Annotated in this window: 74 protein-coding genes (1 of these 74 only partly in view); 32 read left to right on the forward strand and 42 right to left on the reverse strand. The window is 63.6% G+C overall.

The genetic code is table 11. From position 1 onward, the window contains the following. Both K7H91_RS02835 and K7H91_RS02840 read left to right on the forward strand, forming a co-directional pair. On the forward strand, positions 1–800 hold the final stretch of the coding sequence (locus tag K7H91_RS02835; protein ID WP_230718696.1) for an alpha-glucosidase family protein. It extends 859 nt beyond the left edge of the window; the window shows 800 of its 1659 coding nt (coding positions 860–1659); the start codon falls outside the window, past its left edge; the stop codon is at positions 798–800. Between the two features lie 14 nt (positions 801–814). Further along, the gene (locus K7H91_RS02840; RefSeq protein WP_230718697.1) at positions 815–1912 is read left to right on the forward strand and encodes an ABC transporter ATP-binding protein; all 1098 of its coding nucleotides are present in this window, start codon (positions 815–817) and stop codon (positions 1910–1912) included. A 137-nt stretch (positions 1913–2049) separates the two neighbouring features. Here the strand turns inward: K7H91_RS02840 and K7H91_RS02845 are convergent, their stop codons facing one another. The 6 genes from K7H91_RS02845 to K7H91_RS02870 all read right to left on the reverse strand — a co-directional run bounded on the left by K7H91_RS02845 (position 2050) and on the right by K7H91_RS02870 (position 9983). After that, on the reverse strand, positions 2050–2721 hold the full coding sequence (locus K7H91_RS02845; RefSeq protein ID WP_230718698.1) for an outer membrane protein: 672 nt from the start codon (positions 2719–2721) through the stop codon (positions 2050–2052). A 269-nt stretch (positions 2722–2990) separates the two neighbouring features. Next, complete coding sequence (gene edd / locus K7H91_RS02850) at positions 2991–4814, reverse strand: phosphogluconate dehydratase (RefSeq protein WP_230718699.1); 1824 nt, start codon at positions 4812–4814, stop codon at positions 2991–2993. A 43-nt stretch (positions 4815–4857) separates the two neighbouring features. Next, the gene (gene pgl, locus K7H91_RS02855) at positions 4858–5556 is read right to left on the reverse strand and encodes a 6-phosphogluconolactonase (RefSeq protein WP_230718700.1); all 699 of its coding nucleotides are present in this window, start codon (positions 5554–5556) and stop codon (positions 4858–4860) included. Between the two features lie 10 nt (positions 5557–5566). After that, positions 5567–7039 carry a glucose-6-phosphate dehydrogenase gene (zwf, locus tag K7H91_RS02860; RefSeq protein ID WP_230718701.1) on the reverse strand — a complete coding sequence of 491 codons (1473 nt, stop codon included), beginning with the start codon at positions 7037–7039 and terminating at the stop codon, positions 5567–5569. A gap of 182 nt (positions 7040–7221) precedes the next feature. Then, complete coding sequence (locus tag K7H91_RS02865; RefSeq protein WP_230718702.1) at positions 7222–8511, reverse strand: NAD(P)/FAD-dependent oxidoreductase; 1290 nt, start codon at positions 8509–8511, stop codon at positions 7222–7224. 35 nt (positions 8512–8546) lie between these two features. Further along, positions 8547–9983 carry a glutamine synthetase family protein gene (locus K7H91_RS02870; RefSeq protein ID WP_412768648.1) on the reverse strand — a complete coding sequence of 479 codons (1437 nt, stop codon included), beginning with the start codon at positions 9981–9983 and terminating at the stop codon, positions 8547–8549. A gap of 138 nt (positions 9984–10121) precedes the next feature. On the opposite strand from K7H91_RS02870, the gene K7H91_RS02875 reads away from it, so the two are divergent. Further along, complete coding sequence (locus K7H91_RS02875) at positions 10122–11300, forward strand: NAD(P)/FAD-dependent oxidoreductase (protein WP_230718703.1); 1179 nt, start codon at positions 10122–10124, stop codon at positions 11298–11300. Positions 11301–11539: 239 nt separating this feature from the next. After that, a complete protein-coding gene (locus tag K7H91_RS02880; RefSeq protein ID WP_230718704.1) occupies positions 11540–12409 on the forward strand; it encodes a LysR family transcriptional regulator in 870 nt (289 codons plus the stop codon). A 38-nt stretch (positions 12410–12447) separates the two neighbouring features. Here the strand turns inward: K7H91_RS02880 and K7H91_RS02885 are convergent, their stop codons facing one another. Next, on the reverse strand, positions 12448–14301 hold the full coding sequence (locus K7H91_RS02885) for an AsmA family protein (protein ID WP_230718705.1): 1854 nt from the start codon (positions 14299–14301) through the stop codon (positions 12448–12450). A 474-nt stretch (positions 14302–14775) separates the two neighbouring features. Here K7H91_RS02885 and K7H91_RS02890 point away from each other — a divergent pair, with 474 nt between their 5' ends. The 5 genes from K7H91_RS02890 to K7H91_RS02910 all read left to right on the forward strand — a co-directional run bounded on the left by K7H91_RS02890 (position 14776) and on the right by K7H91_RS02910 (position 18704). Continuing rightward, entirely contained in the window at positions 14776–14985 is a 210-nt protein-coding gene (locus tag K7H91_RS02890) for a cold-shock protein (protein WP_230718706.1), read from the forward strand. A 240-nt stretch (positions 14986–15225) separates the two neighbouring features. Further along, positions 15226–15450, forward strand: a complete 225-nt coding sequence (rpsU, locus tag K7H91_RS02895) for a 30S ribosomal protein S21 (RefSeq protein ID WP_018065179.1) — start codon at positions 15226–15228, stop codon at positions 15448–15450. A gap of 136 nt (positions 15451–15586) precedes the next feature. Continuing rightward, positions 15587–15802 carry a hypothetical protein gene (locus tag K7H91_RS02900; protein WP_230718707.1) on the forward strand — a complete coding sequence of 72 codons (216 nt, stop codon included), beginning with the start codon at positions 15587–15589 and terminating at the stop codon, positions 15800–15802. Between the two features lie 251 nt (positions 15803–16053). Beyond that, the gene (locus K7H91_RS02905) at positions 16054–17076 is read left to right on the forward strand and encodes an LLM class flavin-dependent oxidoreductase (RefSeq protein ID WP_230718708.1); all 1023 of its coding nucleotides are present in this window, start codon (positions 16054–16056) and stop codon (positions 17074–17076) included. A 206-nt stretch (positions 17077–17282) separates the two neighbouring features. Then, a complete protein-coding gene (locus tag K7H91_RS02910; RefSeq protein WP_230718709.1) occupies positions 17283–18704 on the forward strand; it encodes an alanine/glycine:cation symporter family protein in 1422 nt (473 codons plus the stop codon). A 275-nt stretch (positions 18705–18979) separates the two neighbouring features. Here K7H91_RS02910 and K7H91_RS02915 read toward each other — a convergent pair whose 3' ends face one another. Beyond that, on the reverse strand, positions 18980–20326 hold the full coding sequence (locus K7H91_RS02915; protein WP_230718710.1) for a formimidoylglutamate deiminase: 1347 nt from the start codon (positions 20324–20326) through the stop codon (positions 18980–18982). Positions 20327–20456: 130 nt separating this feature from the next. Between K7H91_RS02915 and hutI the strand changes: the two genes are divergently transcribed. The 4 genes from hutI to hutU all read left to right on the forward strand — a co-directional run bounded on the left by hutI (position 20457) and on the right by hutU (position 25873). Further along, positions 20457–21623: an imidazolonepropionase gene (hutI, locus tag K7H91_RS02920; protein WP_230718779.1), complete on the forward strand. Its 1167-nt coding sequence runs from the start codon at positions 20457–20459 to the stop codon at positions 21621–21623. Continuing rightward, positions 21620–23155 (forward strand): histidine ammonia-lyase, encoded by a 1536-nt coding sequence (hutH, locus tag K7H91_RS02925; RefSeq protein ID WP_230718711.1) that lies wholly within the window; start codon positions 21620–21622, stop codon positions 23153–23155. The genes hutI and hutH overlap by 4 nt, the downstream gene beginning before the upstream one ends. 223 nt (positions 23156–23378) lie before the next feature. After that, positions 23379–24182, forward strand: a complete 804-nt coding sequence (gene hutG, locus K7H91_RS02930) for an N-formylglutamate deformylase (protein ID WP_230718712.1) — start codon at positions 23379–23381, stop codon at positions 24180–24182. Between the two features lie 14 nt (positions 24183–24196). Next, a complete protein-coding gene (hutU, locus tag K7H91_RS02935; RefSeq protein WP_230718713.1) occupies positions 24197–25873 on the forward strand; it encodes a urocanate hydratase in 1677 nt (558 codons plus the stop codon). A 266-nt stretch (positions 25874–26139) separates the two neighbouring features. On the opposite strand, the gene K7H91_RS02940 is transcribed toward hutU, so the two are convergent. From K7H91_RS02940 to K7H91_RS02980, 9 genes are read right to left on the reverse strand one after another with little or no spacing between them, the layout of a single operon-like run. Further along, positions 26140–26532 (reverse strand): CBS domain-containing protein, encoded by a 393-nt coding sequence (locus tag K7H91_RS02940; protein ID WP_230718714.1) that lies wholly within the window; start codon positions 26530–26532, stop codon positions 26140–26142. Further along, positions 26529–26696 (reverse strand): (Na+)-NQR maturation NqrM, encoded by a 168-nt coding sequence (nqrM, locus tag K7H91_RS02945; protein ID WP_230718715.1) that lies wholly within the window; start codon positions 26694–26696, stop codon positions 26529–26531. The genes K7H91_RS02940 and nqrM overlap by 4 nt, the downstream gene beginning before the upstream one ends. Before the next feature lie 19 nt (positions 26697–26715). Continuing rightward, positions 26716–27711, reverse strand: coding sequence for an FAD:protein FMN transferase (locus tag K7H91_RS02950; RefSeq protein ID WP_230718716.1), 996 nt, complete (start codon positions 27709–27711; stop codon positions 26716–26718). A gap of 3 nt (positions 27712–27714) precedes the next feature. Continuing rightward, complete coding sequence (gene nqrF / locus K7H91_RS02955; protein ID WP_230718717.1) at positions 27715–28941, reverse strand: NADH:ubiquinone reductase (Na(+)-transporting) subunit F; 1227 nt, start codon at positions 28939–28941, stop codon at positions 27715–27717. Beyond that, positions 28938–29549 carry an NADH:ubiquinone reductase (Na(+)-transporting) subunit E gene (gene nqrE / locus K7H91_RS02960; protein ID WP_230718718.1) on the reverse strand — a complete coding sequence of 204 codons (612 nt, stop codon included), beginning with the start codon at positions 29547–29549 and terminating at the stop codon, positions 28938–28940. The genes nqrF and nqrE overlap by 4 nt, the downstream gene beginning before the upstream one ends. Further along, positions 29546–30211 carry an NADH:ubiquinone reductase (Na(+)-transporting) subunit D gene (locus K7H91_RS02965; RefSeq protein WP_230718719.1) on the reverse strand — a complete coding sequence of 222 codons (666 nt, stop codon included), beginning with the start codon at positions 30209–30211 and terminating at the stop codon, positions 29546–29548. Before K7H91_RS02965 ends, nqrE begins: the two co-directional genes overlap by 4 nt. A 1-nt stretch (position 30212) precedes the next feature. Continuing rightward, a complete protein-coding gene (locus K7H91_RS02970) occupies positions 30213–31013 on the reverse strand; it encodes an FMN-binding protein (protein ID WP_230718720.1) in 801 nt (266 codons plus the stop codon). Further along, positions 31006–31806 carry an RnfABCDGE type electron transport complex subunit D gene (locus K7H91_RS02975; protein ID WP_230718721.1) on the reverse strand — a complete coding sequence of 267 codons (801 nt, stop codon included), beginning with the start codon at positions 31804–31806 and terminating at the stop codon, positions 31006–31008. Before K7H91_RS02975 ends, K7H91_RS02970 begins: the two co-directional genes overlap by 8 nt. Next, positions 31803–33065, reverse strand: a complete 1263-nt coding sequence (locus K7H91_RS02980) for a Na(+)-translocating NADH-quinone reductase subunit A (RefSeq protein WP_230718722.1) — start codon at positions 33063–33065, stop codon at positions 31803–31805. The genes K7H91_RS02975 and K7H91_RS02980 overlap by 4 nt, the downstream gene beginning before the upstream one ends. Before the next feature lie 172 nt (positions 33066–33237). Here K7H91_RS02980 and K7H91_RS02985 point away from each other — a divergent pair, with 172 nt between their 5' ends. Beyond that, complete coding sequence (locus tag K7H91_RS02985) at positions 33238–34368, forward strand: cytochrome C (RefSeq protein ID WP_230718723.1); 1131 nt, start codon at positions 33238–33240, stop codon at positions 34366–34368. 109 nt (positions 34369–34477) lie between these two features. Here K7H91_RS02985 and K7H91_RS02990 read toward each other — a convergent pair whose 3' ends face one another. The 5 genes from K7H91_RS02990 to K7H91_RS03010 all read right to left on the reverse strand — a co-directional run bounded on the left by K7H91_RS02990 (position 34478) and on the right by K7H91_RS03010 (position 42352). Further along, positions 34478–35161 (reverse strand): YoaK family protein, encoded by a 684-nt coding sequence (locus K7H91_RS02990; RefSeq protein ID WP_230718724.1) that lies wholly within the window; start codon positions 35159–35161, stop codon positions 34478–34480. A gap of 465 nt (positions 35162–35626) precedes the next feature. After that, entirely contained in the window at positions 35627–36229 is a 603-nt protein-coding gene (locus tag K7H91_RS02995; protein WP_018064987.1) for a superoxide dismutase, read from the reverse strand. Between the two features lie 171 nt (positions 36230–36400). Then, positions 36401–38731: a glucose/quinate/shikimate family membrane-bound PQQ-dependent dehydrogenase gene (locus K7H91_RS03000; protein WP_230718725.1), complete on the reverse strand. Its 2331-nt coding sequence runs from the start codon at positions 38729–38731 to the stop codon at positions 36401–36403. 143 nt (positions 38732–38874) lie between these two features. Continuing rightward, a complete protein-coding gene (locus K7H91_RS03005; protein WP_230718726.1) occupies positions 38875–40128 on the reverse strand; it encodes a DUF2254 domain-containing protein in 1254 nt (417 codons plus the stop codon). 109 nt (positions 40129–40237) lie between these two features. Further along, positions 40238–42352 carry a S9 family peptidase gene (locus tag K7H91_RS03010; RefSeq protein ID WP_230718780.1) on the reverse strand — a complete coding sequence of 705 codons (2115 nt, stop codon included), beginning with the start codon at positions 42350–42352 and terminating at the stop codon, positions 40238–40240. 181 nt (positions 42353–42533) lie between these two features. On the opposite strand from K7H91_RS03010, the gene K7H91_RS03015 reads away from it, so the two are divergent. Beyond that, a complete protein-coding gene (locus K7H91_RS03015) occupies positions 42534–42923 on the forward strand; it encodes a DUF930 domain-containing protein (RefSeq protein WP_230718727.1) in 390 nt (129 codons plus the stop codon). Between the two features lie 162 nt (positions 42924–43085). Here the strand turns inward: K7H91_RS03015 and K7H91_RS03020 are convergent, their stop codons facing one another. The 7 genes from K7H91_RS03020 to K7H91_RS03050 all read right to left on the reverse strand — a co-directional run bounded on the left by K7H91_RS03020 (position 43086) and on the right by K7H91_RS03050 (position 50117). Then, entirely contained in the window at positions 43086–43229 is a 144-nt protein-coding gene (locus tag K7H91_RS03020; RefSeq protein WP_230718728.1) for a DUF1127 domain-containing protein, read from the reverse strand. A gap of 434 nt (positions 43230–43663) precedes the next feature. Further along, the gene (locus K7H91_RS03025; RefSeq protein ID WP_230718729.1) at positions 43664–44446 is read right to left on the reverse strand and encodes an ABC transporter ATP-binding protein; all 783 of its coding nucleotides are present in this window, start codon (positions 44444–44446) and stop codon (positions 43664–43666) included. Further along, positions 44443–45246, reverse strand: a complete 804-nt coding sequence (locus K7H91_RS03030) for an ABC transporter ATP-binding protein (protein WP_230718730.1) — start codon at positions 45244–45246, stop codon at positions 44443–44445. Before K7H91_RS03030 ends, K7H91_RS03025 begins: the two co-directional genes overlap by 4 nt. Then, positions 45246–46052, reverse strand: coding sequence for an ABC transporter permease (locus K7H91_RS03035; RefSeq protein ID WP_230718731.1), 807 nt, complete (start codon positions 46050–46052; stop codon positions 45246–45248). Before K7H91_RS03035 ends, K7H91_RS03030 begins: the two co-directional genes overlap by 1 nt. Further along, complete coding sequence (locus K7H91_RS03040) at positions 46049–47011, reverse strand: ABC transporter permease (protein ID WP_230718781.1); 963 nt, start codon at positions 47009–47011, stop codon at positions 46049–46051. The genes K7H91_RS03035 and K7H91_RS03040 overlap by 4 nt, the downstream gene beginning before the upstream one ends. Before the next feature lie 6 nt (positions 47012–47017). Next, complete coding sequence (locus tag K7H91_RS03045; protein ID WP_230718732.1) at positions 47018–48508, reverse strand: ABC transporter substrate-binding protein; 1491 nt, start codon at positions 48506–48508, stop codon at positions 47018–47020. Positions 48509–48722: 214 nt separating this feature from the next. Continuing rightward, positions 48723–50117, reverse strand: a complete 1395-nt coding sequence (locus tag K7H91_RS03050) for a helix-turn-helix domain-containing protein (protein WP_230718733.1) — start codon at positions 50115–50117, stop codon at positions 48723–48725. 190 nt (positions 50118–50307) lie between these two features. On the opposite strand from K7H91_RS03050, the gene aceA reads away from it, so the two are divergent. Beyond that, positions 50308–51594 (forward strand): isocitrate lyase, encoded by a 1287-nt coding sequence (gene aceA, locus K7H91_RS03055; protein ID WP_230718734.1) that lies wholly within the window; start codon positions 50308–50310, stop codon positions 51592–51594. An 18-nt stretch (positions 51595–51612) separates the two neighbouring features. Beyond that, on the forward strand, positions 51613–51882 hold the full coding sequence (locus K7H91_RS03060) for a hypothetical protein (RefSeq protein WP_018065003.1): 270 nt from the start codon (positions 51613–51615) through the stop codon (positions 51880–51882). Between the two features lie 231 nt (positions 51883–52113). On the opposite strand, the gene K7H91_RS03065 is transcribed toward K7H91_RS03060, so the two are convergent. Then, positions 52114–53472 (reverse strand): DEAD/DEAH box helicase, encoded by a 1359-nt coding sequence (locus K7H91_RS03065; protein WP_230718735.1) that lies wholly within the window; start codon positions 53470–53472, stop codon positions 52114–52116. A gap of 289 nt (positions 53473–53761) precedes the next feature. Then, positions 53762–54448, reverse strand: coding sequence for a tRNA (5-methylaminomethyl-2-thiouridine)(34)-methyltransferase MnmD (mnmD, locus tag K7H91_RS03070; RefSeq protein WP_230718736.1), 687 nt, complete (start codon positions 54446–54448; stop codon positions 53762–53764). A gap of 46 nt (positions 54449–54494) precedes the next feature. On the opposite strand from mnmD, the gene K7H91_RS03075 reads away from it, so the two are divergent. Further along, on the forward strand, positions 54495–55667 hold the full coding sequence (locus tag K7H91_RS03075; protein ID WP_230718737.1) for an NAD(P)/FAD-dependent oxidoreductase: 1173 nt from the start codon (positions 54495–54497) through the stop codon (positions 55665–55667). Between the two features lie 64 nt (positions 55668–55731). On the opposite strand, the gene adhP is transcribed toward K7H91_RS03075, so the two are convergent. Further along, positions 55732–56757, reverse strand: coding sequence for an alcohol dehydrogenase AdhP (adhP, locus tag K7H91_RS03080; protein ID WP_230718738.1), 1026 nt, complete (start codon positions 56755–56757; stop codon positions 55732–55734). Positions 56758–57238: 481 nt separating this feature from the next. Between adhP and K7H91_RS03085 the strand changes: the two genes are divergently transcribed. The 7 genes from K7H91_RS03085 (at position 57239) to K7H91_RS03115 (ending at position 62130) form a co-directional block, all read left to right on the forward strand. Further along, on the forward strand, positions 57239–57955 hold the full coding sequence (locus tag K7H91_RS03085) for a DUF1045 domain-containing protein (RefSeq protein WP_230718739.1): 717 nt from the start codon (positions 57239–57241) through the stop codon (positions 57953–57955). Positions 57956–58081: 126 nt separating this feature from the next. Continuing rightward, positions 58082–59017, forward strand: coding sequence for an allantoinase PuuE (gene puuE / locus K7H91_RS03090; protein ID WP_230718782.1), 936 nt, complete (start codon positions 58082–58084; stop codon positions 59015–59017). Next, complete coding sequence (gene uraD / locus K7H91_RS03095) at positions 59014–59508, forward strand: 2-oxo-4-hydroxy-4-carboxy-5-ureidoimidazoline decarboxylase (RefSeq protein WP_230718740.1); 495 nt, start codon at positions 59014–59016, stop codon at positions 59506–59508. Before puuE ends, uraD begins: the two co-directional genes overlap by 4 nt. A 3-nt stretch (positions 59509–59511) precedes the next feature. Next, a complete protein-coding gene (alc, locus tag K7H91_RS03100; protein ID WP_230718741.1) occupies positions 59512–60543 on the forward strand; it encodes an allantoicase in 1032 nt (343 codons plus the stop codon). Continuing rightward, positions 60540–61037, forward strand: a complete 498-nt coding sequence (locus K7H91_RS03105; protein WP_230718742.1) for an ureidoglycolate lyase — start codon at positions 60540–60542, stop codon at positions 61035–61037. Before alc ends, K7H91_RS03105 begins: the two co-directional genes overlap by 4 nt. Next, positions 61034–61390 (forward strand): hydroxyisourate hydrolase, encoded by a 357-nt coding sequence (uraH, locus tag K7H91_RS03110; RefSeq protein WP_230718743.1) that lies wholly within the window; start codon positions 61034–61036, stop codon positions 61388–61390. The genes K7H91_RS03105 and uraH overlap by 4 nt, the downstream gene beginning before the upstream one ends. After that, positions 61390–62130, forward strand: coding sequence for a metallophosphoesterase family protein (locus K7H91_RS03115; RefSeq protein ID WP_230718744.1), 741 nt, complete (start codon positions 61390–61392; stop codon positions 62128–62130). The genes uraH and K7H91_RS03115 overlap by 1 nt, the downstream gene beginning before the upstream one ends. Positions 62131–62372: 242 nt before the next feature. Here the strand turns inward: K7H91_RS03115 and K7H91_RS03120 are convergent, their stop codons facing one another. From K7H91_RS03120 to K7H91_RS03155, 8 genes are all read right to left on the reverse strand, one after another. Next, positions 62373–63521 (reverse strand): alpha-hydroxy acid oxidase, encoded by a 1149-nt coding sequence (locus K7H91_RS03120; RefSeq protein ID WP_230718745.1) that lies wholly within the window; start codon positions 63519–63521, stop codon positions 62373–62375. 98 nt (positions 63522–63619) lie between these two features. Next, complete coding sequence (gene guaD, locus K7H91_RS03125; protein WP_230718746.1) at positions 63620–64918, reverse strand: guanine deaminase; 1299 nt, start codon at positions 64916–64918, stop codon at positions 63620–63622. After that, positions 64915–66153 (reverse strand): urate hydroxylase PuuD, encoded by a 1239-nt coding sequence (locus K7H91_RS03130; protein WP_230718747.1) that lies wholly within the window; start codon positions 66151–66153, stop codon positions 64915–64917. Before K7H91_RS03130 ends, guaD begins: the two co-directional genes overlap by 4 nt. Before the next feature lie 97 nt (positions 66154–66250). Then, positions 66251–67090, reverse strand: a complete 840-nt coding sequence (gene xdhC, locus K7H91_RS03135; protein ID WP_230718748.1) for a xanthine dehydrogenase accessory protein XdhC — start codon at positions 67088–67090, stop codon at positions 66251–66253. 3 nt (positions 67091–67093) lie between these two features. Then, complete coding sequence (gene xdhB, locus K7H91_RS03140; protein ID WP_230718749.1) at positions 67094–69439, reverse strand: xanthine dehydrogenase molybdopterin binding subunit; 2346 nt, start codon at positions 69437–69439, stop codon at positions 67094–67096. Between the two features lie 3 nt (positions 69440–69442). Then, on the reverse strand, positions 69443–70906 hold the full coding sequence (gene xdhA, locus K7H91_RS03145) for a xanthine dehydrogenase small subunit (protein ID WP_230718750.1): 1464 nt from the start codon (positions 70904–70906) through the stop codon (positions 69443–69445). Positions 70907–70936: 30 nt separating this feature from the next. Beyond that, entirely contained in the window at positions 70937–71713 is a 777-nt protein-coding gene (locus tag K7H91_RS03150) for a 3-hydroxybutyrate dehydrogenase (RefSeq protein ID WP_230718751.1), read from the reverse strand. 189 nt (positions 71714–71902) lie between these two features. Next, positions 71903–72409 carry a hypothetical protein gene (locus K7H91_RS03155; RefSeq protein ID WP_230718752.1) on the reverse strand — a complete coding sequence of 169 codons (507 nt, stop codon included), beginning with the start codon at positions 72407–72409 and terminating at the stop codon, positions 71903–71905. 207 nt (positions 72410–72616) lie between these two features. Here K7H91_RS03155 and K7H91_RS03160 point away from each other — a divergent pair, with 207 nt between their 5' ends. The 6 genes from K7H91_RS03160 to der all read left to right on the forward strand — a co-directional run bounded on the left by K7H91_RS03160 (position 72617) and on the right by der (position 78829). Then, positions 72617–73663 (forward strand): LLM class flavin-dependent oxidoreductase, encoded by a 1047-nt coding sequence (locus tag K7H91_RS03160; protein WP_230718753.1) that lies wholly within the window; start codon positions 72617–72619, stop codon positions 73661–73663. Positions 73664–73676: 13 nt separating this feature from the next. After that, positions 73677–74438 carry a type I methionyl aminopeptidase gene (gene map / locus K7H91_RS03165; protein ID WP_230718754.1) on the forward strand — a complete coding sequence of 254 codons (762 nt, stop codon included), beginning with the start codon at positions 73677–73679 and terminating at the stop codon, positions 74436–74438. 118 nt (positions 74439–74556) lie between these two features. Further along, positions 74557–75831, forward strand: a complete 1275-nt coding sequence (gene sbmA, locus K7H91_RS03170; protein WP_230718755.1) for a peptide antibiotic transporter SbmA — start codon at positions 74557–74559, stop codon at positions 75829–75831. 135 nt (positions 75832–75966) lie between these two features. After that, positions 75967–76554 (forward strand): NnrU family protein, encoded by a 588-nt coding sequence (locus K7H91_RS03175; protein WP_230718756.1) that lies wholly within the window; start codon positions 75967–75969, stop codon positions 76552–76554. 92 nt (positions 76555–76646) lie between these two features. Then, a complete protein-coding gene (locus K7H91_RS03180) occupies positions 76647–77333 on the forward strand; it encodes a tetratricopeptide repeat protein (protein WP_230718757.1) in 687 nt (228 codons plus the stop codon). Positions 77334–77401: 68 nt separating this feature from the next. Then, positions 77402–78829, forward strand: coding sequence for a ribosome biogenesis GTPase Der (der, locus tag K7H91_RS03185; protein ID WP_230718758.1), 1428 nt, complete (start codon positions 77402–77404; stop codon positions 78827–78829). A 3-nt stretch (positions 78830–78832) separates the two neighbouring features. Here the strand turns inward: der and K7H91_RS03190 are convergent, their stop codons facing one another. Then, positions 78833–79864 carry a glycosyltransferase family 4 protein gene (locus tag K7H91_RS03190; protein WP_269065904.1) on the reverse strand — a complete coding sequence of 344 codons (1032 nt, stop codon included), beginning with the start codon at positions 79862–79864 and terminating at the stop codon, positions 78833–78835. A gap of 186 nt (positions 79865–80050) precedes the next feature. On the opposite strand from K7H91_RS03190, the gene K7H91_RS03195 reads away from it, so the two are divergent. After that, positions 80051–81694: an alpha-glucosidase family protein gene (locus K7H91_RS03195; protein ID WP_230718759.1), complete on the forward strand. Its 1644-nt coding sequence runs from the start codon at positions 80051–80053 to the stop codon at positions 81692–81694. Between the two features lie 67 nt (positions 81695–81761). Here K7H91_RS03195 and K7H91_RS03200 read toward each other — a convergent pair. Beyond that, positions 81762–82042, reverse strand: a 281-nt coding sequence (locus K7H91_RS03200; RefSeq protein ID WP_230718760.1) for an aquaporin, incomplete at its 5' end; no start/stop codon positions are given.

Raw genomic sequence — 82042 nt, forward strand, 5'->3', positions numbered from 1 at the left:
TCGTCGGCGAATACACCTCCGGCGGCGACAAGATGCAGATGTGCTATGCCTTCGAATTCCTGGCCCCGCAGCCGGTGACGCCGAAGCATGTGGTCAACTCGATCAACGCCTTCGATGCCGCCGCGCCCGAGGGCTGGGCCTGCTGGGCGTTCTCAAACCACGACGTGGTCCGCCATCTCAGCCGCTGGGGCGCGGGCATCGCGGACAAGGAGGCCTATGCCAAAATGCTGGCCTCGCTGCTGATGACGCTCAAGGGCTCGATCTGCCTTTATGAGGGCGAGGAACTGGGGCTGACCGAGGCCGACATCGCGTTCGAGGACCTGCAGGATCCCTACGGCATCGAGTTCTGGCCGGAATTCAAGGGCCGCGACGGCTGCCGCACGCCGATGGTCTGGCAGGCGGGCGCTGTCAATGCCGGCTTCTCCACGGCGGAGAAGACCTGGCTGCCGGTCTCGCCCGATCATGTGATGAAGGCGGTCGACGTTCAACAGGGCGAGGACGGATCGGTGTTTGAGCACTATCGCCGCTTCCTGGCGCTGCGCAAAGGCCTGCCAGCGCTCGGCAGAGGCGGGATCGTGTTTCACAGGGCCGATGATGACGATGCGCTGTTGATCTTCACGCGCGATCTCGAGGGCGACAGCGTTCTTTGCGTGTTCAACATCTCCGCGGCACCCGTGACGGCGCATCTGCCGGATGGCGCATGGGACGGGCTTGAAGGAACAGGCTTCTCGTGCGAGGCCGAGGGCAATACGATAAAACTTCCTGCCTGGGGCGCATATTTCGCCCGCAAGGGCGCATAGGGAAAGGGGCGGTAATGACTGGTGTAACACTCAAGGATGTGAAGAAATCCTACGGCAATGTCGAAGTTCTTCACAAGATCGACCTGGAAATCCAGCCGGGTGAGTTCGTCGTCTTTGTCGGTCCTTCCGGCTGCGGCAAGTCGACACTGCTCAGGATGATCGCCGGGCTGGAGGAAATCTCCGGCGGGACGATCGCGATCGAAGACCAGGTGGTCAACGACATTCCGCCCTCCAAGCGCGGCATCGCCATGGTGTTCCAGACCTATGCGCTTTATCCGCATATGTCGGTCTACGACAACATGGCCTTCGGCATGCGCATCGCCAAGGAGAGCAAGGAAGAGATCGACCGTCGCGTGCGGGCCGCCGCCGACATGCTGCAGATCACGCCCTATCTCGACCGTCTGCCGAAGGCGCTTTCGGGCGGTCAGCGTCAGCGCGTGGCGATCGGCCGCGCGATCTGCCGCGATCCGAAGGTGTTCCTGTTCGACGAGCCGTTGTCGAACCTCGATGCCGCTCTTCGCGTCGCGACCCGCATCGAGATCGCCAAGCTCAACGAGAAGATGCCTGATACCACGATGATCTACGTGACCCACGACCAGGTCGAGGCGATGACGCTCGCCGACCGGATCGTGGTGCTCTCGGGCGGCTATATCGAACAGGTCGGCGCGCCGCTGGAGCTCTACGAGCGCCCCTCGAACCTGTTCGTGGCCCAGTTCATCGGCTCGCCCGCCATGAACATCATGCCGGTGAAGATCGCCCGCACAGGCGAGACCACCGAAGTCGAGCTCAAGGACGGCAAGCGCTTCGATGTGCCGATCAAGACGGAGGAGAGCGAGCGCGGCAAGAAGGCAAGCTTCGGCGTGCGGCCCGAGGACGTGCGCGAGGCGGCCGAAGGCGAGGATTTCCTGTTCGAGGGCAAGATTTCGATCATCGAGGCGCTGGGCGAGGTGACGCTGATCTATATCGAGGGCGACCTCATCGACGAGGACCCCATCATCGTCAAGCTTCCCGGCATCCACAAGGGCAAGCCCGGCGATGTGATGCGCTTCGTCGCCGATCCGGAAAGGCTACACCTCTTCGACGAAAGCGGTCACAGCTACCTTTACCGCTGACCGCATTCGCTGCGCCGATATAAAAAAAGCCCGCCAGGCATATTGCCGGCGGGCTTTTCTATGTTCTCCGCTGCGGGAGGGGGACACAGCGAAGAATGAATGGCGGACAGGGGGACGTCCGCCATTCGGGAGAAAGATCAGAACTTGTAACCGACGCGGGCCATAACGCGGTTGGACGTGTAGTCCTTGGCTTCGAAGCCCGTCAGAGCGCCGTCAAAGTCCTTTTTGCCGAAGTCGGTGTAGCGGTATTCCAGACCGGCAAAGACGTTGTTGCTGAGCGCGTAGTCGAGACCGGCGCCGACCGTCCAGCCGTTGAAAGCCTGGCTCTGGTCGAGACCGTTGCCTTCGATGTAGCCGTTGGCAATCGCCCAACCGCCCGTTGCGTAGATCAGGGCCTTGTCGAACGCGTAACCGAGACGGGCGCGAACCGAGCCTTCCCAGTCGGAACCGGCCTTCACGCTGAAGGGCGCGCCGACATTATAGTCCTGCTCGTTCCAGTTATAGTCGAGTTCGCCTTCAACACCGACGACAACATTGTTGTCGAACTGGTAGTTGTAACCGGCGAAACCGCCGAGCTTGCCGCCGTCGAAATCGTCGCTGCCGATCTGTACACCGTTGTAGTGCAGGTTTGCGGTCGCCCAGTCATAGCCGCCGGTGCCACCGAGGTAGAAGCCGGTCCAGCTGAAGGTCTGGGGGATGACCTGCGGAGCGACATAGGGTTCGGCTGCAGGCGTCATGACCACGTCAGCGGCTTGGGCAGCGGCGCCCATGGCGACGAAAGCGGCGGAAGCGAGAAGAATCTTTTTCATTACTGTACTCCTTCGATGTGTTTCACCTAGCGTCTAGATAGGTGATTTAATCAATCGATCAAATTAACTTTGCACATCCCGCGCACTTGGTTGGGAGCTGTTGCTGGAATGTTACAGTGTCCCCTGCTCGATTGACCCTTGCCTTGGAAACGAAATAGGCCCGGGATTTGTTTCCCGGGCCGACGATTATTGGTGGCATATGTTTATTTCGTGGCAGCAAGGCGCACGAATTGGGGCAGGCAATCACGTAATACGAATGATCGTAACGATCACTCGAAAAACACGCTGGCGCCGTGATCGGCCGTGCCGACATGATGGCGGAACGGGGCGAACAACTCCCGCCCCATGCCGTAGTCATTGCCGGTGAGATCGGCCTCGGCGAGCGGCCGGGCATCGAACTCTTCCGCCGGCACCAGAACCTCAAGCGTCCCCGCCTCGGCATCGAGCCGCATCCGGTCGCCGGTGCGAATCTTCGCGATCGGGCCGCCATCCTTTGCTTCCGGCGTCACGTGGATCGCCGCCGGCACCTTGCCGGACGCGCCGGACATGCGCCCGTCGGTAACGAGCGCCACCTTGTAGCCGCGGTCCTGCAGCACGCCGAGCGGCGGCGTCAGGCGGTGAAGTTCCGGCATGCCGTTCGATTTAGGGCCCTGGAAGCGGACGACCGCGATGAAATCACGGTTGAGGTCGCCGGCCTTGAAGGCCGTCTGCAGTTCCTGCTGGTCGTGGAACACGATCGCCGGCGCCTCGATCACGCGGCGCTCCGGCTTGACGGCGGAGATCTTGATCACCGCCTTGCCGACATTGCCGGCAAGCATCTTTAGCCCGCCATTGGGCTGGAACGGCTTGTCATGGGTGGTCAGCACCTTCGGGTCGGCGCTTGGACCGTCGCCGATCGGCTCGCGGCGCACCGTGCCGTCATCGTTGAGCTTCACATCGATCGCATAGGCTTCCATGCCCTCGCCGAACACGGTGCGGACATCGTCGTGCAGGAAGCCGGCGTTGAGCAGTTGGCGGATGAGATAGCCCATGCCGCCGGCGGCGTGGAAATGGTTCACGTCGGCAAGCCCGTTCGGGTAGACGCGGGCCAGCAGCGGCACGATGTCGGAGAGTTCGGAAATATCCTGCCAGGTGAGCTGGATGCCTGCGGCCCGCGCCATCGCCACAAGGTGCATGGTGTGGTTGGTGGACCCGCCGGTGGCGTGCAGCCCGACCACGCCGTTGACGATCGAGCGCTCGTCGATCATCTGGCCGACCGGCGTGAACTCATTCCCGTCGGCGGTGATCGCGAAGGCGCGCTTAACCGCCTCCTTTGTCAGCGCATCGCGCAGCGGCGTATTGGGGTTGATGAACGAGGCGCCCGGCATGTGCAGGCCCATCATCTCCATCAGCATCTGGTTGGAATTGGCGGTGCCGTAGAAGGTGCAGGTGCCGGGACCGTGATAGGATTTTGATTCCGATTCCAGCAGTTCCTTGCGCCCGACCTTGCCCTCCGCATAGAGCTGGCGGATATGCGATTTCTCGTCATTGCCCTGGCCGGTGGTCATGGGACCCGCGGGAATGAAGACCGTCGGCAGGTGGCCGAAGGTGAAGGCGGCAATCGTCAGGCCGGGGACGATCTTGTCGCAGACCCCGAGATAGACGGCGGCGTCGAACATGTTGTGCGACAGGCCGACGGCGGCGGCCATCGCGATCAGGTCGCGCGAAAACAGCGACAGTTCCATGCCGGGTTGGCCCTGGGTAACGCCGTCGCACATCGCCGGCACGCCGCCCGCCACCTGCGCCACGCCGCCGGCCTCGCGGGCCGCTTCCCGGATCAGCGCCGGGAAAGTCTCGAACGGCTGATGCGCCGAGAGCATGTCGTTATAGGAGGTGATGATGCCGAGATTGGGGACGGTATCGCCCGAAAGCGCGTCCTTCTCGGCGGGGGAACAGACCGCAAAGCCATGGGCAAGATTGCCGCAGGACAGAACGGAACGATGGACGCCCTTCGTGATCGCCTGGGAGACGCGATCGAGATAGGCTTCGCGGGTCGGTTTGGACCGCTCGACAATGCGAGCGGTTATGTCTGCAATACGGGGATCGGCGGTCATGGGGCTTTTCCTGTGCTTTACGGAAGGCGCCCGGCAGGAAGTGTCAGGGCGCCCAGTATATTTCCACGGGTGAGGAGGCGCGGGTGAGAACGGCGCGGATGGGCATTTCCGCCTCGTCATCGCCGGCCAGCGCCTTGTTCAGAACATCCTTCTTGGCCTGGCCTTCGATATGCAGCACCAGAAGGCCCGCATTTTCGAGGCTGGAGAAGGTGAAGGTCAGCCGGGCTTCGCCCGCGCCTTCGGCATGAATGGCCATCACGCCGGTGGGCGTGGTCTTGTCGAGCGCCTTTTCAAGCGTGTCGCCTCCCGGGAAGAACGAGGCCGTGTGGCCATCGGTTCCCATGCCCAGCACCACGACATCGAAGGGCAGGCTTGCCGCCGACACCTTGTTGGTCACGATATCGGCCGCTTCCTCGGCGGTTTCCACCTTCTGGTAGAGCGGAATGAAGCGGGCGCTGGCGGCGGGGCCGGTCAAAAGGTTTTCCTTCACCAGGAGATGGTTCGAGCGCGGATTGTCCTCCGGCACGAAACGCTCGTCGACCAGGGTGATGGTCACCTTCTCCCAGTCGATCGGCGCTGCCGACAGCGCGCGGAAGAACGCCTTCGGCGTCGACCCGCCGGAAACGGCAAGCGAGGCCATGCCCTTGTCGGCGATCGCGGCGGCGAGCTTGCTGGCGACGGCCGCGGAAAGGGCCGCGGCCAGATCAACGCCGTTTTCGAATGTGTGCATCGTCTCGGTCATGTCGCGGCCCTCACAGCGGCTCGTGCCAGGTGCGGCCGTCGCGCTCGATCAGCGCGATCGCCTTCGACGGGCCCCAGGTGCCGGCGGTGTAGCCGTGAACCGGCTGGCCGGTCGCTTCCCACGCCTTCAGGATCGGGTCGCACCAGCGCCATGCCTCCTCGACCTCGTCGCGGCGCATGAACAGCGTCTGGTTGGCGCGCACCACATCGAGCAGCAGGCGCTCATAGGCATCCGGGTTGCGCACGTCGAAGGCCTGGGCGAAGCTCATGTCGAGCGCGACCTGGCGCAGGCGCATGCCGCCGGGGCCGGGATCCTTGATCATCAGCCACTGCTTCACGCCCTCGTCCGGCTGCAGGCGCAGCACGAGCTGGTTGGCCGCGATCCGTCCGGCGCCGGGGCCGAAGATCGAGTGCGGAATTTCCTTGAAGGTGATGACGACTTCCGAAAGCCGGCTGGCAAGCCGCTTGCCGGTGCGGATGTAGAACGGCACGCCCGCCCAGCGCCAGTTCTCGATCTCGGCCTTGATGGCGACGAAGGTCTCGGTGTCGGATTCGCCGCCGAGCTCCTCGAGATAGCCCTTGACGGCGCCGCCCTTGGAGGCGCCGGCGCGATACTGGCCGCGAACGGTCATCGCGCTGGCGTTATCCTCGGTGATCGGCTTCAGCGAGCGCAGGACCTTGAGCTTTTCGTCGCGGACGGCCTCGGCCTCCATCGAAGAGGGCGTTTCCATCGCCACCATGCAGAGCACGTTGAGGATGTGGTTCTGCACCATGTCGCGCAGCGCGCCCGACTTGTCGTAATAACCGGCGCGGCCCTCAAGCCCGACCTCCTCGCCGACCGTGATCTGGATATGGTCGATATGGTTGGCGTTCCACAGCGGCGCGTAGAGCATGTTGGCGAAACGCAGCGCCATCAGGTTCTGCACCGTCTCCTTGCCGAGATAGTGGTCGATGCGGAAGACCTGTTCTTCGTGGAAGGTCTTGGCGATCATGTTGTTGAGTTCCAGCGCGGAGGCGAGGTCGCGGCCGAGCGGCTTTTCAACGACGATGCGGGTCTGCTTGGTGATCAGCTTGTGGTCGCGAATGCCGTCGCAGATCGGGCCGAAGATCGAGGGGGCGACGGCCATGTAGAAGGCGCGCACCCGATCCTTGCCGGGCTCCAGCATTTTCTTGAGCGCGTCCCAGCCCTTGTTGGTGGTCGCGTCGACCGGCACATATTCGATCCGGGCGAGGAACTTGGCGACTTCGTCCTTGTCGTATTCACCGTCCTTCAAGTGCTCCTTCAGCGCCTTGTCGGCATGCTCGCGGAACTGCTCCGATGTCAGCTCGGAACGCGAGGCGCCGATGATGCGGGTCGGGTCGGTGAACTGTCCCGCAATCTGGCGGTGGTAGAGCGCGGGGAGAAGCTTGCGCTCGGTCAGGTCTCCGGTTGCGCCGAAGACAACATAGTCGAAGGGGTCGACGGGGATCATTTGACTGCTCATGGTCAGTCCTCTCAATCGTCAGCTGGTTGGCGGTGTTTTATCAAATCGATTTAAAAATGCCAGTCCGATTTCGAAAAAATCGGATATGGGCGAGAAAATGCAATCGGTCTTTCATCAGTCGGTCTCGGTTGTGAAGCGCCTGCGGGCCGGGTACCGGCGCGCGAGCGTGAAAAAGAAATCAACTAGATCAGGTCGCGCAGCGCGAACCATGTGAGGGCGAGGAACAGCAAGGGCTTGCGCAGCCGCTCGCCGCCGGGGAAGGCGGGGATTTCCAGATCGCGGTAAAGCCCGAGATCCTGCGAGCGCCCCGCGATCTCGTCGGCATAGAGTTTGCCGCAATAATTCGACAGCATGACGCCATGGCCGGAAAACCCGCCGATCGAGGTGACGCCCGGCATGATCTCGTCCACCAGCGGCCGGCGCGGAAGGGTGATGCCCACCGATCCGCCCCAGGCATGGGTGATGTCGATGTCGGCCAGTTGCGGATAGACCTGCGTGATCTGGCGATGGAGATGCTTGGAGACGTTCTTCGGATCATCGGCGGAATAGACCTCGCGCCCGCCGAACAGCAATTCTCCGGTCGGTGCCTTGCGAAAGTAGCGCACCACGAACCGACTGTCATCGACCGATTCGCCGCCCGGCAATATCTTCAGCGCCTTGGGGAGCCGGGTGGTTGCGGCGATGAAGGAGCGGATCGGCATGATCTTGGCCGCCGTTTTCGGCTCCAGATGCTCCTGAATATAGCCGTTGCAGGCGATCAGCGCCCGGTCGGCGGTAATCGTGCCGCGCTCGGTCTCCACCGCGATCCTGCCATCGACGCGGTCGATGTTGAGCGCCTTGGTCATTTCGTACAGGCGCGCGCCGGCCTTTGCCGCCGCCTTCGCCGTTCCCACCAGCAGTTTCAGCGGATGGATATGGCCGGTGCCGATATCGCGCAGGCCGCAGTAATAATGGTTGGAACCGAGCCGTTCCGCCGTCTCCTGTCTGCTCATGAACGACAGATGCGGATAGTCATAGCGTTCCGCCAGCGCCTCGGCGTGATGGCGATAGGTGTATTCCATATTGCGCTTGTGGGCGACGGAAAGCTGGCCCGGCGTGAAGTCGATATCGATCTTCTGGGCGCGGGCGAAATCGAGCAGATGGGACTTGGCGTCCTCGGCCATCCGGAAAAACGCGAGCGAGCGCGCCTTGCCGAGCTTGTGCTCCATTTCTTCCGGCCACCAGTGCTGGCCGGTGCCGAGCTGGCCGCCATTGCGCCCCGATGCGCCGTCGCCGAACCGGGCGGCGTCGACCAGCACCACGTCAACGCCGTCGGCCGCCAGTTGATAGGCCGCCTGAAGGCCGGTGAAGCCGCCGCCGACGACAATGACGTCCGCGCTGGTCGAGCCGTCAAGCTGCGGATAGGTCGGCCGCTCGGCAAGCGTTGCCTGATACCAGGAAAGGCCCGGCGCAATCGGGCTTTGCCATTTCATTCGCGAAGGCCTCCGTCATCCAGGGTCGGTTACTGTTACACGTGAAGGAGCAGAAATTCCCGTTCCCACGGGCTGATCACCTCCATGAAGGTCTCGAATTCGCCGCGCTTGATGCCGGCGTAAAGGTCGATGAACTCGTGCGACAGCACGGGAACGAGCGCCGTTTCGGCCTCCATCAGCGCCAGCGCCTCCAAAAGGCCGCGCGGCAGGTCGACAATGCCCTCATTGGCGGTGTCGGCCGTGGGCGCGGAGGGGTCCGCAAGGTTCTCGATGCCGAGATAGCCGCAGGCGAGCGAGGCGGCAAGCGCCAGATAGGGGTTGGCGTCGGAGCTCGGCAAGCGGTTTTCCACGCGCCGCGAATCCGGATCGGAAACCGGGATGCGGAACGCCGTTGTGCGGTTGTCATAGCCCCAGGCGGTGTTGACCGGGCAGGCCATGTCGGGCGTCAGCCGGCGGTAGGAGTTCACATAGGGCGCCATCATCACCAGCGTGGACGGCACATATTTCTGCATGCCGCCGATGAAGTGGAAGAATTCCGGCGAGGGCTCGCCGTTTTCCAGCGAGAACACGTTGCGGCCGGTCTCGATATCGATCAGCGACTGGTGAATATGCATCGCCGAGCCCGGCTGGCCCTGCATCGGCTTGGCCATGAAGGTGGCGAAGGTGCCGTGCTTGGTGGCCGCTTCCCGGATGGTGCGCTTGAAATAGAACACCTGGTCGGCAAGCTCCAGCGGATCGCCATGGCGGAGATTGATCTCCAGCTGGGCCGGGCCTTCCTCGTGGATGAGCGTGTCGATCTCCAGCCCCTGCGCCTCGCAGAAGTGGTAGATGTCGTCGATGAGTTCATCGAACTCGTTGATGCCGGCGATCGAATAGGCCTGGCCGGCGACGATTGGGCGTCCGGAGCGACCGACGGGCGGCACCAGCGGCAGGTCGGGATCGTCGTTCTTGGCCACCAGATAGAATTCGATCTCGGGCGCGACCACCGGACGCCAGCCCTTCTTCTCGTAAAGCTCGACCACACGCTTCAGCACGTTGCGCGGGGTGTAGGGCACCTCTTCACCATCGGAGCCGACGACGTCGCAGATCACCTGCGCGGTCGGATCGCTTTCCCAGGGCACCGTCGTCAGCGTCGACAGGTCCGGCACGAGCTTGAGATCGCTGTCGCGCGGCTCGTAGCGGAAGCTGCCGCTCTCATCCGGATAGTCGCCCGAAATCGTGTGGCGGTAGAGCGCGGAGGGGAGCGCCAGCGAAGTGTTGGAGGTGAATTTCGAGGTCGGCATCATCTTGCCGCGCGGCACGCCGGCAAGGTCCGGGGTGATGCATTCGATATCCTCGATGCCGCGCGCCTTCAGCCAGCGCGCTGCATCCTTCCAGTCCGCGACGCCGCGCGCGGAGGCGGGCGAGGACAGCACGGTCGGCTTCTTCGCCCGTTTGATTCTGCTGCTTTGGGTTTTGCTTGCGGCTTTCATGGAGATTTTTTTGGCTGGCATTTTTCTCGCCGGTTGTCATTGCGGTTTGCTGTATCATAAACACCCGTGACGCGTTGGCGAGGGGGCAAGTTGAGTTTCTGCTTCCAGGCCCGATGTCGCGTTGGGGATAACACGCGCATGAAAGATTATGATGTCATTGTCGTGGGGGCCGGAGCTGCCGGGCTGATGTGTGCGGCCCGCGCCGGCAGACGCGGTCGCCGCGTGCTGCTGATCGACCATGCGAAAAAGCCAGGCGAGAAGATCCGGATCTCCGGCGGCGGGCGCTGCAACTTCACCAATATTCACGCCGGTCCGCGTAATTTCATCTCGGAAAACCCGCATTTCGCCAAATCCGCACTGGCGCGCTACACCCCGCGCGATTTTCTCGATCTGGTCGAGAGCCACGGCATCGCTTGGCACGAGAAGACGCTGGGTCAGCTCTTCTGCGACGGGTCGGCGCGCGAGATCATTGCCATGCTGATGGAAGAATGCGCCAGGGGCGGCGTCACGGTCGCGCTCGAAACCGCCGCCAGCGACATTGCCCGCGTCGGCGAGCGGTTCACGATGCGGCTGAACGGCGAAAAGGCATCCTGCGCCGCGCTGGTGATGGCGACCGGCGGCAAATCGATTCCGAAAATGGGGGCAACCGGTTTCGCCTATGAGGTGGCCGCGGGTTTCGGGATTTCGGTGGTGGAGCCGCGGCCCGGCCTGGTGCCGTTCACGCTCGATCCGCTTTTGCAGGCGGAGTTGCAGCCGCTTTCGGGCATCGGCGTCGACAGCGCGGTCGGCTGCGGCAAGACCGCCTTTCGCGAGGCGATGCTGATCACCCATCGCGGGCTATCCGGTCCCGCCATCCTGCAGATTTCCTCCTATTGGAGGCCCGGGCAGGAAATCGCGGTGCGCATGCTGCCCGACATCGATCTCGCGGACGCACTTATCAAGGCCAAGCGCGAGAACGGCCGGCAAAGCGCCGCCACCGCGCTTTCCGCCCATCTGCCGAAGCGGCTGGCACAGTATTTCGCGGAGAAAGCCGGCCCCGCAGGACCGCTGGCGGATACGGCGGACAAGGCGCTCGGCACGCTTGCCCGCGCCGTTCAGGACTGGCGGGTGAAGCCGGCGGGCACGGAAGGCTACCGCACCGCCGAGGTGACGCTCGGCGGGATCGACACGAAAGCTCTCTCATCGGCCACGATGGAGGCGAGGGCGGTGCCGGGGCTCTATTTCATCGGCGAATGCGTCGACGTTACCGGCTGGCTTGGCGGTTACAATTTCCAGTGGGCATGGGCCTCGGGCGTCGCCGCCGGCGACGTTGCGTGACGCGAAGGCCCTCTCCAACGCGCTTCGCCAGCGAAGCCAGAAAATACCATGATTTCGGCAGCGGGTTGGCGAAGGCGCGGTAATAATCGTCTTCCGGCACGTCGCGCCAGTTGACGTCGTCCGTGAGTTTTGGCGGGCGTCGGGTCATTGCGATGTCTCCCTTTGTCGTGAGCCATCGCCTCTATTAAGCGCAAAAATTATCGTTTGATACCGGCTGAAATGAGGGCTATTTTTCATCCATGAAAAATGCCCCATGGTCTCATTATCAACTGTTCCTGCTGGTTGTCCGCCATGGCGGGCTGACCGGCGCTTCCGAGGTAAGCGCGCTGAGCCCGGCAACCGTTGGTCGCCACATGCTCGATCTCGAGCAGCGGCTCGGCAGGGTGCTTTTTGCCCGCAGCCCGCGCGGTTACAGCCTGACGCCGGACGGGGAAACGCTGCATGCGATGCTGAAGGATGCCGAAGGCAGGCTGCGCCGGGTCGAGGACTGGGGCGGCGAGACGGCGGCCCCGACGCTGGTGCGCCTCGGCATTGGCACCTGGAACGCCTTTCTGGTCAGCCAGCACATCAATGAAATCCGCGCGCCGGGCGATCCCGTCCGCCTCGAATTCCTCGTCGGCGAGCAGCGCGCGAGCCTTGCCCACCGGGAAAACCATATCGGCATCCGCGCCTTCAGGCCGGAGGAGACAAATCTTGCCGCCCGACGCGTCTGCCCCGCCGCCTATGCCCCTTTCAGGGCGAGGAACGCCACGGTCGCGGAGCAATGGATCGCGGTGACAAGGGAAGCCGCGATTTCGCGTTACCTGCTCTGGCCCCACGCGCACAACGCCAACGCCATCATCATGACGGCAAGCCGGCCACGCTCCATGCTCGATCTGGTGGAAGCCGGCGCCGGCATCGCGGTCCTGCCGTGTTTCATCGGCGACGCCAACCAGCGGCTTGTGCGCGCGGGTCCGGTGATCGATGAACTCACCCACGACCAGTGGCTGGTGCTTCACGACGACGATCGCCGTCAGCGCGATATCCGTCAGGTCGCCGACCGGCTGTTCCGGTTCATGAAGGCGCGGGCGGAGCTCTACGCCGGCAGACGCTCGGGCGCGGATGCCTGAGTTCCGGTCACGGCGGGAACCGGGCAGTGCAGGCCGTTTTAATCGGACGCGGGGCCGGAGGGGATCTCGGAGACGCGCGCGAAGGCGGCCAGCGCATTGCCGCTGATAGCGAGCGCGATCCCCGGCGCATTACCGCTCTTCGGCGTCGCCGTCAGCTTTGCCTCAAGCTGGCCGGTGGCGGTATCGACCTGTCCCTCGATCGTGACCTGCCGGTTCTCGCCTTCGATGGTGACGCCGTCGAGCGTCAGGATGGTGCCGTCGAGACTGCCCCGGCCCTTGATCGACTGGAAGGCATAGGGCGCCTGTTTCAGCGGGGAAAATGCAAAGGCGTTGCTGTTTTCGGCGGTTGCCAGGATCGCGTTGAGGTCAAGCCAGGTCAACTGGCCGGAACCGGCCGCAAAACGGAAATTGCCCGACAGGCCGTCCTTGGCGTTCCGCTCCAGCGGCAAATTCGCCTGGTAGACCAGTTCAAGGGTGAGCGCATCGCTTTCCAGCGGAACGCTGATCCCAAGCTGGCGGAAAAGCGGGCCCGATCTGACACTTTCGGCATTCAGTCGCACTTTGGCGGTGCCGGCATTTTGTACCGCGACATGGGCGAACAATGAGCCATTGTCGAGCCTGCTGTCGGCAATATCGAAACTGGTCTGCTCGCTGGTGCGGATGATGCTGGCGGCGACATCGGAAAGGGTGATGTCGGAAAGCCGAACGGTGCCGGCCGAGACCCGCAGATCGAGATCGGAGAGCGGCTCGCCGGTTCCGTCGTCAGCACCTTCCGCCATCGTATCGATCCATGATGGCAGCGAGGACTGCGCGTCGAACAGCGCGATATCGGTGAACGCCATGGTCGCGGAAATCCGGGCGGGCTCATCGGGCGTCTTCATGACGATATCGAGAGCGCCGCTTGCCTTGGAATCACCGATCGCCAGCTCCACCGGCGAGAAGCGCAGGGATGGTCCGCTGCGCGCGACCTGGCCTTTCAGCGATGCCTTTCCCACGGTGCTGAGAAGCCGGGTCTCGACGCCGAGCCGGGTCATCAGATTCTGCAGGTCGGCAGTCGAAAGAGAGAAGCTGCCGTCCAGGAAATAGGGCTGTCTGCCCGACGCGGTGCCCTGATAGCTGACCGAGGCAAGGGCGTTGGAAAGCGTGAGATCGACCGTGGAGGAGCCGCCGGCAAACATCGTGACCGGTTTGGCGGTTCTGAGCGCGATCTCGGTCGGCTCGCCGCCGATCTCGGCCGATCCCGTGAACCGGGCGGCGCCATCCAGTTCTTCCCAGTCCAGTTCTCCGGTGACGGCTTTCACGATCCGCGGATCGCCATCGCCATCGCCGTCGCCCTTGCCGGCAATGGCGATGGTGCTGTCGATCAGCCGCAATTCTCCCGGCCCCTTGCCGTCAATGCCGCCAATCGCGTCGCCTTCGCCATCCTGAATGGCCGCGACCGCCATCGCCAGCCTGTTCGCCGGCGCGGCGCCCGGATCGCCGCCATCCTCCAGCACGATGACGGCCTTTTCGAAGGTCAGGTCGGAGAAGGCGGGCTTGCCGGAAAGCGCGCCGAAAATGCCGAAATCGGCCGTCAATTCCGCCGCGTTGCCATAGACCAGAAGTCCGCCGCCGCTCGGGCGGGGGATTGCCGCGCCATGCGCGGTGATCTTGGGACGGGGCCAGTAGGAAATCTCCGGCGTGCCCGCAACTGTGGCCTGCGCTCCAAGCCAATCCGAGAGCTCTCCTTCCAGCGCATCGCCCAAGGACGCGGGCGAGACGATGGTGGGCACGAGGTGATAGGCTGCCACAGCCAGAAGAATACCCCCCGCCAGCGCGTAGCGCACCCACCGGCGGCGGACCAGTCGGCGGGGCCGTTCCGAAAAAAGCGCGGCTGGCGATGGAATTCTCATGAGATAAGGCCTGTACCTGCACACTCCCGCCCCGGCGATAACCGAAAATTGCTAATGGCACAATAATGGGTTGCTTTTTACGCCCCCGGCAAAGGCTGGTCGAATGACCGTTGTTTGCCGGTATTCAAAGCAAGGTCCATTGGCACAGGAACCTCGCCTCACCGGGTTCCAGCGCTGCAAGGAGGCGCGAGCAGATCTATTGGCGCTGGATTTTCGTGCCGCGCACCACGCCCTGAGGACTTCGCTCGGCGCCGCTATTCCTGTTGTTTTTCAGGGTGTCAGGGCCCCGTTCCGGCCGCGTCGGCTGGTTTAATTTGCCTCCGACCGTTGCAATCGGCGGTGCAGGGGCCTATATCAACCCCATCGACCATTGCTTGTGACGTTGTCCGGGGCTGATTGCCCTACCGATTTCCTCTCAAAATCGATCTCTTTCGCGAATATCCGCGAAGGAAACACCAATGAAGGGAAATCACTATGTCGACCGGAACAGTAGAATGGTTCAATGCTGCCAAGGGTTTTGGCTTTATCCAGCCCGATGACGGCAGCACGGACGTTTTCGTTCATATTTCTGCCGTTGAGCGTGCAGGCATGCAGTCGCTCAATGACGGTCAGAAATTGAGCTATGAAGTCGTTCGCGACAACCGCTCTGGAAAGAGCGCGGCCGACAATCTTCAGGCTGCTTGATCTTATTGCCCTGGTTGACCACGGATGTACTGGCAACCGCTTCGGGCATTGGCGGATACCGCCTTATTTCGAGCCGCAGATCATTGTCATTCGCTGTCGCTGACCACGGATGTACTGGCAGTGACTGGGAAGAGGTCGGGTTAATCCCGGCCTTTTTGTTTTCATGTTGCCGCCCGTGCGCGCTGACGCGCTGCATGGCCGGGAACGTGGAAGAAACATAAACCAATCAAGGAGGTTTTCTTGCAGGTACTGGTAAGAGATAACAATGTCGATCAGGCGCTTCGCGTCCTGAAGAAGAAAATGCAGCGTGAAGGCATCTTTCGCGAGATGCGGGCGCGGCGGTCTTACGAGAAGCCTTCGGAAAAGCGCAACCGCGAAGCGGGCGAGGCGGTTCGCCGTCTGCGCAAGCTGAAAAGAAAGCAGATGCAGCGCGAAGGTCTCCTTCCGTCGCGCAAGAAGGGCTAGGCCAAGCCGGCCCCTTAGCGGACAAGAGCAACGGCTCTCTCCGTTCATGTTGACGTATTCTCGCAAAGGTCAGGCGGTTTCGCCCGGCCGCGGAATGCCCCGGAAGCCGGTGCGGCATCCGATCAGGGAGATGGCCATGACTGCGACAAAAGATCAGTTTTTCAAACCCAGCCGGGTTTCGGCGACGGACAAGCTCGCGACCACCGACAAGGCGGCGCGCGAGATCATTGCCGAGGAGGCCAGGCGTTTCGATACCAAGACGGAGCGCTTGCGCCGGCTGCGAATGGAGCGGGATGCGGCTGCTCCGGAAGAAAAGCCCAAGAAAGCCCGGGCCCGCAAGGCTGCCAAATAGGCCCTTTTCGGGTTATGGCTTGACGGGCTGTTTTCCCTTTGCGCCGTCATTGTTCGGTTCAGGCCGCACCGACCTGCTGATATTGCAACGACCCGCCCGATGGCGGGTCGTTTTGCGTTTGCACGGATTGACCGGGAAACGCAGTGTTCATCGAATGCCCCATTGCTCTCGGCCTGCGCGAACGGCATCTATCGGAACAAAAGGGTCAAGCCCCGAAACAGAGGCATGAACATGCCGGAGGTATGCAGGTTATGAAGAAAATAGGATTTTTGTCCTTTGGGCACTGGACGCCGTCGCAGCAATCGGCGACCCGCTCGGCCGCCGATGTGCTGTCGCAGTCGATCGACCTCGCGGTCGCCGCCGAGGAACTGGGGGCGGACGGCGCCTATTTCCGGGTACATCACTTCGCCCGGCAATTGTCGTCGCCGTTTCCGCTGCTGGCGGCGATCGGCGCAAGGACCAGCCGGATCGAGATCGGAACCGGCGTTATCGACATGCGCTATGAAAACCCGCTCTACATGGTCGAGGATGCGGGCTCCGCCGATCTGATCTCCGGCGGGCGGCTGCAGCTTGGCATTTCGCGCGGTTCGCCCGAGCAGGTGGTCGAGGGCTGGCGCTATTTCGGCTACCAGCCCGGTGAGGGCGAGGACGATGCCGCCATGGCGCGGCGTCATACGGAAGTGTTCCTCGACCAGCTTGAAGGCAAGGGTTTTGCCGAGCCCAATCCGCGCCCGATGTTTCCCAACCCGCCGGGCCTGTTGCGGCTGGAGCCGCATTCGGAGGGGCTGAGAAAGCGCATCTGGTGGGGGTCTGCGACCAATGCGACGGCTGAATGGGCGGCGAGGCTCGGCATGAACCTGCAGAGCTCGACGCTGAAATTCGACGAGACCGGCGAGCCGCTCCACAGGCAGCAAGCCGACCAGATCCGCGCCTATCGCGCCGCCTGGAAGGAGGCCGGTCACGACTGGACGCCGCGGGTTTCGGTCAGCCGCTCGATCTTCGCGCTCACCACGGACATGGATCGGGCCTATTTCGGCCGGGGCGGCAACGAGCAGGATTCGATCGGCTATATCGATGAAAAGACCCGCGCGGTGTTCGGCCGTTCCTATGCCGCCGAGCCGGACCGGTTGATCGAGCAGTTGAAGGGCGACGAGGCGATTGCCGAGGCCGATACGCTGCTGCTCACCGTGCCCAACCAGCTTGGCGTTGCCTATAACGCCCATGTCATCGAGGCGATCCTGAAACATGTCGCCCCCGGCCTCGGCTGGCGCTGACTTTTCCGGCGCGGCGGAGCGTTTTGCTCCGCCGCGCCATTTTGATAAATCACAAAACAGAACCTGCTTGCCCCATTGCGCGTTCGCGCATACGCTTTGATCCAAGCAAAGCAAAAACAACGGACCATGCCGGTCCGTTCGGGTGGGGACCCTGAGCATCGATGCGCGTAGGCGCGGCATGCATTTGCGACAAAAGGGGACTGGCAGTGCAGTTTTTCGATACGATTTTCACTTACATCAATGATCTGACCTGGGGCTGGGCGCTGGTGCCGTTCCTGGTCGTGCTCGGCGTGTTCTTCACGGCGGCGAGCGGATTCGTCCAGTTCCGCTTCTTCAAGCGCATGTTCGGCGTTTTGTGGGGCGACGAGGATGGCGATCCCTCCAAGATCAGCGCCCGCGAGGCGCTGTTCGTATCAGTCGGCGGGCGCGTCGGCGGCGGCAATATCGCCGGCGTGGCGGTCGCGATCACGGCCGGCGGGCCGGGCGCGGTGTTCTGGATGTGGGCGATCGCCCTTGTCGGCATGTGCTCGGGCCTTGTCGAGGCGACGCTTGCCCAGGCCTATAAACGAACCGAGCCGAACGGCGATTACCGCGGCGGCCCGGCGCAGGCCATTATCCACGGTCTTGGCGAAAACTATCGCTGGCTGGCGCTGATCTACGCGGTCTGCCTGATCGCGGCCTTCGCGATCGGCTTCAATGCCTTCCAGGGCAACACCGTTGCGGGGGCCGCGGCCGACAGTCTCGGCATTCCGCGTTATGTCACCGGCATCGTGCTGGCGGCCGCCACCGGCTTCATCGTTTTCGGCGGCATTCATCGCATCGCCAAGGTTTCCGATGTCATCATCCCGATCATGGCCTTCGGCTATATCGGCATGGCGCTGGTGGTCATGCTCATCAACATCACCGCCCTTCCGGCCGTGCTGTGGGATATCGTCGCCAATGCGCTCGGCTTGCGCGAGGCGGTGGCCGGCGGCATCGGCGCGGCGGTCTCCAACGGTCTCAGGCGCGGATTGTTTTCCAATGAGGCGGGGCTGGGCTCGGCGCCCAATGTCGCCGCCACCGCCTATGTCCGCCATCCGGTGAGCCAGGGCATCACCCAGAGCTTTTCGGTGTTCATCGACACGATGATCATCTGCTCCTGCACGGCCTTCGTGATCTTGCTGGGCGACGTTTATCAGCCGGGCCAGGAAGGGGTCGACGGCGTGATACTGACCCAGCAGAGCATTGTCGACCATCTCGGCGCCTGGGCACAGTATTATCTCACCGCTGCGATCTTCCTGTTCTCGTTCTCGTCGATCATCTACAACTACTATCTCGGCGAGAACGCGCTGGATTTCATGACCGACAAGCCGAGCGCGCTGCAGATCCTCAGGATCGTCATCATCGCCATCGTCTTCATCGGCGCGGTCGCGCCGGGGGCAACGGCGGTTTTCAACTTCTCCGACCCGATGATGGGGATTCTCGCCGTGGTCAATCTCCTGGCCCTGATGATGCTGTTCCCGATTGCGCTCCGGCTGATCAACGATTTCCGCGACCAACTCGCCGCCGGGATCAAGCGGCCGGTGTTCGATCCGAAGAAATTCCCGGATCTCGACACCGACCCCACGGCCTGGCCCGACGCGAAGTGAGGCGAGGGCAGGGGGACCGCGGTCTTTCCTGTGGTGTTTCGAGTCTCGCAGCTCACAATCCCCCCCTTGAGGAGAAATGCCCCGACAGGGGCAGAGGTGGGGACCCTATCGACAGGTTCGGAGTTTGCGGCTTTCAGGGCTTACGCCCTCTACCCCTCTCTGTCGCTTTCGCGACATCTCCCCCTCAAGGGGGGAGATTGTGGCGGATAGATTGTCCGCACGTCTCGCTTTGGAACTGGCTGCAAAGCCTTCACTGAACGCTTTCCTTGCCCGCTTCAGCCGCTCCGAGCTAGCAGCGTCGTCATCGCGTTGCGGAAGCGGGTTTCGATTTCCGTACGCTTCACGTGGCGGCCGGCTTCGACCTGTTTGATGCCGTTGGCCCAGACGCAATCGGGTTTCACCTGACCGGCGAAGATGAAGCCGTCGAGGGCCTGGTCTCCGATGAGCCAGGGGGCGGCGCTGTTGTCGAGCGAGAAGAAACTGGCGGGCCTGCCTTCGGCGATGCCCGCTTCGATGCCCATGGCCTGAGCCCCGCCGGCAAGCGCGCCGTCGAACAGGCGGCGACCGGTGGTGCCGCCGGGTTCGGCGATGACATTGCGCGCCCGCTCGCCGAGACGCTGGGCATATTCGAGCTGGCGCAACTCATCGGCAAGGCCGATCAGCACGTTGGAATCCGAGCCGACGCCGAATGCGCCGCCTGAGGCCAGAAACCGGCTTGCCGGGAAGATGCCGTCGCCGAGATTGGCTTCCGTGACCGGGCAGAGGCCGGCGACCGCGCCGGATCGCGCGAGGCCTTCGGCTTCCGCGTCGGTCATGTGCGTGGCGTGGATCAGGCACCAGCGCCCATCGACGCCGGTGTTTTCCAGCAGCCATTCGACCGGGCGGCTGCCGCTCCAGGCGCGGCAGTCATCGACTTCCTTCGTCTGCTCCGAGATATGCATGTGCACCGGACCGTCGGTCAGGCTTGCGGCAAATTCGAGCTCTTCCGGGGTGACAGCGCGCAGCGAATGCGGGGCGACGCCGAGGACGGCGTGATCGAGGCCGGAGACGATCTTTGTGGACGCCTCCATCAGGCGAGAAAAACTGTCGCGATTGTGGATGAAGCGGCGCTGGCCATTGTTCGGTTCCGCGCCGCCGAAATCGGAATGGGCGTAAAAAACCGGCAGAAGCGTCAGGCCGATGCCGGTGCCGGACGCGGCGGCCGCAATGCGTTCCGCCATCTCGCCGATATTGTCGTAGTGGCCGCCATCCTTGTCATTGTGTAGATAGTGGAACTCGCCGACGCGGGAAAAGCCGGCCTCCAGCATCTCCATATAAAGCTGGGCGGCGATCGCCTCGGCCTCATCCGGCAGAAGAGCGAAGGTGAAGCGGTACATCACCTCCCGCCAGCTCCAGAAGTTGTCGCTTGCGGGCCCGCGCCGCTCGGCAAGGCCGGCCATGGCGCGCTGGAAGGCGTGGGAGTGAACATTGGCGATGGCGGGCACGATGATGGCGTGGCACTCGTCGCCCGGTTGCGGCGTTTGATCGAAGGCGAGGCCGGCGATGCGCCCGCCTTCGATGGCGAGCCGTGCATTGGCGCGCCAGCCCTCGGGCGTCAGAATGTTTTCGGCGAAGAGTGCCATGCGATGAGCCCCATTTTATTCTTGCGCGTGATTGTGTTATGTATATACATAATATCAAACCAAAGACAACAAGGGGAAAGGAATGGCTTCCGCCGCGCCGAAACTTTTTACCAATGCCCTTCTTGCCGCCATGGCCGATGGTGCTGAGGCCATCGAAGGCGTGCTTGCCATAGAGAATGGCCGCATCGCCTATGTCGGCCCCGAAACGGGATTGCCGGAGCGTTTTGCCGGTTTCGACACGGTCGATTGCGGCGGGCGACTGGTAACCCCGGCGCTGATCGATTGCCACACCCACATCGTTTATGGCGGCAGCCGCGCGAAGGAATTCGAGATGCGGTTGGAGGGCGCGTCGTATGAGGAAATCGCCCGCGCCGGAGGCGGCATCGTCTCGACCGTGACGGCCACGAATGCGCTGAGCGAGGATGAGTTGGTCGAGGCAGCGCTGCCGCGCCTCGACGCCTTGATTTCCGAGGGGGTGGCGACCATCGAGATCAAGTCGGGCTATGGCCTCAACATCGAAACCGAGCTGAAGATGCTGCGCGCGGCGCGACGCCTCGCCACGCTTCGTCCCGTCCGGATCAAGACCACCTGGCTCGCTGCCCACGCAACACCGCCGGAATACAAGGGCCGGAACGCGGATTATATCGCTGACGTCGTTCTGCCCGGCCTGGAGATTGCCCATCGCGAAGGTCTGGTCGATGCGGTCGATGCCTTTTGCGAGGGCATTGCCTTTTCGCCGGACGAGCTGCGGCCGGTCTTCGACAAGGCGCAGGCGCTTGGCCTGCCGATAAAACTCCATGCCGAGCAGCTTTCCAATCTCGGCGGCGCTGCGATGGCGGCTTCGTTTGGTGCGCTGTCATCCGACCACCTTGAATATCTCGATGAGGCCGGCGTGAAGGCCATGGCCGCCGCAGGCTCCGTCGCGGTTCTGTTGCCCGGCGCCTTCTACACGCTGAAGGAAAAGCAGCATCCGCCGATGGCGGCGCTGCGCGCGGCGGGCGTGCCGCTTGCGCTGGCGACCGACTGCAATCCCGGCACCTCGCCGCTGACCTCGCTGCTTTTGACGATGAACATGGGCGCGACGCTGTTCGGCATGACAGTTGCCGAATGCCTTACCGGCGTCACGGCGAACGCGGCCCGCGCGCTCGGCCTTGCGGCGGAAACCGGCACGCTGGAAGCCGGCAAGGCCGCCGATATCGCGATCTGGGATGTCGAGGCGCCTGCCGAACTTGTCTACCGCATCGGTTTCAATCCGCTTTCCCGGCTTTATGTCAGCGGCCACGAGGTTGCACGATGACGCTTGTTCTAACCCCCGGCAGCGTGACGCTGGCCACGCTGGAAAAAATCTATCGCGGCGATGATGCCGTGCGGCTGGATCCCGCTTGCGATGCCGCCATCGAAAAGGCCGCCGCCCGCATTGCCGCGATCGCGGCCGGCAACGCCCCGGTCTACGGCATCAATACCGGCTTCGGAAAACTCGCCTCGATCAGGATCGACGCCGCCGACACGGCCACCCTGCAGCGCAACCTCATCCTGTCGCATTGCTGCGGCGTTGGCGCGCCGCTCGATGCCAGCGTCGTGCGGCTGATCATGGCGCTGAAGCTGATCTCGCTCGGCCGCGGTGCTTCCGGCGTGCGGCTCGAACTGGTGCGGCTGATCGAGGGCATGCTGGCAAAGGGCGTTACGCCGGTGATCCCGGAAAAGGGGTCGGTCGGCGCCTCCGGCGATCTCGCGCCGCTTGCCCATATGGCCGCCGTGATGATGGGCGAGGGCGAAGCCTTTTTCGAAGGCGAGCGGCTTTCCGGGCGGGACGCGCTGGAAAGGGCTGGCCTCACGCCCGTGCAGCTCGCCGCCAAGGAGGGGCTGGCGCTGATCAACGGCACGCAGGTGTCGACGGCGCTCGCCCTTGCCGGCCTGTTCCGCGCCTTCCGCTGCGCGCAAACCGCCTTGGTCACCGGCGCGCTCTCCACTGATGCGGCAATGGGGTCGCCCGCGCCGTTCCATCCCGATATCCACACGCTGCGCGGTCATCAGGGCCAGATCGATGCCGCTGCCAGCCTGCGCGCCCTGCTCGAAGGTTCCGAAATCCGCGTCTCCCATATCGAAGGCGATGAGCGGGTGCAGGATCCTTACTGCATCCGCTGCCAGCCGCAGGTCGATGGCGCGTGCCTCGATCTTCTGCGCCAGGCTGGCCGCACGCTGGAAATCGAGGCCAATGCCGCCACCGACAATCCGCTGGTGCTTTCCGATGACAGCGTGGTTTCCGGCGGCAATTTCCACGCCGAGCCGGTGGCCTTCGCCGCCGACCAGATCGCCATCGCCGTCTGCGAGATCGGCGCGATCGCCCAGCGGCGGATTGCGCTTCTGGTGGACCCGGCGCTTTCCTTCGGTCTTCCCGCGTTTCTTTCGAGAAAGCCGGGGCTCAATTCCGGACTGATGATCGCGGAGGTGACGTCTGCCGCGCTGATGAGCGAGAACAAGCAGATGGCGCACCCGGCCTCGGTCGATTCCACGCCGACATCGGCCAATCAGGAAGACCATGTCTCGATGGCCTGCCACGGCGCGCGGCGGCTGCTGGCGATGACCGAGAACCTTGCAAGCATTATCGGCATCGAAGCGCTTTGCAGCGTTCAGGGCGTCGAACTGCGCGCGCCGCTTTCCACCAGTCCGGCCCTGCAGCGGGTCATTTCCGCGTTCCGGGGATTGGTGCCGACGCTGGAAAACGACCGCTACATGGCCAGTGATCTGGAGAAGGCGGCCGTGGCGGTGAGTGATGGCGTGTTGATCAGTGCGGTCGGGGCGAGGGTTTTGCCGGAGGTCGGGCGTTGATTTCATTTTGCACTTCACCGGCACCGGGGTTCCGCCCCTCACCCGGCGCATGCGCGCCACCCTCTCCCCTTGCGGGGCGAGGGGGAGCAAGCAGCCATCACCGGACTAGGCGGACAGGCAGGGCGTCGCCGGCGTCCCCTTCTCCCCTTGGGGAGAAGGTGGCCGAAGGCCGGATGAGGGCAGGCGGCGCAAGCAGTAACACTAGACGTAGGAATATTGTCCCATGACCGATCCCGTCATCGTCAAACACGGCGCATCGCCCATCATCCTCGGTTTCCCGCACACCGGCACCTATGTGCCGGCGGAGATCAAGGCGCGGCTCAATGAAAACGGCCTTCTGTTCGCCGATACCGACTGGCATGTCGACCGGCTCTATGACGGTCTTCTGGCCGATGCGACCACAGTGAAGGCGACCTTCCATCGCTATGTGATCGACGCCAATCGCGATCCGTCGGGCGCGAGCCTCTATCCCGGCCAGAACACCACCGGCCTGATCCCTGAGACGGATTTTGACGGCAAGCCGATCTGGAAGGGCGGCAAAGAACCGACAGAGGCCGATATCGCGGCGCGCATCGAAGCCTTTCACGCTTCTTATCACGCGGCCCTTGCCGCCGAGATTGCGCGGGTGAAGGCGGAACACGGCATCGTCATTCTCTATGACTGCCACTCCATCCGCTCGCACATTCCCTTTCTCTTCGAGGGCAAATTGCCGGATTTCAACATCGGCACCAATCTCGGCGTCACCTGCGCGCCCGAATTCGAGGCTGCCGTGGAAGGCGTTGTTTCGCATGCGCCCGGCTATGACTATGCCGTCAACGGCCGCTTCAAGGGCGGCTGGACAACGCGGCATTATGGCAAGCCCGCGACCGGCGTCCACGCGATACAGATGGAGCTGGCGCAATCAACGCATCTCGCCACCGAAGCGCCGCCCTTCGCCTATGACGAGGAAAAGGCCGGCAAGCTGCGAGGCCATTTGCAGGATATTCTGGAGCGGATCGAACGCCTGTCGTTCTCCGCGCGCATGTAAAAGAGGGACAAGCCATGACCGACAATCCGCGACACAATGCCCGCGAAATTCACGCCCCGACCGGCACGGAGCTCAACGCCAAGAGCTGGCTCACCGAGGCCCCCTTGCGCATGCTGATGAACAATCTCGATCCGGATGTCGCGGAAAAGCCGCATGAATTGGTCGTCTATGGCGGCATTGGCCGCGCGGCGCGCACCTGGGGCGATTTCGACAGGATCGTCGAGACGCTGAAGACGCTAGAAGAGGACGAGACGCTGCTGGTGCAGTCCGGCAAGCCCGTCGGCGTGTTCCGCACCCATGCGGATGCGCCGCGCGTGCTGATCGCCAATTCCAACCTCGTGCCGCACTGGGCGAACTGGGATCACTTCCACGAGCTCGATAAGAAGGGCCTGATGATGTACGGACAGATGACGGCCGGGTCGTGGATCTATATCGGCGCGCAGGGCATCGTACAGGGCACCTATGAGACCTTCGTGGAGGCCGGCCGCCAGCACTATAATGGCGACCTCAAGGGCAAGTGGATCCTCACCGGCGGTCTCGGCGGCATGGGCGGCGCGCAGCCGCTGGCCGCCGTCATGGCGGGCGCCTGCTGCCTTGCCGTCGAATGCGATCCGACCCGCATCGATTTCCGGCTCCGCACCGGCTATGTCGATGAAAAGGCCGAGACGCTGGACGAGGCGCTCGCGATGATCGACGCCTGGACCAAGGCGGGTGAGGCGAAATCCGTCGGCCTTCTCGGCAACACGGCTGAAATCCTGCCAGAGCTCGTCAAACGCGGGGTGCGCCCCGACATCGTCACCGACCAGACCTCGGCGCATGATCCGGTGAACGGCTATCTGCCCGCCGGCTGGAGCCTCGGCGAATGGCGCGAGAAGGCCGAGCGTGATCCTAAGGCCGTCGAAAAGGCCGCGCGCGCATCGATGCGCACCCATGTGGAGGCGATGCTCGCCTTCTGGGACAAGGGCATTCCGACGGTCGATTACGGCAACAATATCCGCCAGATGGCCAAGGAAGAAGGCTGCGAACGCGCCTTCGATTTTCCTGGCTTCGTGCCCGCCTATATCCGCCCGCTGTTCTGCAGGGGCATCGGCCCGTTCCGCTGGGCAGCCCTTTCCGGCGATCCGGAGGACATCTACAAGACCGATGCCAAGGTGAAAGAACTACTGCCGGACAATCATCATCTGCACAACTGGCTCGACATGGCCCGCGAGCGCATCCATTTCCAGGGGCTGCCGGCGCGCATCTGCTGGGTCGGGCTTGGCGATCGCCACAGGCTTGGCCTCGCCTTCAACGAGATGGTGAAGAACGGCGAGCTGAAGGCCCCGATCGTCATCGGCCGCGATCATCTGGATTCCGGCTCCGTCGCCTCGCCGAACCGCGAGACAGAGGCGATGCAGGATGGTTCTGATGCCGTTTCCGACTGGCCGTTGCTCAACGCGCTGCTCAACACCGCCTCCGGCGCGACCTGGGTGTCGCTGCATCATGGCGGCGGCGTCGGCATGGGATTCTCCCAGCATGCCGGCATGGTGATCTGCTGCGACGGTTCCGACGATGCCGCCCGCCGCATCGGGCGCGTACTCTGGAACGACCCGGCCACCGGCGTGATGCGTCATGCGGATGCGGGTTATGATATTGCCATTGAATGCGCCAGGGAAAACGGGCTTCGCCTGCCGGGGATTCTCGGGAACTGATCGGCCCGAGGGAACAATAAACGCCGGGGTTCCGCCCCTCACCCGGCGCATCCGCGCCACCCTCTCCCCTGCGGAGCGAGGGGGAACAAGCGGCGAGCGCCGTGAAGAGTGGATAGGCAATGCCTCTCCGGCGTCCCCTTGGGGAGAAGGTGGCCGGAGGTCGGATGAGGGCAGGCCCACAATGCCAGAAAGAACGCCGGCCGTCGACTGTTCGGCTTATCGACGCGTTTTCCCTGGCTGCGAAATCGAGCGCGGCAGCCGATCGTTCAGTTGCTCAGCCGCACCAGCGCCGCCAGCACGTCCGAGCGGCGGATGAGGCCGACGAGACGGTCGCCGTCGACGACGGGGAAGATGCGGTGCGGGTGTTCGAGGAAGGCTTCGGCGGCGGTCATCAGGTCGGCGCTGGCCGGCAGGGTCACCAGCGTGGTTGTCATGTAGTCGCCGACGGTGCCCTTCCATTCCTGGTAATAGCTTGCCTGCAGCGTCGGGCGGAAACAGTCCTTCTGGGTCAGAAGGCCGCAAAGCGTGCCGGTGTCATCGACCACGGGCGCGCCGGCGGCCCTGTTTTCCACCAGAAGCGCCACCGCACGGCGGATGGCCATGTCCGGCGTCACCGTCAGCGCATCGGCGCGGGTGATGTCTTCGATGGTGCCGGTCATCGCGCCTCCTTTTCCGCCCGGTGCGGGCAGCCTTCGCAGGCGACATCCTTGAGGCAGGCCATGCCGCCGCACGAGCCCTTCAGCGGTCCGCGGCCGAGCATCAGCCCGAGCCCGAGCCCGGCCGCCACCAGCACGAAAATCCCGATTGCCAGAATGATTTCCATTGCCGCCTCCTCGCCCCCTTTATAGCAGAAAACGGTCGAAACCGTTCACGCTTTCGCTTCTGAGACCGGTCCCGTCATGGAACAGGAACAGTGCGGAGATGCCGCGGCTTTTCGCCAGGGTCGGGCCTTCAGCTCCTGCCGCCGTCAGCGCCGTCGCCCAGCCATCGGCGGTCATCGCATCCGGGGCGATCACCGAGACGGAGGCGATTGCGCCTTCGACCGGGCGGGCGCTGTAGGGGTCGATGATGTGGCTGTAGCGCGTGCCGCCAAGATCGTAGCTCTGCGCTCTCAAGCCGGAGGTCGCGATCGCCGCATTGTCGAGCCCCAGCACGCCGAACGCGCCGTTGGCCTCGATGCGCGGGTCTTCCACCGCCACCTGCCATGGCCGGCCCTCGGGGTGGCGGCCGCTTGCAAGCAGTTCACCGCTGATGGCGATCAGGAAATCCTCATGGCCGCCTTTGCGCAGTTCCAGCGCCATCAGGTCCAGCGCCCGGCCCTTGGCGATGCCGCAGAGATCCATGGTGAGGCCCGGGGCGCGCTTGACCAGCCGGTCGCCTTCGACGACGAGCGCGCGCCAGCGCGGGGCTGCCCCATCCTCGGGGCCGACATTGCCTTCGATCGGGCCGAAGCCGTAGCGGGCGACGATCGGGCCGATGGTCGGGTCGAACCAGCCATCGCTTTCCGATGCCATGGCAAGCGCGGCCTCTGCCGTGAACGCCGTTTCGGCGGAAATCCGGGCGGTTTCGCCCTTCTCCGTGTTGAAACCGGTGATCTCGCTGTCGGCGCGCCAGGGCGACATCATCCGGTCGATGCCAGCGAGCAGCCGGTCGAAGCGTTGTTTCAAGCCGGCAGCATCGGCGTTATCGGCCAGCGTGATGCTCCAGTCGGAGGCGAAGGCCATGCCGGTCACGTGCCGTGCTGCGGGGGCCGCGCGCAGCAGGCCGGGGCCGGCGAGGGCGCAGCCGGCAGCGCCGGCGGCGGCGAGGAGATGACGGCGGGTCAGATGTGCGGTCATGGCTCAGACTCCGAAATCGTCGTTGAAGATGGAATGCGGCTCGACACCGAGCCGGGCGAGCGTCGCCAGCACCGCCGAGATCATCACCGGCGGGCCGCAGAGATAATATTCGCAGTCCTCGGGCGCGGGGTGCTTCTGCATCGCGGCGCGGACATTGTCGTGGATGAAACCGGTCGCGCCCGTCCAGCGGTCGCCGGGTGCCGGATCGGACAGCGCCGGCGTCCACGAGAAGTTCTCGTGTTCGGCTGCGATCGCGTCGAACTCCTCGACATAGAACAGGTCGGCGAGCGAGCGGGCGCCGTAGAAATAGCGCATCTTCCGCGTCGTGCCCTTGCCGATCTGTTCGTGGATCATGGCCCTCAGCGGCGCCATCCCCACGCCGCCGCCGATGAACACCATTTCGCGGTCGGTCGGCTGAACATGGAATTCGCCGAACGGGCCGGAAGCCTGCACCTCGTCGCCCGGCTTCAGCGCGAACAGATAGGACGAGACGATGCCCGGCGGGATCTCCTGCTCGCGGCCCGGCGGCGGTGCGGCGAGCCTTATGTTGAACACGGCGCGACCTTCCGCTGCGTCGCGCGGGCGGTTGGCGATCGAATAGGCGCGGGTGACCGGGCTATCGGAGGCTCCCGTCATCTCCTGCCAGCCGGCAATGCGCCAAGAATCGGTGAAGGCCTCATCGATTTCGATATCGTGGAAATCGAGCCGGTAGGGCGGCGCTGTCAATTGCATGAAACCGCCGGCGCGATAATCGAAGGGCTGGCCCTCGGGTAGCTTGAGCACAAGCTCGCGGATCAGCGGCGCCTTCATGGTGTTGGAAACCACGGTGCAGGTAAAGCCGGTCGCGCCGACGAAATCCTGCGGGACCGTGACGGCGCAGGGGCCGCGCAGCGCCGTCTGGCAGGCAAGGCGGATGTGGGAGCGCCGCTCGGCGGCCGACAGCACACCGCGCTCGGTCGCCTGCGGTTCGCCCGCACCTTCGCCCTCCACATGGACGCGGCAGAGCCCGCAGGTGCCGGAGCCGCCGCAGGCGGCGGGGATGCCGATGCCCGCGCGGTGCAGCACGCCAAGCAGCCGCTCGCCGCGCTGGGCCTCAAGGGACATCGCGCCGTTCACGCTGATCACGATCTTTTCGGCCGGGATCAGACGTGTGCGGGTCACCAGCAGCGCGAACGTCAGAATGACCACAAGCGCGATGACGATGACGGCGGCAAGGACGATCTCGTTCATGGCGACACCATCTGCGCAAAGGCCGAAAAGCCGAGCGACATCATGCCGGCAATGGTGAAGGCGATGCCGAGGCCGCGCAGGCCGTTCGGAAGGTCGGCATAGGCGAGCCGGGTGCGGATCGCCGCGAGCATGACCACGGCAACCCCGAAGCCGAAGCCCGCGCCGAGACCGAACACGGTCGATTCCGCCAGGTTGTAGTCCCGCTCAACCATGAACAGGCTGCCGGCGAGAATGGCGCAGTTCACCGTCAGCAGCGGCAGGAACACGCCGAACGAGGCATGGATTGCCGGAAAGAACCGGTCGAGCACCATTTCGACGAGTTGGACCGTGGCCGCGATCACGCCGATGAAGGCGATCAGCTTCAGATAGGAGAGGTCGGTGTCCGGCATGCCGGCCCAGGCCCATGCGCCGGGTCTGAGAAACGCGTTGTAGATCAGGTTGTTGAGCGGCATGGTCACGCCCATCACCGCCACCACCGCGATGCCGAGGCCGAGTGCCGAACCCGTGCGGCGCGACAGCGCCAGAAAGGTGCAGAGCCCGAGAAACAGCGTCAGCGCCATGTTCTCGACGAAGGCCGCGCTCAGGAAGAGGCCTGCAAATCCGCTCATCGGCCTGCCTCCCCGGTTTCCGGCGGCGTGAACTCGGCGGGTTCCGCCTGTTCGGGAAGCACCGAACGGATCGCCCAGACGAGCCCGCCGATCAGGAAGAAGGCGCTCGGAGCGAGCAGCATCAGGTTCAGCGGCTCGAACCATCCGCCCTGATCGGTCGTGGCGAAGAGTTGGTAGCCGAGCAGCTTGCCGGTGCCGAACAGTTCGCGCAGCGACCCGATGACGATCAGCACCAGCGAATAGCCGAGACCATTGCCGAGCGCGTCGACCATTGACGGCAGCGGCGGGTTGTTGCGCGAAAAGGATTCGGTGCGCCCCAGCACCAGGCAGTTCGTGGTGATCAGGCTGACGAACACCGACAGTCGCTTGCTGATGTCGAAGAAATAGGCCTGCAGGAACTGGTCGATGACGATTACCAGCGAGGCGACGATCACGATCTGCACGATCAGCCGGATCGAATCGGGAATGTGGCGGCGGATCAGGCTCACCAGCAATGCTGACAGCACGATCACGACCGTCAGCGATGCTGACATGGTGACGGCGGTGGCGACCGATGTGGTCACCGCCAGCGCCGAGCAGATGCCGAGGATCTGCAGGGTCACCGGGTTTTGGCGGATCAGCGGTTCCGTTAGCGTCGTCCACAGGCTGATGGGCTTGGCCATATCAGAACTCCCCGCGCTTGATCGCCGCGATCAGCGGGCCGTAGCCATCCGGACCGAGCCAGAAGCGGATCGTTCTGGTCAGCGCATTGGAGGTGCGGGTGGCACCGGTAATGCCGTCGACTTCATAGGCATTGCCGGCATTGCCGTGGGCGACGGCGAAACGGATATTGCCCGATGGGTCGGCAATTTCCGTGCCGGCGAACTGGGCGAGGAAGGCGGGTTCCTCGATCCGCCCGCCAAGACCGGGGGTCTCGACCTGGTCGGTGATCGCAAGGCCGGCGATCGTGTTCATGTCGCCGTTAAGCGCCAGAATGCCGTTGATCGGGCCGACATAGCCTGCGCCGCTGATCGGCAGCAGAGCCAGTTCGATATCGCCGGCATCATTGCGCAGCAGGTAGATCTGCACGAAATCCGGGCGGCGGCCTATGCCGGCGGTATCCTCGCCGGGCGTCAGCGTCTTCCAGTTGGCGGCGTTGTCGAGCGCCGCGGGCAGGGTTTCGGGCGTGATGTCGTCGGCGGCCCGGCCCTTGTTCAGATTGACGACCACGGTCGAAAGCGCGCCGCCGGATTGCTCCAGAAGCTGGGTCATGCCGGGAATGCCGGCCACCAGCGCTTCCAGTCGCGCCTGCTGCTCGGCGGCGCGGTTTGCCGCCTGGATCGGCCGCAGAACCACGGTCGCGCCGCTCACCAACAGTGCGCAGACGGCCGATACGATGAAGGCGATCGCCACCGTCTTGAAGCGGTTTTCGTTGGGCAGGGCCAGAAAACGGCGCCATGCCGAAATCGGGTTCAGGTCAGCCATGACGTTTTCTCCTGCGGGCATGCCAGAGGGCGATCGCCGCTTCATCCAGAAGCGGGGCGAGGAGCGAGGCGAGAAGCGCTGCCGAAACCGCCGCGCGCACCGGCGGCGCGCCCTCCCAGTTGAGCGTGAACATGATGACGAGGGCGGCGAATACGCCGCCGTTCAGCCAGCCGCCGAGCCGCGTCGAGGCGCTTGCGACCGGATCGGCCACCAGCAGCACCAGCGCCAGCGCAAAGGCCGGCAGCGCCGGCTGCAGCGGCAGTCCGGCGACGAGGCCGATGGCAATCACCGCCGCCGCGCCGAGAATAACCCGGGCCGGCATGACGCCGACGAACATGCCGATGAGAGCCGCCGGGATCGCCGCCCAGGCGATTGGCAGGTCAATGTCCGGCCAGGGTGCGGTGACGAAGCCGAAGCCGAGAAAGGCGAGCGTCACGGTCGCCGGGTTCAGGATATTGCGCCCCCAGCCGCCGAACACCAGTTCCGCCATCACCGAACCGAAGCTGATGCCGAGCACGAAGGGCACGAAGCCGAGTTCCTCCGGTGCCAGAATGGCGACGGCAAGCGCCGTCAGCGCGCCGGCGAAGGAGGGAGGCTGGGCGCGCGCCAGCATGAAGATCAGATGCCACAGCCCGGAAATGACCAGCGCCAGAACCAGCCGCAGCGCTGCATCCATGCCGCCATACCAGAGCCAGGCAAGGGCGATCGGCATCGCAGCCGCAAGCAGCAGCAGGGCGACCGTCTCGCGGTCCCACATTCCGCGCGTCGGGCCATGGGTCGAACCACGAATCACGCCGCCACCTCCTCTTTCTCGATCCGGTCCAGTAGCACGCGAAGCTGGGCGGCAAGGCTCGGCTCGGCCGCCGTCACATAATCGGCGAGCGTCAGATCCTCCTCGACCAGCGAAAGCGCGCCGAGGCGGGTGGCGGTCTCCTGATCGCCGGCGGAAAGCGCGCGGATCAGCGCGACGGCCGGAATATCGCCGCCGAGCGCCTGTTCGAGCGCCGCCGTCGGGATGATCGGCAGCGGCCGCGCGGCTCTCGTCAGCGCCGCCGAAAACCAGTGGTTCCGGCGGTGGCCGCCATCGTCGCCGAGCACGGTCACCTGCCGGTCGCGCGGGCCGAGCCAGTGGCCCGGATGGCCGTCGATATGCGAGCCCGCCATGATGTGATGCGGTCCGGGCCGCACGAAGCCGAGACAGAGACCGCGCATATCCGCGCCCGGCTGACAGCGCACCAGACGCTGTTCGGTGAGCGCGGGGCCGGTGACGGAGACCAGCCGCGTTTCCGGCACCATGCCGGTCTCGATCAGCTCGCCGATATCGGCGACATCCTCGGCATGGATATCCCACACCCTTTGGGCCAGCGAAGCGGGCGCAAGCCGGTGCACCTGCAGGCCGGCAAGGCCGAGTGGGTGCAGCGTGCCGACCCTGACGCGCCGCACGGCGGGCGGCAGGTCGGCCTCGATTCGCGCCGCCTCGCAGAAGAAAAGCCGCTCGCCCGCCAGATGCCCGAGCGCCGAAAGCCCGCGAGCCAGCGCCTCCTCGCGGCCTTTCAAGGCGTGGACGGGGGAGGGCGCGCCGGGCCTGCTGTCGGTCGCCATGACGATGATCGCCGACGGCATCTCGTCCGGCCCCGGCATGCGGCCAAACGGGCGGCTCAGGATGCGGCGCCAGAGCCCGGATGCCTTGAGCAGCGAACGCAGGCTGGCGGCATCATGGTCGGCGTCTCCAACGTCATGGGCAAAGCGCGCGCCGGTTTCCTCGGCGAACAGCAAAAGCCGGGTCAGTCGCCGGCCGGGCTCCAGGTCGATGGCGGCAATGCGAGCGGCCATCGGGGCAACCATCTGAATATCCGGAGCATTGCGCAGGCCGAGCACCGGCTGGCCCTGCGACACAATGTCGTCGACGCCGACGAGCGGGGTGACGCGCAGCTCCTCGCCCCGGGCCGGCGTCAATGCTGCCTCGACGGTCAGCGCCGTTGCAATGCGGTTATAATCCGGTGATATTGAGCCGGTGGTCAAAGACAGACCGGTGCCGAAAAGGCCGACCAACGCGTCGCTCCTCAAGAACTTGAATGCAAATACAACGCAAACATCATGACATTTGATTTGCCGGGATGGAACAGATTGTTTAGCATTCCCACACGTTCAAACTGAAGTTTTTCAGCGGGGGTGGAAAGATATGTCATTGGTAGTTGGTCGCGTTAACTCAAGAATCCTGTTCATGGTTGCTGCGATATTGACAATTGTCAATTTTTGTACTGCCAATGCACAGGAGAATTCTTCCGACGCGGTGGAGGCGCTGCAGCTCTATGTCATGCCGCAGTCCGGTCCGTTCCGCCCCGACCAGATACCGGTTCCCCAGCAGGAACTGATCTCCGCCTGGGCGCGGTCCGCCCATGCCGATGCCTCCGCCGAAGCCTTTACCCATTGGGATAGCGAGGGCGAAATTCCCGCGAATTGCGCCGCCTGTCACTCCGGCGCCGGCTTCCGGGATTTCCACGGCCTGGATGGCAGCGCGCCGGGCATCGAGGGGCCGACGCCGGTCGGCGGCGTGGTCGATTGCGACACCTGTCACAGCCCCGGCCTCGGGGAAATTGCCGCAATCACCCTGCCGAGCGGCATCGAGCATCCGGTGGCGCCGGGCGCCCAGGCCGCCTGCATGACCTGTCATATCGGCCGCGAGGCCGGGGTCGGCGTGACGAAAGCCGTTGGCGAGAAGGACGAGGATACGCCCGACCCGTCGATCAATTTCGTCAATCCCCACTATGCGCTGGCCGGCGCGATGCGGCTCGGCAGCATCGGGGCGGGCGGTTTCGAATATCCCGGCAAATCCTATAGCGGCCGGTTCTTCCACGCCCGCCCGATCAATGATTGCGCCTCCTGTCACGATCCACATACGCTGACCGTGGCCGAGCAAACCTGTCTCAGTTGTCACGAGAGCGGCGCGCCGGGCGCGATCCGCATTTCGCGGATCAGCTATGACGGCAGCGGCGACATCTCCAAGGGCATCCGCTCCGATATCGAGGCCAATGCGGCGCTCCTGCTGAAGACCATTCAGGACTACAGCATCGAGGTGGCCGGCGCGCCGATCGTGTTCGAGCATTCCTATCCCTATTTCTTCCTCGACGCCGACCGGGACGGGCGCGGCGACACGGTCGACGGCAGGCCGCAGAAATACAATGCCTGGACGCCGCGCATGCTGAAGGCGGCCTATAACTGGAAGTTCGTGAACGCCGATTCCGGCGCCTTCGTCCACAACCCGCATTATGCGCTGGAACTGCTCTATGACTCGATCGAGGACCTCGCGGGCCCGCTGGATATCGATGTCGGGACGCTGGGCATCCAGCGCTGACTATTCGGCCGTTCGGGCGACGACGAACGGTCAAATTCTCGATCCGGTCGGTGGTTGTGCAGCATGCCTGTCAGGTCGCGGAGAATCCGACCGGAGCGTCCGGCCTGCCTCAGGGCACCGATTTCTCGGCCTTGTCCTCCAGTTGAAATGCGCGAAAGGCCAGCATGATGATGATCGGCGGGGCCAGGAAGCAGAACCGGCCGATCATACGATAGGCAAGGGCTGCGAGCGCGCAGCCCAGCGCGAAAAGGAATAGAGCCGGTATCAGCCGCTTCAGCCGGCGTTTCAACGGCGCCTTGTCGATCGCGCCGCCGAAGACGAGGTCGGTCACGTCGAGCATGATCTGCGTCGTCGTGCCGGTCATTAGCGTGGAAGGCGGAAGATCGGGCAGGTGAACCCGGTGGACGGCGTTCTGTATCGCCATGGCGACGACAAGGGTCATGCCAGTGATGATTTCACCGGCACTGTTTGCGGCTGTCGGCAGCAGGAATACCAGCGCAGCGGCCGCCGCAAACAACGCGAACTGCAATTTCAGAAGAACAGGAACCACCGCGCGCTCATGTCGCCCGAGCCAGCGCGCGAAATAGCGCGCCGCCATGACGGAAGCGCAGAAGACAGGCAGCGCCAGCGCCTTGGCCAGCAAACCGCCGGTGCCGGTCGCGATTGCAGCGCCCAGCGTCACGAAGTTGCCGGTGACGTGAGCGGTGAAAAGCCCGTGCAAGGCGACGAAGCCCATAGTGTCAACATAGCCGCCATTCAGGCTCAAGGCCGAGGCAAGCAGGGAGCGCGACATGTATCATCTCCGACCGGACCACGACCTGTTCATGACCACCGATCCGTAACGGCGGCAGCCGCGGCGACCCCGGACCGCGCCATTTTCCGACCGCGCCCGACTATCCTTGCCGCGTGAACGAACGCAGCTTAGCGGCGAAGCGTAAATACATGGTTATGCCGACCTCGGGCCAGGTTCGCACCAGGGACGATTACATGGTGAGGCTGCAACGTGGGGAAAACGACAGTCATCATGCCGAACTTAGACTTCAAGCGAGTCGGTCTTTCCGGTGAAGATCATTGCTCCGTTCGAACCTGTCGTCAGTTGCGAACACGCTGAACCGGGCCGTCTGAACCATCCCGATATCAAGTGCCCAGCTTTATCCGCCTCCATAGAAAAGCCCGCCGGTTGAAGCCGGCGGGCTCGGATTTCTGACAAACTCCATACGAGGCTGGAGCTTTTTCTATTGACGCAAAGGCGTTTGCCTTACTTGGTGGCGCCTTCGTAGAGTTCGGCGACGTAGTCCCAGTTGATGAGATTGTCGACGAAGGCTTCCAGATATTTCGGGCGGGCGTTGCGGTAGTCGATGTAGTAGGAGTGCTCCCACACGTCGACGCCGAGGATCGGCTTGGCACCGTGGACCACCGGGTTTTCGCCGTTCGGGGTCTTCATGATTTCGAGCTTGCCGTCCTTGACAGCGACCCAGGCCCAGCCGGAGCCGAACTGGCCGGTGCCTGCGGCAATGAAATCAGCCTTGAACTTGTCGTAGCCGCCGAGATCGGAGGAAATCGCGCTTTCGAGCGCGCCCGGCAGCTTGGTGCCGCCGCCATCCTTCTTCATCCACTTCCAGAAATGCATGTGGTTGAAGTGCTGGGCGGCATTGTTGAAGAGCGGCTGGTTGGAGCCGTAGGCCTTGACCATGACATCCTCGACGGAAAGACCACCGAGACCCGCTTCTTCCGCCAGCTTGTTGCCGGTGGTTACATAGGTGTTGTGGTGCTTGTCGTGGTGGAATTCGAGCGTCTCGGCCGACATGTAGGGGGCGAGCGCGTCGTAGGCGTAAGGCAGATCGGGCAGTTCAAAAGCCATGTTCAATACTCCTCAGTTAATAAATTGACGCTTGCGGGTTACATAGGAAGCCCTTCCGGGAAGGGCAACCGTCAAGCCCGGAAATATCCGGGCAAATTGCCGGAAGGAAAGGGCGTTCGGCGGCATTCCGGTACGCCCCCGCCTGCCGGCGAAGCAGCCGGCAAGGGTATCCTAGCCCTCCGGCAGCTTGTAGGCGAGGATATAATCGCCCGTCTCGGTGCCGACCGAGCCGTGGCCGCCGGCGACGATCAGCACGTATTGGGTGCCGTCCGCGGTCTCGTAGGTCATCGGCGTCGCCTGGCCGCCGGCGGGCAGCCGGGCTTCCCAGAGCTGTTCGCCGGTGGTCACGTCATAGCCGCGGATATAATTGTCCATGGTCGCGCCGAGGAAAGCCACGCCGCCGCGTGTCATGATCGGGCCGCCAATGCCGGGAACGCCCATTTTGATCTTCAGCGGCAGCGGCGTCATGTCCTGGATCGTGCCGTTCTTGTGCTTCCACACGATCTCGCCGGTGGTCAGGTCCGCGCCCGCCACATAGCCCCATGGCGGCGCCTGGCAAGGCACGCCGAGCGGGCCGAGCAGGGTGGAGAAGGACACGGCATAATCGGCGCCATTGTTGGAATTGATGCCCTGCGTGGCCACGCCCGGCGTCGATTTCGGCACCAGCGTGGAGGTGTAGGCCATGTAGACCGGCATCGCGAACATCACCTGCCGCTCCGGATCGACGGCGACCGAGCCCCAGTTGAGCGTGCCGAAATTGCCGGGATAGACGATCGTGCCATTTGTCGACGGCGGCGTGTAGCGGCCCTCGTAATTGTATTGCTTCAGCTTGATGCGGCAGACGAGCTGGTCGAGCAGGCTCGCCCCCCACATATCCTTGCCCTCAAGCTTCGGCGGATTGAAGGAAAGCGCCGAGACCGGCTGGGTCAAGGACAGGTTCTCGCCTTCAAGCCCGCCGTCCTGGGGTGCGGGAACCTCCTTCACGGGGAGGATCGGCTCGCCGGTTTCGCGGTTCAGCACGAAGACCTCGCCCTGCTTGGTCGCCTGCACCAGCGCCGGCACGGTCTCGCCGTCGATCGTCAGGTCGAGAAGGGCGGGCTGGGCCGGCACGTCCATGTCCCAGAGGTCGTGGTGGACGGTCTGGAAATTCCAGACGGGCTCGCCGGTCTCGGCATCGAGAGCCACAACGGAAGAAGAATATTTCTCGACCGCGGGCGAGCGGTTGAGGCCGATCTGATCCGGCGTGCGGTTGCCGATCGGGGCGTAGATCAGGCCGAGATCGCTGTCGCCGGACATCACCGACCAGCTGTTCGGCGAGTTCTTGGTGTAGGTTTCGTCCGGGCCGAGCGGCTCGGTTTGCTCCGGATTGCCGGTATCGAAGTTCCAGATCAGTTCACCGGTATCGATGTCATAGGCGCGGATCACGCCGGACGGGCTGTCGGTCGAGTAATTGTCGTTGACCGAGCCGCCGACCACGATCTTGCCGTTTATCGCCAGCGGCGGCGATGTCGAGTAGTAATACCCCTGCGTCTTGTAGGGCATGTTTTTCTGAAGCTGCAGCGTGCCGTTGTCGGCGAAATCCGCGCAGATCGTGCCGTCTTCGGCATTGAGTGCGATCAGACGGGCATCGGAGGTCGGCAGGTAGACGCGGGTCTTGCAGCGCTCGCCCTCTGCCATGTCGGGGTCATCGTAATAGGTCACGCCCCGGCAGGTCTGGTGCTGGCGGTTGCCGTCGACAGGAACCTTGGGGTCGAATTTCCATTTCTCCTCGCCGGTCTTGGCATCGAAGGCCATCGCCCAGCTATGCGGGGTGCAGACATAGAGCGTGTCGTCCACCATCAGCGGGGTATTCTCATAGGTGGTCTCGACGACGTCGTTGGGCCCCATCATGTCGCCGGTCTGGATCTGCCAGGCAAGCTCCAGGTCGCCGATATTCTCCGGGGTGATCTGGTCGAGCGGCGACCAGCGCTGGCCCCTTTCGGTGCGGCCATAGCCATGCCATTCGCCGTCAGGAACGGCGTCCGCCGTTTCGGCGCTGGCGCTGCGGGCGCCCGGCAGAGACCCCTTGATCGCATGCGGGTCGGTGAACAGCGAGATGACCGCGACCACCATCGATACGAGAACCGCGGCAACCAGCGGCCACGGGCCGGCGCGGGCGGGTTTGTCTTTTTCGGGAAAGCCATAATCATCGCGCAGGATCGGCCGGCGCACCCAGGGCAGAAGCAGCCACAGGCCGAGAAGCACGACGAGTCCGCCGCGCGCGCCAAGCTGCCACCAGTCGAAGCCGACCTCCAGCAGCGCCCAGACCAGCGTTATCAATATGGTTGCGGCATAGACCCAGTAGGCAAGCGCGGAGCGGGTCAACACAAAAAACGCGGTCGCCAGAAATGCGGCGCCCGCAATCAAATAAAACCAGCTGCCGCCGAGCGTGATCAGCCAGATGCCGCCGCCGCCCAGAAAAAGGCCGATCGCGGCGAAAATGAATGTCGTCAGAATAATCATTGAAAAGGCCCCCGTAGATGCGTGTCTCATGCGGATGGCGCCGGCGTCATCCGCGGACATGGAAAGCCGGCCCCGTTCCGGGACGGACCTGAAGGCATAACGACGCGTGCGGCGGAATGTTCCTGACGACTTCGTTTCGAAGATCAGGGCAGCAGCCGGCCTTTTCTGGCGGAGGCTTCCAGGCGTTTTATATCGTTCTCGAAATCAAGCATCTTCCGGGCGCGTTCCAGTGCCTGGGCGGAGTAGCTGCGCGCATGCTCGCCATAGCCGGCGAAGGGCAGCAGCGACAGCGATTCAAAGGCATGCTGCAGCCGCAGGCCCACCTCCACCTTGTCCGCGCCGTCGCGGGAAATGCCTGTAAACGCCGCATCGAAGAAATCGTCGGTCTCGATCGCCGGAATGAAGACGCGGCCGTGGTGCACGTCCGCTTCGGCCTTTTTGCCCGAGGCCATGATCCGCACGAGATTGCCGATCACGTCGATCGCCGTGCCCGGATCGTTGATGCCGGGGGAGAGCGCCCGCATGGCGATCTGGGAGAGCACCGTCAACCCGTAAAGCGGGTCCTGATCATAGCTGCGGGCATTGCCGATGGTAAAGGCGCCGCGCAGCGCCTTCTGCGTCTCCTCATCGATCGCGTTGTCGTCGGGAAGCGCGATCCCGGCGATATGGCGTCCGGGCGTCACGAAGGCCCCGGGGCGCTCTAGTACGTGGATATTCGCCTCGAGCCGATCCGCGATGTCATCGAGCGCCGGGACATCGATAAAGCGCAGATAGCCGATCTGGTCATGCTCGACCATCACAAGCCCATCGGGACGTTTGTCCTTTTGCGGGCGGGCATGCAGATAGGGCGCGCGGCGATAGTGCTCCATCGAGGGGCAGGCGGCCGATTCCACCTGGGAAATGGTCTTGGTGACCTGGCCGAGATGGCCGAGATAGTTGATCCAGCGCAGCATCGTCACCACGATCAGCACGATGACCGCGATGGTGACGAGGAACAGGATCATCCGGCCGCCGCCGCCATAAAGCGAGGTGTTGAGCGCGATCAGCCCGACAAGACTGAAGATGAAGGCGCCGAGGAAGGTCGAGAGCGCCGACTGGGCGATCCGGTCCTGCAACAGCGTGCCGACGGCGCGCGGCGTGGCGTTGCTGGCGGCCGCCGTCGAGGCCTGCACCAGCGTGTTCAGCGAAAACACCAGCACCGACAGCATGCTGGAGGCGATGATGGTCAGCAGGCTGTTGACCGCGCTGCGGCCGATAATGTCCTGAAGACTGTCTGGGATAAGGGGATCGGCCATGATGCCGAGCAGGGCCGTCATGATGGCGGCGACGCAATAGAGCGATGCGACGAACCACACCTGGCGCATCGCCTGGAGCACCAACCACCAGGTCTTTGACATTTCGAATTTCATTCGGCTTTGCCCCTTCCACTCATGACACGAAACGTGCGGCGGAGCCTGTCGGTTCCGCGCAGGGGCAGCGCGAGGGGGCCGGAACCCGGGCCGGGCTTCAGATCTCTGCCTTGCCGACGCCCTTCAGCGCGAAGGCGTATGCGAGCGCCTTTTCCTCCAGCCGCTGGAACCGGCCGGATGCGCCGGCATGGCCCGCGTCCATATTGGTTCTGAGCAGGATCGGCGCGGTGCCGGTTGTGGTCTCGCGCAGCTTCGCGACCCATTTCGCCGGCTCCCAATAAGTCACGCGCGGGTCCGTGAGGCCGGCAAGCGCCAGAATGGCGGGATAGGGCTTCGCCGCCACATTGTCGTAGGGGCTGTAGCTCGCGATATAGTCATAGGCCTCTTCGGAGGCGATCGGGTTGCCCCATTCATTCCACTCCGGCGGGGTCAGCGGCAGGGTGTCGTCCAGCATCGTGGTCAGGACGTCGACGAACGGGACGCCCGCGATGATGCCGGCGAATTTCTCCGGCGCCATGTTGACGACGGCGCCCATCAGCATGCCGCCGGCGGACCCGCCTTCGGCCACGATCCTGCCATGGCTGGTGAAGCCTTCGGCGACCAGCGCATCGGCGGCGGCGATGAAATCGGAGAAGGTGTTCTTCTTGTTGCCCATCTTGCCGTTCTCATACCAGGCAAACCCCTTGTCCTTGCCGCCGCGGATATGGGCGATGGCATAGACGAAGCCGCGATCGACCAGCGACAGGCAATTGGTGGAAAACGAGGCCGGAATGGAGATGCCGTAAGCGCCATAGCCGTAAAGCAGGCAGGGCGCGGTGCCGTCGAGCGGCGTATCCTTGCGATAGACGATGCTGACGGGCACCAGTTCGCCATCGGCGGCCTTCGCCTGGATACGGCGGGTGACATAGTCGTCCGGGTTGTGGCCGGAAGGCACTTCCTGCGTCTTCAGCAGGGTCCGTTCGCGCGTCGCCATGTTGTAGTCATAGAGCTGGCTCGGCGTCGTCATCGAGGAATAGGAAAAGCGGATCGTGTCCGTGTCATATTCGGCAGCGCCCTGAAGGCCGAGGGAATAGGCCTCCTCATCGAAAGCGATGGCGTGTTCCTCCCCGGTTGCCCGGTCGCGGATGACGATGCGCGGCAGGCCCGCGAACCGTTCCAGCCAGACCAGATGCCGCGCGAAGGCCGTATGCGCAAGGATCAGCCGGCCCTCTTCATGCGGCACGACCTCCTTCCAGTTTTCCTTGCCGGGCGCGCTGACCGGGGCTTCCATGATTTTGAAATCCTTGGCCCCGCCGTCATTGGTCAGGATGTAGAACACGTCGCCGCCCTCGGTGACGTCATATTCCACCATGGTTTCCCGCGCCGCCACCAGCGCGGGCTCGGCGTCGAGGTCCGAGGTCGGGATGATCCGGACCTCGGAGGTCTGGTGATCGTGGATGTCGATAGTGATGAAATCATCGAGCAGCGAGCCGGCAATGCCGACGAAGAAGCCGGGATCGCTTTCCTCGTAGACCAGGCGGTCGTCTGCCTGCTTTGTCCCAATCACGTGATGGAAGACCTTCGAGGGGCGGTGGTTGTCGTCGACCTCGGTATAAAAGAAACTCTTGCCATCGGGCGCCCAGACGCCGCTGCCGCCGGTATTCTCGATCCTGTCCTCAATATCCTTGCCGGTTTCAAGGTCGCGAACCTTCAGCGTGTAGAACTCCGATCCCTTGTCGTCATAGCTCCAGATCGCGCGGCAGTGATCCGTGGTCTGGTCGAAGCCCCCGAGATCGAAATAGGCCTTGCCCCTGGCCTCCATGTCGCCGTCGAGCAGGATTTCGCGGATGCTTTCGTCATTGACGTCGCCATTGCGTGGGATGCGGAAGAAATAGGGTTGTTCGGCTCCGGTGCGAAACGCCGTGCCGTAGGCATAGGGCCCTTCCTTCATCGGCACGGAACTGTCGTCCTCCTTGATCCGGCCGCGCATCTCCGCAACCAGCTTTTTCTGCAGCGCTTCGGTGTCGGCCATCGCGGCCTTCATATAGGCGTTCTCGGCCTCCAGATGCGCGCGGATATCGGCTTCCAGGATCGTCGGATCCTTGAACATCGCCTGCCAGTTGGCGGCCCTCAGCCAGGCGTAGTCATCCGAGCGGGTTTTGCCGTGGCGGGTGTCGCTGAAGGCTTTTTTGATTGCCTTGGGAGCATCGGGCAGCGTCTTGAAGGGGGTCACGGGCAGGCCTTTCGGGTCATTCATGTCGGCGCAAGATAGGGGGGCTTAAGGGCGACATCAAGCGCGGGTCTCAGACTTGCCGCATTCGGCTGCTCTGTGCTTACAATATGGGATGCGCTTGCGGATGCCGATTACAGGACGGAAGCGCCAAAGACAGATTTCCATGAACGGAGACAGAGACTTGACCAAGGCCTTGCTTGCGCTGCTGACGCTGACGCTCATTGCTACGCCTGCCCTCGCCATCAGCCAGCGGATCGAAAACGAACTCGACCGGCTCGATCCCGAGGAAAAACTGGAGCAGCGCTGCGACGTGGAGGCGCTGAGCCGGATCGACGCGGCGCGCAAGGACATGACGCCCGACAAGGTGATTGCCTACACATTCGCGCCGACAAAGGTGCATGGCACGACCATCGATGCGCCGGGCGCGGCCGTGCGCTCGCATGGTCACTGGTACAGGCTCTCCTACCACTGCGCGACGGCAAGCGATGAGATCGCGGTCAAATCCTTCAGTTTCAAGCTCGGCGAGGAAATTCCGCGCAGCGCCTGGGAGCGTCTTTACCTTTATCCGTAAGTCCGGTCGGCCTGAACGATCCGCAATTGCGCACATGAAAACGCCCACCGGGGGAGGAGGATCCGGTGGGCGTCATCGTGGTGATCGGCGATTTGGGAGGAGGAGGATCGCCGATCCTGATCGAAGGGGGCCGGGAGGAGGATAGCACCCTTCGAAAACTTGTCAGATCGCGTCCTTGCGGGCGACGCGACGGATATCAGAGCGGCTGATACCGAGGTCGGAAAGTTCGCGATTGCTCATGCGGCCAAGCTCGGCGACGGTTTCGCGATACTTGAGCCAGTTGTTGAACGAGCGTTGAATGTTCATGTTGCGGCTCCTTTCTTGTGTTCGGTGCGCTGTTGTTGATTGGATATATACAGAGCCTGTCGGCCCCGAGGCAGGGGGGTAATAGCATTGCCCCTATGCATAAAACGCAAGGCTCGCAACGGGTGCCCTTTTAGTAGGCAGTGTGCCCAACGGGTAAGCGCTGAAGGGGGCAAGGCATGGTGCGTTCGCGCGTGATCGCCGACCCGCGGCAGTCGCCCTTCTCCACGACGAGGCCGCGACAACACCGCAGGCTGTTCATTGGTCGGGGCGGAGCGGGCGGCGAAACCGTCGGGGTCTTCGGCAATCCTGGGCCCGGGCCAAACATGACAAATGCGTCGTCTTCTTGAAACGCGCCTGGCGGCGCACCAGTTCAACATTCTCTCTCGCGGTCGAGGCCGCATTGCCCGGTCGGCCGCAAGCCAGACCGGGCTTTTTTATTTGCGTCGCCGGCGGCCGATTGTGGCGAGCGTCGGCTCGGCGGCAAGCAGGCGGCGTGTATAGGCTTCGCGCGGGTTGTCGAGCAGTTGGGGGACCTGTCCTTCCTCCACCACGCGACCGGCCTGCATCACCACGGCGCGGTCGCAGATCTCGCCGACGACGGCGATGTTGTGGGTGATCAGCAGCACCGACAGGCCGTGTTCGGCGCGCATCTTGAGAATGAGCCGGAGGATCTGCGCCTGCACCGTCACATCCAGCGCCGAGGTCGGCTCGTCGGCGACCAGCAGTTTCGGGCGGGTGATCAGCGCGCGGGCGATCGCGATCCGCTGGCGCTGGCCGCCGGAAAATTCATGGGGGTAGAGATCGATATCCCGCGCCTTCAACCCGACCTCTTCCAGAAGGGCTGCCACCCGCATCCGCCGGGCCTTGCCGGTCGGGGCGTCGGGATCAAGCGCCAGCGGCTCGGCGATGATGCGGCCGATCGTCTGGCGCGGGTCGAGCGCGCTGTAGGGGTCCTGAAACACCATCTGGAAATGACGCCGCAGCTTGCGGAGATCGCGCGGCCGCTGCGAAAACAGGTCGGCGCCCGCAAACAGCACCCGACCCGCGCTCGGGCGGTCGAGCGCCATGACCAGCCGGGCAAGCGTCGATTTTCCGGACCCGCTCTCGCCGACAATGCCGAGGATCTCGCCGGGTTCGATGGCGATCGAGACATCGTCCAGAGCGGTGTGCCCGCCATAATGCCGGGTCAGTCCCACTGTTTGAAGCAGCGCGGTCACGACCCGTCCTCCAGTCCTGCGCGGACCCTTCGGGGCAGGGCGGCCAGCAGCGCGCGGGTATAGGCGTGGGCGGGATGGCGCAGCACATTCTCGGTCTCGCCCTCTTCCATCTTCTCACCGTCATGCATCACCAGAACCCGATCGGACATGCGGGCGATGACGCCGATATCGTGGGAGATCAGGATCAGGCCGATGTCGAGCTCGGCGACGAGGTCGTCGAGAATGTCGAGGATCTCGGCCTGCACGGTGACGTCGAGCGCCGTGGTCGGCTCGTCGGCGATCAACAGTCCGGGTTTGAGCGCCAGCGCGATCGCGATGCCGACCCGCTGGCGTTCGCCGCCGGAAAGTTCGTGCGGATAGGAATTTATTCTCGTTTTCGCGTCGCGGATACGGACCATGTCCATCAGCCGCATGGCTTCCAGTCTCGCTTCGGCCCGGGAGATCGGACGATGAAGCCGCAGCGCCTCGGCGATCTGGCTGCCGGCGGTCATTGCCGGGTTCAGCGCGGTCATCGGCTCCTGAAAGATCATCCCGATCTTTGCGCCGCGCAGTCGGGTGAGCTGCCGCTCCGGCAGCGCCAGCAGGTTTTCGCCGTCGAGCAGGATTTCACCCTCTACCAGGGCCGTTCGCGGCAGCAGGCCGATCACCGCCAGCGCCAGCACCGATTTGCCGGACCCGCTTTCGCCGACAATGCCGAGCGTCTCGCCCTTTGCCAGCGACAGGTCGATGCCGTGCAGCACCTCGCGCCGTCCACCGCGACGGTCGGCAAAACTGATGGTGAGATCGCGGATATCGAGCATCACCTTGCCTCGCGCGGGTCGGTCAGGCGGCCAAGGCCATCGCCCAGAAGGTTGAGGCCGAGGACCGAGAAGGCGATCGCAAGGCCGGGGGCGAGCACCAGATGCGGGGCGCTCGCGAGATAGGTCTGGGCATCGGCCAGCATCCGCCCCCAGCTCGGCGTCGGCGGGGCAACGCCGAGGCCGAGGAAGGAAAGCCCGGCCTCGGTGAGGATCGCAAGCCCGGTCTGGATCGCGACCTGCACGATGATCTGGGCGGCGATATTGGGCAGCACGTGTTCGAGCGTGATCCGCGTTCCGGTCTTGCCGGCCATGCGGGCGGCGAGGATATAGTCGCGCGCCCAGATCTGCAGCGCCGCGCCCCGGCTGACGCGGGCGAAGACCGGCACCATGAACAGCGCGATCGCGGTGATGGTGGTCACCGGCCCGCCGCCCAGCACCGCGGCCAGCAACAGGGCAGACAGCACCGGCGGGAAGGCGAAGACGATATCGTTGACGCGCATGATCGCGGCCTCGACCACCCCCCGACGCGCCGCCGCCATCGCGCCCAGCACGGTGCCGAATGTTCCGCCGATCGCGACCGCGGAGAACGCGATCGACAGCGAGGTCCATGCACCGGCCATGATCATCGACAATTCGTCGCGGCCGAACTGGTCGGCGCCGAAAAGCCCGCCGGGACCGGGGCCCTTGAGGCGGGCGGGAATGTTGATCGCGGCGGGATCCATCGGCGTCCAGAACCGGCTGAGGATCGCCGCAGCGACCAACACGGCGGTGATGACGCCGCCGATGATGAGAGGCAGGTGTCTCATCGCGTGGCCTTCAGGCGCGGATCGATCACCGCGTAAAGCGTGTCGACCGCGAAATTGAGGCCCATGACGATCACGGCGAACAGCAGCGCGACATTCTGGATCACGATCAGATCGCGCTGGGCAAGCGCCTGATAGGCGAGCGTGCCGAGGCCGGGCAGGGTGAAGACGTTTTCCACCAGCACGGTGCCGGCCATCAGCACCGAGATCTGCATGCCGAGCATGGTGACCACCGGGATCAGCGCGTTGGGCACGACGTGACGCCACAGCGCCCGCATCCGGCTTGCGCCCTTGGCGCGCGCCGTGCGCACGAAATCCTCGCGTGCCACGTCGATGACGGCGGTGCGCGTCACCCGCGTCAGCACCGCGGCCTGGGGGATGGCAAGCGCGATCGCGGGCAGCGTTAGCGCGGTGATGGCGGGCAGGAAACCAGCCTGCCAGCCCGGAAAACCGCCGGTCGGAAACCAGCCAAGCGTCAGCGCCACGCCGAGGATCAGGAGCAGGCCGATCCAGAAGCCGGGTACGGCAATACCGATCTGGGAAAAGAATGTCGCGACGATATCCGCCGGCCCGCCTGGCCGCTGGCCCGCGAAGACGCCAAGCGGCAGGGCGATCGCCAGCGACAGCGCCACGGCGTAACCGGCCAGCGGCAGGGTGACGGCGAGGCGCTCGCCGATCAGCGCGGCAACCGGCGTCGAATAGGTATAGGAAAGGCCGAGATCGCCGCGCGCGAGACCCGCCAGCCAGTCGCCGTAGCGCAGGAGGAAGGGCTGGTCGAGGCCGAGCTCGCGGCGCAGTGCCGCAAGCGTATCGGGGGCCGCCGAGGTGCCGAGCATGATTTCCGCCGGATCGCCCGGAACCGCCGCCATCACCGCGAAAATGATGAAGGAGACCGCCAACAGGCTTGCGGCGAGAAAGACAAGATTGCCGGCGATGCGCCGCACCGCCGGACGGGTTTGCAACACGGTCTACTTGCTCCAGTGCACGCCGGTCATGTCGTTGGAGGGAACCGGCTCATTGACCCACAGCCCCTCGAGGTCCGCGTTCCAGACGCCGATCTTGGGCCAGGCATAGAGAAACAGCGCCGGCACATCCTCGGCAAGGATTTCCTGCGCTTGTCTATAGCCGGCAAGCCGCTCCTCTTCGCTGGTGGCGTCGGCGATCGCCGTCATCGTCGCGTCGAATTCCGGGTTGTCATAATTGAAATAGTAGGGATCGCGGGCATAGATGCCGATATCGAGCGGCTCGGCATGGCCGATAATCGTCATGTCGTAATTGGTGTCCTTGAACACATCCTGCAGCCATTTCGCCGGAAATTCGGAGGATTCGATCGTGGCGGTCACGCCGATCTGGGCGAAATAGGCCTGCATGATCTCCGCCGCCCGTTCGGCATAGCCCCGGTTCGGCGCCTTGATGGTGAATTGCAGGCCATCGCCATAGCCGGCCTCGGCCAAAAGCGCCTTCGCCTGTTCCGGATCATAGGGCAGCACGCCGGTGAGGTCTTCATAACCCGCATCCGACGGCGAGAAATGGCTGCCGATCGGCGTGCCGTAACCGGAATTGGTGGCATCGATGATCGCCTGCCGGTCGATCGCCATCATCAGCGCCCGGCGGACCCGGCGATCGTCAAAGGGCGGCTTGGCGTTGTTCATGCCGGCGACGACTTCCATGCCGGTGGTGCCGGGCACGACATCGAAGGCGTCATTGGTCTCGAAGGTGCTGACGAGTTCGGGGGCCGCGAATTCCGGTATGGCGTCGACCCCGCCGGAGGTGAGGGCCGCGGCCTGTGCCTGCGCGTCGGAAATGAAGCGGAAGGTCACGGTTTCAAGCACCGGTTTTTCGCCCCAGTAATTCGGGTTCCGGGTGAGGGTGACCTGGTTGCCCTTCTTCCATTCGCCGAACTCGAACGGCCCGGTGCCCACCGGAACGGTGGCGTTGGTCGCCTCGCTGTCCGGCTCCACCATCACGGCGGCGGGAAAGCCGAGCCAGTAGAGCAGGTCGTAGGCGGGACGGGAAAGGGTGAGCACCAGCGTGTGTTCGTCGGGCACTTCGGCGGTTTCGATCGCGCTGTAAAGCGCCTTCTGCGGATTGACGCTGTCGTCGGCGATGATGCGGTCGATCGAATATTTCGCGGTTTCGGCGGTGAACGGCTTGCCGTTGTGGAAGGTCACGCCCTCGCGCAGTTTGAACGTGTAGGTCAGCCCGTCTTCGGAAACCGCCCATTCCTCGGCAAGCTGCGGGGCGATGTCGCCGTTCTCGTCCACCGTTGTCAGCCCCTCGAACAGGTTCTTCCAGACCACCTGGCCGATCGCGACCGGGGCGGCGGCCGTCGGGTCGAGCCCGGTCGGCTCGATCGCCATGCCGACAATGACGTCGCTGCGCGGGGCGGCAAGCGCCGGTGCGGCAATGAGGCCGGCGGCCAGCGCGGCTGCGGCGAGGGTTGTGAATGTGCGGGGCATGCGCTCCTCCAAGCGGTGTCAGGTGGGAGCGTCTATAGCGGGAAGGCGGGAGATGTGTAAATATTTCAGGGAAATTTCGAAATTAGTGTAACGAATTTCGGTACACTAATTTCGACGCCATCTCGCTGTATTGGTCACTTGCGGGCTGACCACAACGACCGACGCTTTCGGCTGTGGAGTGGGGCAGCGCGCTGACGGACAGGCGCCGGCTGCCTCAGCGAAAATCGAAGGCCGAAAGGCCGGCGACCATTTCGTCGAGGCCGAGCGGTCGCGTCACCGGCGGTTCGGCGCGCGACAGGCAGCCGATCCGCTCGCAGAGCCGGCAGACCGGGCCAATCGGCGTGGCGGGTTGTTCCGGCCTGGCGTAGACCGTCGCCGCGGCGTGCTCGTAGGACAGACCGAGGAGCAGTGCGGTCAGATGCGGCCGTTCGCCGGATGCCGGCTCCGGCCCCTCCACCGTGCGCGACAGCGTCAGGAACTCCGCGCCATCCGGCATTGCGGCCCGCTGGACGATCAGCCGACCGGCCCGCGCGAAGGCGTCATAGACATCGAGCCTCGGACATTCGCCGCGAAAGCCGCCTTCACCGATCCGCCGCAGTATGTTGCCGGCGACATCGATTTCCATGGCGAAGAAAGGCGGGCCGGCATTGTCCGGCCGTTGCAGGCTGACCAGCCGTGTCGCCGCCTGGGCGAAGGACACGCCGAAGCGACCGGCCAGAAGCGAGATGTCGTAACGGTCCCTACGGGCGGCCTCCACGAACGGACCGTAGGGCATCAGCAGCGCATGGGCGGCGTAGCGGGCAAGTTCGAACCGCGCGATCCGCCGCGCCTCGTCGCCGGAGAGCGCCAGCGCCTCGATTGCTTCGGCAATTTCGTCCCGGAAGGCCAGCAGCGCCGCTTCGATCGCGATCTCGCGCTGGCGGTCATGGGGCGAGAACCGCGCGGAAATGAACAGCCGCATGGTGTGGCGGTCGAACCGGCGGCCGAGATTGACCATGGCATGCGGCGGCAGCACGCGGACGGCGATGCCGTGCTGTGCGCGCAGCCAGTCCTTGAGCGCGGCCGACATTTCGTCGCCCGGCGCAAGCTCCGCATGCAGCGCCTCGGCGGCGCGGTCGAGCGCGTCGAAATACCATGGCCGCCGCGACAGCGCCTCGCGCACCTCGTCATGCGGCAATCGCCTTCCGGCAAGGTGTGTCTGGCGGCCCTCCTCGGCGAGAAGCGCCGTCAGGTCGGACAGGCGGGCGGCCTGTTCCTGATAGGCGCGGTAGAGCTTCATCATGCCGATCGCCGCATTGGGTGCTGCCTCGGCGACCTCCACCAGTTCCTGGTCGCCGGGCAGCTCGCCGGAAAGCAGCGGGTCGGCGAATACCGCCTTGAGCTGGCCGATCGTCCCGCCGGTTTCGCCCTGCAGCGAGGCGATATCGACATCGTAGACGGCGGCGAGCTTCAGCAGCAATTGCACCGTCAGCGGTCGCTGGTTGCGCTCGATCAGGTTGAGATAGGAGGGCGAGATCGACAGCGCCTCCGCCATCGCGGTCTGTGTCAGTTCCATCTGCTTGCGCAGCCTGCGGAGCCTGGGGCCTGCGAATATCTTGCTTTCCGCCATCGCAAAATCCTTTTACAAAATTAACAGATTTACAAGAACGTTCTGTAAAGCAACCGACAGTATAACCCGATTTCGGGCCGATGAAAGCCTGTTTCATTGGATATAACCCCGAATTTTCGTTAAGTCTGTCACATCGATAAAGATTGTCTCGGGTCGAGACTGAATTGAATATCGAAGTGAGGAGAAAATCATGTCGGAATTTTACAAACTTGTCGAAGGCGCGGTCGAAGGTCGGTTCGACGGGATCGAGCGGCCTTATAGTGTCGAGGACGTGAAGCGCCTGCGCGGTTCCATGCCGATCCGCGCCACGCTCGCGGAGGACGGCGCGAAGCGCCTGTGGTCGCTGATCCATGACGAGGATTTCGTCAACGCGCTCGGCGCGCTCTCGGGCAATCAGGCCATGCAGATGGTCCGCGCCGGGCTGAAGGCGATCTATCTCTCCGGCTGGCAGGTCGCCGCCGACGCCAACACCGCCTCGGCGATGTATCCCGACCAGTCGCTCTATCCGGCCAATGCCGGCCCCGAGCTCGTCAAGCGCATCAACAAGACGCTGCAGCGCGCCGACCAGATCGAGGTTTCGGAAGGCGAGGGGCTTTCGGTCGATACCTGGTTCGCGCCGATCGTGGCCGATGCCGAGGCCGGCTTCGGCGGTCCGCTCAACGCCTTCGAGATCATGAAGGCCTATATCGAGGCCGGTGCGGCGGGCGTCCATTTCGAGGACCAGCTTGCCTCGGAAAAGAAATGCGGCCATCTCGGTGGCAAGGTGCTGATCCCGACCTCGGCCCATATCCGCAACCTGACGGCGGCACGTCTCGCCGCCGATGTCATGGGCGTGCCGACGCTGGTGATCGCCCGAACCGACGCGGAGGCCGCCAAGCTCCTGACCTCGGATATCGACGAGCGCGACCGGCCCTTCGTCGATTACGATGCCGGACGCACGCCGGAAGGTTTCTATCAGGTTCGCAACGGACTGGAATCCTGCATCGCCCGCGCGGTCGCCTATGCGCCCCATTGCGATCTGATCTGGTGCGAGACTTCGAAGCCCGATCTGGAACAGGCGAAGCGCTTTGCCGAGGGCGTGCACAAGGCGCACCCCGGCAAGCTTCTGGCCTATAACTGCTCGCCGTCGTTCAACTGGAAGAAGAACCTGGACGAGGCCGATATCGCCCGCTTCCAGCGTGAGCTTGGCGCCATGGGCTACAAGTTCCAGTTCATCACGCTGGCGGGCTTCCATCAGCTCAACTACGGCATGTTCGAACTCGCCCGCGGCTACAAGGAGCGCCAGATGGCGGCCTATAGCGAGCTTCAGCAGGCGGAATTCGCGGCAGAGCGGAACGGCTACACCGCGACCCGTCACCAGCGCGAGGTCGGCACCGGCTATTTCGATGCGGTGTCGATGGCGATCACCGGCGGCGCCGGTTCCACCACCGCAATGGGAGAATCCACCGAAACCGCCCAGTTCGAGGCAGCAGAATAGGCAAGGGAGGAATGAGCAATGACACCGAAACTCAACGTCAAGGAACGCGCCGAGGCGCAATCGGGCGAAATGTCCGCCGAGCAGCAGGCCGCAATCCGCATGGTCGCCAATGATCTCCACCGGCTGAACCAGGCGGTGATGCGCGCGGTCGATGCCGGCGTCTCGGTCGAGATCATCCGCTCGGCCCGCCACCATGGCGGCGGCAAGTGGGGCGACCTGCTGACGCCGATCATCATCGCCGGCGCCGCAGCCGCACCGGCGCCGGAGGAAAACCTCAGCGCCCATTGAGCAAGCGCATCGCGACAAGGCGCGCCCCTTTGACGAGGGGCGCGCTTAGTTTGTTATCAAAGCTTGCCCAACTCTCCGTCGTCATCCTCGGGCTTGACCCCAGGGGCCAGGCAGCGCTTTCCGAGTGGCCCGGATGCTCGGGTCAAGCCCGAGCATGATACATGAGAAGGGAGGTCGCGATTCTCGCCAACAGCGCGGCGGGTGAGACGATCTTCTTTCCCAAGCCCAAGCTTACGCGCTCTGGCGGCGGTCGCCCTGGCGGTTGCGCGGGCGGCGGTTCTTGGCCGGGCGGTTGCGGTTGGCGCCCTCGCGGGGCGCGCCGTCACGCGGGCCGCCATTGCGGGCTTCGCCCTGGCGCGGACCGCCATTGGCGGAAGGGCGGGCCCGGCGGGCGGGTTTTCCGTTTCCGGCGCCGCCGCGACCACGGCCATTGCCGCGCGCCGGGCGCTCGGCCATGGCATGGGGTTCGCCACTCGCCACGGTGATCTCGATGCCGGTCAGCTTCTGGATATCGCGCAGCAGCGCCGATTCCTCGGGCGTGCAGAACGCGATCGCCTTGCCTTCCTTGCCGGCGCGCGCGGTGCGGCCGATACGGTGGACATAGGCGTCGGCCACTTCCGGCAGATCGTAGTTGTAGACATGGGTGACGCCGGGCACATCGATGCCGCGGGCGGCGACGTCGGTTGCGACCAGGACGTTGATCTCGCCGGTCTTGAACGCCTTGAGCGCGCGTTCGCGTTGACCCTGGCTCTTGTTGCCATGGATCGAGGCGGTGGCGAAGCCGCGGCTGTCGAGATGCTTCATCAGCTTCTCGGCGCCGTGCTTGGTGCGCAGGAAAACGATCGCGCGGCCTTCGGGATTGTTGGTGAGTTCCTGACGCAGGATCTCGACCTTGTCGTTCTTGCCGGCGACGAAGTGCACGGCCTGCTCGACACGGTCGGCGGTCTTTCCGGGCGGCGTCACTTCAACGCGTTCCGGGTTGGTCAGGAAGCGCTTGGAAAGCTCGGCGATCGATTTCGGCATGGTGGCCGAAAACAGCATGGTCTGGCGCTCGTCCGGAACCAGCGACGAAATCTTCTTCAGGTCGTGAATGAAGCCGAGATCGAGCATCTGGTCGGCCTCGTCCAGCACCAGATAGCGCACGGCGGAAAGGTTGAGCGCCCTGCGGTCCAGCAGGTCGAGAAGCCGGCCGGGGGTGGCCACGAGAATGTCGGTGCCGCCTGCAAGCTGCTGCTGCTGGCGGTTGATCGATGCGCCGCCGACCACGATGTTGACCTTGAGCGGCGTCTTGCGGGCGAAGATGCGCAGGTTTTCCGCGATCTGGTTCACCAGTTCGCGCGTCGGGGCGAGGATCAGCGTCTTGACGGTTTTCGGCGCGGGTTTGCCGCCGTTGGCGAGCAGCATGTCGATGATCGGCAGGCCGAAGGCCGCCGTCTTGCCGGTGCCGGTCTGGGCAAGGCCCATCACGTCGCGGCCTTCAAGGACCAGCGGTATCGCCTTCGCCTGGATCGGCGTCGGGGTTTCATACCCCTCCGCGGCAACACGGGCGACGAGCTGGGCGGAAAGTCCAAGTGTATTAAATTCAGTCAATTCAAAAGCGCCTTTCAAGGCATGCCGAAAGCCCTCCGCGCATTGCGATCAAACGCAAATGCCGGTGGTTTCGGTTTCAAGCGCCCCGCGTGAAGTGGGAACTTATCGGTGGAAAATGCCTTCCGCGCGCCGACTGGGAGTGCCGGACTTTTCTCATGCGCTTGACCCGGACTTGACGCGACCATCTCGGGTCATCTGCGCCAGGCATGCTCACGCGGCATGCGAACAGGTGGAAAGCTGGGCTCTACATGATGCCCGGGCTGGCAAAAGTCAAGCATGATCCTTGGCATTACCGCCCGGCCGGGCGAAAACCCGCCAGCATTTCGCGCTTTCCGGCAAAGCCGGGGCGGCGTTCGACGGTGAAGCCGGCCGCCTGAAGGTTGCGGCGCACGAAGCCGGCGGCGGCATAGGTGCCGAACGTGCCGCCGGGCGCGGTATGGTCGAAGACGGCGCGCATCAGGTCTTGCGACCACATATCGGGGTTGCGGGAAGGGGCGAAGCCGTCGAGATACCAGGCGTCGAATCGGTCCGGCAGGGCGGTCAACGCCTTCAGGGCGTCGGCGCAGATGACGGTGAGGCGGGTCTGTGGGTCTGCGTCAATGGTGATGACGCCTTCGGGGCGCTCCGGCCAATGGGCGGTCAGGGCCACGCGTTCCGCATTGATCTCCGGCCAGTGCGACAGGGCGCGGTCGATATCGGCCTTTCCCAGCGGAAACAACTCGAACGAGGTGAAGGCAAGATGTCCGTCCGGCCGCCTGAGCGTCTTCCACCGCCGGAAGGTCTCGCAGAAATTCAGCCCCGTGCCGAAGCCGAGTTCGCCGATGCGGAAGGCCCCGCCCGCCTGCCAGCGTTCGCCGAGCCGGTTGGCGTCGATGAACACGTGGCCGCATTCGGCCCGCCCGTCCGCCTTGGAGAAATAGTGGTCCTGAAACGCCTCCGAAAACGGCCGGTCGCCGTCATCCCATGTTATCGCCATCTATGAGCCTGTTGCATCCGCCTGCCGTTTGTGGTCCATCGCCGGGATGAATGACGCGCCCGCCCCCTCCCGTCAAATGCCATCCGCCGACCTCGCCATCATCGGCGGCGGCATCATGGGGCTGTGGGCGGCCTATCACGCCGAAAAGGCGGGGATAGATACGCTGTTGATCGATGACGGCGGACCGGCCGCGAGCAATGGCCTGCTTGGCGCGCTGATGGCCTATATGCCGGATCAGTGGGATGAGAAGAAGCAGTTCCAGTTCGAGGCGCTTGCAGCACTCGAGGGCCATATCCGCGCGCTGGAGGCCGAGACCGGGGTTTCGGCCGGCTATCGCCGGGCCGGTCGGGTGATGCCGCTTTATGCCGAACGGCAGGTCGAGACCGCGCTCTCACGCGCCGAGGCGGCCGCCGTGAACTGGCGCGACGGCGCGCGGTGCTTCCACTGGTCCGTGGTGGATCGTCCGCCGCTCGATGGCTGGCCGGCCGTCGATCCCGCGGCGCTCGCCTATGTCCACGAAACCTTTGCCGCCCATGTTTTTCCGCGCGGCGTGGTCGCGGCGCTTCGGGCCTTTCTCGAAAATGCCCGCCATGTGCGCCGCCTGACGGCGACGGTGACGGAAATCGACGTGGTGGCGAACAGTCTCCTTCTGGCCGATGGCGGACGGGTCGGTTTCGGGCGCGTCATCGTTTCGGCCGGCATCGGCGCCTTTCCGCTGCTTCAGCCGATCTTCGCGCCGGCCGGCAAACCGCTCGGCCGCCCGGTCAAGGGACAGGCGGCGCTGTTTGCCGCAGACTGCGACCCGTCGTGGCCGATCGTGTTCGATGACGGGCTTTACGTGATCGCCCATGAAGGCGGTCGTGTCGCCGTCGGCTCGACCACGGAGGACGCGTTCGAGGATGCGGCGACGACCGACCATCGCCTCGACGCTCTGATCGCGGCCGCGCGCAAGGCCGTGCCGCTGCTGCGGGACGCGCCGGTCGCGGAGCGCTGGGCGGGCCTGCGTCCACGCGGCATCCACCGCGAACCGATGATCGGCGCGATCGATACCGCGCCGCGCGTCATCGCGCTCGGCGGCGGCTTCAAGACCAGTTTCGGCATCGCCCACCGGCTGGCGGATCACGCGGTGCGGCTTGCCACAGGCCAGCCGGTTGCGCCGCTGCCCGATATCTACGATCTTTCGATTTACCGCCGACGTGCCCACGGCGAAAAGCGATAGAGCCACTCCGCTTTCTTCGAAACGCAAAATGGCTCGATGCCTTCTGACATGCCGGGCTCTGCGATCACTGGTAGTCGATGACGATGCGGCCCTCGATTTCGCCGTGATGCATCTTGGCGAAGATCTCGTTGATGTTCTCGAGCTTGTCGGTCTTGATCGTCGCCTTGACCTTTCCGGCGCCAGCGAAGTCCAGCGCCTCCTGCAGGTCAAGCCGGGTTCCGACGATCGACCCGCGAACCGTGATACCGTTCAGCACGGTGTCGAAGATGGGCAGCGGGAAATCGCCGGGCGGCAGGCCATTGAGCGATACGGTTCCGCCGCGCTGGACCATGCCCTGCGCCTGTTCGAATGCCTTGGGCGAGACGGCGGTGACCAGAACCCCTTCCGCGCCGCCGATTTCCTTTTTCACGAAGGCCACCGGGTCCGCCTTGCGGGCGTTGACCGCCAGACTTGCGCCAAGACGCTTCGCCAGGTCGAGTTTCGCGTCGTCGATATCCACGGCAAGCACGTTCAGGCCCATTGCCTTTGCATATTGCACGGCCAGATGTCCAAGCCCGCCGATGCCCGAGATCACGACCCAGTCGCCGGGTTTGGTGTCAGTCACTTTCAGGCCCTTGTAGACCGTAACGCCTGCGCAGAGAATCGGCGCAATCTCGGTAAAGCTGACATTGTCAGGCAGGTGCCCGACATAGTTCGGATCAGCCAGAACATATTCGGCGAAACTGCCATTGACCGAATAGCCGGTGTTTTGCTGCGCTTCGCACAGCGTCTCCCACCCGCCGAGGCAATGCTTGCAGCAGCCGCAGGCGGTGTAGAGCCACGGAACCCCGACGCGGTCGCCTTCCTTGACATGGCTGACGCCGGCCCCCACGGCGACGACGTGCCCCACGCCCTCATGGCCCGGAATGAAAGGCGGCTCGGGTTTGATCGGCCAGTCACCTTCCGCCGCGTGCAGGTCGGTGTGGCAGACGCCGCTTGCGGCCATCTTGACGAGAATCTGGCCCGGCCCGACCGAGGGGACTGCGACCTCTTCCATTACCAAAGGCTTGCCGAATTGCCGGACAACGGCGGCTTTCATGGTCTTTTCCATCGGAAAATCCTGTCTTGAGAAAATGCGGAAAGGTACTTCCGCAAAGGGGGGGTGGCCGGGTGAGGCGGCCTTCGGGTCGACCGATCAATCAGCACGGGGCTGACGGACCGATCGTTTTCGAGGCGCTGACCAACGCCTGTTCGAACTTGCTTCAAGGCGCAGCGGAGGCGGCGGTGTTCGTTCTCTGATTGGGAATATTTGCAACCGAAATGCACGACGCTTCCTTTCCCGGTTGGCATGCGCCTGTCATTTCAACCGATGCCGGCAAGGTTGTACCGCAGATCGTCTGCGCGGTCCGGGATGGCCGACACCTTGATGTCATGCAGATGCATTGCGCATAAACAGAATAGACCGCGCTGCCGGATTGTCCATGGTGTAGATTGCCGCACCTGGCCGCGCCGCAAACGGTAAGCCCGTCGTATCACTGTCATTGGAATCGGCTATCTCAGAGGCGAGAAACCGTTTCCTCATGTGACTCGCGATGCCCGCCGAACGCTATGCCATATGCTTTACGCCATCGCCGCATGACGGGCTCGCCATCGTGGGCGCGAACTGGATCGGCAGGAGCGCGTTTTCCGGCGAGGTGGTCGAGCCGCCGATGATCGCCGGCCTGCCGCTTGCCGAGATCGCCTATCACACGGCTCTGCCGCGCCGCTACGGGTTTCAGGGCATGCTGAAATCGCCGTTTCATCTGACCGAAGGCATGAACGAATCCATGCTGCTGAAGGCGATGATGCGCTTTGCCATGCGCTTTCAGCCCTTCACCCTGCCGCCGCTCACGATCGTTCATCGCCGCGATATCCTGGCGCTCGCGCCGATGACGGCGGTTCCCGCGCTCGACACGCTTGCCGCCAGCATCGTCACCGAGTTCGACGCCTTCCGCGCGCCGCTTTCCGAGGCCGAGATCGAGCGGCGGGCCTCGGGCGGGCTGACGCCGGTGCAGTTTGACAACCTGCACCGCTGGGGCGAGCCGGACGTGCTTGCCGCCTTCTCCTTCCACATGCCGCTGACCGGCCCTCTTTCCCCAAGCGAAATGGCGCGGATGGAGCGCTCGGTTGCGGCGTTTTTCGGGCCGATCCTGCTGGAGCCGGTCGAGGTCGATCATATCGCGCTGTTCATCGAAGAGGAGCCCGGCGCGCCGTTCTGCGTCCATTCGCTGCATCCGATGGGCGCCGTCAGGGCGCGGCAGTCGGCATAAAGGCTGCGCGGCGGCAATCAGGCCGATCTGGCTTTTCCCCTTGATTCCTGCCGGCCTTTTCGCCTTATCTCTTCCGGCGATGCCGATGGTCGTCTACCGTCGGCAAGGAATGGAATTGAGGGCATGATGGACGCTGAAACGAACGCATATCCGCGTGATCTTGTGGGCTACGGCCGCAATCCGCCGGACCCGAAATGGCCGGGCGAGGCCAATATCGCCGTGCAGTTCGTGATCAATTACGAGGAGGGCGGCGAGAGCTGCATTCTCGATGGCGACCCGGCGTCGGAATGCCTGCTGTCGGAAATCGTCGGCGCCGAGGCCTGGCCCGGCCAGCGCAACATGAACATGGAATCGCTCTATGAATATGGTTCGCGCGCCGGCTTCTGGCGGCTGTGGCGGCTGTTCACGCGCCTGGAAATCCCGGTCACCGTCTATGGCGTGACCCAGGCGATGGCCCGCAACCCGGAAGCCGTCGCGGCCATGAAGGAGGCCGGGTGGGAAATCGCAAGCCACGGCCTCAGATGGCTCGAATACAAGGATTTCGATATCGAGACCGAGCGCGCCCATATCCGCGAGGCGGTGCGTCTTCACACCGAAATCACCGGCGAGCGGCCCTATGGCCTCTATCAGGGCAAGCCCTCGATCAATACGCTCGATCTGGTGATGGAGGAGGGCGGCTTTCTCTACTCCTCCGATACCTATGCCGACGATCTGCCCTACTGGGTGCGTGACCCCGATGGCAAGCCGTTCCTGCGCATCCCCTACACGCTCGACAATAACGACATGCGCTTTGCCACGCCGCAGGGGTTCAACTCCGGCGAACAGTTCTTCACCTATCTGAAGGACGCCTTCGATACGCTCTACGACGAAGGCCGCGAGGGCGCGCCGAAGATGATGTCGATCGGGCTTCACTGCCGCCTTGTCGGCAAGCCCGGTCGGCTGGCGGGGCTGAAGCGCTTCCTCGATTACGTCCAGAACCACGACAAGGTCTGGCTCGCGAAACGGATCGAGATCGCGCGCCACTGGTATGAAAACCACCTGCCGCAGGAGAATGCGCAATGATGGACCGCGATGCATTCGTCAGCCGTTTCGGCGGCGTCTACGAGCATTCCCCGTTCATCGCCGAGCGGGCCTATGACCGGGGCCTGGTCCATGAGCCATTGACCGCAACGGGCGTTGCCGATGCGCTTGCAAAGGTGTTCCGCGCGGCGCCCGAGGACGAACGGCTCGGCGTGCTGCGCGCCCATCCCGACCTTGCCGGCAAGCTTGCGATTGCGGGTGGGCTGACCGAGGAAAGCCGCCGCGAGCAGGCGGGCGCGGGCCTAGACCGGCTGTCGCCCGAAGAGCATGCGGAGTTTACGGAGCTCAATTCCGCCTATATAGACAAGTTCAACTTTCCTTTCATTATTGCGGTCAGCGGCCTCAATAAGGACGATATTCTCTCCGCCTTCCGGCGACGGATCGACAGTTCCGAAGCCGTCGAGCTTGAAACAGCCTGCGCTGAGGTCGAGAAGATCGCCGGTCTCAGGCTGCGCAACATGCTCTCGGAGTAAACCATGTCAGAACAAGAAACGTCCGTTGCCCTGCCCGATTTCGCGGTCGGCGCGATCAACCTTGCCTCCGCCCGGCTGGGCGCGCGGGCGATCTACGCCACGGACCAGTTCTTCGCGCCGCTTGCCCGGATGCTGAAGGATGACGCCGCCGTTTTCCTCCCCGGCGAATATGACGAGCACGGCAAGTGGATGGACGGCTGGGAAAGCCGACGCAAGCGCGTGCCCGGCCACGACTGGGCGATTATCAGGCTCGCCATGCCCGGACGAATCCGCGGTTTCGATGTCGACACCAGCTATTTCACTGGCAACTACCCGCCGCAGTGTTCGATCGAGGGCTGCTTCATGGAAAGCGGCGAGCCGGACGAATCCGCCGACTGGCAGGAGGTGCTTGCGCGCGTCGATCTCGGCCCCGACAAGCACCATTATTTCGAGATGGATCAGGACACCCGCCAGAAGGTGTTCACGCATCTGCGCCTGCACATCTTCCCCGATGGCGGCATTGCGCGGCTCAGGGTCTACGGTTCGGCCTATTTCAACTGGGAGAAGGTCGGCGAGAACGAGGAGATCGATCTCGCCTATATCTTCGGCGGCACCCATGCGCTGCACTGGTCGGATGCCCATTATGGCCATCCCGACCGGATGCTGGCCCCCGGTCGCGGCGTCAATATGGGTGATGGCTGGGAGACCGCGCGCCGCCGCGGGCCGGGCCACGACTGGGTGATCTTCAAGCTCGGCCATCCCGGAATCATCCGCCGCGCCGTTGTCGATACCGCCCATTTCAAGGGCAACTATCCCGATACCTGCATGCTGCTCGGCGCCAACCTGCCGGAGCAGAAGGATGTGTTCAGCATGGAGGAAATCGAAGCCTCGGAGCACTGGCAGCCGATCCTCGAACAGACCAAGCTGCAGGCCGATCATATCCATGAATTCGGCGGCAGCGCGGTTGCCGATATCGGACCGGTCACCCATGTGCGGCTCGCGATCTTCCCCGATGGCGGCATCAGCCGGCTGAGGCTCTACGGGGTGAAGGCATGAGAAATCTGGCGCTTGAACGGCTGACGCCGGCGGCGTTCGCGCCGTTCGGCACCGTGATTGCGCCGGATCCGACGAAAGCTAGGATGATCAATGGCGGCACGACCACGCGGTTTCACGCGTTGGCCCGCGCCGAGGCTTTGGGCGAGGGGGCAGCGGTGATCCTCAACATCTTCCGGGGCGAGCCGCGCCGCTTTCCCTATACGGTCGACATGATGGAGCGCCATCCGCTCGGGAGCCAGAGCTTCTCGCCGCTGTCGCCGCGTCCCTTTCTGGTGGTGGTCGCCGAAGATGAAGGCGGCGTGCCGTCCGTCCCGCGCGTGTTTTTCGCCGAAAGCGGGCAGGGCGTGAACTATAATGCCAATGTCTGGCACCATCCGCTGATGGCGCTCGGCGAGACCAGCGATTTTCTGGTTGTCGATCGCGCCGGGCCGGGCGACAATCTTGAGGAATATTTCTATTCCGACCCGTTCATCATCGAGGAGGCAACCCCATGACCGGCCTGACCACTCATGTTCTCGACACTGCCCTTGGCCAGCCCGCTTCGGAGATGAAAATCGATCTCTACCGCATCAAGGGCGCGGAGCGCATCTTTCTCAAGACCGTCTACACCAATGACGATGGCCGGATCGATGGCGGCGCGATGCTGACATCGGAGGAAGTCGAACCGGGCCAGTACGAACTCGTTTTCCATGCCGGGGATTATCTCAGGCGCACCGGCGCGACGTTAACTGAGCCTGCCTTCCTGGAAGATATCCCGCTGCGTTTCGCGATCGCCGATGTCACCGCGCATTACCATGTGCCGCTGCTGGTCTCGGCCCACGCCTATTCCACCTATCGGGGCAGCTGATGAAGATCGCCGCGATCGCCGATATTCACGGCAATATCGACGCGCTCGAGGCCGTGCTTGCCGATATCGAGCAGCATCAACCTGATCTGATCGTCAATCTCGGCGACAGCCTGTCCGGGCCGCTGGCCGCCGGCGAAACCGCCGCCCGCCTGCTTTCGCTTCGGCTCACCACGGTGCGCGGCAATCACGATCGCGCGCTGGTCGACCGGCCCTTTGAGGACATGGGCGACTGGGAAAAGCCGATCTTCGGCGAGCTTTCGGACGAGCATCTGCAATGGATCCGCGACATGCCGAGCGCCGCCGTGGTGGCGCAGGAGGTCTATCTCTGCCACGCCACGCCGAAGAATGACGAGGTCATGTGGCTGGAGGAACTGCTCGACAATGGCCGCTTCACGCTGCGCGGCCAGACGGAGATCGAGGCCCTTGCCGCCGGCGTCACCTATCCGCTGATCCTGTGCGGCCATAGTCACGTCGCGCGCTCGGCGATGCTTGCCGATGGCCGCCTGATCGTCAATCCCGGCTCCGTCGGCTGCCCGGGCTTTGCCTACCACATCCCCGTCGACCACAAGCTCGAAACCGCCACCCCGTTTGCCTGCTACGCGGTTATCGAAAAGACGGAAATGGGCTGGACACCGACCTTCCGCCAGGTGCGCTACGATACGAGCCGGATGGTCGCAATGGCGCGGGACCGGGGGTATGAGGATTGGGCCAGCGTGCTGGCGACGGGCTGGGTGGGGTAGTTACGCGCACGGACTGGCGACATGTAGCCTCGCCGCACAGCCCCCAATCTTCTCGCCCCGGAGGGGAGAGATGTCGCGACAGCGACAGTGAGGGGGGAGAGTATCCCCTCGAACGCCCTCACGAATGGATATGCCGCCCCACCCTCGCTGCCCCTTTCGGGGCATCTCTCCCGCCAGCGGGAGAGAGTATTGGGAGCAAGCGGCCTGTCTCCCCGAGGGACCAAGCGCCCTTCTGTCGCCCCTCAAAAATCCACCTTCGCAATAATACTCCGGTCGATTTCCTCGATGTCGCGCTTGCCGCAGAGCGCCATGGTCACGTCGAGTTCCTTGCGCAGGATTTCGAGAGCGCGGGTGACGCCTTTCTTGCCCATGGCGCCGAGGCCGTAGAGATAGGGGCGACCGATATAGGTGCCTTTCGCGCCGAGCGCGCGGGCCTTCAGGATATCCTGGCCGGAGCGGATGCCGCCATCCATATGGATTTCGATATCGCCGCCGACTTGATCGACGATCTTCGGCAGCATCGAGATCGAGGACAGCGCGCCGTCAAGCTGGCGACCGCCATGGTTGGAGACGATGATCGCGTCGGCGCCGGTCTTTGCCGCCATTGCGGCGTCTTCGGTATCGAGCACGCCCTTGAGGATCAGCTTGCCGCCCCAGCGCTCGCGGATCCATTCGACATCCGCCCATGAAAGCCTTGTGTCGAACTGCTCCGCGGTCCAGACGGCAAGCGAGGAGAGGTCGGAGGAGGCGGGCGCGTGGCCGACGATATTGCGGAACGAGCGGCGCTTGGTCTGCAGCATTTCCAGCGCCCAGAACGGACGGGTGCCGACCTGCCAGAGATGTTTCGGCGTGAATTTCGGCGGGGTCGAAAGGCCGTTGACGATATCCTTGTGGCGCTGGCCGAGAATCTGCAGGTCGAGCGTCAGCACCAGCGCGCTGCAGCCGGCGTCCCTGGCGCGGCTGATCAGGCTTTCGACGAAGCCGCGATCCTTCATCACATAGAGCTGAAACCAGAACGGCTTGGTCGTGTGCTCGGCGACATCCTCGATTGAGCAGACGCTCATGGTCGACAGGGTGAAGGGCACGCCGGCCTCCTCCGCCGCCTGGGCGGCGAGGATTTCGCCATCGGCATGCTGCATGCCGCAAAGCCCGGTGGGCGCGAGCGCGACTGGCATCGAGGCCTTCTCGCCCACCATGGTGGTTGCGAGAGAGCGATCCGACATGTCGACCAGAACCCGCTGGCGCAGGTGGATTTTCGCAAAATCCGTCTCATTGGCACGGTAGGTGCTTTCCGTCCACGCGCCGCTGTCGGCATAGTCGTAGAACATTTTTGGCACGCGCCGTTTCGCCCGTCTCTTCAGGTCGGCAATCGTCAGTGGCTCAGAAAACATCGGTCTCTCCGGTAAACGCCGCATATCGCTTATGGCAAATCCGGCGTGCCGCGCCAAGCCTGCAAACACGACGGCGGTACGCAGCCGGGCAAGCGGTGTCAGAGCGCGGATTTGGCCGGCCTGCCGGCGATATAGGTCTCGGCGATCGCCCGGTCGTCGCCGAGCGTCTGCAGCAGGAACAGTTCCTCGGCAAGCGTGGTGACGGCCTCCATCTTCAGCGCCATGGCGGGGGTCGCGCGCGCATCGAGCACGACGATATCGGCATCGCTGCCCGGCTCCAGCGTGCCGATCCTGTCGGCAAGGCCGAGCGCCTCCCCATTGCCGCGCGTCATGTGGAAGACGCTCTCCAGCGGCGTCAGCCGTTCGCCGCGCAACTGCTGGATCTTGTAGGCCTCGTCCATGGTCTTCAACATCGAATAGCTGGTGCCGCCGCCGATATCGGTGGCAACGGCGATCCGCATCGGCCTGTCGCGGCGCTCGAATTCCTTCAACGGAAACAGGCCCGAGCCGAGGAACAGGTTGGATGTCGGGCAGTGGACGGCGACCGCGCCGGTTTCCGAGATCGCATCGCGTTCGCGCTCCGAAAGGTGGATCGCGTGGCCGAGCAGCATGTTGGGGCGCAGCAAGCCGTAATGCGCATAGATATCGGTATAGTCCTTGGCTTGCGGGTAGAGCGAGCAGGCGAATTCGATCTCCGCCAGGTTTTCCGACAGATGCGTCTGAATGTGGAGATCGGGGAATTCGCGGGCGAGTGCGGCCACCATCTCCATCTGCTCCGGCGTGGAGGTGATGGCGAAGCGCGGCGAGATGACGACGTGGTTGCGGCCCTTGCCTTGCCATGCGGCAATCACGGCCTTTGTGTCGTCATAGCTTGTCTGCGGCGTATCGGTGAGCGCGTCCGGCGCATTGCGGTCCATCATCACCTTGCCGCCGAGCATCAGCATGTTGCGACGCTCGGCTTCCGCGAAATAGGCGTCGGCGGAGGCCTTGTGGACGGAGCAATATGCAACGGATGTGGTGGTGCCCTGGCGGATCATCTCGTCGAAGAAGGCAACCGCGATGCGGGCAGCATGAGCGGGATCGACGAAGCGCTGTTCCTCGACAAAGGTGTAGGTATTGAGCCATTCCAGCAGGTTCGCGGCATAGGAGCCGATCACCTGCATCTGCGGAAAGTGCAGATGGGTGTCGATCAGGCCCGGCAGGATCAGATGCGGGCGATGGTCGACGATCGCGACGTCTTTCGGGGCCTGCGCGCTGATATCGCCAAACGCGCCGCAGGCGGCGATGCGGCCGCCTTCGATCAGCAGGCCGCCATCCTCCTCGTAGAGATAGCTCGCCATATCCGAGAGGTCCTCGGGGCGGCGGTGAAACGACAGCAACCGCCCCCTGAGGATCATTCGCGCTTTGCCTGCGTGCTCGACCTGTACCATGCCACCAGCTTTGCCCGTTCGTCCGGCGTCATGCCGGTCACGTTACCCGGAGGCATGGCATGGCTGCGCCCGGCCTGCAAGTAAATCTGGCCCGCGCGCGATGCGATTTCGGCGTCGGTCTCGAAGCGCACATTGAGCGGCGGGCGGTGAATGCCCTCATAGACGGGCTCGGCCATGTGGCACATCGAACAGCGCGTCGAAACCACCTGTTTGGCATCGGCGAAATGCGGGTCAGCGGCAAATTTCTCGAAGGCCGGCGCGACCGCCATGTCGGGGTTTTCCGACTTGAAGAATTGCGGCGAGGTGGACAGCCACATGATCACGATGAAGATAATCACGGTCAGAAGCCAGGTCCAGTTCGGCTGGCCTTTGCGGGCATGGACCGTGTTGAAATAATGCCGGATGGTGACGCCCATCAGGAACACCAGCGCGGCGATGATCCAGCTGTATGTGGTCGCGAATGCCAGCGGATAGTGGTTCGACAGCATGAAAAAGATGACCGGCAGCGTCAGATAGTTGTTGTGCAGCGAGCGCTGCTTGGCCTCCTTGCCGAGCTTGGGATCCGGCGTCTTGCCGGCCTTCAGGTCCGCCACCACGATCTTCTGGTTCGGGATGATCACGAAGAAAACGTTGGCGGTCATGATCGTCGCCGTGAATGCGCCCATATGCAGGAAGGCCGCGCGGCCGGTGAAGAGGTGCGAGTAGCCCCAGGCCATGAACACCAGCAGCACATAGAGCAGCAGCATCAAGCCTATGGTGTGCTTGCCGAGCGGCGATTTGCAGAGATAGTGATAGAACAGCCAGCCGATCGACAGCGAGGCGAGCGAGATCAGGATCGCGACCGGGGCGGAGACGTCGAGCACGCTGCGATTGACCAGGAACAGGTCCGCGCCGCCATAATAGACCAGCGCCATCATCAGGAAGCCGGACATCCAGGTGAAATAGGATTCCCATTTGAACCAGATCAGATGCTCGGGCATGTGCGCGGGCGCGACCATGTATTTCTGGATATTGTAGAACCCGCCGCCATGGACCTGCCATTCCTCGCCGGAAACGCCTTCCGGGAGCCCGGGACGGGCGACCAGACCGAGATCGAGCGCGATGAAGTAGAAGGATGAGCCGATCCAGGCGATAGCCGTGATGACATGCAGCCAGCGCACGGCGAATTGCGCCCATTCCCAGATGATGGCGAGTTCAAACATAAAGTGTCCCCAAAACTAAGATCGTCCCGATGATGCGCAATTTCTGCGCGAAAAAAAAGAGATGTTTTGCAAATGATCGCAAATAGATAGGAAGGCGTTACCGGGCTGCATCCGCTGTGTGCAGCCTGCCCGCTTTTGCGGCATGAATGACCGAAATCAGTTCAGCTGCAACCAGAGCGGCAATCACCGCCGGGCGCTTGTCGGAAACAGCGGTGCCGCCGATCGGCATCACAAGGCGGGAAAGCGCGGCCTCGGAGAGCTCCTGTTTTCGGGCGTAGCTCAGAAAGGTGGCGCGTTTGGTCTTCGAGCCGATCATGCCGCAATAGCTAAGGTCCGCGCGCTTCAGCGCTTCGGTGGCGATCAGGAAATCCAGCGCGTGGTCGTGGGTGAGGATGACCGCTGCGCCGCCTGCGGGAATGTTGGCAATCTCGGCCTCCGGCAGGGCGGAAAGCCGGAGTTCCACGCCATCGGGCAACGCCTCGACCATATCCGGCCGAGTTTCGACGATCACGGTGTTGAAGGGCAGCGGCGAGAGCGCTGCCGCCAGCGCCGAGCCGACATGACCGCCGCCGAAGATGAACACCGAGGGCTGGCGGGCGGTCTCTGCTTCAAGCCGCGCCAGGAACGCCGCGACCGTTGCCGCGTCGGCGACCTCGAATGCCAGTTCCGCGCGCCCGCCACAGCACTGGCCGATCTCGGGGCCGAGCGCGATATCGAGCCGCGTTTCTCCCGTTCGTCCGGCAAGCAGGGCGCGGGCGTGGTCGATCGCGATATATTCAAGCTGCCCGCCACCGATCGTGCCGGATGTCGCATCCGCCGAGACAGCGATCGCGGCCCCGGCCTCACGCGGCGTCGAGCCCTTGATCGCGGCGACCGTGACGATGACGCGGCGCTCGTGTTGTGCGAGGAACTGCCGATATGTCGCCGCCTCGTTCATGGCTCAGACCTGTTTCATCCGCTCCACCGCCATCAGCACGCGTTCCGGCGTGGCCGGCGCGTCGAGACGCGGGCAGACGCGGTAGTCCGCGACGCTGGCGACGGCCATCGAGATCGCCTCGAGCGCCGAGATCGCCAGCATGAAGGGCGGTTCGCCCACGGCCTTGGAACGGCCTATGGTCGGTTCGCGGTTTTCGGAAAAATCGGTGAGCCTGACGTTGAAGATCTTCGGCCGGTCGGAGGCGAGCGGGATCTTGTAGGTCGACGGCGCGTGGGTTCTCAGATGCCCCTTGTCGTTCCACCACAATTCCTCGGTCGTCAGCCAGCCCATGCCCTGAACGAAGCCGCCCTCGATCTGGCCGATATCGATGGTCGGGTTCAGCGAGCGGCCGACATCATGGAGAATATCGGTGCGCTCGAAGATATATTCGCCCGTCAGCGTGTCGATCGAGACCTCGGTGCAGGCCACTCCATAGGCGAAATAGTAGAATGGCCGTCCCTTGCCCGCCGCCCGGTCCCAGTGAATTTTCGGGGTCTTGTAGAAGCCCGCCGCCGAAAGCTGGATACGGCCGAAATAAGCGGCCTTCACCAATTCGGGGAAGGGGATTTCCCTGGTCCCGATCCGCACCCGGTTGGGCAGGAATTCAATGTCCTCGGCCGCGACCTGATAGTGGCTCGCCGCAAACGCGATCAGACGGTCCTTGATCTCCTTGGCCGCATTATAGGCCGCCATGCCGTTGAGGTCGGAACCCGACGAGGCGGCGGTGGCCGAGGTGTTCGGCACCTTGCCGGTGGTGGTGGCGGTGATCTTCACCCGTTCCAGATCGATCTGGAACACGTCGGCGACCACCTGCGCCACCTTGATATAAAGCCCCTGGCCCATCTCCGTGCCGCCATGGTTCAGCTGCACCGAGCCGTCCTGATAGACATGGACGAGGGCGCCGGCCTGGTTGAAGGCGGTCATGGTGAAGGAAATGCCGAATTTCACCGGCGTCAGCGCGATGCCCTTTTTGAGGATCGGGCTCGTCCTGTTGAAATCGATGATTGCCTGCCGGCGGGCGCGGTAATCGGCGGTCTGTTCCAACTCCTCGACCACGCGCAGGATGATGTTGTCCTCCACCGTCTGGTGATAGGGCGTGACATCGCGGCCGGAACCTTTCGGTCCGTAGAAATTGGCCTTGCGGATATCGAGCGGGTCGCGGCCCAGCGCATAGGCGATTTCCTCGATGAAACGCTCGCCCGCCAGCATGCCCTGCGGTCCGCCGAAACCGCGATAGGCGGTGTTGGAGCAGGTGTGGGTCTTTAAGGGCCGCGTCACCAGATGGACGTTGGGATAGTAATAGGAGCTGTCGGCGTGGAACAGCGTGCGGTCGGTCACGGGGCCGGAGAGATCGGCCGAAAAGCCGCAGCGGGCGGCGAAGGTGGCGTCGATCGCCTCGATGACGCCGTCATCATCATAGCCGATGTCGTAGAAGGCGACGAAATCATGCCGCTTGCCGGTCATGATCATGTCTTCGTCGCGGTCGGGGCGGAATTTCACCGCTCGGTTCAGCTTCTTCGCCGCAAGGGCCGCCACCGCCGCAAAGCCGTTGCCCTGCGTCTCCTTGCCGCCGAAACCGCCGCCCATGCGCCGCTGGTAGACGGTGACGGCGTTCGAGGGAATGTCGAGCACGTGGCCGACGATATGCTGGATCTCGCTCGGGTGCTGGGTGGAGGACCACACCGCCACCTCGTCATCCTCGCCGGGGATCGCCAGCGCGATCTGGCCCTCGAGATAGAAATGCTCCTGGCCGCCGATCTCCATTTCTGCGGTGATCCGGTTTTTCGCCGACGCGAGCGCCGCCCTGGCATCGCCGCGCTGCAATTTCAGCGGCGTGATGACGTCCGGCGCGTTGTGAGCCAGCGCATCGCGCACGCTGGTCCAGAACGGCAGGTCCTCATAGGTGATCTCGGCCAGTTTCGCCGCCGCGCGGGCCTGATGGCGGGTCTCGGCGATCACGGCGAAGATGAGCTGGCCGTGATATTCAACGATTTCGTCGGCAAACAGCGGCTCATCGTGGTGTCCGCCCGATGAGATGTCGTTGACGCCCGGCACGTCCTTGCCTGTGAGCACGCAGACCACGCCGGGGGCCGCCTCGACCTTGGAGAGGTCCATGGCAACGATCTTCGCATGGGGCCGGTCGGAAAGCCCGACGCCGGCATGCAAAAGGCCGGCGGGCTCGGGCATGTCGTCGATATATTCGGCCGTGCCCGCCACATGCTTGTGGGCGGAATCGTGAACGCGCGACTTGTGGATGCCGCCGGAGATTTCGGCTTTGAGAGTTGCTGCGTCGTGGATTGCCTTGTCCATCGCTTACGCCTCCTCTTCCGCGAAACGACGCAGTTCCTGCGCGTCGCCGCCGGTTTCCAGAAGGAACCGCGTCAAAAGGTTCTTCGCCGTCAGCATGCGATAGGCGGCGGTGGCGCGCATATCGGTCATCGGTTGGTAGTCGTCCTCGAAGGCCGCGCGGGCCGCTTCCACCGTTTCGCTGTTCCACGGCTTGCCGGAAAGCGCCGCCTCCACATGGGAGGCGCGCTTGGGTATCCCCGCCATGCCGCCATAGGCGATGCGGATGGTCGCGACCGTGCCGTCCTCGGCAAGCTTCAGATAGAACGCGCCGCAGACGGCGGAAATATCCTCCTCGCGGCGCTTGGCAACCTTGTAGACGGCGAAATGGCTGTCCTTCGCGGGCTTCGGCACGGTGAGCGACAGCACGAAATCGCCGGGCCGGCGGTCCTGCTTGCCATAGTCGCGGAAATAATCCTGCAGCGCGATGGTGCGGGTGCCATCCGCTGATTGCAGCGTCAGTGTGGCGCCGAGCGCGATCAGGGCGGGCGGGGTGTCGCCGATCGGCGAACCATTGGCGACATTACCGCCGATCGTGCCCATATTGCGAACCTGCTCGCCGCCGATCCGGAAGATCAGCCGGGAAAAGGCCGGGATTTTTTCCGTCAGCGCCGGAAGCGCCTCGGAATAGGTGACGCCCGCGCCGATGATGAAGCCGGTATCGGTCTCGGTGATGGTCTGCAGCTCTTCGAGCTGATTGATGAACACCATCGGGTTGAGCCGGCGCATCTGCTTTGTGACCCAGAGCCCGACATCGGTCGAGCCTGCCACGATCGTGGCGTCGCGGTATTCCTTCAGCGTATCGGCGAGTGCGGCGATCGAGCCCGGAATGATGGCACGACTGCTGTCGTCGCCGACCGTGATCGTGGCATCCGTCTTCATGCCGGCAAGCCTTGCCATTACCTGGTCGTGCTCGCGGGCAATCGCATCGAAGGCGGCATCGGGGCGGATAGCCGAGGCCTTCTCGGCGGCCTTCACGATCGGCTCGTAACCGGTGCAGCGACAGAGATTGCCCTGCAACGCCTTTTCGATGGCAAAGCGCGACGGCTTCTCGTTTTCCATCCACAGCGCATAGAGCGACATCACGATGCCGGGCGTGCAGAAGCCGCATTGCGAACCGTTGAGGTCCACCATCGCCTGCTGCACCGGGTGCAGCGTGCCGTCCTTCGCCGCCAGATGCTCGATTGTCACCACATGGGTGGCGTTGAGCGAGGCCACGAAGCGGATGCAGGCATTGACGGTTTCATAGACCAGTCTGCCGCGCGTCAGCCGACCGACAAGCACGGTGCAGGCCCCGCAATCGCCCTCCGCGCAGCCTTCCTTGGAGCCGGTCAGCCGCTTCTTGATGCGCAGATAGTCGAGCAGCGTCTCCGAGGGCGACAGCGCGTCAAGCGCAATTTCCTCATCGTTCAGTATGAACCGTATCGTCATCAATTGTCCTTCATTCCGCTCGTTCGAGCGTCACTTGGCCGTCCAGCCGCCATCGATCGAAATATGGGTGCCGGTCACCTGGGCCGCCGCATCGCTTGCCAGATAAAGCGCGGTCGCGGCGATCTGCTCGACGGTCACGAATTCCTTCGTCGGCTGGGCGGCGAGCAGCACTTCCGATTTCACCTGTTCCTCGGTCATGCCGCGCGCCTTCGCTGTGTCGGGTATCTGCGCCTCCACCAGCGGGGTCAGCACATAGCCGGGACAGATCGCGTTGACCGTGATCTTGTGTTCGGCAAGCTCCAGCGCCACCGTCTTGGTCAGCCCCATCATGCCGTGCTTGGCCGAGACATAGGCCGCCTTGAAGGGCGAGGCGACCAGGCCGTGGGCGGAAACCAGATTGATGATGCGGCCCGAACCCGCCTTCTTCATCAGCGGCACGGCGTGACGGATGGTGTGGAACGAACTCGTCAGATTGATGGCGATGATCCGGTCCCATTTTTCCGGCGGAAAATCCTCGATCGGGCTGACATGCTGGATGCCCGCATTGTTGACCAGCACATCGATGCCGCCGAACGTATCCGCGGCGGACGCGATCATCGCCTCGATCTCGTCCGGCTTCGTCATGTCGGCGGGGTGGTGAATCACCGCGCCGACACCCAGCGCGCCAATGTGTTCGACCGCGGCATCGATCTCCGCCTGGTTGCCGAAGCCGTTCAACACGATATTGTCGCCCGCCGCCGCAAAGCCTTCGGCGATGCCGAGCCCGATGCCGCTGGTGGAGCCGGTAATCACGACAGTCCGCGCCATTCTTCAGTCCATTCCCGTTCTTGGTGTTTTGCCGGAAAGGTTATGCGCAATCAGCAATCCATGCAATCGCCTGAAGAGGCGCGAATGCAGCCGGTTCGGGAAAAATTGACCAAACGGTTCGAAAATGCGTTCGAGTCGTCTCACTCGCAATTGCTGTGAGGTTCAGGCGCCTTTTTTATCGGTTTGTCCCTAGAGGTCGACTTCCTGAGCAAACCGCATGAACCAGAAAAACATCGTGCACCACAGTCCCGCCCTTATATGCCAGACGAGGGATGCTACGGGATAGATGCGCCATTCGAAGTCGCGGGAAGGCCATCTCAGCGTAAACGAGAAGCCCTGCCTGGCGAGCGTGCCCACGGCGACGAGACTGGTTGCAAGCACGGCGGAAAAGGTGATCCTGTCGGAATCGAGCCCAAAGAACACCAAAAACGTCACCACTATCGCCATCATCGCGCTAACGCCCAAAACGGAACGCAGGGCGTAGCGCAGGTGGCCGTCTTTCCCGCCGTCATCCTTCGGCGCTGCCACCCACGGAAAAAGAGCGGCGATAACGGTTCGGAAATAGGAGTGCAGATTGGCCTGCATGATGTCGAGGACCGCGACAACAAAGATGTAAAGGATGCCGATGGTCAGACCGGCCATCGGCGCCATCAGGATGATGCAGCCCAGCGACGCCTCGCACTCGGAATACTCCATTGCGACCTGCTTTCCCCGGGCCGTTTTCCTTGGGACATCTTGTGATGGAAATGCAGGCGGCGCAACCTGAAGAGGCGTCGGGAGACAGCGCGGTCACAAAGCCTGAACAATCCGTCACCCCGGGCAGGGCCATGACATTCGCTCATGATTGCTCCATATGCTGAGTAAACCAAGCTGAAGCGACACGACGCGCTTGAAAGGATGAGTATGGAACTGGGCGTTTTCACCTTTGCCGATGTCGATCCGGCCGAAGGCATCGATCGCGGCCGCGAGGCCGAAAAGCGGATGAAGAACCTGATGGAGGAGATCAAGCTCGCCGACAAGGTCGGGCTCGATGTCTTCGGCGTTGGCGAGCACCACCGCGTCGACTATCTGGTCTCCTCGCCGGCCACGGTTCTGGCGGGGGCTGCGACCATCACCGAAAACATCCGCCTCACCAGCGCGGTCTCGATCCTGTCTTCGGACGATCCGGTGCGGGTCTTCCAGCAATTCTCCTCCGTCGATCTGCTGTCGGGCGGCCGCGCCGAGATCATGGCCGGGCGCGGCTCCTTTATCGAAAGTTTCCCGTTGTTCGGCTATCCGCTGGAAGCCTATGATCAGCTGTTCGAGGAAAAGCTCGATCTGCTGCTGAAGCTGCGCGACAACGAGACCGTGACATGGTCGGGCAAGACGCGTGCGCCGATCAACAACCTGCCGGTCTATCCCCGTCCGGTGCAGGACCCGCTGCCGGTGTGGATTGCCGCTGGCGGCACGCCGCAGTCGATGGCGCGCGCCGGCTTTCTCGGCTTGCCGCTGATCATCGCCATTCTCGGTGGCCAGCCGCGCCGGTTCGCGCCGCTGTTCGATCTCCACAAAAAGGCCGGCGAGCAGGCGGGCCACGATCCGGCAAAGCTGAAGCGCGCGATCTCCGTCCACGGTTTTCTCGCCGATACCACCGAAAAGGCCGCCGACATCTTCTACGAGCCGCAAAAGGCGGTGATGGACCGGATCGGGCGCGAGCGCGGTTGGGGCCCGCAGAGCCGGGCGCAATATGATGCGACCAGAGGTCCGGAAGGCGCGCTTTTCGTTGGCGGGCCGGAGGAGCTGGCGAAGAAGATCGTCGCCCATCAGCGCATCATGGGGCTCGACCGGTTCATGATCCAGTTCGCCGTCGGGCTTGTGCCGCATGACGAAGTGTTGCATGCCATCGAACTGTTCGGCACGAAGGTCGCGCCGATGGTGAAGGAAATGTTGGCTCAGGGAGAGCCGGTCTAAAAGAAAGCATCCCATGATTGTCGAGACTGAGGAAGAACTGGCCGCGCTGAAGGATATCGGCCGGATCTGTGCCACCGCGATCGAAAAGATGGCCGCAGCGCTGGAACCGGGCATCACGACGCTCGAACTCGACAATATCGGTCGCGCTTTCCTGGAGCAGAACGGTGCGCAATCGGCGCCGGAAGTGACCTATCGGTTTCCCGGCGCCACATGCATTTCGGTCAACGAGGAAGTGGCCCACGGCATTCCCGGCGACCGGGTGATTGCTGCGGGCGACCTCGTCAATATCGACGTCTCGGCCGAAAAGAACGGCTTTTTCTCCGATACCGGCGCCTCCTTCGCCGTGCCGCCGGTCACATCCAAGGTCAAGCGGCTCTGCCGCGACGGCAAGCGGGCGATGTGGACCGGGATCAACCAGGTCAAGCCCGGCGGCGGCTTTGCCGCGATCGGCAACGCGATCGGCGATTTCGCGCGCAAGAACCGTTATTCGCTGATTCAGAACCTCGCCAGCCACGGCATCGGCCGCTCGCTGCACGAGGAGCCTGCCGAGCTTTCCACCTGGCCGGACAAGGCCGAGCGGCGGATCATCGCCGAAGGTCAGGTGTTCACCGTCGAGCCGTTTTTGTCGCTCGGCGGGGAATGGGCGGAAGAGGAAGACCGCGAATGGGTGCTCTATTCCCAGCCGCGCGCGCTCACCGTCCAGTTCGAGCATACGATCGTGGCCACCCGCAACGGGCCGCTGGTGCTGACCCTGGGCGAGGGCGCCGCAGGGTAAATTAGCCGCGGCAACTGCCCACGGGAATGTGAGGCACCTTAATTATCTTTAATTTCTCTTTATTAAGCGAAATGCCGTAAGACTTGCGAAAGCGCAAACATTTCCGGAAGGCCTGCTCTTGTTTCAGTCATTCTTTCCCCGGCCGAAATGGTTTTTCCTCTCCGCTCTGATATGGACCCTGGTCGCCATCGCCGGCTGGTACGGCGTGGTCCGCGAACTCGGCGTCAGCATCGGGTTCAAGCCGTTTCCCGAGGGCGACCAACCGATCGGGCTTGCGCATTTCTTCACGCCGGATTTTCTCTGGTTCTATCTCTACTACGCCGTATTCTCGGTCATTTTCGGCGTGTTCTGGTGGATTGTCGGCGATAATCGCAAGTGGCAGCTCTGGTCGGTCTGGGGCTCGCAGCTGATCATCTTCATCACCTATTTCTCGGTGCAGATATCGGTCGCGATCAACAACTGGCGCCGGCCCTTCGGCGATACGCTGCAGGCAGCGCTGCAGGGCGAGGCCGGCATTACCGCCCAGGATTTCTACACGCTGATGCTGATCTTCCTGCAGATCGCCTTCCTGTCCGTCACGCTGTTCATCGTCACGCGCTTCTTCGTCAGCCACTATATCTTCCGCTGGCGCACGGCGATGAACGATTACTACACCGGCATGTGGGAGCGCGTCCGCCACATCGAGGGCGCATCCCAGCGCGTGCAGGAAGACACGATGCGCTTCGCCTCGATCATGGAAGGCCTTGGCGTCTCGATGATCGATTCGGTGATGACGCTGATCGCCTTCCTGCCGGTGCTGTTCTCGCTGTCGCAATATGTCACCGAACTGCCGATCGTCGGCGCAATCCCGGCGCCGCTGTTTACCGCGGCGATCTTCTGGTCGCTGTTCGGCACGATCCTGATGGTGGTGGTCGGCGTCAAGCTGCCGGGGCTCGAATTTCGCAACCAGCGCGTGGAGGCCGCCTATCGTAAGGAACTCGTCTATGGCGAGGACCATGCCGACCGCGCCCAGCCGGAGACCCTGGTCGAACTGTTCAACAATGTGCGGCGCAACTATTTCCGGCTTTACCTGCACTACACCTATTTCAACCTCGCCCGCTCGCTCTACCTGCAGGCCGACAATATCTTCGCCTATTTCATCCTCGTTCCGGCGATCGTGGCGGGTGCTGTGACCTATGGTCTCGTGCAGCAGATCGTGACGGCGTTCGGGCAGGTGGCAAGCTCGTTCCAGTATCTCGTCATGTCATGGTCGACGATCATCGAGCTGATCTCGATCTACAAGCGTCTTGCCGCCTTCGAGGCCGCGATCTTCGGCCAGAAACTGCCCGAGATCGACCAAGAGGACTATCAGGAGCCCGGCGGCGACGTGGTGGAAACGCATCCCGAGGGGTGAGCCTGAAACTGGACGAGGTTGTCGCCCGTTCCCGTCCGTCCCATTGGCCTGTCGCGACTTCGACTGGAACACTTCTAAATTGCGCGCTTCCGGCTTATGGTGGCGCCGGGTGGATTGTTCTTTCGGGGTTCCTTCATGGTCATGCTCATAATCGCGGTTCTGCTGTTTACCGGAACCCATCTCGTTCACGCCTTCGCGCCGGGGTTTCGCCAGTCGATCATCGACCGGATCGGCGAGAACCCGTGGAAGGGCTTGTTTTCGCTGGCGGCGCTTGCCGAGTTCGTCTTTCTGGTGTTCGCCTTCGGTCAGGCGCGCCAAAGCGGCATCGTGCTCTACACGCCGCCCTTCTGGCTCGCCCACATCACGATCCTGCTGATGCTGATCGCGATGATCTGTCTTTCGGCGAGCTTCTTCCCGCCAGGAAAGATCGCGCGGATCGCCAAGCATCCGATGGTGCTGTCGGTCAAGATCTGGGCGCTCGCCCACCTTCTGGCCAATGGCGAGGCGGCCTCGGTCATCCTGTTTGCCGGTATCCTGATCTGGGCGGTGATCCTGCGCATCTCGCTGGCGCGCCGCGAGCGGGCAGGGCTTTTGACGCGCAAGCCGTTCGTCTCGGCGCGCTATGACGCCTATGCCTTTATCCTCGGCATCGTGCTGTGGGGGCTGTTCATCTGGAAGCTGCATGTCTGGCTGATCGGCGTGCCGATCCAGTTCGCCGCATAATCGGTGCGGCGAAGCGCCTTTTGCCCTTACAACAGAGCGAAAAAACGGTTAGAAGGCCCGGCACGTAACAAAATGCATGCCGGAGTGACGGAATGGCAAATCAGGACGACAGCTTTATCCGCGAGGTGAATGAGGAATTGCGATCCGACAGGATGCGCGACGCCTGGCGGCGTTACGGCAAGATCCTGATCGCGGCTGCCGTCATTCTCGTGGTCGGCACGGCCGGCTGGCGCGGTTACGAATACTGGCAGTCCCGCGAGGCGGCGAGGTCCGGCGACGTGTTCCTCACCGCGTTGAACCAGATCGAGGCCGGCGACCTCGATGCCGCCGAACAGACGCTGGCTGAGCTTGAGCAGGAAGGCCACGGCTCCTATCCGGTGCTGGCGCAACTGCGCGCCGCCACCCTGCTTTCCGAAGCGGGCGACACCGCCGCGGCGATCTCGGCCTTCTCGTCGATCGGCAAGGACCGCTCCGTGCCGGAAGCGATCCGCGATGCGGCCAAGCTGCGCGCCGGCTGGCTGCTGGTCGATACCGGCACCTATGAGCAGGTTTCCGCCGAGGTTGAAGAACTGTCGAATGATGGCAATCCGTTCCGCTTCTCCGCGCGCGAAATACTCGGCCTGTCGGCCTACCGGCTGAAGGATTACACCCGCGCGCAGCAATGGTTCGAGGCGATTGCCAACGACCCGGAAGCCCCGCGCAACGTGCTGAACCGCGCCCAGATCATGCTCGAAGTGATGACCGCCGACGGCAATGTCGCCGAAACCGCGGCCGGCTGACACGTCTTTCGCGGCGAGGCGAAGCGCGCGAAAAAGCGGCGGGACATGACCGCCAGGAGAAACATTTCATGAGTTTCAAGGTCGCCATCGTCGGAAGACCCAATGTCGGCAAGTCGACGCTGTTCAACCGTCTGGTCGGACAGAAGCTGGCGCTTGTCGACGACACGCCCGGCGTGACCCGCGACCGCCGTCCGGGCGAGGCGCGGCTTGCGGATCTGCGTTTCACCATCATCGACACGGCCGGCCTTGAAGAGGCCGCCGCCGACACGCTTCCGGGGCGCATGCGCGCCCAGACCGAGGCGGCGATCGACGAGGCCGACCTTTCGCTGTTCGTCATCGACGCCAAGGCCGGGCTGACACCCGCCGACAATACGCTCGCCGAAATGGTGCGCCGCCGGGGCAAGCCCGTGGTGCTGGTCGCCAACAAGGCCGAGGCGCGCGGCTCGGACGCCGGCTTCTACGATGCCTTCACGCTCGGGCTTGGCGAACCCTGCCCGATTTCCGCCGAGCATGGCCAGGGCATGCACGATCTGCGCGACGCTATCGTCGGAGCGATCGGCGAGGAGCGCGCTTTCCCCGAGGAAGAGCCCGCCGAGGAAGCCCTGTCCGATGTAATGCTGACCAAGGAAGAGGCCGACAATCCGGAAGAGGCGGCGCCCTATGACGACAGCAAGCCGCTTCGGGTCGCGATCGTCGGACGGCCGAATGCCGGCAAGTCGACGCTGATCAACCGCTATCTTGGCGAGGAACGGCTCTTGACCGGCCCGGAAGCCGGCATCACTCGCGACTCGATCTCGGTCGAATGGGAATGGCGCGGCCGGCCGATCAAGCTTTTCGATACCGCCGGCATGCGTCGCAAGGCGCGGGTGGTGGAGAAGCTCGAAAAGCTCTCGGTTTCCGACGCTCTGCGCGCGATCCGGTTTGCCGAATGCGTGGTGATCGTGTTCGACGCGACGATCCCGTTCGAAAAGCAGGACCTCCAAATCGTCGATCTGGTGCTGCGCGAGGGCCGCGCCGCCGTGCTCGCCTTCAACAAATGGGACATGATCGAGGATCGCCAGGCCGTGCTTGCCGATCTGCGCGAGAAGACCGATCGGCTTCTGCCGCAGGCGCGCGGCATCCGCGCCGTGCCGATCTCCGGCGAGCGCGGCACCGGCCTCGACAAGCTGATGCAGGCGATCGCCGACACCGACAAGGTCTGGAACCGGCGCATTTCTACGGCGCGGCTCAACCGCTGGCTCGACCATCAGACCGTTAGCCATCCCCCGCCGGCCGTTTCCGGCAGGCGGCTCAGGATGAAATACATGACCCAGGTGAAGACCCGGCCGCCTGGCTTCATGATTTCCTGCACGCGCCCGGATGCGGTGCCGGAAAGCTACATCCGCTACCTGACCAACGGCCTGCGCAATGATTTCGAGATGCCGGGCGTCCCGATCCGCATCCACTTCCGTGCCGGCGAGAACCCGTTCGAGCACAAGCGCAAGAAGAAGCGCTGAAACTCAGCCGTCATGCGCGCGGATGACGTTGTCATGGAACTGGGCGGCGGCTGCCTCCCAGGTGTAGGTCGAGGCCAGTTCGCGGGCCTTTTCCGGCGAGCAATCGAGCGCTTTCAGGCAGGCGGCCCCGAGGTCCTCGTCAAGCGCGCCCGCCTGTTCGTGGCCGCCGAGGATATCGGCCGGGCCGGTAACCGGGTAGGCCGCCACCGGAATGCCCGACGACAATGCCTCGATGATGGTGTTGCCGAAGGTGTCAGTCTTCGAGGTGAAGACGAAGACATCGGCCTCGGCATAGGCCTCGGCCAGTTCGTCGCCGCTCAGCATGCCGAGAAAATGGGCCTTCGGATATTTCTGCTCGAGATCGCGCCGCGCGGGGCCATCGCCGACGATCACGATGCTGCCCGGCAGGTCGAGGGAGAGCAGCGCCTGGATGTTCTTTTCCACCGCCACGCGCGCGACCGTCAGGAAGATCGGCCGGGGCAGGCCGCCGAACGGGGTATCCGTCTTCGGACGGGGATAAAACAGCGTGTTGTCGATCCCACGGCTCCAGTTCATCAGATTGTTGAAGCCGTGGTCCTCAAGCTCACGGGCGAGGCTTTCGGTGGCGACCATGCAGCCATTGCCGGCATTGTGGAAATTGCGCATCACGGAATAGAGCCAGCTTGCCGGGATGGGCAGACGCGCGGAAACATACTCCGGAAACCGTGTATGGTAGCTCGTCGAAAAGCGGTGCTTCCTGTTGCGGCACCAGCGCCGCGCCTTGTAGCCGAGCGGGCCTTCGGTGGCGATATGGATGTAATCAGGCCGGCTTTCCTCGATCAGGCGGGCCACGTGGCGGTAGCTCGCCAGCGCCAGACGGATTTCCGGATAGGTGGGCATGCCCATATTGCGGAACATGTCCGGGGTGATCATCGTCACCGCCATGCCCATTTTCTCAAGCTCGCGATTGGTGTTCTCGATAGTCCGAACCACGCCGTTGACTTGCGGATGCCAGGCATCCGAGATGACAGTCAGTCTCTTCACCGGTTCAGGCATTCACGGAATGTCCTTTGACAAAAGGCATTTGCGGGTTTCAGCCGCTTTAGCCCGCGCATATGTCAGTCATATTACAGTGGCACTTTCGCCGTGATTGTGCGTTGCAAAAGAAATGCCGCGCCGCATTTACCTCAGGCGATCGCGGAGATAGGCTCATCTTTAGACGTTTCGACCAGGGAATTTTCAATGACGGACGGCAATACCGGCAATTGGTGGCGTGGCGGCGTCATCTACCAGATCTATCCCCGCTCCTTTCAGGATACCACAGGCGACGGCATTGGCGATCTGCCCGGCATCACCCGGCGGCTCACCTATGTGGCCGAGCTCGGCGTTGACGCGATCTGGCTTTCGCCCTTCTTCAAGTCGCCAATGGCTGACATGGGCTATGATGTCTCCGACTATTGCGATGTCGATCCCATGTTCGGAACGCTTGATGATTTCAGGGCGCTGGTCGACGAGGCCCACAGACTCGGCCTGAAGGTCATCATAGATCAGGTGCTGTCGCATACTTCCGACCAGCATCCCTGGTTTACGGAAAGTCGTTCGAGCAAGGACAATGCCAAGGCCGACTGGTATGTCTGGGCCGATGCCAAGCCCGATGGTACTGCGCCCAACAACTGGATGTCGATCTTCGGCGGCCCGGGCTGGGAATGGGATGGCACCCGCAAGCAGTATTACATGCACAATTTCCTGACGAGCCAGCCCGATCTCAACTTTCATTGCGAGGCGGTGCAGGATGCTTTGCTCGACGCGGTCCGGTTCTGGCTCGATCTCGGGGTCGATGGCTTCCGCCTCGATACGGTCAACTATTACTTCTGCGACGACAAGCTGCGCGACAACCCGCCAATGCTGGAAGATGACGATGCCGCTGGCCTCGATGCCCCCGATGTGAACCCCTACGGTTTCCAGAAGCACATCTATGACAAGACACGGCCGGAGAATATCGGTTTCCTCAAGCGTTTCCGGGCGCTGCTCGATGAGTATGACGACCGCTCCTCGGTGGGCGAGGTCGGCGATGGCGCGCGCTCATTGAAGACGGTTGCCGAATATACCGCCGGCAACGACAAGCTTCATATGTGCTACACCTTCGATTTCCTGGGCCCGGATTTCTCGCCGGCCCATATCCGCAAATGCGTGGAGAATTTCTTCACCGTGGTGTCGGATGGCTGGGTGTGCTGGGCGTTTTCCAACCACGATGTCGATCGCCATGTCTCGCGTTTCGCCAAAACCGAGGCCGAACGCGAGCCGGTCGCAAGGCTCGCCATCTCGGTGCTGGCGACGCTCAGGGGCTCGATCTGCCTGTATCAGGGCGAGGAGCTTGGCTTGCCGCAGGCGGAGCTTGCCTTCGAGGATCTGCGCGACCCCTACGGCATCCGCTTCTGGCCGTCGTATAAGGGCCGCGACGGCTGCCGCACGCCGATGCCGTGGAGCAATGTGCCGCCCGATGCCGGGTTTTCCACTGCCGAGAAGCCGTGGCTGCCAGTGCCGGAAGCCCATCTGCCGCTTTCGGTGTTCGAACAGGCGCCCCGACCCGACTCGGTCTACAGCCATTACCGGGCCACGCTCGCCTTTCGCCGCGAGTACGATGCGCTGTTTGACGGCGATATCGAATTTCACGACTGCGACAATGACGACGTGCTGATGTTTACCCGCAGCAAGGGCAAGGAAACCCTGCTGTTCATCTTCAACTTCGCCGACACGCCGCAGGAAGTGCCGTTGCAGATGACCGTCGATCACGTCAAATCCGTCGATCTTCCGGGCATGACGGGCGTGCTGAACGGCGCCGAGGTGGAGCTCGGCGCGTTCGACGGGTTTTGCGCGCGGGTTTGAGGCGGTTCCGCTGCTCGGATCGTTTTGACTATGAAGCGGCGGACGCCCAAAGGCGTCCGCCATGCGCTCAGTCTTCCAGCGCCTTGAAGCGATAAAGCAATGCGCCGATGACGCCGCCGGCAAGCGGCGCCGCGATGAACAGCCAGAGCTGCGCCAGTGCATGGCCGCCCGCCAGGAGGGCCGGGCCGAAGCTGCGGGCCGGATTGACCGAAACGCCGGTCACCTGAATGCCGACAAGGTGGATCGCGACGAGCGTCAGCCCGATCGCGAGGCCGGCGAAGCCGGCGGGCGCGGCCGCGGCGGTGGAGCCGAGGATTGTTTGTTGAAAACGGCCTATTGTTAAAGCGG

Origin of the sequence: Martelella mediterranea (genome assembly GCF_021021415.1) — a bacterium.
Classification (GTDB): domain Bacteria; phylum Pseudomonadota; class Alphaproteobacteria; order Rhizobiales; family Rhizobiaceae; genus Martelella; species Martelella mediterranea_C.

Excerpts from the sequence above, each read along its gene's own strand:
- puuE (WP_230718782.1), top strand. The coding sequence starts at position 58,082 with ATGGACGCTGAAACGAACGCATATCCGCGTGATCTTGTGGGCTACGGC.
- K7H91_RS02885 (WP_230718705.1), bottom strand. The coding sequence starts at position 14,301 with ATGAGAATTCCATCGCCAGCCGCGCTTTTTTCGGAACGGCCCCGCCGA.
- K7H91_RS03150 (WP_230718751.1), bottom strand. The coding sequence starts at position 71,713 with ATGGCGCGGACTGTCGTGATTACCGGCTCCACCAGCGGCATCGGGCTC.
- guaD (WP_230718746.1), bottom strand. The coding sequence starts at position 64,918 with ATGATCCTCAGGGGGCGGTTGCTGTCGTTTCACCGCCGCCCCGAGGAC.
- K7H91_RS03085 (WP_230718739.1), top strand. The coding sequence starts at position 57,239 with ATGCCCGCCGAACGCTATGCCATATGCTTTACGCCATCGCCGCATGAC.
- K7H91_RS02965 (WP_230718719.1), bottom strand. The coding sequence starts at position 30,211 with ATGGCCAAGCCCATCAGCCTGTGGACGACGCTAACGGAACCGCTGATC.
- K7H91_RS02875 (WP_230718703.1), top strand. The coding sequence starts at position 10,122 with ATGAAAGATTATGATGTCATTGTCGTGGGGGCCGGAGCTGCCGGGCTG.
- K7H91_RS03105 (WP_230718742.1), top strand. The coding sequence starts at position 60,540 with ATGAGAAATCTGGCGCTTGAACGGCTGACGCCGGCGGCGTTCGCGCCG.
- K7H91_RS03195 (WP_230718759.1), top strand. The coding sequence starts at position 80,051 with ATGACGGACGGCAATACCGGCAATTGGTGGCGTGGCGGCGTCATCTAC.
- K7H91_RS02865 (WP_230718702.1), bottom strand. The coding sequence starts at position 8,511 with ATGAAATGGCAAAGCCCGATTGCGCCGGGCCTTTCCTGGTATCAGGCA.
- K7H91_RS03020 (WP_230718728.1), bottom strand. The coding sequence starts at position 43,229 with ATGAACATTCAACGCTCGTTCAACAACTGGCTCAAGTATCGCGAAACC.
- der (WP_230718758.1), top strand. The coding sequence starts at position 77,402 with ATGAGTTTCAAGGTCGCCATCGTCGGAAGACCCAATGTCGGCAAGTCG.
- K7H91_RS03160 (WP_230718753.1), top strand. The coding sequence starts at position 72,617 with ATGGAACTGGGCGTTTTCACCTTTGCCGATGTCGATCCGGCCGAAGGC.
- K7H91_RS03175 (WP_230718756.1), top strand. The coding sequence starts at position 75,967 with ATGGTCATGCTCATAATCGCGGTTCTGCTGTTTACCGGAACCCATCTC.
- K7H91_RS03130 (WP_230718747.1), bottom strand. The coding sequence starts at position 66,153 with ATGTTTGAACTCGCCATCATCTGGGAATGGGCGCAATTCGCCGTGCGC.
- edd (WP_230718699.1), bottom strand. The coding sequence starts at position 4,814 with ATGACCGCCGATCCCCGTATTGCAGACATAACCGCTCGCATTGTCGAG.
- K7H91_RS02900 (WP_230718707.1), top strand. The coding sequence starts at position 15,587 with ATGACTGCGACAAAAGATCAGTTTTTCAAACCCAGCCGGGTTTCGGCG.
- alc (WP_230718741.1), top strand. The coding sequence starts at position 59,512 with ATGTCAGAACAAGAAACGTCCGTTGCCCTGCCCGATTTCGCGGTCGGC.
- K7H91_RS02985 (WP_230718723.1), top strand. The coding sequence starts at position 33,238 with ATGGTTGCTGCGATATTGACAATTGTCAATTTTTGTACTGCCAATGCA.
- hutH (WP_230718711.1), top strand. The coding sequence starts at position 21,620 with ATGACGCTTGTTCTAACCCCCGGCAGCGTGACGCTGGCCACGCTGGAA.
- K7H91_RS03060 (WP_018065003.1), top strand. The coding sequence starts at position 51,613 with ATGACACCGAAACTCAACGTCAAGGAACGCGCCGAGGCGCAATCGGGC.
- mnmD (WP_230718736.1), bottom strand. The coding sequence starts at position 54,448 with ATGGCGATAACATGGGATGACGGCGACCGGCCGTTTTCGGAGGCGTTT.
- hutU (WP_230718713.1), top strand. The coding sequence starts at position 24,197 with ATGACCGACAATCCGCGACACAATGCCCGCGAAATTCACGCCCCGACC.
- K7H91_RS02995 (WP_018064987.1), bottom strand. The coding sequence starts at position 36,229 with ATGGCTTTTGAACTGCCCGATCTGCCTTACGCCTACGACGCGCTCGCC.
- uraD (WP_230718740.1), top strand. The coding sequence starts at position 59,014 with ATGATGGACCGCGATGCATTCGTCAGCCGTTTCGGCGGCGTCTACGAG.
- K7H91_RS03050 (WP_230718733.1), bottom strand. The coding sequence starts at position 50,117 with ATGGCGGAAAGCAAGATATTCGCAGGCCCCAGGCTCCGCAGGCTGCGC.
- K7H91_RS02940 (WP_230718714.1), bottom strand. The coding sequence starts at position 26,532 with ATGACCGGCACCATCGAAGACATCACCCGCGCCGATGCGCTGACGGTG.
- K7H91_RS03035 (WP_230718731.1), bottom strand. The coding sequence starts at position 46,052 with ATGAGACACCTGCCTCTCATCATCGGCGGCGTCATCACCGCCGTGTTG.
- K7H91_RS02880 (WP_230718704.1), top strand. The coding sequence starts at position 11,540 with ATGAAAAATGCCCCATGGTCTCATTATCAACTGTTCCTGCTGGTTGTC.
- K7H91_RS02990 (WP_230718724.1), bottom strand. The coding sequence starts at position 35,161 with ATGTCGCGCTCCCTGCTTGCCTCGGCCTTGAGCCTGAATGGCGGCTAT.
- xdhA (WP_230718750.1), bottom strand. The coding sequence starts at position 70,906 with ATGACGATACGGTTCATACTGAACGATGAGGAAATTGCGCTTGACGCG.
- K7H91_RS02950 (WP_230718716.1), bottom strand. The coding sequence starts at position 27,711 with ATGACCGCACATCTGACCCGCCGTCATCTCCTCGCCGCCGCCGGCGCT.
- map (WP_230718754.1), top strand. The coding sequence starts at position 73,677 with ATGATTGTCGAGACTGAGGAAGAACTGGCCGCGCTGAAGGATATCGGC.
- K7H91_RS02840 (WP_230718697.1), top strand. The coding sequence starts at position 815 with ATGACTGGTGTAACACTCAAGGATGTGAAGAAATCCTACGGCAATGTC.
- xdhC (WP_230718748.1), bottom strand. The coding sequence starts at position 67,090 with ATGAACGAGGCGGCGACATATCGGCAGTTCCTCGCACAACACGAGCGC.
- hutG (WP_230718712.1), top strand. The coding sequence starts at position 23,379 with ATGACCGATCCCGTCATCGTCAAACACGGCGCATCGCCCATCATCCTC.
- K7H91_RS03045 (WP_230718732.1), bottom strand. The coding sequence starts at position 48,508 with ATGCCCCGCACATTCACAACCCTCGCCGCAGCCGCGCTGGCCGCCGGC.
- K7H91_RS02915 (WP_230718710.1), bottom strand. The coding sequence starts at position 20,326 with ATGGCACTCTTCGCCGAAAACATTCTGACGCCCGAGGGCTGGCGCGCC.
- K7H91_RS02970 (WP_230718720.1), bottom strand. The coding sequence starts at position 31,013 with ATGGCTGACCTGAACCCGATTTCGGCATGGCGCCGTTTTCTGGCCCTG.
- zwf (WP_230718701.1), bottom strand. The coding sequence starts at position 7,039 with ATGAGCAGTCAAATGATCCCCGTCGACCCCTTCGACTATGTTGTCTTC.
- K7H91_RS02905 (WP_230718708.1), top strand. The coding sequence starts at position 16,054 with ATGAAGAAAATAGGATTTTTGTCCTTTGGGCACTGGACGCCGTCGCAG.
- K7H91_RS03155 (WP_230718752.1), bottom strand. The coding sequence starts at position 72,409 with ATGGAGTATTCCGAGTGCGAGGCGTCGCTGGGCTGCATCATCCTGATG.
- K7H91_RS03190 (WP_269065904.1), bottom strand. The coding sequence starts at position 79,864 with ATGCCTGAACCGGTGAAGAGACTGACTGTCATCTCGGATGCCTGGCAT.
- K7H91_RS02870 (WP_412768648.1), bottom strand. The coding sequence starts at position 9,983 with ATGAAAGCCGCAAGCAAAACCCAAAGCAGCAGAATCAAACGGGCGAAG.
- K7H91_RS03180 (WP_230718757.1), top strand. The coding sequence starts at position 76,647 with ATGGCAAATCAGGACGACAGCTTTATCCGCGAGGTGAATGAGGAATTG.
- K7H91_RS02845 (WP_230718698.1), bottom strand. The coding sequence starts at position 2,721 with ATGAAAAAGATTCTTCTCGCTTCCGCCGCTTTCGTCGCCATGGGCGCC.
- nqrM (WP_230718715.1), bottom strand. The coding sequence starts at position 26,696 with ATGGAAATCATTCTGGCAATCGGGATTTTCGTGCTGGTGGCGGCCGGG.
- hutI (WP_230718779.1), top strand. The coding sequence starts at position 20,457 with ATGGCCGATGGTGCTGAGGCCATCGAAGGCGTGCTTGCCATAGAGAAT.
- K7H91_RS03030 (WP_230718730.1), bottom strand. The coding sequence starts at position 45,246 with ATGCTCGATATCCGCGATCTCACCATCAGTTTTGCCGACCGTCGCGGT.
- K7H91_RS03005 (WP_230718726.1), bottom strand. The coding sequence starts at position 40,128 with ATGTCAAAGACCTGGTGGTTGGTGCTCCAGGCGATGCGCCAGGTGTGG.
- adhP (WP_230718738.1), bottom strand. The coding sequence starts at position 56,757 with ATGGAAAAGACCATGAAAGCCGCCGTTGTCCGGCAATTCGGCAAGCCT.
- K7H91_RS03115 (WP_230718744.1), top strand. The coding sequence starts at position 61,390 with ATGAAGATCGCCGCGATCGCCGATATTCACGGCAATATCGACGCGCTC.
- K7H91_RS02890 (WP_230718706.1), top strand. The coding sequence starts at position 14,776 with ATGTCGACCGGAACAGTAGAATGGTTCAATGCTGCCAAGGGTTTTGGC.
- pgl (WP_230718700.1), bottom strand. The coding sequence starts at position 5,556 with ATGACCGAGACGATGCACACATTCGAAAACGGCGTTGATCTGGCCGCG.
- xdhB (WP_230718749.1), bottom strand. The coding sequence starts at position 69,439 with ATGGACAAGGCAATCCACGACGCAGCAACTCTCAAAGCCGAAATCTCC.
- aceA (WP_230718734.1), top strand. The coding sequence starts at position 50,308 with ATGTCGGAATTTTACAAACTTGTCGAAGGCGCGGTCGAAGGTCGGTTC.
- K7H91_RS03120 (WP_230718745.1), bottom strand. The coding sequence starts at position 63,521 with ATGTTTTCTGAGCCACTGACGATTGCCGACCTGAAGAGACGGGCGAAA.
- nqrF (WP_230718717.1), bottom strand. The coding sequence starts at position 28,941 with ATGAACGAGATCGTCCTTGCCGCCGTCATCGTCATCGCGCTTGTGGTC.
- uraH (WP_230718743.1), top strand. The coding sequence starts at position 61,034 with ATGACCGGCCTGACCACTCATGTTCTCGACACTGCCCTTGGCCAGCCC.
- K7H91_RS03000 (WP_230718725.1), bottom strand. The coding sequence starts at position 38,731 with ATGATTATTCTGACGACATTCATTTTCGCCGCGATCGGCCTTTTTCTG.
- K7H91_RS03075 (WP_230718737.1), top strand. The coding sequence starts at position 54,495 with ATGAATGACGCGCCCGCCCCCTCCCGTCAAATGCCATCCGCCGACCTC.
- nqrE (WP_230718718.1), bottom strand. The coding sequence starts at position 29,549 with ATGAGCGGATTTGCAGGCCTCTTCCTGAGCGCGGCCTTCGTCGAGAAC.